General features: G+C 51.5%; 98 protein-coding genes and 5 tRNA genes (2 of these 103 running past the window's edge). 40 read left to right on the top strand and 63 right to left on the bottom strand.

Annotation, left to right across the window (positions count from 1 at the left end; genetic code table 11):
- A protein-coding gene (locus tag NG665_RS01220; protein ID WP_252673510.1) for an o-succinylbenzoate synthase crosses the window boundary here: on the bottom strand, nt 1–609 show its 5' portion. 372 nt of this gene lie to the left of the window's left edge; the window shows 609 of its 981 coding nt (coding positions 1–609); its start codon is at nt 607–609; its stop codon lies beyond the left edge, outside the window.
- A gap of 127 nt (nt 610–736) precedes the next feature.
- On the opposite strand from NG665_RS01220, the gene NG665_RS01215 reads away from it, so the two are divergent.
- Genes NG665_RS01215 through NG665_RS01200 form a run of 4 tightly spaced genes read left to right on the top strand, consistent with a single transcriptional unit; the run spans nt 737 to nt 4,352 of the window.
- Entirely contained in the window at nt 737–1,720 is a 984-nt protein-coding gene (locus tag NG665_RS01215) for a 1,4-dihydroxy-2-naphthoyl-CoA synthase (protein WP_252674053.1), read from the top strand.
- Nucleotides 1,713–3,002 carry an AMP-binding protein gene (locus NG665_RS01210; protein WP_252673509.1) on the top strand — a complete coding sequence of 430 codons (1,290 nt, stop codon included), beginning with the start codon at nt 1,713–1,715 and terminating at the stop codon, nt 3,000–3,002. Before NG665_RS01215 ends, NG665_RS01210 begins: the two co-directional genes overlap by 8 nt.
- A complete protein-coding gene (locus NG665_RS01205) occupies nt 2,986–3,864 on the top strand; it encodes a 1,4-dihydroxy-2-naphthoate polyprenyltransferase (RefSeq protein WP_252673508.1) in 879 nt (292 codons plus the stop codon). The genes NG665_RS01210 and NG665_RS01205 overlap by 17 nt, the downstream gene beginning before the upstream one ends.
- Nucleotides 3,865–3,911: 47 nt before the next feature.
- Nucleotides 3,912–4,352, top strand: a complete 441-nt coding sequence (locus tag NG665_RS01200) for a PLD nuclease N-terminal domain-containing protein (RefSeq protein ID WP_252673507.1) — start codon at nt 3,912–3,914, stop codon at nt 4,350–4,352.
- Here the strand turns inward: NG665_RS01200 and NG665_RS01195 are convergent.
- The 4 genes from NG665_RS01195 to NG665_RS01180 form a co-directional block, all read right to left on the bottom strand.
- Nucleotides 4,349–5,032, bottom strand: coding sequence for a histidine phosphatase family protein (locus NG665_RS01195; RefSeq protein WP_252673506.1), 684 nt, complete (start codon nt 5,030–5,032; stop codon nt 4,349–4,351). The genes NG665_RS01200 and NG665_RS01195 overlap by 4 nt on opposite strands.
- Before the next feature lie 37 nt (nt 5,033–5,069).
- The gene (locus NG665_RS01190; RefSeq protein ID WP_252673505.1) at nt 5,070–5,546 is read right to left on the bottom strand and encodes a MarR family winged helix-turn-helix transcriptional regulator; all 477 of its coding nucleotides are present in this window, start codon (nt 5,544–5,546) and stop codon (nt 5,070–5,072) included.
- A 144-nt stretch (nt 5,547–5,690) separates the two neighbouring features.
- Nucleotides 5,691–5,789 (bottom strand): 30S ribosomal protein bS22, encoded by a 99-nt coding sequence (locus NG665_RS01185; RefSeq protein WP_005504750.1) that lies wholly within the window; start codon nt 5,787–5,789, stop codon nt 5,691–5,693.
- Between the two features lie 86 nt (nt 5,790–5,875).
- The gene (locus tag NG665_RS01180) at nt 5,876–6,091 is read right to left on the bottom strand and encodes a helix-turn-helix domain-containing protein (protein WP_252673504.1); all 216 of its coding nucleotides are present in this window, start codon (nt 6,089–6,091) and stop codon (nt 5,876–5,878) included.
- Between the two features lie 368 nt (nt 6,092–6,459).
- Here NG665_RS01180 and NG665_RS01175 point away from each other — a divergent pair, with 368 nt between their 5' ends.
- The 3 genes from NG665_RS01175 (at nt 6,460) to radA (ending at nt 10,133) form a co-directional block, all read left to right on the top strand.
- Entirely contained in the window at nt 6,460–7,905 is a 1,446-nt protein-coding gene (locus NG665_RS01175; protein WP_252673503.1) for a TrkH family potassium uptake protein, read from the top strand.
- Nucleotides 7,906–7,942: 37 nt separating this feature from the next.
- A complete protein-coding gene (locus tag NG665_RS01170; RefSeq protein ID WP_252673502.1) occupies nt 7,943–8,611 on the top strand; it encodes a potassium channel family protein in 669 nt (222 codons plus the stop codon).
- A 148-nt stretch (nt 8,612–8,759) separates the two neighbouring features.
- Nucleotides 8,760–10,133, top strand: coding sequence for a DNA repair protein RadA (gene radA, locus NG665_RS01165; RefSeq protein ID WP_252673501.1), 1,374 nt, complete (start codon nt 8,760–8,762; stop codon nt 10,131–10,133).
- A gap of 75 nt (nt 10,134–10,208) precedes the next feature.
- Here radA and NG665_RS01160 read toward each other — a convergent pair whose 3' ends face one another.
- A complete protein-coding gene (locus NG665_RS01160; RefSeq protein ID WP_252673500.1) occupies nt 10,209–11,117 on the bottom strand; it encodes a hypothetical protein in 909 nt (302 codons plus the stop codon).
- A 169-nt stretch (nt 11,118–11,286) separates the two neighbouring features.
- Between NG665_RS01160 and NG665_RS01155 the strand changes: the two genes are divergently transcribed.
- Complete coding sequence (locus NG665_RS01155) at nt 11,287–12,765, top strand: MFS transporter (RefSeq protein WP_252673499.1); 1,479 nt, start codon at nt 11,287–11,289, stop codon at nt 12,763–12,765.
- Nucleotides 12,766–12,825: 60 nt separating this feature from the next.
- The gene (locus tag NG665_RS01150; RefSeq protein WP_252673498.1) at nt 12,826–13,716 is read left to right on the top strand and encodes an HhH-GPD family protein; all 891 of its coding nucleotides are present in this window, start codon (nt 12,826–12,828) and stop codon (nt 13,714–13,716) included.
- 4 nt (nt 13,717–13,720) lie between these two features.
- Here the strand turns inward: NG665_RS01150 and NG665_RS01145 are convergent, their stop codons facing one another.
- Nucleotides 13,721–14,671 (bottom strand): sugar-binding transcriptional regulator, encoded by a 951-nt coding sequence (locus NG665_RS01145; RefSeq protein WP_252673497.1) that lies wholly within the window; start codon nt 14,669–14,671, stop codon nt 13,721–13,723.
- A 177-nt stretch (nt 14,672–14,848) separates the two neighbouring features.
- Here NG665_RS01145 and glpA point away from each other — a divergent pair, with 177 nt between their 5' ends.
- From glpA to NG665_RS01110, 7 genes are all read left to right on the top strand, one after another.
- A complete protein-coding gene (gene glpA / locus NG665_RS01140; RefSeq protein ID WP_252673496.1) occupies nt 14,849–16,582 on the top strand; it encodes an anaerobic glycerol-3-phosphate dehydrogenase subunit GlpA in 1,734 nt (577 codons plus the stop codon).
- Nucleotides 16,582–17,781: a glycerol-3-phosphate dehydrogenase subunit GlpB gene (gene glpB, locus NG665_RS01135; protein ID WP_252673495.1), complete on the top strand. Its 1,200-nt coding sequence runs from the start codon at nt 16,582–16,584 to the stop codon at nt 17,779–17,781. The genes glpA and glpB overlap by 1 nt, the downstream gene beginning before the upstream one ends.
- Nucleotides 17,778–19,040 carry an anaerobic glycerol-3-phosphate dehydrogenase subunit C gene (locus NG665_RS01130; RefSeq protein WP_252673494.1) on the top strand — a complete coding sequence of 421 codons (1,263 nt, stop codon included), beginning with the start codon at nt 17,778–17,780 and terminating at the stop codon, nt 19,038–19,040. The genes glpB and NG665_RS01130 overlap by 4 nt, the downstream gene beginning before the upstream one ends.
- A 90-nt stretch (nt 19,041–19,130) precedes the next feature.
- Nucleotides 19,131–19,790: a uridine kinase family protein gene (locus NG665_RS01125; protein WP_252673493.1), complete on the top strand. Its 660-nt coding sequence runs from the start codon at nt 19,131–19,133 to the stop codon at nt 19,788–19,790.
- 184 nt (nt 19,791–19,974) lie between these two features.
- The gene (locus NG665_RS01120; RefSeq protein ID WP_252673492.1) at nt 19,975–20,721 is read left to right on the top strand and encodes an MIP/aquaporin family protein; all 747 of its coding nucleotides are present in this window, start codon (nt 19,975–19,977) and stop codon (nt 20,719–20,721) included.
- A 67-nt stretch (nt 20,722–20,788) separates the two neighbouring features.
- Nucleotides 20,789–22,321: a glycerol kinase GlpK gene (gene glpK / locus NG665_RS01115; protein WP_252673491.1), complete on the top strand. Its 1,533-nt coding sequence runs from the start codon at nt 20,789–20,791 to the stop codon at nt 22,319–22,321.
- 254 nt (nt 22,322–22,575) lie between these two features.
- A complete protein-coding gene (locus NG665_RS01110) occupies nt 22,576–26,871 on the top strand; it encodes a LamG-like jellyroll fold domain-containing protein (RefSeq protein WP_252673490.1) in 4,296 nt (1,431 codons plus the stop codon).
- 97 nt (nt 26,872–26,968) lie between these two features.
- On the opposite strand, the gene lysS is transcribed toward NG665_RS01110, so the two are convergent.
- The 14 genes from lysS to dacB all read right to left on the bottom strand — a co-directional run bounded on the left by lysS (nt 26,969) and on the right by dacB (nt 41,247).
- Complete coding sequence (gene lysS, locus NG665_RS01105) at nt 26,969–28,552, bottom strand: lysine--tRNA ligase (protein ID WP_252673489.1); 1,584 nt, start codon at nt 28,550–28,552, stop codon at nt 26,969–26,971.
- Between the two features lie 69 nt (nt 28,553–28,621).
- The gene (gene panD, locus NG665_RS01100) at nt 28,622–29,038 is read right to left on the bottom strand and encodes an aspartate 1-decarboxylase (RefSeq protein ID WP_252674052.1); all 417 of its coding nucleotides are present in this window, start codon (nt 29,036–29,038) and stop codon (nt 28,622–28,624) included.
- A 16-nt stretch (nt 29,039–29,054) separates the two neighbouring features.
- Nucleotides 29,055–29,882, bottom strand: a complete 828-nt coding sequence (gene panC / locus NG665_RS01095; RefSeq protein ID WP_252673488.1) for a pantoate--beta-alanine ligase — start codon at nt 29,880–29,882, stop codon at nt 29,055–29,057.
- Between the two features lie 54 nt (nt 29,883–29,936).
- Nucleotides 29,937–30,821, bottom strand: a complete 885-nt coding sequence (locus NG665_RS01090; RefSeq protein WP_252673487.1) for a Rossmann-like and DUF2520 domain-containing protein — start codon at nt 30,819–30,821, stop codon at nt 29,937–29,939.
- Nucleotides 30,808–32,346 (bottom strand): PH domain-containing protein, encoded by a 1,539-nt coding sequence (locus tag NG665_RS01085; protein WP_252673486.1) that lies wholly within the window; start codon nt 32,344–32,346, stop codon nt 30,808–30,810. Before NG665_RS01085 ends, NG665_RS01090 begins: the two co-directional genes overlap by 14 nt.
- 3 nt (nt 32,347–32,349) lie before the next feature.
- Nucleotides 32,350–32,853: a PH domain-containing protein gene (locus tag NG665_RS01080; RefSeq protein ID WP_252673485.1), complete on the bottom strand. Its 504-nt coding sequence runs from the start codon at nt 32,851–32,853 to the stop codon at nt 32,350–32,352.
- A 19-nt stretch (nt 32,854–32,872) separates the two neighbouring features.
- Complete coding sequence (locus tag NG665_RS01075; protein WP_252674051.1) at nt 32,873–33,358, bottom strand: DUF3180 domain-containing protein; 486 nt, start codon at nt 33,356–33,358, stop codon at nt 32,873–32,875.
- Complete coding sequence (gene folK / locus NG665_RS01070; protein ID WP_252673484.1) at nt 33,348–34,223, bottom strand: 2-amino-4-hydroxy-6-hydroxymethyldihydropteridine diphosphokinase; 876 nt, start codon at nt 34,221–34,223, stop codon at nt 33,348–33,350. Before folK ends, NG665_RS01075 begins: the two co-directional genes overlap by 11 nt.
- 14 nt (nt 34,224–34,237) lie before the next feature.
- Nucleotides 34,238–35,050 carry a dihydropteroate synthase gene (gene folP / locus NG665_RS01065; protein ID WP_252673483.1) on the bottom strand — a complete coding sequence of 271 codons (813 nt, stop codon included), beginning with the start codon at nt 35,048–35,050 and terminating at the stop codon, nt 34,238–34,240.
- A gap of 8 nt (nt 35,051–35,058) precedes the next feature.
- Entirely contained in the window at nt 35,059–35,652 is a 594-nt protein-coding gene (folE, locus tag NG665_RS01060) for a GTP cyclohydrolase I FolE (RefSeq protein ID WP_252673482.1), read from the bottom strand.
- Nucleotides 35,645–37,882 (bottom strand): ATP-dependent zinc metalloprotease FtsH, encoded by a 2,238-nt coding sequence (gene ftsH, locus NG665_RS01055; protein WP_252673481.1) that lies wholly within the window; start codon nt 37,880–37,882, stop codon nt 35,645–35,647. Before ftsH ends, folE begins: the two co-directional genes overlap by 8 nt.
- On the bottom strand, nt 37,879–38,979 hold the full coding sequence (gene tilS / locus NG665_RS01050; RefSeq protein WP_252673480.1) for a tRNA lysidine(34) synthetase TilS: 1,101 nt from the start codon (nt 38,977–38,979) through the stop codon (nt 37,879–37,881). The genes ftsH and tilS overlap by 4 nt, the downstream gene beginning before the upstream one ends.
- 16 nt (nt 38,980–38,995) lie before the next feature.
- The gene (locus tag NG665_RS01045; RefSeq protein ID WP_252673479.1) at nt 38,996–39,874 is read right to left on the bottom strand and encodes a zinc-dependent metalloprotease; all 879 of its coding nucleotides are present in this window, start codon (nt 39,872–39,874) and stop codon (nt 38,996–38,998) included.
- 2 nt (nt 39,875–39,876) lie between these two features.
- A complete protein-coding gene (dacB, locus tag NG665_RS01040) occupies nt 39,877–41,247 on the bottom strand; it encodes a D-alanyl-D-alanine carboxypeptidase/D-alanyl-D-alanine endopeptidase (RefSeq protein ID WP_252673478.1) in 1,371 nt (456 codons plus the stop codon).
- Between the two features lie 83 nt (nt 41,248–41,330).
- On the opposite strand from dacB, the gene NG665_RS01035 reads away from it, so the two are divergent.
- Nucleotides 41,331–41,834, top strand: coding sequence for an inorganic diphosphatase (locus tag NG665_RS01035; RefSeq protein WP_252673477.1), 504 nt, complete (start codon nt 41,331–41,333; stop codon nt 41,832–41,834).
- Between the two features lie 105 nt (nt 41,835–41,939).
- Here NG665_RS01035 and NG665_RS01030 read toward each other — a convergent pair whose 3' ends face one another.
- Both NG665_RS01030 and NG665_RS01025 read right to left on the bottom strand, forming a co-directional pair.
- Complete coding sequence (locus tag NG665_RS01030) at nt 41,940–43,502, bottom strand: C40 family peptidase (protein WP_252673476.1); 1,563 nt, start codon at nt 43,500–43,502, stop codon at nt 41,940–41,942.
- Between the two features lie 172 nt (nt 43,503–43,674).
- Nucleotides 43,675–44,967, bottom strand: a complete 1,293-nt coding sequence (locus NG665_RS01025) for an MFS transporter (RefSeq protein ID WP_252673475.1) — start codon at nt 44,965–44,967, stop codon at nt 43,675–43,677.
- Between the two features lie 155 nt (nt 44,968–45,122).
- On the opposite strand from NG665_RS01025, the gene NG665_RS01020 reads away from it, so the two are divergent.
- Nucleotides 45,123–46,151: an alpha/beta hydrolase gene (locus NG665_RS01020; protein ID WP_252673474.1), complete on the top strand. Its 1,029-nt coding sequence runs from the start codon at nt 45,123–45,125 to the stop codon at nt 46,149–46,151.
- 55 nt (nt 46,152–46,206) lie between these two features.
- On the opposite strand, the gene NG665_RS01015 is transcribed toward NG665_RS01020, so the two are convergent.
- The 3 genes from NG665_RS01015 to ppdK form a co-directional block, all read right to left on the bottom strand.
- A complete protein-coding gene (locus tag NG665_RS01015) occupies nt 46,207–47,571 on the bottom strand; it encodes a hypothetical protein (RefSeq protein WP_252673473.1) in 1,365 nt (454 codons plus the stop codon).
- Between the two features lie 105 nt (nt 47,572–47,676).
- Nucleotides 47,677–49,557, bottom strand: a complete 1,881-nt coding sequence (locus tag NG665_RS01010; protein WP_252673472.1) for an acyltransferase family protein — start codon at nt 49,555–49,557, stop codon at nt 47,677–47,679.
- Between the two features lie 213 nt (nt 49,558–49,770).
- On the bottom strand, nt 49,771–52,509 hold the full coding sequence (gene ppdK / locus NG665_RS01005) for a pyruvate, phosphate dikinase (RefSeq protein WP_252673471.1): 2,739 nt from the start codon (nt 52,507–52,509) through the stop codon (nt 49,771–49,773).
- A 210-nt stretch (nt 52,510–52,719) separates the two neighbouring features.
- Here ppdK and NG665_RS01000 point away from each other — a divergent pair, with 210 nt between their 5' ends.
- The gene (locus NG665_RS01000; RefSeq protein ID WP_252673470.1) at nt 52,720–54,060 is read left to right on the top strand and encodes a Na+/H+ antiporter family protein; all 1,341 of its coding nucleotides are present in this window, start codon (nt 52,720–52,722) and stop codon (nt 54,058–54,060) included.
- Nucleotide 54,061: 1 nt separating this feature from the next.
- Here the strand turns inward: NG665_RS01000 and trpB are convergent, their stop codons facing one another.
- The 8 genes from trpB to NG665_RS00965 all read right to left on the bottom strand — a co-directional run bounded on the left by trpB (nt 54,062) and on the right by NG665_RS00965 (nt 63,396).
- Nucleotides 54,062–55,435 carry a tryptophan synthase subunit beta gene (gene trpB / locus NG665_RS00995; protein ID WP_252673469.1) on the bottom strand — a complete coding sequence of 458 codons (1,374 nt, stop codon included), beginning with the start codon at nt 55,433–55,435 and terminating at the stop codon, nt 54,062–54,064.
- 56 nt (nt 55,436–55,491) lie between these two features.
- The gene (locus NG665_RS08650; RefSeq protein ID WP_289812920.1) at nt 55,492–55,620 is read right to left on the bottom strand and encodes a hypothetical protein; all 129 of its coding nucleotides are present in this window, start codon (nt 55,618–55,620) and stop codon (nt 55,492–55,494) included.
- 149 nt (nt 55,621–55,769) lie between these two features.
- Nucleotides 55,770–58,367, bottom strand: coding sequence for an ATP-dependent Clp protease ATP-binding subunit (locus NG665_RS00990; protein WP_252673468.1), 2,598 nt, complete (start codon nt 58,365–58,367; stop codon nt 55,770–55,772).
- A gap of 89 nt (nt 58,368–58,456) precedes the next feature.
- Entirely contained in the window at nt 58,457–58,918 is a 462-nt protein-coding gene (gene dtd, locus NG665_RS00985) for a D-aminoacyl-tRNA deacylase (protein WP_252673467.1), read from the bottom strand.
- Nucleotides 58,918–60,051 carry a CAF17-like 4Fe-4S cluster assembly/insertion protein YgfZ gene (ygfZ, locus tag NG665_RS00980; protein ID WP_252673466.1) on the bottom strand — a complete coding sequence of 378 codons (1,134 nt, stop codon included), beginning with the start codon at nt 60,049–60,051 and terminating at the stop codon, nt 58,918–58,920. Before ygfZ ends, dtd begins: the two co-directional genes overlap by 1 nt.
- Complete coding sequence (locus NG665_RS00975) at nt 60,048–60,662, bottom strand: heme-binding beta-barrel domain-containing protein (protein ID WP_252673465.1); 615 nt, start codon at nt 60,660–60,662, stop codon at nt 60,048–60,050. Before NG665_RS00975 ends, ygfZ begins: the two co-directional genes overlap by 4 nt.
- 33 nt (nt 60,663–60,695) lie before the next feature.
- A complete protein-coding gene (locus NG665_RS00970; RefSeq protein WP_252673464.1) occupies nt 60,696–61,487 on the bottom strand; it encodes a hypothetical protein in 792 nt (263 codons plus the stop codon).
- Nucleotides 61,488–61,965: 478 nt separating this feature from the next.
- Complete coding sequence (locus NG665_RS00965) at nt 61,966–63,396, bottom strand: alanine/glycine:cation symporter family protein (RefSeq protein ID WP_252673463.1); 1,431 nt, start codon at nt 63,394–63,396, stop codon at nt 61,966–61,968.
- Nucleotides 63,397–63,699: 303 nt separating this feature from the next.
- Between NG665_RS00965 and NG665_RS00960 the strand changes: the two genes are divergently transcribed.
- Entirely contained in the window at nt 63,700–64,284 is a 585-nt protein-coding gene (locus NG665_RS00960; protein WP_252674050.1) for a DUF47 domain-containing protein, read from the top strand.
- Entirely contained in the window at nt 64,284–65,297 is a 1,014-nt protein-coding gene (locus NG665_RS00955) for an inorganic phosphate transporter (protein ID WP_252673462.1), read from the top strand. Before NG665_RS00960 ends, NG665_RS00955 begins: the two co-directional genes overlap by 1 nt.
- 170 nt (nt 65,298–65,467) lie before the next feature.
- On the opposite strand, the gene NG665_RS00950 is transcribed toward NG665_RS00955, so the two are convergent.
- Nucleotides 65,468–66,061: a hypothetical protein gene (locus tag NG665_RS00950; protein WP_252673461.1), complete on the bottom strand. Its 594-nt coding sequence runs from the start codon at nt 66,059–66,061 to the stop codon at nt 65,468–65,470.
- Nucleotides 66,062–66,282: 221 nt separating this feature from the next.
- Between NG665_RS00950 and NG665_RS00945 the strand changes: the two genes are divergently transcribed.
- Nucleotides 66,283–66,356, top strand: a tRNA-Lys gene (locus NG665_RS00945).
- A 46-nt stretch (nt 66,357–66,402) separates the two neighbouring features.
- On the opposite strand, the gene NG665_RS00940 is transcribed toward NG665_RS00945, so the two are convergent.
- From NG665_RS00940 to NG665_RS00930, 3 genes are read right to left on the bottom strand one after another with little or no spacing between them, the layout of a single operon-like run.
- Nucleotides 66,403–67,197, bottom strand: a complete 795-nt coding sequence (locus tag NG665_RS00940) for an endonuclease/exonuclease/phosphatase family protein (RefSeq protein ID WP_252673460.1) — start codon at nt 67,195–67,197, stop codon at nt 66,403–66,405.
- On the bottom strand, nt 67,197–67,649 hold the full coding sequence (msrB, locus tag NG665_RS00935; RefSeq protein WP_252673459.1) for a peptide-methionine (R)-S-oxide reductase MsrB: 453 nt from the start codon (nt 67,647–67,649) through the stop codon (nt 67,197–67,199). Before msrB ends, NG665_RS00940 begins: the two co-directional genes overlap by 1 nt.
- A gap of 2 nt (nt 67,650–67,651) precedes the next feature.
- Entirely contained in the window at nt 67,652–69,208 is a 1,557-nt protein-coding gene (locus NG665_RS00930; protein WP_252673458.1) for a mechanosensitive ion channel family protein, read from the bottom strand.
- Nucleotides 69,209–69,374: 166 nt separating this feature from the next.
- On the opposite strand from NG665_RS00930, the gene NG665_RS00925 reads away from it, so the two are divergent.
- The 3 genes from NG665_RS00925 (at nt 69,375) to NG665_RS00915 (ending at nt 69,680) form a co-directional block, all read left to right on the top strand.
- A tRNA-Glu gene (locus NG665_RS00925) sits at nt 69,375–69,447 on the top strand.
- Between the two features lie 45 nt (nt 69,448–69,492).
- Nucleotides 69,493–69,569: transfer RNA gene (locus NG665_RS00920), tRNA-Asp, on the top strand.
- Between the two features lie 35 nt (nt 69,570–69,604).
- A tRNA-Phe gene (locus NG665_RS00915) sits at nt 69,605–69,680 on the top strand.
- Between the two features lie 343 nt (nt 69,681–70,023).
- On the opposite strand, the gene NG665_RS00910 is transcribed toward NG665_RS00915, so the two are convergent.
- Both NG665_RS00910 and NG665_RS00905 read right to left on the bottom strand, forming a co-directional pair.
- Nucleotides 70,024–71,334, bottom strand: coding sequence for an ISL3 family transposase (locus NG665_RS00910; RefSeq protein ID WP_252672639.1), 1,311 nt, complete (start codon nt 71,332–71,334; stop codon nt 70,024–70,026).
- A gap of 119 nt (nt 71,335–71,453) precedes the next feature.
- The gene (locus tag NG665_RS00905) at nt 71,454–72,548 is read right to left on the bottom strand and encodes an IS1249 family transposase (RefSeq protein WP_252674049.1); all 1,095 of its coding nucleotides are present in this window, start codon (nt 72,546–72,548) and stop codon (nt 71,454–71,456) included.
- A 451-nt stretch (nt 72,549–72,999) separates the two neighbouring features.
- On the opposite strand from NG665_RS00905, the gene NG665_RS08780 reads away from it, so the two are divergent.
- The 5 genes from NG665_RS08780 to NG665_RS00885 all read left to right on the top strand — a co-directional run bounded on the left by NG665_RS08780 (nt 73,000) and on the right by NG665_RS00885 (nt 76,685).
- Complete coding sequence (locus tag NG665_RS08780) at nt 73,000–73,131, top strand: IS1/IS1595 family N-terminal zinc-binding domain-containing protein (RefSeq protein WP_435366678.1); 132 nt, start codon at nt 73,000–73,002, stop codon at nt 73,129–73,131.
- Nucleotides 73,132–73,753: 622 nt separating this feature from the next.
- Nucleotides 73,754–73,827 (top strand) — tRNA-Asp (locus NG665_RS00900).
- 106 nt (nt 73,828–73,933) lie between these two features.
- Entirely contained in the window at nt 73,934–75,781 is a 1,848-nt protein-coding gene (murJ, locus tag NG665_RS00895; RefSeq protein ID WP_252673457.1) for a murein biosynthesis integral membrane protein MurJ, read from the top strand.
- A gap of 113 nt (nt 75,782–75,894) precedes the next feature.
- A complete protein-coding gene (locus tag NG665_RS00890) occupies nt 75,895–76,338 on the top strand; it encodes a phage holin family protein (protein WP_252673456.1) in 444 nt (147 codons plus the stop codon).
- Complete coding sequence (locus tag NG665_RS00885; RefSeq protein WP_252673455.1) at nt 76,335–76,685, top strand: DUF3618 domain-containing protein; 351 nt, start codon at nt 76,335–76,337, stop codon at nt 76,683–76,685. Before NG665_RS00890 ends, NG665_RS00885 begins: the two co-directional genes overlap by 4 nt.
- Before the next feature lie 109 nt (nt 76,686–76,794).
- On the opposite strand, the gene NG665_RS00880 is transcribed toward NG665_RS00885, so the two are convergent.
- A complete protein-coding gene (locus tag NG665_RS00880) occupies nt 76,795–76,986 on the bottom strand; it encodes a BldC family transcriptional regulator (RefSeq protein WP_168917182.1) in 192 nt (63 codons plus the stop codon).
- 354 nt (nt 76,987–77,340) lie between these two features.
- On the opposite strand from NG665_RS00880, the gene NG665_RS00875 reads away from it, so the two are divergent.
- Nucleotides 77,341–77,574: a DUF3073 domain-containing protein gene (locus NG665_RS00875; RefSeq protein WP_252673454.1), complete on the top strand. Its 234-nt coding sequence runs from the start codon at nt 77,341–77,343 to the stop codon at nt 77,572–77,574.
- A gap of 52 nt (nt 77,575–77,626) precedes the next feature.
- Here the strand turns inward: NG665_RS00875 and NG665_RS00870 are convergent, their stop codons facing one another.
- From NG665_RS00870 to NG665_RS00855, 4 genes are all read right to left on the bottom strand, one after another.
- Nucleotides 77,627–77,992 carry a sterol carrier family protein gene (locus NG665_RS00870; RefSeq protein WP_252673453.1) on the bottom strand — a complete coding sequence of 122 codons (366 nt, stop codon included), beginning with the start codon at nt 77,990–77,992 and terminating at the stop codon, nt 77,627–77,629.
- Between the two features lie 105 nt (nt 77,993–78,097).
- On the bottom strand, nt 78,098–79,435 hold the full coding sequence (gene gdhA, locus NG665_RS00865) for an NADP-specific glutamate dehydrogenase (RefSeq protein ID WP_252673452.1): 1,338 nt from the start codon (nt 79,433–79,435) through the stop codon (nt 78,098–78,100).
- A gap of 125 nt (nt 79,436–79,560) precedes the next feature.
- Nucleotides 79,561–80,460, bottom strand: a complete 900-nt coding sequence (locus NG665_RS00860; protein WP_252673451.1) for a phosphoribosylaminoimidazolesuccinocarboxamide synthase — start codon at nt 80,458–80,460, stop codon at nt 79,561–79,563.
- A 347-nt stretch (nt 80,461–80,807) separates the two neighbouring features.
- Nucleotides 80,808–82,664 carry a phosphoenolpyruvate carboxykinase (GTP) gene (locus NG665_RS00855; protein ID WP_252673450.1) on the bottom strand — a complete coding sequence of 619 codons (1,857 nt, stop codon included), beginning with the start codon at nt 82,662–82,664 and terminating at the stop codon, nt 80,808–80,810.
- 407 nt (nt 82,665–83,071) lie between these two features.
- On the opposite strand from NG665_RS00855, the gene NG665_RS00850 reads away from it, so the two are divergent.
- The 3 genes from NG665_RS00850 (at nt 83,072) to NG665_RS00840 (ending at nt 85,551) form a co-directional block, all read left to right on the top strand.
- Nucleotides 83,072–84,031, top strand: a complete 960-nt coding sequence (locus NG665_RS00850; RefSeq protein WP_252673449.1) for a hypothetical protein — start codon at nt 83,072–83,074, stop codon at nt 84,029–84,031.
- Nucleotides 84,032–84,167: 136 nt separating this feature from the next.
- Nucleotides 84,168–85,091: a hypothetical protein gene (locus NG665_RS00845; RefSeq protein WP_252673448.1), complete on the top strand. Its 924-nt coding sequence runs from the start codon at nt 84,168–84,170 to the stop codon at nt 85,089–85,091.
- On the top strand, nt 85,078–85,551 hold the full coding sequence (locus tag NG665_RS00840) for a hypothetical protein (protein ID WP_252673447.1): 474 nt from the start codon (nt 85,078–85,080) through the stop codon (nt 85,549–85,551). Before NG665_RS00845 ends, NG665_RS00840 begins: the two co-directional genes overlap by 14 nt.
- Nucleotides 85,552–85,697: 146 nt before the next feature.
- Here NG665_RS00840 and NG665_RS00835 read toward each other — a convergent pair whose 3' ends face one another.
- The 7 genes from NG665_RS00835 to NG665_RS00805 all read right to left on the bottom strand — a co-directional run bounded on the left by NG665_RS00835 (nt 85,698) and on the right by NG665_RS00805 (nt 97,039).
- On the bottom strand, nt 85,698–86,609 hold the full coding sequence (locus NG665_RS00835) for a carbohydrate ABC transporter permease (protein WP_252673446.1): 912 nt from the start codon (nt 86,607–86,609) through the stop codon (nt 85,698–85,700).
- The gene (locus NG665_RS00830; RefSeq protein WP_252673445.1) at nt 86,609–87,559 is read right to left on the bottom strand and encodes a carbohydrate ABC transporter permease; all 951 of its coding nucleotides are present in this window, start codon (nt 87,557–87,559) and stop codon (nt 86,609–86,611) included. The genes NG665_RS00835 and NG665_RS00830 overlap by 1 nt, the downstream gene beginning before the upstream one ends.
- Before the next feature lie 66 nt (nt 87,560–87,625).
- The gene (locus NG665_RS00825) at nt 87,626–88,951 is read right to left on the bottom strand and encodes an ABC transporter substrate-binding protein (protein ID WP_252673444.1); all 1,326 of its coding nucleotides are present in this window, start codon (nt 88,949–88,951) and stop codon (nt 87,626–87,628) included.
- Between the two features lie 256 nt (nt 88,952–89,207).
- Nucleotides 89,208–92,246 (bottom strand): glycoside hydrolase family 2 TIM barrel-domain containing protein, encoded by a 3,039-nt coding sequence (locus NG665_RS00820; protein WP_252673443.1) that lies wholly within the window; start codon nt 92,244–92,246, stop codon nt 89,208–89,210.
- Nucleotides 92,243–93,901: a DUF4091 domain-containing protein gene (locus tag NG665_RS00815; RefSeq protein ID WP_252673442.1), complete on the bottom strand. Its 1,659-nt coding sequence runs from the start codon at nt 93,899–93,901 to the stop codon at nt 92,243–92,245. Before NG665_RS00815 ends, NG665_RS00820 begins: the two co-directional genes overlap by 4 nt.
- A gap of 237 nt (nt 93,902–94,138) precedes the next feature.
- Nucleotides 94,139–95,161, bottom strand: a complete 1,023-nt coding sequence (fbaA, locus tag NG665_RS00810) for a class II fructose-bisphosphate aldolase (protein ID WP_252673441.1) — start codon at nt 95,159–95,161, stop codon at nt 94,139–94,141.
- 279 nt (nt 95,162–95,440) lie between these two features.
- On the bottom strand, nt 95,441–97,039 hold the full coding sequence (locus NG665_RS00805; RefSeq protein ID WP_252673440.1) for a leucine-rich repeat domain-containing protein: 1,599 nt from the start codon (nt 97,037–97,039) through the stop codon (nt 95,441–95,443).
- Nucleotides 97,040–97,273: 234 nt separating this feature from the next.
- Between NG665_RS00805 and NG665_RS00800 the strand changes: the two genes are divergently transcribed.
- A complete protein-coding gene (locus NG665_RS00800; RefSeq protein ID WP_252673439.1) occupies nt 97,274–98,158 on the top strand; it encodes an SIR2 family NAD-dependent protein deacylase in 885 nt (294 codons plus the stop codon).
- Between the two features lie 12 nt (nt 98,159–98,170).
- Here the strand turns inward: NG665_RS00800 and NG665_RS00795 are convergent, their stop codons facing one another.
- From NG665_RS00795 to NG665_RS00775, 5 genes are all read right to left on the bottom strand, one after another.
- Entirely contained in the window at nt 98,171–98,857 is a 687-nt protein-coding gene (locus NG665_RS00795; RefSeq protein ID WP_435366677.1) for a TrmH family RNA methyltransferase, read from the bottom strand.
- Nucleotides 98,850–99,353, bottom strand: a complete 504-nt coding sequence (locus NG665_RS00790) for a hypothetical protein (RefSeq protein WP_252673438.1) — start codon at nt 99,351–99,353, stop codon at nt 98,850–98,852. Before NG665_RS00790 ends, NG665_RS00795 begins: the two co-directional genes overlap by 8 nt.
- 42 nt (nt 99,354–99,395) lie before the next feature.
- On the bottom strand, nt 99,396–102,341 hold the full coding sequence (locus NG665_RS00785) for a DEAD/DEAH box helicase (RefSeq protein WP_252673437.1): 2,946 nt from the start codon (nt 102,339–102,341) through the stop codon (nt 99,396–99,398).
- A gap of 2 nt (nt 102,342–102,343) precedes the next feature.
- Nucleotides 102,344–102,748, bottom strand: coding sequence for a (deoxy)nucleoside triphosphate pyrophosphohydrolase (locus NG665_RS00780; protein ID WP_252673436.1), 405 nt, complete (start codon nt 102,746–102,748; stop codon nt 102,344–102,346).
- Nucleotides 102,749–102,848: 100 nt separating this feature from the next.
- On the bottom strand, nt 102,849–103,619 hold the full coding sequence (locus tag NG665_RS00775) for an SDR family NAD(P)-dependent oxidoreductase (RefSeq protein ID WP_252673435.1): 771 nt from the start codon (nt 103,617–103,619) through the stop codon (nt 102,849–102,851).
- Nucleotides 103,620–103,655: 36 nt separating this feature from the next.
- Here NG665_RS00775 and NG665_RS00770 point away from each other — a divergent pair, with 36 nt between their 5' ends.
- Nucleotides 103,656–104,459, top strand: coding sequence for an exodeoxyribonuclease III (locus NG665_RS00770; RefSeq protein ID WP_252673434.1), 804 nt, complete (start codon nt 103,656–103,658; stop codon nt 104,457–104,459).
- A 6-nt stretch (nt 104,460–104,465) separates the two neighbouring features.
- Here NG665_RS00770 and NG665_RS00765 read toward each other — a convergent pair whose 3' ends face one another.
- On the bottom strand, nt 104,466–105,287 hold the full coding sequence (locus tag NG665_RS00765; RefSeq protein WP_252673433.1) for a serine hydrolase domain-containing protein: 822 nt from the start codon (nt 105,285–105,287) through the stop codon (nt 104,466–104,468).
- Nucleotides 105,288–105,445: 158 nt separating this feature from the next.
- Between NG665_RS00765 and NG665_RS00760 the strand changes: the two genes are divergently transcribed.
- A complete protein-coding gene (locus NG665_RS00760) occupies nt 105,446–106,525 on the top strand; it encodes an inositol-3-phosphate synthase (RefSeq protein WP_252673432.1) in 1,080 nt (359 codons plus the stop codon).
- Between the two features lie 104 nt (nt 106,526–106,629).
- Here NG665_RS00760 and NG665_RS00755 read toward each other — a convergent pair whose 3' ends face one another.
- Nucleotides 106,630–108,099 (bottom strand): amino acid permease, encoded by a 1,470-nt coding sequence (locus tag NG665_RS00755; RefSeq protein ID WP_252673431.1) that lies wholly within the window; start codon nt 108,097–108,099, stop codon nt 106,630–106,632.
- A gap of 80 nt (nt 108,100–108,179) precedes the next feature.
- Complete coding sequence (gene clpB, locus NG665_RS00750) at nt 108,180–110,846, bottom strand: ATP-dependent chaperone ClpB (protein WP_252673430.1); 2,667 nt, start codon at nt 110,844–110,846, stop codon at nt 108,180–108,182.
- Nucleotides 110,847–111,091: 245 nt separating this feature from the next.
- On the opposite strand from clpB, the gene NG665_RS00745 reads away from it, so the two are divergent.
- Complete coding sequence (locus NG665_RS00745) at nt 111,092–111,265, top strand: antitoxin (protein WP_252673429.1); 174 nt, start codon at nt 111,092–111,094, stop codon at nt 111,263–111,265.
- 20 nt (nt 111,266–111,285) lie between these two features.
- Here the strand turns inward: NG665_RS00745 and gluQRS are convergent, their stop codons facing one another.
- The gene (gene gluQRS, locus NG665_RS00740) at nt 111,286–112,284 is read right to left on the bottom strand and encodes a tRNA glutamyl-Q(34) synthetase GluQRS (RefSeq protein ID WP_252673428.1); all 999 of its coding nucleotides are present in this window, start codon (nt 112,282–112,284) and stop codon (nt 111,286–111,288) included.
- Between the two features lie 67 nt (nt 112,285–112,351).
- On the opposite strand from gluQRS, the gene NG665_RS00735 reads away from it, so the two are divergent.
- Complete coding sequence (locus tag NG665_RS00735) at nt 112,352–112,867, top strand: TspO/MBR family protein (protein ID WP_252673427.1); 516 nt, start codon at nt 112,352–112,354, stop codon at nt 112,865–112,867.
- Here NG665_RS00735 and NG665_RS00730 read toward each other — a convergent pair.
- The gene (locus tag NG665_RS00730) at nt 112,864–113,385 is read right to left on the bottom strand and encodes a GNAT family N-acetyltransferase (RefSeq protein WP_252673426.1); all 522 of its coding nucleotides are present in this window, start codon (nt 113,383–113,385) and stop codon (nt 112,864–112,866) included. The two genes, NG665_RS00735 and NG665_RS00730, sit on opposite strands and share 4 nt — an antisense overlap.
- Nucleotides 113,386–113,399: 14 nt before the next feature.
- On the opposite strand from NG665_RS00730, the gene ybaK reads away from it, so the two are divergent.
- Nucleotides 113,400–113,915 carry a Cys-tRNA(Pro) deacylase gene (gene ybaK, locus NG665_RS00725; protein ID WP_252673425.1) on the top strand — a complete coding sequence of 172 codons (516 nt, stop codon included), beginning with the start codon at nt 113,400–113,402 and terminating at the stop codon, nt 113,913–113,915.
- Nucleotides 113,916–114,904: 989 nt separating this feature from the next.
- Here ybaK and NG665_RS00720 read toward each other — a convergent pair.
- Nucleotides 114,905–115,343: the final stretch of an ExeM/NucH family extracellular endonuclease gene (locus NG665_RS00720; protein WP_252673424.1), read on the bottom strand. The gene runs 2,855 nt beyond the window's last position; 439 of the gene's 3,294 nt are visible here — the last part of the coding sequence; its start codon lies beyond the right edge, outside the window; its stop codon occupies nt 114,905–114,907.

The following is a 115,343-nucleotide window of genomic DNA, read 5'->3' as shown; positions in this document are numbered from 1 at the left end:
CACAATAATATCGGCTGCCTCTAGCTCTTTGACACGCATGGGATCTTCGGCTCGCCTAATCGACTCATCAGCAGCAATCGGCACCGGCGATATTTTTCGCAACCGAGCCAAATCCGCAACATCTGATACTGGCTGCTCGGCATACTCCAAACCGCCAGCGGCTTCATTCAACGCCAGCAAGGCATCGCGTGCTTGGATCACATCCCATGCCCCATTAACGTCTACCCGAATCTTGCCGGTCGCTCCTAGTGCCTCGCGCACAGCAGCTACTCGGGAAAGATCCTCAGCAAGACTTTGCCCCGCCTCCCCGACTTTGACTTTCGCGGTAGTGCAGGTACTTGCCAGAACAATATCGCGAGCGCGCTGCGCACTAGTTGCTGGGACGGTGACGTTGACTGGAATCTTAGAGCGAAAAGCGGGCGGATATTGACTTGTCGCGCTTTCAATACCGGCGCGCAACCAGGCAGCTGAATACTGCGGATCGTAGTCCCAAAACGGGCTAGCTTCTCCCCAACCGGCCGGTCCACGGATCAAAAGCCCGTCGCGCTGGGTAAGGCCACGAAACCGGGTATGTAGCGGGGAGGTGTAGACGTAGATGTCAAGATGCATGGTTCTCAGTTTAGTCCGCCAGGGTGCAAAGATGGTGGTTGGAGCTGTGATCTCGGGCAGGCCGGCAACGCTGCCTGGATCTGCCCGTGCCGCCTGCGCAGCCTCGTGGCACAATATGACTATGACTATTTCACCTTTGCCACACCAAGTTTCTGAGATTTTCGATCCGCGCCGCTGGCGCAGTGTTGGAGGTTTTCCGGATGGAGATATCACCTATCATCGCGGAGTAGAACGTGAGTTTAGCGCTAGTGGCGAGGTGCTTTCTGAGCGCGATCTACCAGTTGTTCGGATTGCGTTTAATCGGCCCGAAGTGCGCAATGCTTTCCGGCCAGAAACCGTCGATCAACTCTACCGCGCTTTAGACCATGCCCGGCTTACTGGCGAAATCGGATGCGTCATTTTAACTGGTAATGGCCCGTCGGCTAAAGACGGCGGTTGGGCATTTTGTTCCGGTGGCGATCAGCGTATTCGTGGGCGCGATGGATACCGTTACGACGGCGGTGGCGATGATCCCGAGCTCAATAAAGCAACCCGTGATTCAGTTGATCCCCAGCGTGCTGGCCGGTTACATATTCTCGAAGTTCAACGCTTGATGCGAAACTCGGGCATGGTTATCATTGGTGCGATTTCGGGCTGGGCGACCGGCGGCGGCCATTCACTCAACGTGTTGTGCGATCTTTCGATTGCCTCTGCCCAACATGCTCGTTTCATGCAAGTTGATGCCAATGTCGGTTCCTTTGATGCTGGTTACGGTTCGGCGTTGTTGGCACGTCAAATAGGTGATAAGCGGGCGCGTGAGATTTTCTTCTTGGCGCGCGAATACTCAGCCGATGATGCCCAGCAGTGGGGTGTAGTCAATGAGGTGGTCACCCACACCGAACTTGAAAATAAGGCGTTGGAATACGCTCAGATCATCGCCACGAAGTCGCCGCAAGCGATCCGGATGTTGAAGTTTGCGTTTAATTTAGCTGACGATGGTCTTGCCGGCCAGCAAGTTTTTGCTGGAGAAACCACCCGCTTAGCGTATATGACTGCGGAGGCTCAAGAAGGACGCGATGCGTTTTTAGAAAAGCGGGCACCGCGCTGGGACGATTTCCCGTTCTATGCCTAACGATCACCTCACTCACGCTATGTCTAGGCAACCCGATCCGCACATTGTTGTTTGTGACGGCACCGAATTAGCCCTCATTGAGTCTCATGTGCGCCACGCGCTAGCTGGGGATGCACCTCGGCCACTGTTCGTCGTCGGCCCACATGTTTCGCCCGAGCAGGCGCTATCTGAAGTGCGCCGAGTTGGCTACCCAGCCGGAACTGGGGTGTTAATGCGCACCTCTGGATCGACGTCGGGAACCGGTAAAATCGTGGCGTTATCATGGCAATCCTTGTTTTATTCCGCGCAAGCGACTCATCGTGCACTTGCGGGCCCGGGTCGCTGGCTAGCAGACTTACCGCTGTTCCATATCGCTGGGTTCCAAACGATTGTGCGCTCAGTTTTGGCCGGTTTGCCTGCGTTGCACATGAGTCTAGGTGAGCTATTAGCCCAAGGTAGTCTTACGGCTCTTAGCCAATTGGGCGATCCGATCTATTGTTCGGTGGTCCCTACCCAACTTTCGCGCATTGTTTCTTCACCGGAACTGCTTGAGGCTGCGCGGCAACTGATATTCCTTGTTGGTGGCGGGCCAACGTCGCCGTTGCTTCTAGGGCGCGCACATGCTGCTGGTCTGGAGGTACACACGTCGTATGGCATGACTGAAACATGCGGTGGATGTGTCTACGATGGCCACCCGATTGGTGATGCTCGGATTAGGATCTCAGATCGTAACCAGATCTCCATCACCGGTTCGATGGTGGCATTGGGTTACTTACCTGCCCACGAGGATGGCGCGATGAACGATGTTGGTGACGGTGCATCCATTGTTCCGGCATCGGCTAGCGCGCCGCAAATTATTCCGTCCTTACCTCCGATCAGCCAACATACCCATCACACTCGAGATCTTGGCGAGTTTAGTTCCGATGGCGTATTGCGCATCTTGGGCCGAATCGATGACGCTATCACTACCGGCGGGCTCACTATTATTCCGCGGATTATCGAAGAGGTAGTCGAAGCGCAGTTGGCGCATACTACGGTGGTGGTTGGAATCGACGACGACGAATGGGGGCAATCTGCTATTGCGATCGTCGATATGCCAGCAGACCGGCTCGATGCCGAGACACACTACCAGGTGCGCTCTAAAGTCAAAAGTATCCTAGGAGCAGGCTGGCAGCCGCGTAAAATCTTGCCGTTGAGCGCATTGCAGTGTCAGACGTGGCCACAAACACCCTCAGGTAAAATCGATCGCCGAACCATCGCAGAGTTGACCAGCCTATACTTTTTACATGGCAACATTACATGATTGGCTTGAAGGCGCTCGCGTGCGCACTCTCCCGGCAGCGCTAGCGCCGGTGATTATCGGGGCTGGGTTGGCTTTTTACGACGGCGGATTTTCCTGGGTTCGAACGCTTTTAGCAGGCTTCGTCGCGCTCGCGTTCCAAGTTGGGGTCAACTTTTCCAATGACTATTCTGATGGTATTCGCGGTACCGACGATCACCGGCAAGGTCCGCCTCGGCTCACTGGTGGCGGGAAAGTTAGCCCACGAATTGTTTTAATGATTGCGATTGGTTTCTTTGTTGGCGCATGTGTGGGCGGTTTGGCGCTCGTGGCACTTTCGGGTCAGTGGTGGCTGATCGCTTTGGGTCTTGCTGCAGTTGCAGCTGCCTGGTTCTACACCGGCGGTAAACATCCGTACGGCTATCTGGGACTGGGCGAAATTTTCGTCTTGGTATTTTTTGGCTGGATGGCGACCGTTGGTACAGCTTACGTCCAAACTGGTTTAGCACCGTGGTATGCGTGGGCTGCAGGTACTGGGGTTGGGCTGATTGCGTGCGCCTTGTTGATGGTGAATAATATCCGAGATATTCCAACAGATAGCGAAACAGGTAAACGTACGTTGGCCGTGCGGTTGGGAGATAAACGCGCCCGTGATCTTTTTGCTCTGACACTGGTTTTGGCAGTGTTGATTCAAGCTAGTGTTCTTAGCGTTGTGGGGGGCTGGTTTGGAGTTGTGAGCTTAGTACTTATTATTCCCATCACGCCAACGATTCTCGAGGTGCGTGGACATGCCCGTGGACGCTACCTGATACCTGCTTTGAAGCGGATTGGGATCTTCGAGTTGGCCTATGCGGTGGTATTTGTGCTCGGCTTTGCGCTGAGCTGAAACGTTTGCGCTATCTTTCGGCGTCAAAGTTCAATACACTTAAATGCGTGGCTCGAGTATTAATTGTTTTAACTGTCCTAGCACTCCACATCTATACGTTTATTGATGTGGCGCGCACTGATAAGTCACGTCTGCCAGGGCGTCTTCCTAAAGCCGCATGGCTAGTTGTGACGTTGATCGTTCCTATTCTCGGTCCACTCCTGTGGCTCTTTTTGAAAAACCAGCACGTGTTGCGCTCGGGAAGTACGCTGTCATCTGATTCGCTGAAGAAGCCGTTTGCCCAACGCGGTAAACAGCCTAGTGGCCCGGTGGCACCCGATGATGATCCGGACTTCCTTGCTCGCTTAGAGGCGCAAAATCGTCGTCGTGCATACGAGCAACAAAAACGCGCCGAGAATGGTATCGCCGAAGAAGCGCCAGAGGATCTAGGTGCTAATGATCTCGACGAACCAGAAGAAGACGGCGGACTCTACGGGCGCCGCGGTTAAATCTCGTCTGGCGTTTCTGGCTTTTTCGTTTGCGCGCTAGAGGTTCCTGGAACCATATCTTTAGCTTGAGCTAGAATCTGTGCTGCTGGCTCCCAGTAATCTAGGGAAATCAGTTGCCGTCCAACGAATGTCAACGAGGTAACTGAGGCAAGTGAACACTCGCGCTTGCGTGGGTCATGAGCCAGAGGTAGTCGCTCGATAAAGCGTCGCATCGTCCAGATAGGTAGTTGGTGGGAGACGATCACTGCCTCACCGCCACTAGCAACGCTCAGTGCATCCGAAATAGCTGCCGACATGCGCTTAACAATATCGGTGTATGGTTCACCCCACGATGGTTCTAGAGGGTTGGAATACCATGGCCAGAATCGTGGATGAGCTAACTGCCAGCGATTCGAATTAACATCAATGCCTTCGAATTTGTTGTCAGCTTCGATAACTCGCTCATCGGTGACGATTTCAAGGCCGAATGCTTGGGCAGTTGGCGTGCCGGTTTCGATTGCGCGCTCAAGCGGGGAGGTAATAACAGTTCGAATATCGTGGCCGCTAAACCCTTCAGCGACCTTTTCCGCCATCGTCTTTCCGAGCTCAGTGAGATGGTATCCCGGCCGGCGCCCGTAGAGAATTCCTTCTGGATTATCTACTTCGCCGTGCCGCACTAAATGAACTGTTGTAATCTCCATGACACCTAGCTTACCTGATGAATCCAGGTAACGAGCATCACTGATGGCATACGCGTTTTTCAGTTTCTTCCGCGTCAATCAATTTCGCGAAAATCTCGCCCAATGTCAGTAGTTCTTCGCGGGTGAGCTTATCGAGAAAATGCTGACGCAACGACTCGGTGTGCTGCTCAGTTGCAGACTCGATTTTCTCTTGACCTTCGTCAGTTAATCGGCAAAAAATACCGCGACGATCTGCCGGGCACTGGAAGCGTTCAACATATCCTGCTTTTTCCAGGCGCGCTACGGTGTGGGTAAGCCGCGAGCGCGAATGGACCAGGTCAGTGGCTAGAACAGACATGCGTGCTTGTTGCTCTTCAGCTTCTGCTAGCCGCATCAAGACTTCGAATTCGTGAAGGGCTAAGCCAAAATCTTCCACATCGTCATGGTTGACAGCGTCGCGGACAGTGGCTTGGCCGCGCATGAAATTGCGCCATGCCTGCTGTTCTTCTTCATCAAGCAATCGTGGTTGTGTCATTATGGTTGTCCTCACAAAGCCAATATTGAATATTTAACTATATTAAACGATTTTCTCCGAGAGTTCAACTAATAGTTAGTAAAATTTTTTGACAGTAATGCTATGTTAAAAAATAATCGAGAGCCCGCGGGCTCTCGATTATTTTCACTTCTTATTACGACGCTGATGGCGAGTCTTGCGAAGCAGTTTGCGGTGCTTCTTCTTCGACATGCGCTTGCGGCGCTTCTTAATTACGGAACCCACAGGTTACCTCCGGATTGAAACTGTTACGGCCAAGCCGCGATTACGAACAGAACAGATTCTACATGACGTAGAGTGTTGCAAACGAATCAAGATCCGGATGCTTCACGATAATCTAATGATCCGCCACCTGCCAAAAGTTGATCAACAGCTGACTTCGGAACACGATAAGAGTTACCTACTCGCACCGCAGGAAGATCTCCTGCATGCACCATACGATACACAGTCATCCGCGAAACCCGCGTCATATCAGCAACTTCAGCCACAGTAAAGAACTGCGGAGTTGATGATGGAAGATGAGCCATCTGCGTTTCCGTTCTCGTATGGGTGAGCCTGACGGCTCGCAATAGTTAACATATAAGCGCCTCCACAATCGCACACCTAGTGAAAAACGACACGTCGAAAAGCGCTTTATTCTTGACTAACCTTACCCGAAATTCGCGAACTCCACATCCCAAAATACGATTATCTCCATAATTACCCCTTGCACTAGCTCACGTGTTGATTCTGCAGGCTACGGCCTGGAAATAAGTGAAGCGTTTGACAAAATATTTTTCCCACAATGAGAAAACATTTTTGCCCACACTGTAGATAGGCTGATTAGGAGGTGTGATATCTGCGTAACGTTGGAGTAAACTTAGCCTTGTTGTCGTCGAGATTAAAGGAGCAACTCGTGGCGCAAAGACTACCTCGCCGGCTCTCTTTCCCTCGCCGTCGTAAACGCGAAATTCGCATGTCCCTCGGGCCAACTACTGACGTAGGTAATGATGCACCTTCCTTGCGCAGCTATATTAATGCGTTAGCGCGCCGCTCGCCAGCACGTCTTGCCATGCTTGTTTTCGGTGCTTTAATTTTTGCGATCACGCTCTTACTCATGCTTCCGTTTTCCTCGAAAGCACCCGGGAGTGCTTCCTTCCTCGACGCTCTCTTCACTGCTACCTCAGCAGTATGCGTCACGGGTCTAACGGTCGTTGATTCTGCCAGTCACTGGACGGTTTTCGGCCACATGGTCTTAGCCCTAGGAATCCAAATCGGTGGACTAGGGGTGATGGTAATCGCATCCATTTTAGCGTTGGCAGTATCACGCCACCTCGGGCTTACTCAGCGCATGCTGGCAGCTACTGAAACGCGAAGTCCACTTGGCGACGTCGGCGCACTTTTACGTGCTGTTTTAGCAACTTCAGTTATCGCCGAAAGCATTCTAACGATCGTTTTCTTAGTTACCTTTGTGCGTTCTGATTCGTCGTTCGTTACCGCCTTGGGCCACTCGTTCTTCATGGCCCTGTCAACCTTCAACAACGCTGGCTTCGTCATTCTCGACGACGGTTTGGGCCAATTCGTAGGAAATTGGGCGGTAAGCCTACCCATCATTTTCGGCACAATTATTGGCGCTGTCGGTTTCCCAGTGACGTTAAATATCGCTAAGAATCTTCGCAGCCCACATCTGTGGACCCTCCACACGAAGCTGACCGTCGTTACTTACTTTTCTCTCTTAGGATTTTCGATCCTCATGATGGGCTTGCTCGAATGGACAAATCCAGCAACCTTCGGACAATTAGATGGCAGTGACCGGGTACTAGCGACGATATTTCACGCAACCACACCACGTTCGAGTGGGCTCTCTACAGTCGATATCAGTCAGATGCAACAATCCACATGGTTCTTCCTCGATATGATGATGTTTATCGGCGGTGGCTCTGCATCAACTGGCGGTGGCATCAAGGTCACCACATTCGCTGTCTTAGTTCTCGCAATTCGTGCCGAAGCCCGTGGCGACCGTGACACCGAAGCGTTCGGTAAACGCATTCCACCAGACGTCATCCGTCTTGCAATTTCTGCAACCTTCCTTGGCACCCTGCTCGTAACTGGAGCAACTCTCCTATTGACTCACGTCACAAACTTCTCACTTTCCCACATTCTTTTTGAAGTCATCTCGGCATTCGCCACCTGTGGCCTATCTACTGGAATAACCCCTCATCTGCCCGATTCAGCACAACTAATACTCATCATGCTCATGTACTTTGGCCGTGTTGGAACAATGACGTTAGCAGCTGCTCTTGCATTGCGAAATCGTCGGCGAGTGATCCGCCTCCCCGAAGAACGTCCTGTGATCGGTTAATCTGAGAGTATTCATTATCAGATCTGGAGGAATAAGAATGGCTCGGATGGCAACTCAAAGTTCGGATGCCGTTTTGGTGATCGGGCTAGGACGGTTTGGTTCTGCGATCGCAGTAACCCTCGATAAACTTGGGCGCGATGTGCTCGCAGTTGAATCCGATCCCGATTTGGCACAGCGTTGGTCGCACCGATTCCGTGTGGTCGAAGCAGACGCACGTTCTTCAGAAGCACTACATCAGCTAGGCGCCCAAGATTTCCAAATCGCCGTCGTCGGTGTGGGTACCTCATTAGAAGCAAGCGTCTTGATTACTGCAAATCTAGTCGATATGGGAATGCGCGAAATTTGGGCAAAAGCCACCTCACGCGAGCATGGAACTATCTTGCGCAGAATCGGAGCCAACCATGTTGTCTACCCAGAATATGACGCCGGGCAGCGCGTAGCACACATGGTGTCAGGAAGAATGCTTGACTATATCGAGATGGAAGATCAGTTCACGATCGTCAAGATGCTACCGCCGAAAGATCTCGTTGGCTTCACGCTAGAAGAAAGTCGTATTCAAGAACGCTTCGGTGTGCGTGTTATTGGCGTAAAATCCCACGGGCAACCCTTTGAATACGCCACCCCACAAACTCTTGTTTCGGCCGGAGATACCCTCATCGTTTCTGGTGAACCAGCGCTCTTGGAAAGTTTCGCAAATCGCAATTAAGCTCGGCGATTATTTGGGCTGGCCCCTCTTCACGATCTCGATACCTTTACCGGCTATGGCTGACCGATTGAACTAAAGCGATCCTTATAGGCACGGCAGATGTGGGGTGAAAAGAAATCGTGTGGGAGCTGATTGTTAAGATAAGTGCATGGCAAAAACTAAAGCTCAATACGTATGCACCGAATGTGGCTGGACTACCTCAAAGTGGGTGGGACGCTGTGGTGAATGCCAGCAATGGGGTAGCGTGGTCGAAACGGGAAACGGCTCCGTTGCCCGCAGTCTGACTGCTCTAGCTCCGATAACCACCGCGCAACCGATAACCGATGTCAGCGCCCAAGCATCCGTGAAGTCTCCTACTGGTGTTGGCGAACTCGATCGCGTACTTGGTGGCGGTCTCGTACCAGGAGTGGTGGTTTTGCTAGCTGGTGAGCCAGGTATCGGTAAATCTACACTCTTACTTGAAGTTGCTGCTAAAGCCGCTCGCAAGGCCCGCACCCAGGGCAAACCTCCCGTTTTATATGTTACCGGTGAAGAATCTGCTTCCCAAGTACGTTCGCGTGCTGAGCGAATTGGAGCACTAGATCCACATCTGTTGCTAGCTGGAGAATCGGATCTGGCCCGGATTTTGGGCCATATTGAAAGCTCACGTCCCTCCTTACTCATCGTCGATTCGGTTCAAACTATTGCGCACTCCGATATTGAGGGATCTGCTGGTGGAGTTGCCCAAGTCAAGGCCGTCACCGCAGCTTTAGTTAACCGCGCCAAGAGTAGTGACCTTCCGATTATTGTTGTTGGGCATGTAACAAAGGATGGATCAATTGCCGGCCCGCGCGTGCTTGAGCATCTCGTTGATGTGGTATGCCAGTTCGAAGGCGATAAGCATTCCCGGTTGCGCATGGTGCGAGCAGTGAAAAATCGCTACGGGGCAACTGACGAAGTAGGGTGTTTTGAACTCATCGATACCGGTATCAGGGAACTTGAAGATCCTTCAGGATTGTTTTTAAGTGCTCGCAATCTTAGCGTGCCCGGAACCTGCGTGACGATAACCCTTGAAGGGCGGCGCCCTATGCCAGTTGAAGTTCAGGCGTTGCGAGTTCCTGCTGCTGGGCCACCGCGGCGTACAACATCAGGTGTTGATTCGTCACGGGTGGCAATGATGTTGGCAGTGTTGCAATCGCGTTTAGGTATTTCTTATGACCATTGCGATATTTTCGTCGCTACAGTGGGAGGCGCGAAAGCCAACGAACCGAGTGTGGATCTAGCCACGGTACTTGCTTTGGCATCTGCCGCAGCTGATTTGCCGCTAGCTCCCGGCGTAGTTGCGTTAGGCGAAGTCTCCCTAACCGGGGAGCTACGTCCGGTAGTTGGACTCCAACAGCGCGTCAATGAAGCCCAACGCTTAGGCTTTACCACTGCGCTCATACCCGAAGGCGGGGATGAGATCAAAGCCCCACGCGGATTCACAATTCGCCGAATATCCGATATTCGTAGCGCTGTCAATGCCGTTTTACCGCAAACCTAAACTGTTATCCCCACTTGTTGCCAACCTAGCACCACAACGAATCCAAACTCTCCTAGCGCGATCTAGCGTGAAAAGTTAGTTTGTTGGGCTTGGCGCGGCAATAATCTCAAACGGCAACCCCTTCGGCGTCATTTCTTCGCCCATGTAATAAACGCGTGCCACATAGCTTCCCGGAGCCGCTGGACTGCTCGCAGCACACATCTGTGCCGAATACATTCCATTCCAGGTGAACTTCTGAGTGGTTGCCACATCCTTATCGAGTAACAACCGCGCAGCAGATATGCCAGCTTCACACGTTTGCGAATCAAAGACCTTAACATCTCCAGTTTCGATAGTGACCTTAAAATCTTGGTCCGAGGTTTCCATCGAACACGGCACTTTGCTGCCAGTATTCTTCACTGCAACAGCAATGGTGATTGGTTGCCCACCAATATTTCCTTCGCGAGATAGCTCCGTCGTCAAGTCTCGAATTTGACACGGCACCGGATCAAAAGCGCGAGCAGGATCTGCTGGTGCCGCATGCTCTTCAATTTTCTTCAACGAAAACCAGATTAGCCACAGCAGTGATCCCACCACTAACACAGCCGCCACGAAAAGCGATATCCACCGCAATCTTCTCCGCCGGCGCAGTTTAGCTTCCCGAGCCAAATGTGCCCGAACAGCTGCCTGGCGTTGCTGAGCTTGCGAACGTGGTGGACGTGATCGGCGCTGTTGCGCAGAGGCTCGCCCGCGTGGTTCTTGACGCGGCGCGCGGGTAGCTTGTGGCCGCACTGCACGTGCCATATCACCGCCCTCGCGCTGAGGGCGCTGCCTAGCCGAGGAACTGGGCGCCGGCTGCGAACCGCGGCGCGCCCGACCAGTTACTGGAACTTGACCAGAGCCACGTCGCCTACCGTTCCCATCACCGCGGGCAGGTACTCGCCCCGAGGCTGGCGAACGCCCTTGGACGGAGGGCCGGGAATCAGAACCACGTTTTTTCATCACTCTATAACGGTATCGGGCACGAGCTCTCCTACGAAACGACCACGCCGACAGATGGTAACTTTCACGTTTGCAGTTTCACGCACGCCCCACCAGTATGCAAGTGAGAGATCGACGACGAAACCTCGTTGCGCACTGAGGAGCTATCCGAGCCTTCGATACAGTTATCGGCATGTCATTCCCTTCACCTGAGCATAACGAACCCACTGCCCACAAGTGGCTTTTCTTAGCTGTTTTAAGCCTAGGATTATTCTTAGTAGGCGTAGACAACTCAGTTCTCTACACTGCACTTCCTGCTCTACGCCCGGCCCTAGCTGCAACTGAGCTCGAAGGGCTTTGGATAATCAACGCCTACCCACTTGTTCTCGCCGGTCTACTTCTAGGAACCGGAACTCTTGGCGATAAGATCGGCCACCGCCGAATGTGGATGGTCGGTTTGATAACTTTCGCCTTGGCCTCCCTCGCCGCTGCTTTTTCACCAACTCCGTTGTGGCTAATTCTTGCTCGAGCGCTTCTAGGCTTCGCCGCCGCTACCCTCATGCCAGCAACCCTGGCGTTACTTCGAACCACATTCTCCGATCCGCGCGAGCTAGCAACAGCAATCGGAATCTGGGCTGCAACCGCCTCCGTAGGTGCAGCTGCCGGACCAGTCATCGGTGGTTTTCTTCTCGCGCATTTTTGGTGGGGATCAATCTTCTTAATCAACATTCCCGTCGTCATCATCGCTTTTCTAGCAACCCTCGCAATAGCACCGCCAAACATTGCATTCGCAGATAAACACTGGGATCTGTTATCGAGTATCTACGCCATGTTCGCCATGTTCGGCATGGTGATGTTCATTAAAGAAATCGCCGGCCAGCAACACCTCTGGCTCATTTTAGCTTCCCTCACCGTCGCCATAGTAGGAGCCTTAGCCTTTAAACTGCGCCAGGACAAACTCCCCACTCCACTCATAGAGTTCGCTATCTTCCACTCGCGCATGTTCGCTGGCGGGGCCTTCGCTGCCGGAATGAGTTTATTCATCATCGGCGGCGCAGAGCTCATGACCACCCAACGCTTCCAAATGTCAGCAGGCTACACTCCACTCCAAGCGGGCATGCTAGTAGCTCTAGCAGCCCTGGCAGCATTTTTCGCATCTGCAATCGGTGGCGCCATCGTCCACATCGTCGGTTTCCAAACTCTGATCGCCGGTGGATTCACCCTAGCTGGTATCGGCCTTAGTGCGATGTATATCGGTGTTTCACGTACCTGGCAATGGTCAACTCTTGCCGGACTATTCACTATGGGTGCGGGAGTCGGATTCGTCATGAGCGTTGCCTCAACAGCAATCATTGGTTCTGCACCCAAACGCCGCGCTGGAATGGCTGCGGCGATCGAAGAAGTCTCCTACGAAATCGGCACCGTCTTCGCTGTAGCAATTGTTGGCAGCCTACTGCCTTTCTTCTACCGCCGGCACGTCCCTGCAGATATCCAAGACTCAATCATCGCGGGCCTGGCCCACCCCACGTTAGCAGCTACGGCCCGCAGCGGCTACGATGCCGCCTATCTCAACATGCTGCTACTTATGCTAGTATTTACGCTGTTCGCCGTCGTCATTAGTGCCTACGCACTGCGCGGAAACCCCAAGCAAACACGCTATGGACTCGAATAACGCAATGGCGAGAGTCAAAATTATTCACTCATCTCAGTCCACCAAACTGGAGATCGAATCGTGACTGACCACCCTACTTCGCTGCTCTACCGCCAACTCACGAAGTGGTTCGCGCGATCGGCTCGCCCGCTACCGTGGCGAAACACTTCCGACCCGTGGGCTATTTTGCTCTGTGAGGTCATGAGCCAACAAACCCCGGTATCGCGAGTAGAGCCAACGTGGTATGCGTGGCTGGAGCGCTGGCCAACGCCACGCGATCTAGCACAGGCTTCTCCAGCAGAAGTGCTACTGGCGTGGGATCGTATGGGATACCCGCGCCGGGCGTTGCGACTGCGCGAATGCGCGCTAGAAATTACCCACCGCTTCGATGGAAAAATCCCTCGCGAGCGCGACGAACTGCTGAGTTTGCCTGGAATCGGCCCTTATACGGCAGACGCCATATTGGCGTTTGCGTTTGAGGAATACTCTGTTGTTCTCGATACGAACATCCGACGAGTGTTGGCGCGCTGGAACGGCCAGGCACTAGCGCCACCGCACCAAACATCGGCAGAGCGCCAGCTTGCCCAGTCCTATGTCCCACCCCAGGCAGAGCGAGCTTGGCGATGGAATGCAGCAATTATGGAATTTGGTGCGTTGGTGTGCACAGCACGCAATCCTCGATGCCCAGAGTGCCCCGTCGCAGCGACGTGTGGCTGGAAAAATGCGGGGTATCCCGGCGATGAATATGCCAATACTCGGACAACTCAAAAATGGGCAGGCACAAACAGACAAGCGCGTGGGAAGATCATGGACGTGCTGCGCTCTCACCCCGATCAATCCTTCACTGAGGAAATACTGCGAGATCTTTCTGCGTTATCGGAGCCACGTTTTTCGCCAGCGTTACGCGGTTTGCTCACCGACGGCCTTATCGCCCAAACTCCAGCTAACAGCTACTGCCTACCGCCGGTTTAGCCATCTAGCCCAGGTCGTGCAGGCGAGCTGCGGCGTCTTCGTCGATAATTAAATCGGTGACGACGCCGGCGTGCAGGGCTGCGCGGGTGGCCAGGACTTTATCCGCGCCTGATACCACACACAGCCGCCGCTTGATTTGTTTGAGTTCATCTGGGTTTGGTCCCGAGGCACGTTCGTTTATTGCCAAGTCCCGCCAGCTGCCGTCAGCGCGCATGAGCACTGTGCAAACATCTCCCACCACGCCGTCGTCTTTAATAGACGCTAAATCTTCGGGGCTGAGGTAGCCTCCGGAATAGACGAGTGAGGCTTGCCGGCCAGTCATCGATCCGACGCCGAAGACGGCGATATCTGCCGTTGCTTGGAGTTTGCGTACTGAGGCGATGGAGCGCTCGCGCCACAAAGCTTCTTTTGTTGAGGCGTAGTCGAAGAAGGCAGGTACCGAAAAGTGTTGGACCATGCTTCCGTGGGCTCGGCCAAATGCTTCCATGATGGCACCGGCATACGGGATTCCGGTTGTCGATGGGTTTGCGGCACCGTTGAGTTGGACGACCACCGATCCGGCCGCTGGCCGGGGAACAAGATGGTCGGCTATGGCCGAGACTGTATTTCCCCAAGCCACACCAATAACCGTGTGTGGCTCCATGAGACCTGAGATCAACACTCCTGCCATTTGAGCCACTGCCGTCAAGCGGCGCGCTTCATTGGCCTGGAATGGAATGGGCACGACGTGAGTGCGCACACCGTAGCGTTGTGAGAGCCATCTGGCGTTTTTCGACGAGGTTTCTTGCGGTGCGTGGAGCGTTATCTGGACTAGTCCTTCTTCTCGAGCAACCTTAATAAGGCGGGAAACAGTGGAGCGCGAAACGTTTAATCGGCGAGCGATTGTTTCCATGGTTTCGCCTTGGACGTAGTGCATTGTTGCTGCTTCATAGGCAGCGGTGACGCGTTCGGACATGTATAAAGCCTTCTATTTTCCTACTAATGGAATGTCTCCCACTCTACATGAACAATCGTGCACAGTTGTGCATATTCGCTATATTCGGCTTTCATAATACGCTCCAGGCGTGACAAATCACTACAGTAGATAACAGATTGCAACGGTGCACTCAGATGAAAAGTGAGGATTGATGCCATGAAAACATTATCTACCGACGTCGTCGTCGTTGGAGGTGGCGCTACCGGTGCTGGCATTCTACGCGATCTAGCTATGCGTGGATTCCATGCAATATTGCTCGAACGCGCCGATATCGCCCAAGGAACTTCGGGCCGCTTTCACGGCCTTCTCCATTCGGGTGGACGCTACGTCGTTTCTGACCCCCACTCGGCAACCGAGTGCGCCGAAGAAAACGTCATCATGCGCCGAGTTCACGCAGACGCCGTTGAAGAAACCGGTGGCCTCTTCGTCGTCACGCCGGAAGACTCTCTCGACTTTTCCGATAAATTTCTTCAAGGCGCAAAAGATACCCATGTGCCGTGCGAAGAAATCTCAATCGCCCAAGCATTGAAAATGGAACCACGCCTCAACCCCGGCATAAAACGCGCATTCGCCGTCGAAGATGGAGCCGTTGACGGTTGGCGGATGTGCTGGGGATTGATCGAATCAGCTCGAGCACTTGGCTCCCTAGCATTGACCTACCATAAAGTCACGCGCATCGTCAGTGACAACGGTGCGGTCTCAGCAGTGATATGCCACAACGAACGCACCGGAGAAGACCTCCACATCGATTGCCGCGCAGTTATCAATGCCGCTGGCCCATGGGCCGGGCAAGTAGCGTCAATGGCTGGCGCCCACGGAGTCGACGTCGTTCCCGGCCGCGGAATCATGGTGGCCATGAACCATCGCCTATCCCACCGCGTAATCAACCGGTGTATTCATCCAGCCGACGGCGATATTATCGTCCCAGCCCACACCGTCTCCATTATCGGTACCACCGATAAGGCGGTTGAGAATCCTGACTTCCTGGAAATCGAACACGATGAAGTCCTCCAAATGCTCGACGCTGGCGAAGTCCTCATCCCAGGATTTAAGAAATCTCGTGCCATTCACGTCTGGGCTGGAGCGCGCCCACTGGTTAAAGATTCGCGCGTATCGGCTTCAGATACGCGCCACATGTCACGCGGTATGGCAATTATTGATCACGCAGAACGTGACGGCATTGCCGGAATGTTTACTATCGCTGGCGGTAAACTCACCACCTACCGGTTGATGGCAAAAAATGTGGTTGATGCGCTCATGGAGCATTGGGGCGAAGATCGCCCATGTATCACCGATACCGAAGCTGTCCCCTCAGCACAAGGCAAGCCCACTCATCGCAACTCTGACCGGCTCGCAAAGGTAGAAAAGACTCGCGATCACGATTCAGTGATTTGCGAATGTGAGCTCGTCACCCGTTCCATGATCGAAGATCAACTGCGCGCCCAGCCAGAAGCTAATCTTGATGATGTTCGCCGCCAAACACGTCTTGGTATGGGACCCTGCCAAGGAACCTTCTGCGCGTTGCGCGCCGCAGGTATTATGCACGAGGTCTACCGGCGTAATTTAGACGATGGCAACGCTGCAGACACCCACAAGATTGACCAGGCAGCTGACCGCAGTTCAACAATGCTGCGTCTGTTTACTACCAACAGATTCGATGGTGTGTTCGCGTTGCTCTATGGCGAACAGATGCGCGAAGCTGCCCTCAACCAGTGGATTCTCCAAGGAACGTTGGATATTGACCACCTGCCCGCTCCCAGTGCGCGCGCCAAGCAAGATACTGGCGATTTAGCGCTCCTGCATGGTCGGCCACATCCGCCAAAAACATCCGTCGTTAGTCCACAGCCAGCTGCCGTGGCATCTTCGGCCAATCTAGAAGGTGAGAACTGATGAAAGTCATTGTTATCGGCTCCGGACTCGCCGGTCTTTCAACAGCCCTGATGCTAACTGAGGCCGGTCATCGGGTAGATATTATTTCCAAAGGTCTAGGTGGACTTTTACTTTCGACGGGAAGTCTTGACGTTTACGGTTGGACCCCTGCCGGTGAACCGGTGATGAAACCCTTTGAGCGCATCGCGACTTTGGACGATCCTACCCACCCCTACGCCGCAATCGGAGTAGAGGGTGTTCGGCGTGGAATTGGTTGGCTCACTCAGCGACTAGCGCTTATCTCCGCGCCTCAAGATCAAGAAACAAATTCACTGATTCCGACGGCGGTAGGTGCAGTACGCCCAGTCTTTGCCCGGCATTCAACACTGTTGCCGTTAGAAGACGGGCAAAAACTCGTAGTTGTGGCTATCAAGCAGTTTAAGGATTTCCCGGCGCAACTGATCGCCGATAATCTCTCACGTTCTCCATTGGTTGATGTTTCAGCGCGTGCTATCTCAATTGATCTCGATCTTCGATCTCATGAAGCTGATTCTGCGGCAACCAATATCGCACGCTTCTTAGATACTGATACTGGACGAGCAGCGATTCTCACGGCGTTACGCGGACGCATCCAACCCGATGAGATTGTGGTTTTGCCGGCTGTTCTTGGTTTAGATCCGCAAACCTATCATTATCTATCTCAAGAGTTAGGTGTGCGTATCAGTGAAGTTCCTGTTACTCCGCCTTCGGTTCCCGGACGCCGGTTAAACGATGCCTTAGTTCAAGCAGCCAAAGCGTCTCGAATAGATATTTCGACTAATGCGCAAGTTATTGGGTTTGATCACAGCGATGGCGTGGTTAGTGCAGTCCATATTCAACGTGCTGGACGAGTGACGGTATCGCATGTTGATGCCGTGATTCATGCCGGTGGCGGTTTTGAATCTGGATCACTGACCCGAGATCCAGATGGCACAATCACTGAGCGGACGTTCCAGCTTCCAGTGCGTGAAGCCGAAGATATTTTCTCTTCTGGAATTGCCGTAGATAACAAGATGCATCCAGTAGATGGGGATGGAAACGTAGTGTATCGCAATATTTATCTTGCCGGATCGATTCTGGGCGGATCACATGCGCCTGTTGAAAAATCCGGTGAAGGTATTGCGTTGGGATCTGCCTGGGTTGCTGCGCAGTCAGCAATGAGTGAAGGAGAAAACCGATGAGCCTCGATTATGCAAAGGCTTCTATGGCCCGTATGTCACTTGATTCGTGTGTGAAATGTACAATCTGTGAAACGCAGTGTCCGGTTTCTCGCGTTACTGATTTGTTTACTGGACCAAAATTTGTTGGTCCGCAAGCAGAACGGTTCCGGGCTGGCGAATCGGTGGATATGTCTCTCGATTATTGTTCTGGTTGTGGTATTTGCACAACCGCGTGCCCACAAGGGGTAAAGATTGCTGAAATTAATGCTCAAGCACGTGCGGTGATGAAAGAAGGGCATATGCCCCTTCGCGACCGTATCATTCCAGAGACGATCCTTGAAGGAATGCTGATGACGCCGGTTGCTCCGGTAGCGAATGCTGCTTTAGCTAATAAACCGATTCGCACAGTTGTTGAAAAGGTTATTGGCGTGCACCGGGATGCACCGGTGCCTAAGGCGCGGATGCAGACTTTCCGTGGCTGGTATAAGAAGCACAAGCGTGCCCGGGATGCACAGTTGGGCCCGAACTATGTTGCTCCGCGCGGTCCAGTTGTCTTCTTCCACGGCTGTGCTGGTGGGTATTTCGAGGTCGAAACTTCCAAGGCAACTGTAGAAGTTCTCGAACATCTCGGTTTTGAGGTATTGGTTCCCAAACAAGGATGTTGCGGCTTAGCACATCAGTCAAACGGATTGTTTGGTCGCGCTGAGTCCCAGGTGAAGAAGTTGGCTCGCCAGTTAGCTGAAGCTGGGAAGGATTTGCCGGTTATTGGGTCTTCTGGTTCGTGTGCTGGCATGTTGCGCCATGAGGCGCATGAAATTTTGGGGATCGATGATCCTGTTGTTACCGATGTTGGTAGCCGGGTTGTTGAGCTTTCTGAGTTCCTCTTAGAGTTAATCGACGACGGCGAGTTCCCTGTTGACCAGTTACACTCCTGGGATATTACGATTCCTTACCACCAGCCGTGCCAAGTTAAGTCTCAAGGTATTGGTATGCCAGCGATTCGGATGATGGAGACGATTCCAGGTGTTCGGGTTGTCGAATCTGGCCAGCCGTGTTGCGGAATTGCTGGAACGTATGGGCTAAAGAAGGAAAAGTATGAGATTTCCCAGCGAGTTGGCAAGCCATTGTTTGACATGGTGAAGGAAACAAATCCGAAGCTGGCTGCGTGTGAGACTGACACCTGCCGGTGGCAGATCGCTAAGGGAACTGGCGCGAAAGTTGTCCACCCGGTTCAAGTTATTCATCATGGGCTTGGCTTGGGCAATATTTTCGCTCGCTAAGGTTTGTGCCGAGTAGGCATAAGTTCACAGTTGATAACACCACTGCACCTCCTGAAGTCAGGAGGTGCAGTTGGTTGTAAACTAGATGGCATGTCCACTCCACTTAGCAACGACGGCTTGTTTGATCTTCCCCCTGGTATTGAGCGGATACCGCATGCGAAGGTTATTTTGGTTACTGGACCTTCTGGGAGTGGAAAGACGCGGTTTACTTCGCGCACCGGCCTCCCGGTAGTTTCACTCGATGATTTCTATTACGACGGCGATCGGCCTGGATTGCCTCGACGCCACGGGATGGTTGATTGGGATTCGCCTGCTACCTGGGATCGCCAAGGGGCTATCAATGCACTGATCGAGTTGTGTACGAAGGGTGAAACGACTGTCCCTATCTATGATATGCCCTCTAATTCTCGGGTTAGTGATCGTACGTTGAGTATGGATGGACGCCGGCATGTACTGGCTGAGGGGATATTTGCTGCTGAGATTATTGATGATCTGAAAAAAGAGGGAATTCTTGCCGATGCGTTGTGTATTGCGCGACCTCGAGTTCAAACGTTTTGGTTCCGTTTGATGCGCGATTTGGATGAGGCTCGTAAACCGTTGCCGAATTTGTTGCGGCGCGGCGTTGCACATTTTATGCATGAGCCACAAATGTATCGGGATCTCGAAGCTAAAGGCGCCCGAAAAGTCTCTTATACGGAGGCTCAGGAAGTTTTGACGCAAATGCTGGCAGCCCAACGCTGGTCCAACTAACCATTGTGGAACGAAACCACTTTCAACGTGTTTGATATAACGTGCACGTCCGTGCATATATTCTTTTCCATAGCACTTTCGTCCTATCTTTATGACAAAGTATAAATGTGTGCCAGCTTACATGACAGCGAGCACGATTTTTATCCCTTTCCGCAACGAAGCGGGTCGAGAAAGGTAGGAGAGCATGTCTCTGCTAGAAGTTTTTATTTCTGAAACATTGGGTACTGCACTACTCATCACACTTGGTGTAGGTGTTGTGGCAACAACATTGCTTACCAAATCTAAAGGAAAAGGTACCGGCTGGTTGCTCATCAATTTCGGCTGGGGCTTTGCGGTGATGATCGGTGTATATGGTGCGTGGAAGACCGGCGGTCACCTTAACCCAGCCGTAACCCTCGGCATTGCAGCTACCGGTGCGGAAGAGTTTGTTCCTGGTGTAGCCATCAACTTCGCATCTATCATGACCTACATTGCTGGCCAAATGGTTGGCGCGATGATCGGTGCAACCGTTGCATGGCTAGCTTACAAAGATCACTACAATGCACATGAGAACCAGGCCGAAATCCTTGGTACGTTCGCAACCGGGCCTGAAATTCGAAACTACACTTCCAACGTCATCACTGAGGCTATTGGAACTTTCGTTCTCTTGACGTGGGTTATTATCAACGGTTCCACACCTACAGAAATCGGTCCGTTGGCAGTGGCACTCGTCATTGTATCTATTGGTGCATCCCTCGGTGGCCCAACCGGGTACGCTATCAACCCAGCGCGTGACCTCGGACCTCGTATCATGCACGCACTGCTACCTATCAAGGGCAAGGGCGGATCTGACTGGTCATATGCATGGGTCCCGGTTGTTGGTCCACTCATCGGCGGAATACTCGCTGGTGTCCTTTTCGGAGCTAATATGCTCAACATCGCTGGACTATAACAGCCACCAATTCATCTTTGATCGGCATCGTTGCCGTTCCTAACGATCACAAATAGAGGAAAACTCAATGACTGAGAAAAAGTACGTATTAGCAATCGACCAAGGCACCACATCATCACGTGCCATCATTTTCAACCACTCCGGTGAAATCGTTTCGGTTGGACAAAAAGAACACAAGCAGATTTTCCCAAAGGCTGGTCTCGTCGAGCATGACCCCATCGAAATTCGCGATAATATTCGCGAGGTCGTTGGCGAAGCATTGGCCAAAGCAGATATCAACCGTCACGAAATCGCCGCTATTGGTATCACAAACCAGCGTGAAACCGCCGTCGTATGGGATAAAAACACTGGCGAACCGATCTACAACGCTATCGTGTGGCAAGATACCCGTACCGATAAAATCGTCCGAGAACTAGCTGGCGACGAAGGCGCAGATAAGTACAAGGAAATCTGTGGCTTGCCCCTAGCAACCTACTTCTCGGGACCAAAAGTTAAGTGGATCTTAGATAACGTCGAGGGCGCTCGTGAGAAGGCTGAAGCTGGAGACCTCCTCTTCGGTAACACTGACTGCTGGGTTTTGTGGAACCTAACTGGCGGGCCCAATGGTGGCGTCCACGTCACTGACGTAACCAATGCTTCGCGTACCATGCTTATGGATGTGCGCAAGCTACAGTGGGATGAAGGCATCTGCGCCGATATGGGTATTCCGATGTCGATGTTGCCAGAAATTCGTTCTTCATCGGAAGTCTATGGCCACGCCTCAAAGAATTCCTTGCTCATTGACACCCCGATTGCAGGTATTTTAGGCGATCAGCAAGCCGCAACGTTCGGTCAAGCCTGCTTCCAGAAGGGTATGGCAAAGAACACCTACGGAACTGGCTGCTTTATGCTGATTAACACCGGCAATGAAGCTGTAACCTCCGAAAACGGCCTGTTGACCACCGTGTGCTACAAGATCGGCGATCAAGAAGCGGTCTACGCTCTTGAAGGTTCGATCGCAGTAACCGGTTCACTTGTTCAATGGCTACGCGACAACCTCGGTATTATTTCCACTGCTCCAGAAATTGAAGATCTGGCTGCAAGTGTCGATGATAACGGCGGTGTCTACTTCGTTCCGGCTTTCTCGGGCCTGTTCGCACCTTATTGGAAGGACGATGCGCGTGGCGCAATCGTTGGTTTGACCCGGTACAACACCAAGGCTCACTTGGCTCGCGCCGTGCTTGAAGCAACCGCTTTCCAGACCGCAGAAGTTCTCGAAGCTATGAACGCAGATTCGTCTGCAGACCTCACCGAACTTCGCGTCGACGGCGGTATGACCGCTAACGATACCCTCATGCAGTTCCAGGCAGATATTCTCGGCGTGGACGTCGTCGTACCAGAGGTTGCTGAAACAACAGCCTTGGGTGCCGCATACGCTGCTGGTATCGCAGTTGGCTTCTGGAATGGCGAAGACGACGTCGTCGCCAACTGGAAGGAAGGCAAGCGTTTCTCGCCTCAGATGCCGGTAGAAGAACGCGAGCGCCAGATGCGCCTGTGGAAGAAGGCTGTAACCCGTACCTTCGACTGGGTTGATGAAGACGCAGAGAAGATCGACGGCTAATCACCCATCACGATAACTAACATGGCTCTATGCATAGTGTGAAAACTTTGCATAGAGCCATGTTATTTAAAAGGAATTTAGCGCATAACTTGCCAGTCGTCTGATATCTAAGTAACAATGGCTATAGTTGTGTGGACCACATAACTAACTTGGCTCGAAGGCGAGCCAAGGTTCAACGATGAACCACATGTTGGACTCCGTCAACGATGACGGTTGTCAATTGACACACATAAAGCACAAGAAAAGGAGAACCGATGTCCCGGTTTACTTCCTCAATCGCCGCTGTGAGCACCATACTGATTGCTCTGCCCGGTTTGGCTTACGCCTCACCACCGGACGAACCCGCCCTCGCAACCACCGGATTGATCCACCGCTACACGTTTGACGAAGAAACTGGCGCGGATAGTGTTGGTAGTCGCGATGGCGATACAAGCACTGCTACTTTTAGTCAAGACAGCGTTTCAGGTAAGTCCCTTGCAGTAACAAACGGTCAAGGTATGACCTTCACCGAAACTCACAATCTCGCCAACCAAACAAACTGGACTATTTCATACTGGTTCAAAGTAGATAGTGAACCTACATCGCGCACATCGGTGCTTTCTGATGCCTCAGGCGATATTGCGTTTGATTTACGCCTAAAAAACAGTGACCGCGGCCGTGGCGCACACGTTGGTAGCGGCGATTCGATGATTTTGACCTACTCCAAGGATCCAATTAGCACCGAATGGCAACAGGTTTCGTGGACGCAATCGGCAACTGCTGGTTTATCAATGTATCTCAATGGCCAACTTGTCACCACTAAGGACTGGACGGCCACCCATGCTTTTGCTCCTCCACTCGATAAAGTCGGTGGCTTGAACTTTAATGGGAAAATTGATGAGGTCCGTGTCTACAACCGGGTACTCTCCGCAGCAGAAGTCACCAGTGAATACACTGCCCAAACACAACCTGATTCAACTCCTACAGAGCCGGTCACCCCAGAAGAACCTAGTGATGAAGATACCCAAGGTTTGATTCACCACTACAGCTTCGATGATGAAGACGGTAACGATTCAGGAGGCGAGCGTAACGGTATCACTACTGGCTTATCGTTTACTGATGAAGGTATTTCTGGCAAGGCTTTGGAAGTAACCAACGGTAACGGTATGACGTTTGCTGACAATCATGAACTGAGCGCTAATTCGGATTGGTCCATCTCTTATTGGGTAAGTCCAATTGCAACCCCAACCCGGCGCACATCTGTTATTTCCGATACTTCAGGCAATATCGCTTTCGATCTTCGTCTAACCGATGGCTCAGCTGGTAACGGAGTCCACGTTGGTGCCGGAGATCGGATGGTGCTAACTTATTCATCTGCGATAGTTGAAGCCCACAAGTGGTATCAATACACGTGGACCCAGTCCGCACAGCACGGCCTTGCCTTGTATATTAACGGTGAACTTATTGGGGTCAAGGATTGGACTGCTACCAACGCCTTTACTGCTCCACTCGATAAAATTGGCGGCCTGAATTTCAACGGTAAGATTGACGAAGTTCGCGTCTTTAACCGGGTGCTCACTGCCGCTGAGGTCACAGCTCACTACCAGGAGTTGGCTCCTGAAGCTCCTCCGGTAGATCCAGGCGCACCAGATCCGTCAGAGATCCCCACTGATTACAACGACGGCGATCAGGTCGTCCTTGCGCGACCAAATCAAGCTGGTTACGCATGCTACCGCATCCCAGCACTCACAACTGCTCCCAACGGATGGATTCTTGCCGCATGGGATGGCCGTCCTGCTGGATGTGGTGATGCTCCAACCCCGAATTCAATCGTTCAGCGCATTTCTAAAGACGGCGGCCGTTCTTGGGAACCAGCTACGACTATCGCAGCCGGCAAACCTGGATTCGAACAATTCGGCTATTCTGACCCCTCCTACGTCGTTGATCGTGAAACTAACGAAATCTTTATGTTCTTCGTCAAATCTTTCAACCAAGGTTTGGCTGGTTCCAGCTTCGGCGTCGATCCCAATAATCGCAATGTCATCCATGCAGCCGTTATGTCCTCAACGGACAATGGTGAAACATGGACTGAACCTCGCATCATTACCGCAGATATCACACCTGATACCAATGTGATGCGAGCTCGCTTCGCAGCATCAGGTGAAGGTATCCAACTACGTTCTGATCGGGTACACAAGGGTCGTTTGATCCAACAATTTACCTACGCTGTACGTCAAAATGGCCGTGAAGTTTTCCAGGCAGTCTCCGTCTACTCTGACGATCATGGCCAAACGTGGCAAGCTGGAGAGGCATTCGGCGCCGGCATGGACGAAAACAAAGTCGTTGAACTCTCCGATGGTCGCCTCATGGTAAACTCGCGCTCTTCAAACCGTGGCGCACCAAGCGTTACTGCTCGCCGCATTGCGATTTCTGAAGATGGCGGTCAAACCTATGGTGAAGTCAGCATTGACCAAACATTAGTTGATCCAAATAATAACGCTGGTATTGTGCGAGCATTCCCAGATGCTCCAGCTGATGACCCGCGGGCAAAGATTCTCCTCTTTAGCAATACTGCACATAGTGGAGACCGCCTCAATGGTACGGTGAAGATCTCTTATGACGATGGTCAAACGTGGTCTGCATCCAAGGCTTTCCAACCTGGATTCACCGGCTATTCGACGATCACTCCACTTCCTGATGCTGACGGGAACTTCACCTCTGGTCGCTTCGGTATCTTGTATGAGAGCCCAGCTCCAGGCAGTAGTGGATACGGATTTATCAGTTACACCACTGTTTCCTTGGACTGGCTAGGAAACATTCCAGCCATTGTTTCTACCGATGAGACCACTGTGAACCGTGGCGGCAACATCATCGATGTTACTGTACGCAATGTTGGTAGCCAGCCTATTGCTGATGCTACATTGACAGCTCAATTGCCCGAGGGCTGGAAGTTCGTTGGAACTACTGTTCCACTTGCTCAAGCTGGCGAGGCTACGGCAATAACCTCATTTACTGTTCCTACGATTGCCCCCGGACAGGACGCAAAGGTGCGCATGAAGCTCATTGTTCCTTCATTCCAAGAATCAGGTCCGGTTCGAATCCCATTCGAGTTGGCTGCTGGAGGAAAGACTGTTTCGGGTGCTGCTGATCTCACGGTCGAGCTTCTCGATGGGGAAGCAAACCCGCAGTGCTTGGCGGTAACGGTTCCTGATACCTTGCCTGCTGAAGAAGTCAATGCACAAAATGGAGCGCGTAATATGTTCGACGGTGATACCTCCACCATCTGGCATACTCCGTGGGGTTCTTCTGTGGTTCCATTAGATATCGATTTCTCTTTCGACTACACCTCGGCATTGCGAGCTGTGGATATCACGAATCGACTCGATGGTCCTAATGGTCGTGTTCGCACTGGTTCACTATCTGTTATCGGTGCAGATAATACCCAAACTCAATTGGGTGATATCACTTTGGATGATCGGTTGAGTATTGATCTATCCTCGTTGCGTACTATGTTTAGCGACGGCGATGCAGTGACCCTACGTCTACATGTGACTCAAACAGCGGGAAGCTCCAGTAATACTTGGGTTTCGTTATCCGAAGTATGTTTCAAGACTGATCCGGCAACCCCGGCAACACATGACGAGATTGATGCCGGTAGCGTGGATTCAGACGTCATCATCGTAAATCCAACTGATCCGGCTGATCCAACGGATCCAGCTGATCCAACGGATCCAGCTGATCCAACCGACCCAACCGACCCAGCTAACCCAGCTGATCCAACCGACCCAACCGACCCAACCGACCCAGCTGATCCAACCGACCCAACCGACCCAACCGACCCAACCGACCCAGCTGATCCAACCGACCCAGCTAACCCAACGGACCCAGCTAACCCAACGGACCCAACGGACCCAACCGACCCAACGGACCCAACGGACCCAACGGACCCAGCTGATCCAACCGATCCAGCTAACCCAGCTGATCCAACCGATCCGGCTAACCCAGCTAACCCAGCTGATCCAACCGATCCAGCTAACCCAGCTGATCCAACCGATCCAGCTAACCCAGCTGATCCAACCGATCCGGCTAACCCAACGGACCCAGCTGGTCCGCGTGCGGATTCAGCAAGCTTCAGCGCACGGCTCGGCGAAACTGCTACCTTCACGTTTGCTGGTTTCAAACCAGGTGAAGAAGTGAAGATAGAAGTCCACTCACGGGTAGTAGATCTAGGAACATTCATTGCAGATGCCACCGGAAAAGTAAGCACGCAATGGCTAGTTCCCCTTGATTTTGCTACCGGTAAGCATCACGTCATCGCACGTGGCGCAAACTCTGGTGAAGTTAAGGTTGAACTGACTATTTCACCGAAGAAGTCAACCCCAGTTACACCAACTACACCTCAAACGCCTACCACTCCTCAAACGCCAACAGAGAAACAACCTATTTCTTCTGTCCAGCAATCTGGAGGCATGTTGGCTAAGACTGGCAGCATGGCTGGTGGGCTTATCATTGTTAGCTTCTTAGCATTAGCAGGCGGAACTCTCCTTCGCCGCCGCTCTGCCAAGAGCTAACAGTTACACTCGTGTGATGGTCCCACACGTAATATAGTTCTGGCTGGAATAAGTAATTATTCCAGCCAGAACTATATATCTTTAATCTCGCATCATCTTAGGCGCGCGGTTTAACGAATGGGAAAGTAATAGTTTCTCGAATGCCCAAGCCAGTCAAAGCCATCAGCAACCGATCGATTCCCATGCCCATACCGCCAGCAGGTGGGAAACCCTGTTCCATCGCTTCAATGAAATCTTCATCGAGTTGCATTGCTTCTGGATCGCCATTAGCAGCATCGAGAGATTGTTGAGTTAAACGTTCGCGCTGAATAACTGGATCCGCAAGTTCGCTGTATGCAGTAGCTGTTTCAACACCACGAATGTATAGATCCCACTTCTCAGTCAAACCAGGCTTCGTGCGATGGTTGCGGGTCAACGGTGAAGTATCTTCGGGGAAGTCTCGAACGAAAGTCGGCGCCCAGAGCTTATCTCCAACAAGTTCTTCCCAAATATCTTCCGCAATCTTACCGGCAACAGCATAATCTTTGACTTTAATGCCATACTTTTCTGCAAGCGCCACCAAGTGCTCACGTGGAGTGTGGACGCTAATTTCTTCACCAACAGCTTCCGATAATGATTCATAAAGCGTGATGGTATCCCACTGGCCACCTAAATCATATTCGGTGCCGTCAGCCAACGTAACGGTGGTAGAACCAAACACATCGCGGGCAGCATTTTGTACCAAGTCTTGAGTCAGTTTAGCCATCGTGTCATACGTACCGTAGGCTGCGTATGCTTCGAGGGCAGTAAATTCTGGCGAATGTGAAGAATCAGCACCTTCATTACGGAAATTCTTTCCGATTTCATAAACGCGATCAACTCCGCCAACAACAGCACGCTTCAAATACAATTCGGTTGCAATACGCAAATAGAGATCTTGATCGTACGCATTAATGTGAGTGGTAAACGGACGCGCCGCAGCACCACCGTGCAACACCTGCAAAATCGGAGTTTCTAACTCGATAAAGTCATCGGATTCGAAAGTATTACGCAGCGAACGCATCACTTTAGCGCGAATACGTACCATGTCACGGGCACTTTGCCGGGTAATCAAATCCAGGTGGCGAGCACGCACGCGCGACTCTTCACTCAACGCCATTTCCACACCATCAGCAGTGGTGAACGTCTTTGGAAGTGGACGAATTGCTTTCGACGCCATTTGCCACTCGTGAGCAAAGATAGAAAGTTCGCCACGCTTAGAGGTACCAACATGGCCGTGTACGAAAATAAAATCGCCTAAATCGACGTCGGCCTTTAACGCATCAAAAGCTTCCTTACCAACATTAGCAAGGGAGAAAATAACCTGGATACGGGTTCCAGCGCCATCTTGGAGAACTGTGAAGGCAATCTTGCCCGATGGGCGCATGAACATGACACGTCCAGCTATACCCACCACGTCTTCAGTTTCTTCACCAGGAGTCAATATACGAACATCGCCAGCTGGCTCGGCCACAGCATTGCCCTCGGCATCGAGCTCAGCAACTGCATATCCTTCACGGACCTTAACAATCGATGAAGTGATAGGAAGTTCTGCAGCATAAGGCTGGCGGCCGTCATCAAGCAGACGCTGGCGTTTATCCTTACGAACCTGAATCTGGTCAGAAGTATCGTCAGCAACAGTTGGGGTATTATTTTCGTTCATATTCACCCTTTAAGATTACAAGGCAGAGCTGGTCGTTTTCAGCAGATTGGACGTGAGATGGAGCGCGAATTAGCGCGCTTGAGAAAAAGGAATTCCCGAAGACTCCAAATCTGCGTCGTTGTGGGGAACTTGCCCCGGTTCGTGCCCTAGATGAACCAGCTGATTATGCTCATCAACAAAAACTACCTGCGGGGAAAGCGTGCGCGCGGTTTCGTCGTCAACAAGCGAATAACACATAATGATGACGAGGTCGCCAACACTGACTTTGTGGGCAGCCGCACCGTTTAAAATAATCTCGCCTTTACCACGCTCACCCGGAATCGTGTACGTGGTCAGGCGTTGCCCGTTATTGACATCAACAACATCTACTGCCTCACCAGGCAATATATCGGCAGCATCGAGCAGATCGGCATCAATAGTTACCGAACCAACATAGTGAAGGTCAGCTCCCGTGACAGTTGCGCGGTGGATTTTGCCGGTGACCATCCGGCGTAGACGTGTACTAGCCAATCACAACCTCCAAGTTGTCAATCAAACGGGTGGGACCAACCCACGCCGCACAAACGAGTAGCCCATTTCCGGCCTCAGTTAATGGCATGAACGTATCGCGATCAACAAGTTCCAAATAATCCATTTTCACACCAGGAGCATGCGCGAGAGATTCGCGAGCAGCAGCGAGCGTCTGAGCCGCACTGCCACCATCGTGCGCCACTCGCTGCCCCACCGTAAGGGCGCGGAAAAGCGCTAATGCCTGTTCCTTTTCACGCTCCGATAAGTAGCTATTGCGTGAGGACATTGCCAACCCGCTCGGTTCGCGCTTAATTGGAACTGCACGAATATCAAGTGGCATATTCAAATCAGCAACCATAGATCGGATCAGTGCAAGTTGCTGTGCATCTTTTTGGCCAAACCACGCAGCATGTGGCCCAACGATGTTAAAAACTTTATGGACAACCTGAAGCACGCCAGCAAAATGAGTTGGGCGTGTTTTGCCCTCAAGAACTGAAGCTACTGGGCCTGGATCAATGCGCACCAATGGGGTGCGCGGATACATGACGTCATCTGTGGGCGCAAAGACGACGTCGACCCCCTCTAGCTTGGCCACATCAGCTTCGAGATCGCGAGGGTATGCATCAAAATCTTCTCCCGGACCAAACTGGAGCGGATTGACATAGATCGATACGACGACGTGATCTGATTCTTTGCGAGCTGCTTCCACGAGGGATAAATGCCCATCGTGAAGCGCTCCCATCGTCATCACTAACCCGATATCGCCGTGAAGTAGCTTAAGCGCCTCTTGTAATTGTGCGGGAGTGGAAGCGATAATCATCGTTTCTCCGATCTCTTTCGCTAAGAATATGCCTTAACGGCACACAGTTCCGGGTTAGAGTTTACTCCTAATTTCGTTGAACACATCTTCAGTGATAACTCTGCGAGCCAACGCACGCTCAGCAGTTGCGCGCGCAAGGGCTCGGTATGCTGGTAAGACGTCGGCCAGTGCCTGATCTTCAATGCCAATCGTTTCGAGGGTGGCAATATGTTCAGATACCGTTCCGCTATCACCGCGAACCACTGGCCCGGTTTGGAGTGCCTCGCCTGAACTCAACGCACCTTCGAGTGCGGCTGTAACTAACGGCCGAATATAGTTGTTATCTAGGCCAATACTGTTCAATAGCCGGGTTGCCTGGGTAATAACAGTGACAACATGGTTTGCGCCGTGTGCTAGGGCCGCATGATAAAGTGGGCGATCACCTTCACTGACAATGAATCCTTCTCCACCCATATCGTTAACCAGCGCCATGCCGATAGGTTGGAGCATGGCCGGAGCAGTGATCGCATACGGGCAGCCACGCAGCCGGGCAATATCGAGCGAGGTGCCAGTGAAAGTCATTGCCGGATGGATAGCTAATCCAAGTGTTCCTTGGGCTATTGCCGGTTGGAGTACGTTGGTACCATATCGTCCAGCTACGTGGATAAGGAGCTGACCGGCTTGCCATAAACCGCTTTGCGCCAGCCCGTGAACCAAGCCGGGAAGTTCGTCGTCGGGCACAGCTAAAAGAATTACTTCACTGCGTTCTACGATAGTTGGTATATCTAGTGCCGCAACCCCCGGTAACATCAGCTCCAAACGTTCCAGACTGGCTTGGGAGGTTGCGTAAGCGCCAATGATCTGATGCCCAGCGCCGCGCATCGCTGCGCCGAGTCCAGCACCGACTTTACCTGCTGAAATAATGCCGATACCCATTCGGCCTGTTTTATTCTCCAGCATCGTCACGATGATCGGCTCCTATCAGCCCTAGACGACGTTTCCATTCGTCAATACTTTCGCTTACTTCGACCGCGCGTGCTTGTTTGGTGAGTTCGTTTTCGTAAATGAGGAGTTCACGCATCTGGTCTACGTCGAAATTCTTCACGTAACCATCACACGGACCAGGCAATACATGAGTACCGATGGAGGCTAACCCGAAGAATCGTTGGATTGGGCCTTGGTTGAGCGATGTAGACTGGGTGTGATCTTGGAATATGAGTTGTACCTGGCGCCAGAATCGCCCGCGACGGATTGCGAAAACCTCAGTATTGGCAAAATAGGCACCAACTGTTCCAGCTATCGGATCGATCCAGCGTGCTCGCCGCGGTGGAGTATGAAGATATTGGCTATCACCTCGACGATACATCAGCTCGTTCATTAATACTGCATCATTATCACTGCCCAATGTGGGGAAAATCGTTGCCACTACCGCTAACACTTCTTCACGGCTAGCACATGGCACCAAAGCGCCGATGTTTCCATCGTTTGCTGCCTCTTTAAGGGAGTCTCCGGCGACTGTGACTCGAATCTGCCACCAGTCAAAACGACGCCACAGTAACGGTTGTTTGATGCTAACTGCATGGATGCGAGTAGGTGGCAGTGAACGGGTAACGAGCTTAGTTAGCCCGTGACGTGATTTTAACCCGGTACTTGCCACAAAGAGTTTAGTTCCATACGAAGTGGAAATATATGAAATTGAGCTGAACACCGAACCTAGAATGATGAATAAGAATGCGATCGACAACCCGTTATCGAAAACAAATTGCCAAATTCCAGCAGCAACGAGGCCAGCTAGTGCAAAGAGTGCATGCCCGGTTAGCACAGTAGAAAATACTAGCCGACTCGTTGACAGTTGATAGATGAGGTGTTCCGTATCTGTTGAACTATCTGCCATAACGCGGCTATCGCCGTCGCTTAGCACCGGGGCTCTATCAGAGCTGTGCTCTGCTGGTTTTTCACGCACGCGCGCCAAGCCGGTAAGGATTTCAGTGCGCAACTGATGGCATTGATCAACCTTGAGTAACCCTAAATCCACTGGTTCTTCACCAAAGCCGGCCGCCTCGACCTTAACTGAGCCGAACCCGAAGATTCGCCCGAAGAGTTTTTGTTCAACCTCAACTGATTGAATCCGATCCCAACGCACATGCTGGTATTTCTTGATCACTACCCCGCCACGATAATGAATACCACTAGCCACAACAGCATAGGATTTGTGGCGCCACATAACCGCACCGATACCGACAAAAACTGCCGATACTCCGAGCAAAACCAGCAATCCCATCGCAAGGCGGAACCCGGTTAGGAGCTGGACGAAAAACCCGAGAACATTGATGAAATCTTCAATACTTTGAACAACGATGATGACGGCGATTGAGATAATGCCAAACCAGAAGGTGCCAGCATCGGCAACTGGCGTGACTTTATGAAATTTTCGCCATGCGCCTACTGGCACACTATTTTCACCTAAAGCCTTTTTGTCTGCCATAAGTTACAGACCTTCCAGTTTGGTTTGACCTAGGCGCGTGAGTTTGTCACGTAATCGTTCAGCTTCCGCAAGTGGCAATCCTGGGATCGAAGCATCTGAGTTGGCCGAGGCCGTCACTAATTCGACGCTCGCAAGGCCGAATTTTCGCAACAATGGGCCAGAAGCTAGATTCACTTGTTGCATCCGACCATAAGGAACCATCGTGACTTCTTGGAACATGATGCCTTTGCGTACCAAAAGTTCATCGTCAAGTTCAAGATAGCCGAGTGCTTTAGCACGACGCATCGTGAGCCAAATATCCCAGATAGCACCAATGAGCAGCACAACCGCGCCAATGAGCAGCGCAATATCCATCGCTGAAAAGTGCTCATCGGCAAAGAGCATAACCGAAGAAATACCAGCAATAGCTACGATAGCCCACACTAAAACGTGGCGAATCACAGAGACTTTCACAAAAGCTGGATCTACCGAGGTGAAATCCAAATGGGATAACAAACGATTATTCATACTTTTAGTGTAACGAATGCTAGGCGGTAGCTCCTGGCGGGAGGGAATCGTCGTCGTCGGTTTTGCACCACGATTCTGCGAGCATCCCGGCACCTGCCATGATCAATGATGCCAAGCCGGCGATGCCTACGATAATTGCTTGATCGACCATGAGATCTGAATAACTATAACCCAGATAGCTAACCGTCATTCCAGCACAGATCCCAGCGGTAATCGTCCCCGTACGCGAAACTGCTTGGGAGAGTATCCAAATCCGGGCAGCGCTGAGCATACTTAGCGGGCGATCTCCACGGCTATAGGCGCGCACTCGCCAACCTTGCCATACTATGAGCATCGCTACTATGAGCGGTAGAAAACAGATAACAACCGGAAACAGAATCGGGGCTCGACCATAGCTGAGCCAAGTGTCAATAACGAAAAAAGTCGTCACACCACTGACGAGAAATAACGATAATAGCGTCAACCACGTCGTTGGGCGAAGAGTGTAATGTTCGTTAGTTTCCATCACCGAAACCAACTTTCACAACATGTTGATCGCTCACGGTGTCTAGTAACTGCGCAATCGCAGTGCCGTTGAGTTTCGCCTGCGGGTCTATCTCGAGCCAAGGTTCTAACACAAAACGACGCTGATGAGCACGCGGATGCGGTAATAACAACACCGGATAGTCAGAGGTAATACCTGAAACATTGATGATGTCCAGATCGAGCGTGCGCGCACCCCAATGTTCGGAGCGTTGGCGGCCGTGAGAATCTTCAACCATGTGTAAAAATTCCAGCATCGCCATCGGTGGTGTTGGCGATGTAATCGAAACAACAGCATTGATATAGTCTGGTTGTGTATCTTGGCCCGGTGCTAGAACTGGCTTAGTGCGATACAGCGAGGAAACATCATCAACCCATTCCCCAAAATCGGAGAGTTCTGCGATAGCGCGGCGTACATGTTCTTCTGGATTATCTAAATTCGAACCAATCGCAATCACGTAATTGCGTTGTTGTTCGGCAAATAATGGTCCTTCGCGCATAATAGAGACTGAAACATCGCTAAATGGATGCTCAATCGGTGCGTGCGGCTTGTGCACAACCACTTCCGCACTCACAATGCGTGGATCCATAATACGATTCAAAATCCGATGCGCCAACGTCTCGATCAGATCGCAATGCTCACCTTCAATAACCGCAACAATCTCATCGGCCACGAGTGCATAATTAATCGTGTGTGAAATATCGTCAGTGTGCGCGGCACGATCGGTATCTAAAAGGAGTTCAACGTCCACCACGAATTCTTGGCGCTGAACATGTTCTACCTCAAGCACACCATGAGTCCCGTATGCTCGAATCCCGGTGAGTCGAATTGCGTCATTGAGTGCCATTATTGCCTTCTACCTTAGTTCGCCAGAGTCTGATGATGTTGAATTGCTGATAGCGTAGCCAAAACTAGGCGGGAGGTGTGAACATCGTGCACCCGCACTCCCCAAACCGCATGTTGGGCAAGATATCCAGAGATAGCAGCGGTTGAGATATCCCGATCACTATAGTTATCGCCCACGAGTCGACCAATAAATCGTTTGCGCGATACCCCCACCAAAACTCGGTGCCCCAACGCATTAATGTGGTCGATATTGGCTAAGATCTCCCAATCAGTATCGCCCATCTTGGCAAAACCAATTCCGGGATCGAGGATAATGCGTTCGGGGGAAATTCCACTATCAACCGCACGGTCCCGGGCCTGGAGAAGTTCATCAATAACATCGCTGGTGGCATCGTGATAGTTAGCCAGATCGTTCATGGTAGCGGACGTACCGCGAGAGTGTTGCAAGATGTAGTCACACGATAATTGCGCAATGGTATCAAACATATCGGGCGCTGCCCGCCCACCGGTCACGTCGTTAATGATGCTAGCTCCAGCATTAACTGCCCGGCGCGCAGTTTCACTATGGTAAGTATCTACTGAAATAGCTACCGCGCGCTCGCGTCCAATCTCAGCTAGTTCGCTAACAACTTCAGCTATGCGATCCCATTCTTCTTCCCACGTCAACGGTTGCGCGCCTGGCCGAGTCGATTCTCCACCAATATCAATAATACTTGCCCCATCTTCGATCAGCGCTCTACCGTGAGCTATCGCCTCGTGGGCACTATCCCACTTCCCGCCATCGGAGAATGAATCCGGGGTAACGTTAACTATTCCCATCAGATGCATGATTTATCCTAGTGGTTAGCCATGATCAGACTCATCGCTTCGGCGCGCGTTGCAGAATCTTTTAGCACGCCGCGTACAGCCGAGGTCACGGTACGCGAACCTGGTTTCTTCACTCCACGCATCGACATGCACAAATGTTGTGCCTCCACAACTACAATTGCGCCTTGGGCATGCAAACGTTCCATGAGTGCGTCAGCGATCTGAGAGGTGAGACGTTCTTGCACTTGGGGACGGCGCGCATAGCCTTCCACTAGCCGAGCGAGCTTGGAAAGACCAGTGACGAGGCCGTTCGAGCCGGGGATATAGCCGATATGGGCAACACCGTGGAAGGGAAGCAAGTGGTGTTCGCACATCGAATACATCGAAATATCACGCACCAAAACCATTTCTTGGTGCTGAATATCGAAGGTTGTATTCAAAACATCAGCCGGATCTTGTGCCAAACCAGCAAAAATTTCTCGATATGCGCGTCCCATACGTGCCGGGGTTTCAACCAGGCCCTCCCGGGAAGGATCTTCACCAACAGCGATCAAAAGACGCCGCACTGCATCAACTACTTCTTCTTCTGCATAGCGGCCAACATGGAGCTCTGGCTCACTCATCGCTAACCTCAGGGCCGTGCTGGCGATCCATCGGATCGACTTCGGGCTGGACCACAGTTGTATCTGCTGCAGATTTTGCAGGCAAATTCGCTGGGAAAGGAACAGCAGGCAAGTCAGATACGGGCCGATGCGGTGATGATAACCATTGTTCACGCGGTGGCGCTTTAACAATATCGGTAAACATCTCAGCTAACTCTTTTTCGAGAATAGTTTCCTTATCGAGCAACGCAGCTGCTAACGCATCGAGCACATGACGATTCTTCATCATCAGTTCCCATGCCTCTTGGTGAGCTGTTTCCAAAAGCTGGCGAACTTCGTCGTCGATCACTCGCGCCAGATCCTCTGAATACTCTCGCGAAGTACCGCCGCCCAACCGAGTCATAGGATCTGACTCATCTGGAACCAGGCGCACCGATCCTACCTTGGCAGACATACCGTATTCCATCACCATCTTGCGCGCAATATCAGTTGCCTTTTGGATGTCATTGGAGGCACCCGTAGAAGGATCGTGGAACACGATCTCTTCAGCAACGCGTCCACCCATCGCATACACTAACTGATCGAGAAGCTCGTTGCGTGACACTGAGTACTTATCTTCAGTAGGCATCACCATGGTGTAACCCAGTGCGCGCCCACGCGGCAAAATCGTCACCTTCGTAACCGGATCAGTATGGTTAAGTGCCGCTGCTGCAACAGCATGGCCACCTTCATGATACGCAGTCATACGCTTTTCTTGTGCATTCATCACCTGGGTACGACGCTGTGGGCCAGCAATAACGCGATCGATAGCTTCATCTAGATCGTCGTCGTCAATTTCAGTATGCCCGCGGCGCGTAGCAAGCAATGCGGCTTCGTTAAGCAAATTCGCCAACTCAGCGCCCGCAAATCCTGGAGTACGGCGCGCAATAGACTCTAATTCCACACCCGCAGCTAACGGTTTACCTTCAGCGTGAACCTTGAGAATAGCCGCACGCCCGTTAAGATCTGGGGCAGCTACCGCGATCTGTCGATCAAAACGCCCCGGGCGCAAAAGTGCCGGATCAAGAACATCTGGCCGGTTCGTCGCAGCGATAACGATCACATTAGCGCGTTCGTCGAAACCATCCATCTCAACCAATAGCTGATTAAGAGTTTGTTCTCGCTCGTCGTTTCCACCGCCCATGCCCTGGCCACGATTTCGTCCAACAGCATCAATTTCGTCAACGAAAATAATAGCTGGAGCAATCTTCTTTGCTTTGGTGAACAAATCGCGCACTCGCGAGGCGCCCACGCCAACAAACATCTCGACGAACTCGGAGGCTGAAATATGGAAGAATGGCACACCAGCTTCACCTGCCACTGCCTTAGCGAGCAAGGTTTTACCCGTTCCTGGCGGACCATAGAGCAATACGCCTCGCGGAATTTTCGCTCCCATCTTATGGAACTTTTCCGGATGGTCAATAAACTCCTCAATTTCTTGGAGTTCTTCTACCGCCTCATCAGCACCAGCCACATCAGCAAACGTGGTATCGGGGCGATCTTCTTCAAGACCATCTTTCTTAACGCGACCAAAGGCTCCCATTCCGCCTTGCTGAATCTTGGGCAACAGCCACATCAACAACGCAAAGAAGATCACCAACGGAAGAACGAGGGAGAGAATTGATCCTAGAACGGACTGCTGTGGAACAACCGAATTATATCCATTCTTAGCCTGCGCATCAGCAACGAGCTTTTGCACCCACTCAGCTTCTGCACTAGCGAACTGGAATTGTATCTTCTTCGTCGGCTGGCCCTTATCGCCTTCGAGACTGTGTGGGGTGAAATCTTTAGCAAGCCAAACTTGGACAACCTGGATGCCATCGGTTACTTCAATGCGCTCTTTGGCAATTTCGGTACTTTCCAAAACTGCAATGCCTTCAGAGGTTTTCACTGCTGTGAAACCGCCCGGAGCAAACAGCCAAAACAGGCCAGTTCCAACGAGCAACACAACGGCTATCACACCAAAGATAGATCGCTTTGGCTTTTTGCTATTCGCATCGGGCTTTTTGCCTTTGCCGGTGGATTTCTTTTCAGCTTCGAGCGCCAATTTCTTCGCTTCTTCCCACCGGGCACGCCAATTCTTCGGCTCTTTAGGCTCGGGTTGAGATGGAACTTGTGACCGACGACGGCGTTCTGGGTTACCACTAGAGTTAAACTCTTCGAGTTTGCGGTGGTTGTCCGACTGCGTCGTTTCCTGTTCAGGGGTGCTCATGAATCCTCCAACGACAGGCTTTCTGTCGATTTAGATAGGGACCGCGAATCGTGCCGCGATTGCTTGCCCGGCAAGAATATCAACTGATTAGACTCTCGCCACGCACGCACTCCCGGCAGATCGATGCCACGGTTGTTCTTACGCTCTGTTAGCAGTTTATCAAGTCCTGCAATATGCCAGTAGACGAGTTCACCACTACGTACCTGACTTTCTTCCACGGCGTATTTTAGGCATCGCCGTCGAACCGCTTGCGGAAGTGGCGCTAACCGGTCACATTCGATGGTCAGCGGATCGCGTCGCACAATTGATTGTGCTAATTCGTTACGCGCATAAAACTCAAGTGCCGTGTTGTCTTCTTGGAGCAACTGCGCAGTGCGCGCAATAGCTGGAATAGTTCCTGGGCCAAGAGCTTGGACTAATTGGGGTAGGACTCGATGGCGCAGTGCACTGCGCCGCAGTTCTTGGCCGTCGGCAGTTTTCCATGGTCCGCCCAGCTCATTGCTGGGATCGTCAATCCATTCGACGTTGTGCTGGCGGCAAATCGTTCGTAGATCTTCGCGAGAAAAGCCGAGGAATGGGCGCAACATCACAATATCTGGGTGCAGTGGTAACGAGCCGGTTTGTGGCATGCCTGCGATGGATTGGGCTCCTGATCCGCGCGAAAAACCTAGCAGCACAGTTTCCGCCTGGTCGTTTTGGGTGTGACCTAACAACACAGTGCCTGGCTGATCTGGACCACCCATGCGTCGAGCATAATCAGCGATCGCATCGTAACGTCCCTGGCGGGCATTGCCCTCGGGCCCTGCTTTCCCGCTCACCGCAATACGCTGGATTTCGACGTCGATCCCAAACGGAGCCAACCTAGAACGCACAGTGTGCGCCTCGGCCGCAGATTCGGGCCGGATGCCGTGATCGATGCAGATCGCTAGCGCACGTAGCCCTAACTTAGGTGCGATAAACGCTAAGGTCACGGCCAAAGCCATCGAATCAGAACCACCTGAGACGGCCACGATGACCGGAACATCGCGCCGGTGATGAGCTAACGCAGTTCGTAGCGCAGTACGCGAGACATTAACCAGATGGTGCGGACCACTCATTTAGTTCTACTCACAATCACAATTCCTTACCTGGTTCGCCATGAACACGAGTTACCCACAGGTGTGGTTCGTGTAATTCATTAACGGTTGGCACGTTGTGCACATCTTCCCAAACTTTGTTTAACCCATCAATCCCAACTGCGTCGACGACGGCGCCTACAAAGGCACGTCCTTGACGGTATTGTTGCTCTTTTGCGCTGATTCCTAAAATATTTTTAAGTGCGCGCGCCAGCGCACCGTTGTTCCGGCTACTCGATTTAACCGCGTGTGCTAGGTGATCTGGCGAGGACATATAAGCGTAGGCGAGGTCGCTAACATAGGTGGCATGTCCTTCTAGGAGTGACATCACTGCCGTTATCTGCCCAATGACGGTGTCGATGTTGGCGCTTTGGATTGTTAATACTCTTCGGATAAGGTCACCAATATAGTCAGCGAGCCACGGGGCGGTAGCAAATTGGGCGGCATGAGTATATTCATGGATCACCACCCACAATGCCATATCTTTTTGGTTGAGGTTGTACTCGCAGATAAAGCGGGCAATATTTGGCCCGATAAGGTACATCTTTGGTTGATCGGCGTATGGATCCCAATGCCCTAGAACACGGCGCGCTACCATGAACCCAATCGTCTTTATCTGCGTGTTCGATAGCGTGATCTCTGTTCCAGATCGTTTCAGTAACGCTCGCACCGATTGCGACATTCCTGCTATCCATCGACTGCGGTCAACTACTTTTACCGGCACCGGCGAAATGTTCAGGTGAGAGGTTTCCGCCACGATGTCTCGAGCACGCCAAGTAGCGTGTTTCAAATCAGCGACGAGCGTGTGGACGTGTGCTTGACTCATCTTCGACCCGCTGGCACTCAACCGGCGCGAGATAGGCGCAAAGCTCTTCATACTCACAGCTCCTCAACGATTTTTCCTACTGCATCATCGATGACAGCACGAATATTGAGAATATCGTTTTCCTTATGGTCGCTAACTATCGCGACGAAGATTAACGGCCGCCCAGCTTTGGTTTGGATGTAGCCAGCTAAGGCTGTCGTCGTTGATAACGTCCCCGTCTTGGCACGAATAGCCCCACGCGCGGGAGAATCAACAAAGCGATCATGCAAGGTGCCGTCAAGGCTGGCTAATGGCAGTGATGCTCCTAGAGAACTAAGAGTGCAGCCGTGACAGTCCCAGGTACGTTGCAAAATATCTGCCAGGAGCTGTGCCGGGATGCGGTTGAGATCAGAAAGCCCGGAGGAATCGTCGATGATTGTTCCTTGGGTGGAAAAGTTTTGCGCGGTTAATGCCGCATTTACTGCTTTGCTTGCCCCGGCGAACGTGGGAGGCAGGTTCGTTTTCACAGCGACTTCGTGGCTCAAAATTTCTGCAATCGTATTGTCTGATTCGCTCATCATCAGCTCAACGAGTTCTCGCACCGGTGCGCTGTGAACGCGTGCGATTTCAGTTGCGGTTTCGGGCGCAACGCCACGTCCGGCGACGACGACGTCGACGCCTCGGGCTTGGAGCTGGCGGGCACATTCTTGGGCGGCAAGAATATCTGGATCGCTATAAAACGGTGCGTATTTTTCCGTTGTTTGCTTTCCTCGATCGATCGCAACTGGCCGAATCGGCATCACATAGCGCGTATTTTCTTCTCGTTGCACGGTGGGGTTAAAAATCTCGTCGCTGTAGCGAGAAGAATCGACGTACAACGTAAATTGAGAATCTTTTTGGGCAAGATTTTCGCTGACCTGGTCAACTAAATCAGTAATTCCGGCGTGTCCAATAACTGCCTGCGGATTTCCTGATGAGCTGGCGAGGCCAACATCGCCACCCCCCAGGAGATATAGATCCTGGTTGTGGATAGTCACTGTGGTATCAAATGTGGTCTGGGGCCCAAGAACGCTAAGCGCACTGACGGCTGTTAAATATTTCATCGTCGAAGCTGGACGGATGGGTTGATTTTCATTGATACCCACAAGCGTTTCATTCTTGAGCGGATCGGCAACCACGACTGCTGGAAGTCCACTCATCCGCACATCTGTGCGCATTTCATCGAGAATTGTGCTCAGACGTGCAGAGTCAATTTCTGGGAGTGTGGCAAAGTCGGGAGCAGATTCTTCCGTGACGTCTAGCTCATCAACTTCTGGATACGGCAAAGGCTGAGCAAGTGGCGGTTTTGTAGTAAAAGGTCCTGGAATCAGATCCCAGGAATCTGCAAAAATATAGGCTCCAAGTGCTACTAAGAGTATCGAAATTCCAATCTTTACTTTCTTCACACCTCCAGTCTCCCACACGTAAGCTGGAAACACCGGCTACAATCATTAAAAGCAGACTAATTGACATGCCGAAGGAGTTACCCATGGAGTTTGATGTCACCATCGAAATTCCGAAGGGCAATCGTAATAAATACGAAGTTGATCACGAGACTGGTCGTATCCGTCTTGATCGTATGCTCTTCACATCGACCCGTTACCCAGATGATTATGGCTTTATAGACAACACCCTCGGTGAGGATGGCGATCCACTCGATGCACTTGTTCTTCTCGATGAGCCGACTTTTCCGGGATGTGTTATTCGTTGCCGCGCATTAGGCATGTTCCGCATGTCAGATGAAGCGGGCGGAGACGATAAAGTTTTGTGCGTACCTGCTGCAGATCAGCGCGCTTCATGGCGTACGGAAATCGAGGACGTCTCAGAATTCCATCGCTTGGAAATTCAGCACTTCTTCGAAGTATATAAGGATCTAGAACCTGGCAAGTCTGTTGAGGGCGCGCACTGGGTTGGCCGCGAGGCAGCAGAAGAAGAAATCCGCGCTTCGTTTAAGCGTGCCGAGGATACTGGATACTACACGCATACTCACTAATAGTCGCAACTTTAGCTAGTCTAAACAGATACAAAATTTCCGGGGATCTGAGTTATTAACTCAGATCCCCGGAAATTTATTTAACGCTATCAAAGCTGGCCGTATTTAGCCTGCGATGCGCAAGTAGACTGGGCTGCCGTACACAGGTCCTTCTTGGGTTCCCATTGCCGGATTGTAGGCGGCGATATGCATACCGTTGCCGCTATACATTCCAACGTGTCCTGGCCACCACACGATGTCTCCTGGGCGTGCCTCAGATGCTGAGACTTGACGGTATCCAGCAGAAATGTATCCACTAGATGTTCGAGGAACGTTAATTCCGTGGGAGTTGAAAATGAACTTCATAAATCCCGAACAATCCCAGCCTGCCGGTGAATCTCCACCCCACACATAGGGCGTTCCTAAATATCGGCGACCAAAATCAACTAGAGACTGACCGGTTCCACTCGAAGGTGCAGGAGCAGGAGCTGACTGGGCTGCTGCTTCTTGAGCAGCAGCTGCTTGGGCTGCAGCAGCTTCGGCAGCGGCTTGTTGTTGAGCTTGGGCACGTTCGCGAGCAGCTTGTTCTTCGGCAGCTTTGCGCGCTGCTTCTTCTTGGGCGCGAGCAGCTTCTTCAGCTCTACGTGCTTCCGCAGCAGCACGTTCCGCAGCAGCACGTTCCGCCGCGGCACGTTCCGCAGCGGCCCGCTCTTCAACAGCGCGCTGGTTAGCGATAACTGCTTGACGTGACTTTTCTGCCTGATCGAGTGCAGCGCGAGCTAGATCCGCAGCTTCGGCATTACCTGACTTCTCAGCAGCGGCAAGATTCGCTTTGACAGATACCAGCGCAGATTCAGCTTCTTGGGATGTCTGACGTGCCATCTGCACGGCTTGATCGAATCGATCTGCGTTTGCTCCTGCGATTACTGCGTTTGCCGCAGCCTGGGAGCGCTTGGCACGATCTTGTTCGATATCGGCCAACCGCTGGGCTTCAAGAGCTTCAGTTGTACCGCGCTGACGAGCAAGAACGGAGACGAGTTGGGCTCGCCGATCTTGAGCTAACTGAATTTGTTGCTGAGCTTGGCTAACTAGGTTTTGTGCTTTTTCCTCGGCGCGGGCAGCTTGCTCGGCGATATCTCGTTGAGTATCTGCCACCTCATCGGCTTGCTGTTGCAGTACCCGAGCTACTTCTTCAAGCGCGGCGAAATGCTTTACCTTGCTATCAGCTTGCCGTGCCACTGCATCATAGGCGCGCGTGCGGTTATTGGCTTCGTTAAGTGAATCTGCGCCAAATAGGTAGAACGCTGAGGTGATATTGGCAGCCGAATCACGGTAGACGGCCTGAGATACTGTGCCTAATTCTCGGCGAGCACGTTGGACGTCATCTTGCGCTTCGTTGGCTTTCTTCTGGCTATGGATGGCTTGAGCGATCGACTCAGCTAATTCACCTTGGGCGCGCAAGCTCTCTGCTTGCGCTTGGGCCGCTCGCATTTCTAGCTCGGTTGACTCACCAGCTAGACGCGCTAACTCTAGCTCTGCATCAGCAATCGAGAGCTTTGCAACATCTTCAGCGGCCCGCGACTGATTAATATTATCGTCAGAGACTGGAGCCGCAAGTGCGGTATGCGCCGAGAACGCTAACAGTACCGAACATACTACCGCTCCCAGGGTATGAGCCCGTTTCTTCACAAAAACCTCCACTTTTGATAATTTCTCCGCGTGTCGCCTTGATTTTTTATCAAAACTATTTTTACTACCTACGACCGTATAACAAAATCCTGCAAAAAGAAACATCTAAATCAAAAGTCACTGCAGGAACATCTTTAACATCTGTCACACGCTTCACGGCAGGACTGCAGATTCAGATACGCAGCGCGCGCCGATTAAGAACTTCGAGCCACCACGATAGTGCCGAACCGATGAAAGCAACCACAGCCATCGCCGTAAAAATAATGCTAAAACCAGTGGATGGATCCGTACTAAAGGCATCAAGAATTGCGCCGTTGAGCGTCGAGGCCCACAAAATACACGCAAACGCCAAGAACGAATTAACTGACATAGCCGAACCCATAATCGAATTGGGAAGATTTAATTCCGCAACCGGAGCCTGCTGGATACCTTTTGCCATCATTGTTAAGAACACGAACGCTGAGATAAGGACCAGTGCGAAAATCATATTGCTCTTGTTCCCCGGCAATAACGCCAGCCCGCACAAGAATAACCCTCCCCCACCCAAGGTGACAGCCAGCGTCAATGCAGAAGATTTAAAGACCCGGTCAGCAACGATTCCGCCTAAAATTCCGCCACCTAAACCGAGGACGGCTGCGTTAATGGTTGCGTAAAGCGCTGCTGTTTCTGCACTCATCCCAAAGACTCGCACGAAATATGGAGTGGTGTAGATCAACGTCGTATAAACCCAATACACATTCATTCCAGCTAAACCTGCCAGCCACACTCGTGGAATCTTGAGCGTGCGAACTAAACCGGCTAAAGCTTCTTGCCCCGAAACGCTAACTGTTTGCGCATCGGGAGCAACATCGCCGTCGTTTTGCGGATCAGCTGGAACATAACGATAGATCAAAACGATAAGTGGCAACGCCAAAAGAGCATAAACAACCATGCCGGAACGAAATACCAGCAGCGAACCGTTAGCTATGGTCATCACACCGATCATGATGCCGTTAAGCACCGCCTCACCACCGGCACGAAAAGCAGTCAACGTTCCCAGCGCAAAACCTTTATGAGATTTTGATGAAAACAGAACAACGCCTTTGACCACCGCTGGCCAGAAAATCGCATCGACAACCCCCCACGTGAAGGTGATGGCAAGCATGATCGAAAATGCCGGCTTGGCCAGAATCATCAATAGTGCGGTTACGCAGCGGTACGCCAGGCCAGCCATCAGGACCGTTCGTGCATTGAAGCGGTTATTGATCCAGCCACCGGGGATGTAGAAAAAGACGGCGACGCCGAGCATCGTAAACAGTAGGCCGAACTGGGTATCGCTGAGATCGTAGTATTCTACGAGGCGCTGATAGAACGGGATTTTGAAGGATTCAAAGGCCGAATAGATGATCTGACCTGAAAAAACTACCGTCAGAAATGTGGTTAGTTGCTCTCGAGTACGAAAGCCGTTGCGGCGGAAAAACCCCATGGGAACCCCTTGTTGTGTGGAAAAGATGTGCGGTAGGACGGTGAAAAAATCTCCGACCTCGATGTCGAAAATTTCTCGGAGAATATTGTAGCTAATTATGACTCTAACTGGTACTTATGTTGTAGATACCAGCCGGTGTTATTACCCTTAGTCTTATGATGACAACGTGGTATCCAGATTTCCTCGGCGCTGACTACGCCGCAACAACAATCCCTTTAAGCGACGACGATCAAGGCAGTGTCGTGGCAACTTTGGTGCGCCACCGTCCACGCGATATTGATTTCACTCACGGCATCGTGCCTCGGTTCGCACTTTTGGCTATCCACGGCTGGAATGACTATTTCTATCACACCGAATTCGCCCAAGCGATCACCAATCTGGGTGGCAGATTCTATGCGCTAGATCTGCGCCGCTATGGCCGGTCACATCGTGAAGGTCAAATGTGGGGATATGTTAGCGATCTGCGCATATACGACGAAGAAATCGGTGCGGCGATGGATATTATCCGCTCCGAAGAAAGCTCTGATATCCCGATTATTTTGTATGGACACTCCACTGGCGGGTTGACGGCGTCGTTGTGGGCACACCGTCACCATTCCCAACTCGCCGGCCTAATCCTTAATTCTCCATGGCTAGAATACCAGGACTCAATAATCAGCCGGCAACTGGGCAAACCACTTATTGACGCCTTGGCTCACTTCAACCCAACAAAGATTATTTCCACTTCTGATAACGGCTTCTATCAACGCACCCTCACTGGCTGGAAGCCAGAAGATGGACCGATGCCGGTTCACCGCCCTGGCGATCCGTTCTTTGAAGGTGGCTGGAAACCAGACCCACGTTTTCGTCACTTCCCAACATTTCCCATCCGTGCCGGATGGCTATCTGCAGTTTTGGCCGGGCACGCCCAAATCGCTCGGGGCTTGAATACTGATCTACCAACACTTGTTTTGACGTCGGCGCATTCGTCGATCGTTGAGAAATGGAGTCCTGATCAACGCAGCGTTGATGGGGTATTAGATGTTGAGCTGATCTGGAAACGTGCAGCACATATTGCCACCCATGTCACGATCGTCAAACTGCGCGGTGCGATTCATGATGTCATGCTTTCCCGAGCAGATGTTCGCACTGAAGCCTATCGTCAATGTGGCGGGTGGATCAACAGCTTCGCGCGGCTTTCCTAGCCACGTATTTCACTATTTCAGACCTGCGAGATTGCCGTTGAAGTGAGTCTTGTTGCTATTGGTCTTTGCGTGCGCGCCGGGAACGACGCAGGTGTTGTTGGGTGTGATTTGAGGTTTGAGGATCTAGCCCGGCTAGGCGTTGTTGCTTGATCCATTCTGCAAGCTGGATTTGGTCATGTGCTGCGGCTTGGGCAACCGCACGTTCGGCTTCGCTTGCAGATTGCTCTTCGGAAAAAATGATCGGATCTACTGAGTGCTTGGGAGCTGACTTGTCCCATAGGCGCTGTTCGGCACGCTTGGCACGGTCGAGTAGTTGCTGGTATAGCACCGCATCGGAATCGGGGCGCAACGAAGCTGTTTGCGTTGTTTCGCCAGTTTCGTCAAGTAAACCGGATTGTTTGGGTGTTAGCGCGCCAGAAGAAGTTTGCGGCGCAGCCTCGTGCGCCAGCTTAGCGCGCCGACTACGACGACGGGGAGGCTCGGTGAGTTGAGCTAGTTTTATTGCCGAATCTTGGCGTTGGGAGCTAGGTTCTGCAGATGCCGGTTGCGCATCGGATACAGCTGGTTCATCGTCGTCAAACATAGTGAGCTGGGCACGCTTATCATAACCGGTAACGGAAATATCGTGACGTGACCGCCGCGGACTCGCAGCATGGGATGGCAGGTGCGGAATCTCTGGATGTTCTACCCAGCCTTTAATGTCCCATAGCGACTGATCAACTAGTTCCGTTGTGGGTTCTTCCATCTGAGCCACTGGTGTGTTGCCGTTGCCAGGATTGGTATCAAGGCCAGCATCTAGTTCGCTGTGGTATGGCGTTGGTTGGGAAACATCGCCACTACCTATCATCCATGGCGCTTGGGGCGCACTGAGCAAAAATGGCGCGTATGCGTCAATGTCAGTGACTTCAACAAGTGTTGAATCATTGCCTTGGTGTGGGACAATCAGTTTAACCTCAACATCGAGTGCACTAAGTGCTTCGCGCGCATCGTGATCTATGTGAAGGCAGAATATGTATATGCGTGGTGCGGTGGTAGACATCGGAGCCGTGCCTTCAACGAACAAACTCCAATGGTGCGCAAAATCTTGTTCTGTGCCTGGGTAAATGTGCAAAAGTTGCTGACGATTAAGAGTGCTGAACTTGCCCGAACGTTGGATAGCTTGGCTGAGAGCTTCCGAATCGAGGGTGTTAATGACCTCGATTGTGACGACCCGCTTTGCCGAATCGAGCGCGATCAGAGATTGATGCGGCTCCCCAGAATGTTCATTAGTGACGTTTCCCACGGGGAAGAGTTGCCGGTTAATAAGAGCGAGAGTCTGGGAACTAATCGCACGTAACAGTTGGCTCGATATACGCTGCGAATCTCCTACATAGCGTGGAGCATCTTCTAAACGCCCATTATTTAACGCAAAGACCGCCATGTTCTCCTCCTCCCAGACCGTATGGAGTTGATCTCCATATCGAGCAGATAATCCTGAAACAATCTTACAGCGAAGTGCTCACAGGTTCCTAGACAGTTTCATATTTCACCGTGAGAATTGTTTCAACGCCTGCACAATCGCATCAGCAAATAGTTGCCCACCCTCAGAATCGGGGTGGATTTTATCACCGGCTAAATATTCGGGATGGCTCAACGCAATAGCTTCCCAATCAGCTATTACAATGCGATCAGGATACTGGGCGGCAAAGCTACGCATCGTAGCATTCGCAATCGGAACCCAAGTAGCATATTCAGGGGCGGAAGCAGTAACAAATACAACCTTGCGCTCCTCGCCTACAATCGTCAAAATACTTTCGACATCCTGGGCGGTGATGGCTGCATTAGTACCAAGGGCTATCACAACATAAGGACGTAACTCGTTGCGAAGCTGATATTGCTCGGCGATGGCCGCAAATGCTTTAACTGAACGAGAAACAGCACCGTCAACAATGATTCCCGGAAGCAGATTTTCTAACGCTGGCTGAGCAGCTACCGTCACCGAATCACCGATAACGATCACATTATTACCCACCAACTGCGCCACCTGCGTTCTACTTTCGCCGAGTTCAGGAGAAGGCGCAGCCGATGACGCATCTGGCGCTGGGGGAAGAACCTCAGTTTTACCCCCACCTACGTTCGATTCTGTTTGTGCACCTGCGGCTGGTGGGTCCGAAGGCGGAGAATCGCCGTCGTCGTGCTGGCGGGTTTGAATTTCTTGCTGCGCCATATGCAGGTATCGTTCTCCGGAAGACATCTGGCGCTCTGTTAAAATTCCAGCCACAGCAAGAACACTGAGCACCCCCAACCCCGTGGCGTATACCAATCTCGAAGTATGTGCGTGGCGTTTTTGACTCAGCCAGAGCCGCAATCCGTATCGTCGGATAGGGGTTTCAACGAAGCGGTAAGATAAATCAGCAAAAATAATGCTCAGCACAACAATAACGATCGCGGTAGGGCGAACCGCGAAAGGCGAATGGTAAAACCCGATAACATGTAGCGGCCAGTGCCAGAGGTAGATTCCGTAAGACCTGTGCCCTAACCAGACGAGCGGTGGCCATTGGAGTACGGCTCGCACACTACGGGCACCAAATCCACTAGCATCAGGGAGCAAGCCCCGGACAACGAAAACAGCGAGTATCGAAAAACCAAGCATCCCCCACGGATACATCCACCAGCCATCGCCAACACTAAAGCTCAGTACGAGGATGGCTCCCAAGGCGATCCACGAAAGATAACCCCACAACGGCTGTGCTGGAGCGCGAGAACCAGAGAGTAAACCGGGTAAGGCTAACGCAAGCCCGGCGCCAAGCATTAAACCAAAAGAGTGCGAAAATGTTGAGACGTAGGCACTTGTAGGATCAACACTGACCGTGAATACATGTAACGCCACCGAGGCGCCCGCCAAAAGCAGCGTTGCAGCCACACGGAATCTCATGGGCAGGCAATACAAAAAAATAATCAGCACAAGCGGCCAAAAAAGGTAGAACTGTTGCTCTACTGCTAACGACCACATGTTGTTCAACAGCAAAGGTGACTGTAGGTCAAAATAGGAAGACGAATGGGAAATTTGCAACCAATTGTAGCTACCAGTGACGGCTCCCAAGGCTTGCCATCTAAGCTGGGTAAGAGCATCTCCACCAAAGATACGAGCCAACGCAAGTGAGCCGATAGTTGCTAGAACAACTGCAGGAACAAGCCGGCGAATTCGACGTAACCAAAATGCCCCCAACGAGATCGACCCATTGGTCTCAAATTCTTTCGCAAGTAGGGATGTTATCAATAAACCTGAGATAACAAAGAAGATATCAACTCCAACATACCCCACTGTAGCCACGCCAGGAATAAGATGGTAGACCACCACGATGAGTGCAGCAATCGCCCGCAAACCATCTAATCCTAAGATACGTCCTGGCGTCTTTTGCTCCACGTGCTCACCTCTGTTCTCTGGGATATCCATCCTACGTCTGCCAGATGCTGGTTTCGAAACTCTACACGGACCCTGCCCTCTACTGTAAGAATCTTCACCGCCACATACCGATCATTGCAATAAAAATGGTTGGCGCATACCACTAAGAGTATGCGCCAACCAAGAGTTCAACTCATCGGCGTCGCCCAATCTGCGCCACCAACAAGTGCGCCCTTATGCAGTGTGGTTAGCTACCCCACCAACACCGCGAGGAGATTCGTTGGAAATAGCTGCACGGCCAGCTTCCAGACGTGCAACTGGCACTCGGAACGGTGAACACGAAACATAGTTCAAACCAATTTCGGCAAAGAAATGGATCGAAGCTGGATCGCCACCGTGTTCGCCACATACGCCCATCTTCAACTCCGGCTTAGTGCGACGGCCGCGTTCAACGCCCATCTCAACAACTGCCCCCACACCATGAATATCGATCGACTCAAATGGTGAAATACCAAAGACTCCGTAATCGAAGTATTCATTGAAGAAGGTCGATTCGACGTCGTCACGCGAAAAGCCCCACGTGGTTTGGGTCAAATCGTTGGTACCAAAGGAGAAGAAGTCAGATTCGGCCGCAATCGTATCGGCAGACATCGCTGCACGCGGCAGCTCAATCATATTGCCGATAGGCAAATCGAGTTCGACGCCATATTCTTGTGATACCGCATGCAACACATCGATCGCCATATCACGAACGATCTGCATTTCGCGTGAGGAACCGATCAGCGGAACCATGATCTCTGGACGCGGATCCTTGCCCGCCTTCTTCAGTTCTGCAGTAGCCTCAGCAATTGCACGCACCTGCATCGCAATCAAGCCTGGCATCTTCAATCCGAGGCGAACACCGCGCAAACCAAGCATCGGGTTTTGTTCGTGGTTAGCCTTAACGGCTTCGAGTAAGGCACGCTCATCATCAGAAATCTTCTCACCCTTAGCTGCCTTAACTCCCAGTTCTACAGAAAGTTCGGTCAGATCTGGAAGGAACTCATGTAGCGGCGGATCAATAAGACGTACCGTTACTGGCAGGCCATCCATTGCCTCGAAGATTCCTAAGAAATCACCCTTTTGCAGGGGTAGCAACGCATCGAAGGCAGCTTGCTTTGCTTCTTCGGTCTTGGCGAGAATTACTGTTTCAATGAGCTTACGCCGATCGCCGAGGAACATGTGCTCAGTTCGGCACAATCCAATTCCTTGCGCACCGAACTCGCGAGCGCGCTGTGCATCTTCTGGAGTATCGGCATTGGCGCGAACAAGAAGTTTCCGAGCGTTATCTGCCCGGGTCAGAATCATATCTACTGCGCGCACAAGATCTTGAGTGTCTGCATCATCTGTTGCCTGAAGAGCAGATTGGAGACCTTCAGAAATGTAGGTCATCACTGGCGAATTCGATACAGCTACAGCGCCCTCAAAGACTTCACCGGTGGTGCCGTCGATGGAAATAATATCGCCGGCCTTCAACACTCGGTTTGTGCCTTTAATCGAGACAGTTCCGGCTACTTCTTCAACTAGAAGTTCATCAGCACCCACAACACAGCACCGACCCATTCCACGGGCGACTACTGCAGCATGGGAGGTCTTGCCACCGCGAGCTGTCAAAACACCCGAGGCCGCAACCATGCCTTCGAGATCGTCTGGGTTGGTTTCGCGGCGCACGAGAATAACTGAGGCTCCCGCTGCAACACGTTCCTTTGCTTGCTCGTTGTTAAGAACAATTTCTCCAACTGCTGCTCCTGGTGAAGCCGCCATGCCACGGGTGAGAACATTCTTGGCAGCCTTCTTATCGAACTGTGGGAAGAGCAGTGAGGTAAGTTGATCGCCCGATACTCGCGTCACGGCTTCGTCTTGTGTGATAAGACCTTCTTCAACGAGTTGCTTGGCAATTCGGAATGCGGCCGCTGCAGTACGCTTTCCAACTCGAGTTTGCAACATCCACAGTTTTCCTTGCTGGATGGTGAACTCGATATCACACAGATCACGGTAGTGATTTTCCAGCTTCTTCATAATGGCAACAAGTTCGTTGTATGAGGTTTCGTCTAGGCGTTGAAGATCAGCTAACGACAACGTGTTACGAATTCCAGCAACGACGTCTTCTCCTTGAGCATTTTCGAGATAGTCGCCATAAACACCCGCATCACCAGTGGAAGGATCGCGGGTGAAACATACACCGGTTCCTGAGCCTTGCCCCATATTGCCAAAGACCATTGTTTGGACGTTGACTGCAGTACCGAGATCGTTTGGGATATGTTCCCGACGACGATAGATTCGGGCACGGTCAGTATTCCATGAGTTGAAGACTGCTACGACGGCGAGGTTGAGCTGTTCGCGTGGATCTTGCGGAAAATCGATCCCGGTTTCTTTCTTGAAGATGTCTTTGAAAGTTCCCACGAGCTCTTTGAGATCTTCGGTGGTCATATCAAGATCGCCGGAGTAACCGTTGCGCTCTTGAAGGGTATGCAACGCGGTTGCGAACAGATCGCCGTCGATATCCATCACGGTTTTGCCAAACATCTGGATTAAGCGACGGTAGGAATCCCATGCAAAACGCTCATTTCCGATCTGTGATAATCCGAGCACGGACTCATCATTGAGTCCAATGTTGAGCACAGTCTCCATCATTCCTGGCATGGAGAATTTAGCGCCAGAACGTACTGACATCAAGAGTGGATCACGTGGGTCACCCAGTTTCTTACCCATGACGTTTTCCACATCAGCAATCGCCCGGGTAACCTGATCATCGAGTTGTTCTGGGACACTGTTGTGGCCCAAATAGTAGCGGCACGTTTCAGTAGTGATGGTAAAGCCAGGGGGAACTGGCAACCCCAGTTTTGTCATTTCTGCAAGGTTAGCGCCCTTGCCACCGAGCAAATCTTTCTGATCTTTGTCACCTTCGGTAAAGTTGTAGACATATTTCGTCATATGCGTTTAGCCCTCCATTGGGTTGAGTGAAACAGTCGGACACAACTGTTTTAGTCCGTGTATAATCTACCACTTTAGTCCTAGATACGAGAACTTTTCTGCCCCCCTAGAACCCCATAACAGCGCGGTCATATTCTCATAAAATGACCATATCTTGAGATATTTTCCAGTTTCTTGAGAGAAGTCTGCGTCAAACATAGAGTTAGACCTATGAACGCCGTCTTACTAGCCGTTATCTTGATGTTGATCCTTGCACTGTTACGTGTTCATGTGGTGATCGCACTATTCATCGGCGCTTTGGCCGGCGGCTTGAGTGCTGGTCTGGGTCTAGATGGCACCATGTTGGCATTCGAACTCGGTCTAGGAGATGGCGCTAAAATCGCATTATCCTACGGGCTGTTAGGCGCCTTCGCCATGGCTGTGGCACACGCTGGTCTCCCCGAAGTTTTGGCCTCCCAGTTAATTCGCCGTACGACGTCTACTAAGACTGCTTCGCGCACTGCGCTGATAAAGTACAGCCTGCTCGGCGGTATCCTCTTGATGGCGATCTTCAGCCAGAACCTAATACCGGTACATATAGCGTTTATTCCTATCCTTATCCCACCACTGATCCCAGTATTTAACCAGCTTCACCTAGATCGCCGTGTTGTTGCCTCGATCCTGACTTTCGGCCTAGTTACAACCTACATGTTTATTCCTCTCGGTTTCGGTTCGGTGTTCCTCAACGATATTTTGCTCGGCAACATCGCCAAAGCCGGGCTCGACGTCAGTGGCCTGAACGTGATGCATGCGATGGCAATTCCCGCAACCGGAATGCTCGTGGGACTAGTGATCGCCGTCGGTTTTTCCTATAGTGCACCGCGCAACTACCCACAAACCGAGGCCGCTGCCCCCAACCACGCGCCACCGGTGTCAAAAAAGAATCTCATCGTCTCCGTCGTTGCTGTCCTAGTCACGTTCGGCACTCAACTTCTCCTTAATTCTCTCGGCTACGAAGCAGACGCACTCTTGCTCGGAGCCCTGTTGGGCTTGAGCGTATTCTTATTCACCGGCACGCTGAAACTACGCCAAGCTGACAACGCGTTTAGCGAAGGCATGAAGATGATGGCAATCATCGGCTTCACCATGATTTCTGCGCAAGGCTTTGCATCGGTGATGAACGCTACTGGGCACATAGAATCTCTCGTGTCAGCTGCCAACACGCTAGTGGCTGGAAACAAAGCACTAGCAGCCCTCGCAATGTTAATCGTAGGACTCATCGTCACGCTAGGCATTGGATCATCCTTCTCCACGCTGCCAATTATCAGCACCATCTATGTTCCGCTGGCAGCTTCGCTCGGGTTTTCCCCACTGGCCACCGTCGCTATCATCGGAACAGCCGGCGCGCTAGGAGACGCCGGATCACCTGCTTCAGATTCAACTCTTGGTCCTACTTCGGGACTAAACGTCGATGGCCATCACGACCACATCCGAGATTCTGTTATCCCCACATTCTTACACTTCAATCTCCCGCTCCTAGCCGCAGGCTGGATCGCCGCGATGGTTCTCTAGCTTAGAGTCCTTCGCGAGCGTTAGATTGTGCAGTCATATCGGCTAACACTTCGCTGACCTGCAGTTCGGTGACGTGGGTGGTCATTGGATCGTCATACACTAAATCCCCGATAACATTGTGTACGTATTCGACGTCCTTATCCCCGCGTCCCGAGAGATTGACTAAGAGCGCTACCTCGCCGGTTTGGCGGGCGCGGCGAGCCGTGTCAGCGCCGAGTGCTTCGTCAAGGTTACCGTCATTGATTGAATCAGCGAGTTTGAAAGCATAGGCGAGGGCGTGGGCAGATTCGAGGGCAGGGAGAATCCCTTCATACCGGCACAGCATCCTGAACGCTTGCAATGCTTCAGCGTCAGTGATCCCAACATAGCGGGCGCGGCCGGTTTCCATCAGATACGCGTGTTCTGGGCCGACTCCAGGATAGTCTAGCCCAGCAGAAATTGAATACGATTCGGTGACGTCACCAGATTCACCGAGCAAAACATAGGATTTACTGCCGTGCAGTACGCCGACTTTGCCGCGCGCTAACGGCGCTCCGTGTTTGCCAGAATCAAGGCCTTTACCGGCTGGTTCTACTCCTACCAGCTGCACATCGTCGTTGCCTGGCTCATCAGTTAAATAATGGGCGAATGCTCCGATGGCATTCGAGCCACCGCCTACTGCAGCGATCACCATATCAGGCAGACGTCCGATACGATCGAGCATTTGTGCTCGTGATTCTTGAGAAATAACTGCCTGGAATCCTTTAACCAGCGTGGGGAATGGATGCGGTCCACATGCCGAGCCGAGCAGGTAGTGGGTTGTTTCAACATTTTCGACCCAGTCATTAAGCGCAGTATCGATTGCGTTTGACATCGACCCCTCACTCCCAACTACTGGAACAACTGTTGCCCCCATCATCCGCATCCGCAACACATTTGGCTGTTGGCGAGCTACATCTTTTGCCCCCATATAGATTGTGCACTCCATGCCTAAGAGCGCGGCGATCATTGCGGTAGCGGTGCCGTGTTGCCCAGCACCGGTTTCTGCAATGAGCCGGGTTTTACCCAACCGGCGGGCGAGTAATCCTTGGGCGAGGACTTGGTTGCCTTTGTGCGCACCGCCGTGGACTAGGTCTTCGCGTTTGAGGAAGATTCGCACGCGCACAGAATCTTCCGACGACGGCGTCGTTAACGGCAAATTAGCACATTCGGTGATCGGGGTGGGGCGACCTAAATAGTTTTCTCGCAATTGATCGAGTTCTTCGAGGAATTCGCGATCTTGGCTGGCGTGTACGTATGCCGCTTCGAGTTCGTCAAGAACTGGTAGGAGTTTCTCGGGGACGTATTGTCCGCCAAATTGACCAAAGTAGGCGTTGAGGAGAGTTGAGCGAGTCATGAGATACCTTTCAATATGTGAAGAGTTAAAGTTTGTTACTACTTCTTTTGCGGTAGTCAAGCTCGCATAAAAAACCGGCTCGCCACTTCAAAGAAGTAGATGCGAACCGGATATGAATCGTCGATAAACGGCCCGCCTACGCGAGCCACCACCAGTTTCGATTCATCATGTTGATCATGGCTCATAGTCTACGGCGAACCATTCGCGTAACGCAAGTCAGCAACCATATCGGCCCGCTCGATAAATCACGCCTCGGGCAATTGCTGATCTAGATAGCAGTGATGGCATGATCGAAGTATCGATCATGCCATCACTGCTAGTTAGTCACTGTATGTTATGAGTTTTCTGGCTCAGTTACAGGTTGCGGGCTCGGATCTACATTCTGCGATTCCGGAACGATAGCCGAAGGCTGCGCCAAACCGTTAATCACTTCAGTTTCAGCGTTCGGAGTAACACCTTCAGGAAGTCGATAGTCAGAATCTTGACCGGTGAATGTAAACGACATCGGGATATCATCTTCATCTACATCCACAACAATCGTTTGCCCAGAAGTAAATTCACCAAACAAGAGCTTTTCCGATAACTGATCTTCGATATCGCGCTGGATTGCACGCCGCAACGGACGAGCACCCAAAACTGGATCGTATCCGCGATCTGCAAGCAGATTCTTGGCCTTATCGGTGAGTACGATTCCCATGCCTTGATCTGCTAACCGGGCACCAAGCTTGTTAATCATCAAATCAACAATCTGCAAGATTTCCGGCTTCTGCAACTGTGGGAAGACGATAATATCGTCAACACGGTTTAAGAACTCGGGACGGAAATGATTCTTTAGCTCATCATTAACGCGTAGCTTCATCCGCTCATAGGAACCAGTTTCATCACCATCAATTTGGAAACCGGTGGAAATACCCTTGGCAATATCCTTCGTTCCCAAATTCGTGGTCATAATAATCACGGTGTTCTTGAAGTCAACTACCCGGCCTTGTGAATCAGTCAATCGGCCTTCTTCGAGAATCTGAAGCAAGGAGTTAAACAGATCTTGGTGCGCCTTTTCCACTTCGTCAAATAGCACTACCGAGAACGGCTTACGGCGAACCTTTTCAGTTAATTGGCCGCCTTCATCGTAACCAACATATCCTGGAGGTGCACCGAAGAGACGTGAAACCGTGTGCTTTTCTTGGAACTCAGACATATCCAAAGTAATCAGGGCATCTTCGTCACCGAACAAGAACTCGGCAAGCGCCTTGGCAAGTTCAGTTTTACCAACACCAGTTGGGCCAGCGAAAATAAAGGATCCACCTGGACGGTTAGGATCTTTTAGCCCCGCGCGGGTACGGCGAATTGCCTGGGACAACGCAATGACTGCCTCATTTTGGCCGATAACTCGCTTATGGAGCTCATCTTCCATCCGCAACAACTTCGACGATTCTGCCTCGGTTAGCTTAAAGACTGGGATACCAGTTGCCATCGACAAGACTTCAGAAATCAGTTCTTCATCAACTACCGCAATCACATCAAGATCGCCTTCGCGCCACGCCTTGTCACGCTCAGCACGTTTCTCAGTCAATTGCTGCTCCTGATCGCGCAATGCCGCAGCTTTTTCGAAATCCTGCCCGTCGATGGCTGCTTCCTTTTGCCGCTTGACCTCAGCGATCTCTTCATCCAATTCACGCAATTCTGGCGGCGCCGTCATCTTTCGAATTGCCAATCGTGCACCAGCCTCATCGATCAAATCAATCGCCTTATCTGGCAAGAAACGATCATTGATATAGCGATCAGCCATCGTGGCAGCCGTTTCAAGCGCCTCATCAGTAATCGTCACCCGATGGAAAGCCTCGTAGCGATCACGCAACCCTTCCAAAATAGCGATGGTTTCCTTCACCGAAGGCTGTTCAACCTGAATCGGCTGGAAACGGCGCTCCAAGGCGGCATCTTTTTCAATATGCTTACGATACTCATCGAGAGTGGTTGCACCGATAACCTGCAGCTCACCACGAGCCATCATCGGTTTCAGTAGCGAAGCCGCATCCAAGGCACCTTCAGCAGCACCAGCCCCCACAAGAGAATGGATTTCGTCAATAAATAAGACGATATCGCCGCGCGTGTTGATCTCTTTTAAGATCTTCTTCATCCGCTCTTCGAAATCACCACGGTAACGTGAACCAGCAACAAGGGAGCCCATATCGAGTGAGTAGAGCTGCTTATCTTTAAGCGTTTCAGGCACATCACCGTGCGCAATCGCCTGCGCCAAACCTTCAACAACAGCAGTTTTACCTACGCCTGGCTCACCGATAAGAACCGGATTGTTCTTATTACGGCGCGAAAGAACTTGCATAACACGCTGTGTTTCAGTGTGCCGACCAATAACTGGATCGAGTTTGTTATCGCGTGCGGACTGGGTGAGGTTGCGCCCGAACTGATCTAGAATGGTGGAACCAGACTTCACCCCTTCGCGTGCGCCTCCGCCACCTACACCAACAGCTTCTTTACCCTGATAGCCACTAAGTAGTTGGGTAACTTGTTGGCGCACCTTGGGCAGATCAGCGTCTAGCTTGACCAACACCTGGGCAGCTACACCCTCTTGCTCTCTGCATAATCCGAGCAGCAAATGCTCGGTACCGATATATGAGTGACCTAGCTGGAGGCCTTCACGCATCGCATACTCGAGAACCTTCTTAGCACGAGGCGTAAAGGGAATATGACCCGAGGGCTGTTCTTGGCCTTCCCCGATAATCTCAACAACTTGCTCACGCACCGCATCAAAGGAAACACCGAGTGCTTCAAGCGCTTTGGCTGCCACACCTTCGCCCTCTTTGATCAAACCAAGCAAAATATGTTCGGTGCCAAGATAGTTATGCTTGAGGTTGCGTGCTTCTTCTTGCGCCAAGACGATTACTCGACGAGCGCGATCAGTAAACCGTTCAAACAATGTGGTTTCTCCTTTAATTCATACAACTGCCACCTACCTTAGCGACATTTTGCACCTAACGGGTAGCGCGTTCGCCACCGGCATGACTGTCAGATATCAGCAACGATAGTGAACGGACCGTCGTTGAGGAGTTCAACATCCATCATTGCCCCGAACTGTCCAGTTTCTACCGTGAGTCCGTAGCTGCGCACTGCGGCAAGAAGCTGCTGGAAAATCGGCTGCGCAACTGATCCGGGCGCAGCATGAGACCACGATGGCTTTGTTCCCTTACGCACATCGGCATAGAGCGTAAATTGTGAAACTAACAAGACCGCACCGCCAGCTTCGCTGAGGCTGACTCGATCTTTAGGATCATCAGAACCACTCACAGAACGCATAATTTTTAGGTGCGCGATCTTCTTGGCTAATTTCGCAATCTGGGCCTCGCCGTCGTCGTGGGTAATCCCAACCAACACCGCAAGCCCGCTACCAATACTGCCAACGACGTCGAAGTTCCCGTCACGTTCTACCCGTACAGTTGCATGTTTGACTCGTTGGATCACCGCACGCACTACTTACCACCTAACGATTTTGATGCCATTGATGGCGGCGGGCCGCCAAGACGACGCGCACTCAATCCACTGCCAGGGCGAATATCAGGCGAGGCCGAAGATTTACCTTCGCGCGAAACAATCTCCACCTGGGAAGCAACGAAATCCCCAACGCTCACCACCGCATCAAGCGGAACGTTGCGTTTGAGCAAAGCCAAGGCAACCGGGCCATCTTCTACCGAACGTGCCACCGAGGTCACTTCCCCGGCGTTACGACCATCTACTGTGACCGCACTTCCCGGCGCTGGCAGCTCTTCGCCGCCTTCCAAATACAAGAACACCAGCCGCCGAGGTGGTTTTCCTAAATTAACAAGTTTGGCAACAGTTTCTTGCCCCGGATAACAACCTTTTTCCAAATGCACCCCGGTACGCAACCAGTCAAGCTCGTGTGGCAACGCCGGACGTGCTGCTTCGAAGCTCAACGCTGGTCGCCAATCCACAATCCTTGCCGCCTCCCAAGCCTGATATCCGGCCGGTTTCAGCGCCATACCATGCAGTGCCTGTAGCGCATCTTCAACATTTTGCGGATCGACGACGACGAGGCTGCGCCGGGTATCGATTCCCGGATGCTCATCATCATCAACGCCGTAAGTTGCTCCGCCTTGTGCGGTATGTGGCCAAGGATCTTCCCACACGCAGTAAGTATATTGAGCCAGCTCGGCTGGAATCTGACCAGACCAGTTCATCAAACCGAACACCACCACATCGGTAAGCAACTCAGTTTCTACCCGCATCATAAACGTCATCTTGGCAATATGTTCTGCCAGACTTTGCCCATAACCGTGATCTGTTATCAGCCACGTCGTATCGGCATCGCTAATAGCGCCAGCTGCATGCGTGATATGCCCGTGGGCATCAAGGATCAACATCTCAGTCGACTCACCGGCTTCGATCTGTTCAAAGTTACGGCTCGAGATCAGATGCAATAGCTTCAACCGATCTGCTCCGCGCACCGCGAGAACCTCGCGATCTAACATCGTAAACGACCTGCCCTGGCGTAAACTCTGTTCTTCAGCAAACGGATTGCCGTAATGAGCCGGAACCCGTTCGCCGTCGAGAATAACCGCACCTGGGAAAGTGGAGATCACGCTCACGCCAGATCCTTATCTTCAGATACTGGATCAACGCTGCCATCAAACGTGCGCGACAATCGTCCTGCCATATACGAACGCATCGGAGCACCAAAACCAGCCATATCCACAGCGTAGAACAAATCTGAGGCAACCGAGCCAGCCATAACTTTGACTGCATCGATTGCTGCCCCCGAACCAGAACGCATAATCGAATCAGTAATCATCTGCAACCGTGGACCGTTAATCAAACCAACCCACGCATGAGCAACCCCAACAGGAGAGGCCAACATGGCCTCGATTTCATACGAGCCATCCTCGCGTTGCTTAGATTGCGGATTAACTCGAATATAGCCGGTATGTTCCATCCACAACTCGTTTTTGGTGAGCTGATCGAATGTCACCTGCCCTGGCGCTTCCTTATCAACCACGCCTGCAGGTTCGTTAGCTAACCACACCGTTGAGGTCACCTTCAGATAAGGCCCGGCGTTCGAAGCATCAAAGCGCACCTGATGAATATAGGCGGCTGGTTCGACATTCTCATATTCGAGAATGCCACCCCCGACCCACGAATCGATCATCCACGCTAGCGGAGTATTTTCGGGAACTAAATTTTCTGGAAGTCGTATAGCCATAGTCTAAGGCTAAACGACTCCGAGGCTTCCTGCCTAGCTGGCGATGAACACGATGACGCCTACCGCTAACGGCGGAATCATTGCGCGGGTAGCAATGTTGATCACCGGCGATGGCCGCGGTAAATCCATGCTCATGCGCGCAGTTAAGAGATATATGGCCCCCACACTGACTCCGATCAAGAGCGCTGACTCTAATGGAATTCGCGTCAAATACGCAAAACCCAGAGCGAAAGCGAGGCCATTGATGAAACCGGCAATGCGCGCCGCTACAGAATTGTAGGCATGCATAAGGGACACAATCGCCAATGTTATCGCCGCAACAATAGCCACATTTTTCCCGTCAGCACTGCGCAAGGCATGAATCCACAATGAACCCGAGAGCAGCACGACTGCGCCAGTAAAACCACCAGAAAGCTGTTCGATAAGGCGCGGTCTGCCATCGGAGCGTAACATCTCGGCAATAAAAGCAGTGATGATGCTTCCCGCCCCAACAATCGTAGTATGGGCCACAGTCCCGAACAGAGCCGTCACGGTCAAAGCAATCGCCAACAAAAGGAGCATGATTCGCGGAATTAATCGGGTAGGTAAATCAAGAAGGTTGGGCCATCCTGCAATAAGGACCGCACTCAAAATCCCAACCGCTACCGCAATCACATAAGGGCCAAACACTGCTCCCAACGCCAGCGATGTTGCCGCATAAATACCGAGTAATGCGCGCGCATAGCCGGTGCGCTTTTCCCATGCGGCGGTCAACAATTGATCCGGCAAGGCGGGAGCCGGGGTCTCAAGTGAGCTAGCAGTAGGTTGCGGTTCGGTGGTGTTCACACAAGTATTGTCCCATACCTCGCCAATTTTTGGGACACCACCAGCCCAAAATATCGAAGACCAATGCCCGGTTATAGGGAAGTTAATACTGACTCAACGTTCACTTCTTTGAAACAGTGTGCACAGGCAGTAGAAACTGTGCACACATGGAGGGTAGAAAATTACGGCGGTAAGGTCTATAGTTCTAATCAAGACACCGGGTCGTGAAAGCCCCGGGCTCCAAAAATTTGCCGCTACGAGCGGCCTTCGCGCCGACAGGCGCTCTCGGATCCGGTGTCCTAACTTTCCTAATTAGGGAGCTGTAGCCATTGGCTACAGCTCCCGTTTATGTCTACCCTGATGATTCCAAGCTTATTGGTGGCTTTGGCCAATAAGCCAGATTGGGCTATAGGCAGGCTTATAGGCAAGATGGTGGTGTTTTCGCAGCTACTCTCGCTGATCTTCTCGCCACCAAAACTCTGAGCCTGGCCCCATCGGCTCACCAAACATCAGAGGGAATAGAACCCGGCAACTGAGCCTGATCTGCACGGAACACCGGGGAATTTCCCTCAGCTATCTGCTTTTCGTAATCACCTAGCAACGCAATAACCCACGGAGCTAAGCCGATAATCGCTATGAGATTAAGAATCGTGACGGCGAACATCGCCAAATCCATCACTGCCCACACGAACGTCAACGCCATCACCGATCCCATAAAACTCGAAGCTATCAAGACCGCCCGAGAAGTAAGCTCTAGAACACGAGATTTTTTCAAGAACACCAAGTTCGCCTCGCCGTATGCGTAGGCTCCCAGAAGTGAAGAAAACCCAAAGAAGAAAATCATCACCGAAACCGGCCATATCATCCACGATCCAAGCGTTGAGGTGATCGCATCGGTCGTAATATGGGCAGCATCATCGGGCGTGACGCTGGAGTAATCCAACGCGCCGGTCGTTGAGATGATAAAACCGGTTGCAGTGCAGATAAAGATCGTATCTAGGAAAACGCCAAATGCCTGGATAAGGCCTTGTTGGACGGGATGGTTGACAGTGGCTGTTGCAGCGGCGTTGGGCGAGGTTCCCATACCGGCTTCGTTGGAGAACAATCCACGGCGGGTGCCGTTGAGCAGAGCTGCTACGAACCCGGAACCTGTTCCGACAAAAGCCTCGCGTAGCCCGAAAGCAGAAGAAAATACGTCGATAAAGAACTGCGGGATAGCAGTGATGTTCACGATGATGATAACCGCGGCGATGCCCAGGTAAAACAGGGCCATCAGTGGTGAAATAACTTCAGTTGCTCGAGCTACTCGACGCACTCCGCCAAAGAGCACCAACGCGGTGAGCCCAGCGATAACGACTCCAATAATGGCTGGGTCAATACCGTGGGCACCAGCAACAACCTTAGCTATCGTATTGGCTTGAACCATCGGCATGGCAATGAACATACAAAACACCATTGCGGAGGCGAAAACAATTGCTAATCGTGGCGACTTCACCCCATCCATAATGTAGGATGCCGGACCGCCACGGAAGGTACCATCGCGGTGGCGGAATTTAAAGATTTGCGCCAAAGTTGCCTCAGCAAACGCTGTTGACATGCCAACAATGGCCACAATCCACATCCAGAAAAGCGAACCTGGACCGCCAAGGATCATAGCAAGTGCGATCCCAGTGATGTTGCCGATTCCGATGCGAGTAGACATTCCGATAGCGAATGCCTGGAAGGAAGAAATCCCGCCGCGCGATCCGTGGCGTGACTGCGTTAGATATGTGACCATGCCAGTGAAATGACGCAGCTGGACTGCGCGGGTGCGAATGCTTAAGAAGATGCCGGTGCCAACTAGAGCTAGGATCATCACCCAGGTGTAGAGCCAATCGTTAAGCCCATTCAACCAAGCAGTAACGCCTAGTATCGCATCGTAGATAGCCATCGTCTACACCTCTTTCCACTAAAAGTAATGTTAAAAAACGTTCCCATACTATCGCGTCCGTGAAAATATCTCTGCGTACTTGGACACACTAAAACCCCGAGTTTCCGCGGAAAGAACCCGAATGAGGCGGTATTTGCGTGACAAACGACCCTGTGATCTATACAACTTGGGCACCTCAAATTATCGGTTTAGCAAGCGCACCAACCCATCAGCAACGTAAGGTGAAAACGACAAGTATTCACTGAGTGTTCTGAGGGCATTGTGAGTCTAAGTAAATTCGCACCGGGTAAAGCCGTGCTAGAAATGTTTGCAAAGCAAGCTAACCACATCGTATCTGCCGCACAGATACTTCAACAGATGGGTAGCGCCGATCGTGAGGCTCGTAAGGAGCTGAACAAAAAACTCCACGAAGTAGAAAACCTTGCTGATGATGGCACCCATGACGTGCTACAGAAGGTTGCACACAGTTTCGTACTCCCCTATGACCGTGACGATGTTTACGGACTTGTATCAACTGTTGACGATATCGTCGATCTTATTGATGAAGCCGGCGACAACATGGTTTTGTACCGAGTCGATGAACTTCCGGAAAAGGCGCTCGAACTTATCACTATCATCACTAAGTGTGCTGAAGTGACCAATGAGGCAATGAAACTTATCGCTTCGATGGGTGAACACACCAAGAAATTCTGGTTGGAGATTAACCAGCTGGAAAACCAAGGTGACATCATCTATCGCAAGCTGATGCGTGAGATTTTTGCCGACGACGACGCTAACGCGATGGAAGTTTTGAAGATCAAGTTTGTTGTTGATGCGCTCGAAGCAGCTATCGACAGCTTTGAAACCCTCGCCGTCTCCATTGAAGGAATTGCGATCAAGGAGTCCTGATGGTTGATTCTATATTCCTCATCGTGGGACTGGTGATTTTGATTGCGTTCGCATTCGATTTTACGAATGGTTTCCACGACGCAGCGAACGCGATCGCTACATCAGTGGCTACCCGTGCTCTTGCACCGCGTACGGCTTTGATCATGGCTGCGGTCATGAACTTCGTTGGAGCGTTGCTGGGTACTGGAGTTGCAGAAACTATCGGTTCTGGAATCGTCGATATTGAAGGCGTAGAGAACCAGATGGTGGCACTGTTTGTTGTGCTTTCTGGGCTTGTTGGTGCAGTGATTTGGAATCTCATTACCTGGCGTCTTGGTCTACCTTCTTCATCCTCGCACGCTTTAATTGGCGGTTTGGCAGGAGCTGGTGTAGCTGCTTCCATCACAGTCCAGTGGAGCGTGATTGGTGAAAAAGTTGTTCTTCCAATGTTTATTTCACCGGTCGTGGGCTTCGTTTTAGCCTACGGCGTGATGACGTTGGTTATCCGCATTTTTGCTAATTTTGCTTACCGTCCGACAATGCGTCGGTTCCGTTATGCGCAAACTGCTTCAGCAGCAGCGATGGCACTCGGTCACGGTTTGCAAGATGCGCAAAAGACGATGGGAGTCGTCGTCCTAGCACTTGTTGCAGGCGGATTCCACGAAGGGCACGCAGTTCCACTGTGGGTCAAACTCGGCGCTGCCGGCGCGATTTCACTTGGAACATATTCCGGCGGATGGCGAATTATGAAAACGCTGGGTTCGAAGATTATTGATCTTGATCCATCCCAAGGCTTTGTGGCCGAATCGGTTGCCTCGGCAGTTTTGTACACTACTGCCTTTGCCTACCACGCTCCAATTTCGACGACGCACACTATTACCTCAGCCATTATGGGTGCCGGAGCCACGCGTCGCCTATCAGCAGTTCGTTGGTCAGTGACGAAGTCGATTGTGGGCGCATGGTTCTTAACAATGCCCGCGGCCGCAATCGTAGCAGCTGCCTTCTATGGCGCTTTCCACTTCATCTTTATCTGAGTTAACCAACGTTCATCGCTAACAACGCCTGTGGGCCGGTTTATTTAAACCGGCCCACAGTTATGCTTTAACCATTCTGGTATGCTTTAACCGCTCTGGATAGCTAAACGTTTCGCCTTAAGTCCACTACACATCCACCTAAATGCTACGCACCTTAATCTCGCCTTACCCTATCGACTCTGGCGCATAATTTTTTCGCCAGCGTCATAAAATTCCTGGGCAGTGCGTTCCATTGCGGTAGATCGGCGTGTCACATCGGTTGCAAGTGGATGTTCGTCGTCGTCAATCCACACCGGTTCAACCCGTGACAAGTGGTGAGTCAATCGTGCCGACTGGCGAACGACGTCGAGGAAATCACCGGCGAAATCACCAGCAAAAACCTCATCCCATAGGGCTTTGACCTCACGCGGGCTTAGGACTCCAGCGCCATCAATTCCGGCAGATCGCAACGCCTCGATGCGCAACGTAACCTCATCAGGGAAGCGCCGAATCCATTCCCGCAGAAGATATCCGCGCCACAAAACACCCGGTAGTGAGGTTTCAGGGGTATCCACCCATGATTCAGCAATGAGATCAATGCCCTGTTCAGCAATAACTGCTCTGATACGGAGCTGAGTCTGCTCATCTACCCCATCATCTAGGGGCACTAAGGCTTGGGCAGTTGCATGCGCCAATTCCAAGCGCGCTTCGATATTGACGTCACCATCAATAAGCTCAAGTTGTTCTGGACGCAGTTGTGCGGGGCGACGAAATGGTGTGTTCATAGCTTTTGCCTTTCAACTCTAGTTGTTGTCCATCATACCCACAGCGAGCGCGTAACGTAACTTAACTCACACCACATTTTCTGTGTGGAGCCGGCCCGCTCAGCCATCTTGTTTTGAAATCCACGCCACTTTTCTCAACTTTTACTCCGCTACGGTTCCAAGCTATACTAGAACAAGTCTCGTCACGATACGTGCAGAGATAACGCTTGTTATTCAAGCGTGGGCCTCTAGCTCAATTGGTCAGAGCTGCGGACTTTTAATCCGTAGGTTGTGGGTTCGAGTCCCACGGGGCCTACCGCACATCGCTGGTTATCCACATCGGATAACCAGCGATTTTTATCTCACCAGCTCACCACCAGATCCGCCACCAGTCCACAATGGTCTGAAATCGCGGTATCCAAAACAAAGCTAGACTCCGCACTCATGCGATAGCCAAGCATGTGGTCAATCTGCCATAGCGGATCGCGATGCGGATAGGTCTTACCTGCAGCCAACACTCTACCCGGCACCGATTCATCTGCTGAAATATCGGCTACGGCTTGCGCTATATTTTCAGGGCGCATATTCATATCACCGGTGAGCAGCATCGGAGTTGTTGCGGCAAGCCCCCACGCCCGCGCAGCTACAGCCAAACCCTTCGCCGCAATCTGAAACTGGCGTGGCGCAGCGACTTGGTCAATATCCAGATGCGTGGTCCCCACCAGTAAAGGACCAGAGGGTGTTTGGAGCAAGCCAAACAGCGCTACCCGCGGTTCTGGCCAACGCACCGCAACCGAACCGTCGTCGCGACGATAAACCGGTTTCACTATCGGCGGTAGCCGTAAATAACGTGCTGCTCGAATCGGGAACCTACTCACAATCCCAACTCCGTAACCAAAAGCTGAAGGAGCATAGACATGGTGCATCGCAAGTCGATGCCCCAACGTCGCCACATGCCCTAGATGCTGCGAGCCAGGCCGAAGCAACCGGGCCCGCGCCGGCCCATCGGCTTCTTGCACAGTAAAGACATCAAGCCCTATCTGCCCAATACGAGCTACCGCGCGCTCAAATTCGGCTGCGCCATTCGCTGTGCCACCAGGGACCACCCGAGCTGGTCGACCGTGCTCGAGGTTGAGGGTGGCACAGCGAATAGTCATCAGTTCTGCTCTTCGCCCGGAACGAAACGCAACGCTACGGAGTTCATGCAATAGCGCAAACCGGTTGGCGTTTCTGGAGAATCGTTAAAGACGTGGCCTAAGTGCGATCCACAGTTAGCACACCGCACCTCGGTACGGATGCGCGGAGCCAGCGAACGATCTTCAATGTAGACCACAGCGCCTTTTTCGTCTGGATCATAAAATGATGGCCACCCACAGTGGGACTCGAACTTAGTTTCGGAGGAGAAAAGCTCTGCGTCGCAGGCTTTACAGTGATACATTCCAGCTCGGTCTTCGTAAAGCAATTCACCGGTACCGGGGCGTTCTGTTCCAGCTTCGCGCAGCACGAAAAATTCCATATCTGACAACAAGTTTCGCCATTCTTCGGGCGACTTGTTGAGCTTGTAGTCAATGTTCTCAGTTTGTTCTGGAGTCTTATCGACGTAACCCATAATTATTCTTCTCCTTGATCTGCGTCGCCGCGAACGGCGTCGTCATATTTTGCCATATTAGCAGTCTGTTCAATTTTGCGATTTCGCTCTTCGTAAGCCTCATCACCTGGGCCCGAGTATTGCTCTGCGCGCCGATCTGCCTCTTCTGAACCGTGGAATAGTGCCGATTGATAGGCAAGTGGTTGTTCGTCTTCTTCGCTCATAGGAACGACGAGGATCTCTTCCGAATCAGTTCCGATCCGGAATTCGTCGTCGTGAACGCGCTGTGCCACCGGGGTGCGTGCAATTTTTTCTAATTCTTCGGGCGAAATAATGGTGGTCGAAGCAGTATCGGTAACAGCCTTGTTAGGTTTATACGCTGGTGCACTGGAAGCCAATCGGCTATCGACGTGCTGGCGGGTAGCTTCACTGACTTGGTCAAAGTCCGGGGCCGGGTCAACAACCCGGCGGTAGTGAGGTATGGCTTGCGGAGCTTCGTTTTGGATCCATTCAACCATCGCCTCGCGTAGGTAGTGTTTGAGGTCGATCAAGGCACCCGCATTTGGCCCAGAGACGATAGCGCGCATCGTGATGATGCCGTCGGTGGCTTGGGAAACTTGGAGTACTCCGGTGCGTCCGTCCCATAGATCAGTCGAACGCAGTAAATGATGTAGCTGTTTGCGTGCTAGTTTGACTGGGATCGTCCAATCCACATGCCATTCTACGGTCCCTAGCATCTCCGGCGATCTGCGGGTCCAGTTTTCAAATGGTTCGCCAGTCATCTTTGATGATGGAACCATGATTCGGCGCCCGTCCCACACTGCCAGGACGACGTAAGTCAAGGTAATTTCTTCGACCGTAGTCATCTCACCGTTGAATACGACAATGTCTCCTACGCGCATCGAATCGGAAAAAGCTAGCTGGACTCCGGCGAAAACATCGCCGAGGACCGATTGCGCTGCTAGGCCTGCTATGACCGAAAGGAGGCCGGCAGAGGCTAAGAGGGACGTGCCGGCGGTACGCGCTGCCGGGAAGGTTAAGAGCACGGCGCCAAAGGCGAGAACCCAAATGACTGCCGATACCACGCGGTGGATGACTTGGACTTGGGTTTCGATTCGACTCGCTCGTTCTTCCGAGGAGACTTCCATTCGTAAATAAATGGATTTAACGAGGCCGTTAACAAAGGCTACGATGAGCGCTGCTGCGAGCACGATGAATAAAATTATCAAGCCGTGGTTGAGCCAATCTAACCAACCCGGTGCGTGGTCGTCTTCGATTTTGTCTTTGACTGTGAGGAATCCGATCCAGCCGCCGAGGGTTGCCAAGAGCATGCCGGTGGGGCGGCGAATCGCGTGATGGACAGGTTGATAATACTTATACCAGCGGCCAAACACATGGCTAACGGACATGATGATGACGGTGATGAGCAGGCCGATCACCACCCCAAGAAGTGCGCCGGCTACAAAGCCGAGGATGTCGACTGTTGCCTCCACCACCGTTTCTGTGTTTTCAGAGCCTGGGACTGTGCCTGTGTTATCGACGCTTTGTATGAGTGTTTGAGAAAAAACCGAAACTGCCATGTCTTTACCCTATGCTACAACTGGCTAAATACCGGAGAAAAACAGGCTTTGAGCGAACAGTGACGGGTAACACAGTGGATTCATTTTGCATTATTGGGGTAAATATCGCTAAGCTATAGGAGTTCGCGACGCGGAAGTGTTGAGAACACAGAAGCCTTCGGGTTTCGCCCCCATCGTCTAGCGGCCCAGGACCCCGCCCTTTCACGGCGGTAGCACCGGTTCGAATCCGGTTGGGGGTACTAGCTTCCTTAGGGAAGTGAGATATCGAGAGATATCGGCCGTAAGGCCCTGTAGCGCAGTTGGTTAGCGCGCCGCCCTGTCACGGCGGAGGTCGCGGGTTCAAGTCCCGTCAGGGTCGCCAAGAAAATCCCGGGAAACCGGGTGTTTTCTTATCTTGGCTCTGTAGCTCAGTTGGTAGAGCGTTCGACTGAAAATCGAAAGGTCACCGGATCGACGCCGGTCGGAGCCACCACTTCCCCGAGATACCGTTGGTATCTCGGGGTTGTTTTTATTTGCAGTCAAGGAACAACCCCTTATGTACGGCTTAGACTTATAAGCGGCTCTTCGCGTTTTAGCGGGGTGAAACGTTGTTACTCGGTGGGTTTACTGGCCTAGTATCAGGTGCTGGTGTAGTGATTTTAAAGTTAGCAGCTGTGTTTTCGTTGGCGTTAATGTGGTGGTGATGAGATTTTTAGTGGCCCGGAATAACTATATAAAAGTAAGCAACATACATTGTCTTTGTTAACCCGTTGGTGTTAGTGCGAGCAACACTCGATGATAGAAAATGCCTTGTGATCTTCTCACTGGTAAACAGGTTACACGAAGATATTATGCAGCAGTCTCCAGTTAGGTTTACCGGCATACAGTAATGCACGAATGCGATAGTTGTTGAAATTCGTGAACCCAAATCCGATACGTTTAATACGTTTGATGAGATTGTTTAACGCCTCGGTGATGGAATTAGAAAGATGCGTTTGATGATACGCCAAGATTTGAAGCTGCCATCGTTGTAGCGTGCGTCCTAGCTGCTGAATTTCTGGGGGCATAGCCACATCCAGGCATGTTTGTATCAATTCTGCAAGCATGGTGGTCGCAACACCAAGATCTGTTTGCTGATAAAACTCTCGTAAGCGTTCTTTTATCCGATACGCAATCGCTACTTCAGCGTGAGGATCTCCTAACACAAGCATGCTTTCTAGACGCTGGACCATTGCTGGCAGTAGTTTTTCACTACCATATGTCAGTAAACGCCGAATCTTGTATAAAGGATCTTTTTTATGCCCACGGTGTCCCAAGGTCTGATTTTGTACGCGTCTACGTACAGTATCTAACACACGATTGGCTAACGTAATCACATGGAAATGATCAGCTATTTGAGTTGCCTGGGGTAATACCACGTTATACACAGCACGGTATGTTGGGCTCATGTCTAAAGTGGCATAGCGGATTCGTGCTTTCCAAGCGTTGGGCTGGTCTTTTAAATAGCGGGCTACGTCTATGTAGTTACAGCTTGGGATAATATCAATGATTTGATGATGCTCGACGTCACATACCGTAGTGACATAACTTGTGCGGTGTCCTTGTATGCGAACGAAACTTGTTTCATCAAGCCCGATTGCGTGAGTCTTGTTTAAACGCTTACGGTCTGCTTGTAGTAACACTTGACCATACATAGTTACTGCATCATTGACTGTGTGCCAAGAACAACCAAGTTCAGCTGCGACTTCGCTAATTGTTCGTCCCATGCCTACTTGCTGGGTCGCCCATTTAGCTGCCCTGGTAGTCATCTGGCAACGTTGAGCAGCAATACGTTTATCTTGACTTGTCCATGAACCAACATCACATGCAACGTTTGGACAATACCAGCGGTGCTTACGCCATAACAAGCTCATAGACCGACCATAGACAGGTAAATCTATATACCGTACTCTTGGCCTTTCTTTAACGCGTGCAAGACTTTCACAACGTGGGCATGTTGGTCTCTTAAGGACTTGTTCAATTTCGATTTCCTGTTGAGAGCCATGACGGTGATACGCCAAGACGCGAATATCTTTCAAACTCACAAGCCGAGCAAGAATTACGGTAGGATCATAAGCGGTGAAGGTACGTTCAAGTTTTTGATTCACACTCTAAGCATGAACTACCTTCACCACTTCTGCATCTCCACACCCCGCTAAAACGCGAAGAGCCTTATAAGCCAGACCGTGTTTTCTTGGGTTATAGGACAAAAGTTATTGATTTTGGGTTAGTAGTCGTTGCGGTAGGGTGTGTGGGTGTGGAGTTCGTTCCAGTCAAGGCCGTTGCCCCAGCGATGGTTGTTGTGGTCGGCTCGGTGTCGGGCTGCGGCTTGCTGGTAAGCGCGCATGATGTCCGTGTTGGTGGGCATGATACGCAGGATTTCGGCTGGGTTGGCAGGGTTCTCGGTGTGTAGGTAGCACCACCATGACACTGCACGGATCCGGTGATCGATACTCATACCCCGATGACGGCGCAGCAGTTCACGTAAAGGCGAGTTGATACCTCCCTCGATCTGGTTATTCATCGCTGGTAGAGAACCGATTATTTCTCCGTCATCGTAAAGATCGGGATTGAGAAACGTGAACAAATGGCCACTATCGACCAGCCTAGACAGACTATTGCCAGCCTTGACGAGCCGCTCGTGTTTATCGACTAGTTTTCCTTTCTCGTTACGGGTTTTCTCGGCCAGGAACCCAGCCCAACGGTGACGCCAAGCATAGAAGCTATCGATCCATGCGTGCGCGTGTGCGGGAGTTTTCACATGCAATAGATCAACACCGATCCGGTAGAGCTGTCTGCCACATTCAGTTCGTGAGCGTGTGGTCGTGTAGCGTTTGACCTGTTGATAGGCGTGGAACGTGCAGCGTTGGACACGCGTGGAGGGCCACAATCGTGCCCGAGCTGTTGTGAAACCTGTGCCCCCGTCAGCCACGACCATACCGGGTGGTGGGATTTTCGCGAGCAGGTCCAGCCAGGCTTGGGTCGATTCACGTCTGGCCACATGCCAGGCAATCACATATTCGGGGCTGCAGGCGATCAGAATGACAGCATCGCGGCCTAAATGGATACCATCAACATGGATCACGCGGTGGTCTTGCCCATCGGGTTCGCATATCGGCCAGATCTCCCACAACACAGCGCTCCTGCGTCGGAAGGTCCGGCCCTGTCCAGGAAGTTCTCGCTGCGTGGTTTTCCCAGTCAGAACGTCTAAGAACGCGCGCAAATCCCGCGAAGTGACGTCGTTATGCCAACGCGAGGTTACCTTGCATGAGCAGCAGATCCAGCGTTGGTGGCCGCATTTGTCTTTACCGTTTTTGACCATGCCTTCACCACAAGTAGGGCAGTGTTTCTTGTTCGATCTCATACCCACTAGTATGCAACCGACTTTCACCACAATTTTTCCCTGCTATCACGCGGATAACTGGCAACAAAATCAATAACTATTGTCCAACCAAAAACTCGAGTCGAAACGAGTTTCTTTCCAGAAAACCCCACCCTAGCAACGAAAAACAGCAAAACCATCAATAACAATTGTCCGCTAGCCCGTTTTCTTTCAGACTACTCTCCAGCTCTCAAGCCAGACCGTGTTTTCTTGGGCTATAGGACATTGAGTGTTGTTGTTGTGTTTGGTTTTCGTTGCTGTAGCGCGTGAAAGTGCGTGTTTTAGTTTGTTGGGGTCAACTAAGTGGTTGGACAAAATGTGTTGCTGGAAATCTGGTTTTTACTTGGTGTGTTGCCCGAAAGTTGGTGTTGAATTCGGTTTGGATTGAGGAATGAAATATCCTCGATGCAAAATGTGTGGCAATGTCATGATCAAACACGGTAAGACAAGTGGCGGCCGGCAGCGTTTCCGGTGTAAGCCCTGTTCGTCTACCCAGACTCTGGGTTTTTGGCGTTTAATCTAGATCCTCATTTCTGTTCCGTGGGCGGACTCCCCTTTGAGTGGAACACAACCTACTTTGGGTCGAACGCAACTTACTTGCTATGCCTCCTTTCTCTTCTCTTCCCTTTTCACCTCTGGTCGTCTCATCCAAACAGCAGGTTATCCGAGCTACCACCCCATAGACATTGTTTCTTCTGCCACCACGCCCACGCCAGCCAACCAAACCCGGTTTTATTCTGAAATGTCGGGTTTTCAAGGACGGTGATGAGGTTTGCCTGTTACAAAACCGGGGTATATGGGGCGATGCCCCCGTATATGAGGACATCGCCCCATATACCCCGGTTTCGGCACAACTTCTTGTCTTATCACGGCTGGAAACAGACTGGATAACAGTTGCGATGGGTTTAGTAAGAGTGTCAACCAGTAGACAAAGGTGAATAGATGGGATGAAACGGACTATATTTACCGTCTGAACAACACCACAACCACAACCACCTCCGTGATTATAGGCACAGATGATAACCGAGTTGGCGTTTGTGGCATTTTCTCCCCTACACTTTTGGAAGAGCATTCTTATCGCGCTTGTTGATCTCCAACGATCAGCCGTGATGATCGTTCTATCCCACATACGTGTGGATTTATCAGGCCCTGTAGCGCAGTTGGTTAGCGCGCCGCCCTGTCACGGCGGAGGTCGCGGGTTCAAGTCCCGTCAGGGTCGCACCTATTCTCCTGTTCATGCGGTTTCGTTACTGCACGGGCAGGAGATTTTCATATCTCGTTATCCGATCCCCACTCCACCTCAAAAAGATCGGTACACTGGTGGCATGCGTTTTCGTACTCGACATCGATTTACCCCTCGGCACGGACAAGGCCGGGCCCCACTAACAGCCCCTCGCAAAGTCCGCCTATCCACCGTGCACCCCGACGTCGAGCAAACACCTAGCAATCAGACCCAAACTGTACAACCCTCTGAAACTCAACCCACACCCAGCGAAAATCAACCGCGCGTATCAGCTGCCCGTTCGTCGTTCATTATGTTCTTAGGAACTTTAGTTTCGCGAGCTCTGGGAATGATTCGCTCCCCTATTTTGCTTGGCGCTGTGGTGGGTGTTTCAACTCCGGTGGCCAACTCATTCGACATCGCAAACAACGTACCCAATTTGCTCTACGGCATCATCGCCGGTGGATTGGTCAACGCCGTCTTAGTTCCTGCCATCGTGCGCGCAACTGAAAAGTCACGTGCCGAAGGCGCTGTTTTCATCAATAAACTGCTCACGTTTTCTTTCCTAACTCTGGGCCTACTCACGGTCGTTATCACCCTGGCCGCACCGATCATCGTCAATCTTTACGCCTCAACGATGTCAGAGGAATGGTATCGGCTAACGGTTATCTTCGCATACTGGTGTTTGCCGCAGATTTTCTTCTACGGCTTGTATGCTGTGCTTGGCCAGATCCTCAACGCCTACGAAAAATTTGGTCCGTATATGTGGTCACCTGCCTTGAACAATATTGTTGCAATCGGCGGGTTGATTCTTATGCTAACCATGTTCGGCGCCGAAGATTCAACCGCGCCCTCATCCGCGATTGCTTGGGCCGGGGCGCCAACGATGATCCTTGGTGGTGTTTCGACGCTGGGAATCGCTGTCCAAGCTGTAATCTTGTTCTGGCCGTTGCGTCGCCTCGGGATTCGCTATCGGCCTGATTTCCAGTGGCGTAATTCTGGGCTTGGAGCGGTAGGACGGGCCGGGAGTTGGGTGCTGGCTTTGATGCTCACCGGCATGATACCGATCATGATCTTGCTCAATATTGCTGCGGGCGCTACGCAACGCGCTATCGACGCCGGGATGGACACTACCGGGGTTGCCGGTAACTTCATGTACACCATCGCATTTGCTTTGTATTCTTTACCTACATCGTTGGTGACAATTTCGATTATTACCGCGGTATTTCCGCGGATGTCTCGGGCAGCAGCACGCGATGATTCTGCCTCGGTGCGCGCTGATATCTCGGTTACGATTCGCACCGTGGGTGCATTCAACATTTTGGCCAGTGCGTTGATTTTCGTCCTTGCGGTTCCGGTGGCTAAGGTCGTCACTCCAACCTCGACTCCTGCCGAAGCGTGGTCTTTGGCCTGGGTATTGAGCGCTCTAACTTTGGGCTTAGTTGCCGGCGCGGCCGATTCAGTGTTGATAAAGGTCTTTTATGCGTATGAAGATACCCGTACGGCGTTCTTTTCTGTACTTCCGTTACATATCATCACTCCGATTTTCTACGTTACGACGGCGTTTTGGCCACCGCAGTGGACCGTTATTGGGCTCTGTCTTTTCTCTTCTCTCGAAAACGTGATCTATCTTGTGATTCACGTGTGGATTTTACGACGACGGTTAGGCGGTATCGATGGCCGCCGGATCGTGATGAGCCATTTGAAGCTCGGCGTGATCGGTGTTATCTCAGCCGGCTTAGGTTTTTTGGCGATGCTCGGGTTTGGTTACGACGACGTTGCACATAACTTCTTCTTATCCGTCATAGCGATCATTGTGGTTGGCTCGTTGATAACACTGGTTTTCGTGGTTCTCCTCTGGCGCTCAAAGTTGGCCGAGGGCGAGATATTGCTCCGCCCCGTACGTAAAATCGGCCGCACAGTCTCGGCTCGAATTTATCCTCGTTCATGAATTTTCTTGACAGTTTTCACGCGGGGGTCGCGCACGGACCAGATTTCGTGAAAGAATAGTATTATCATCGTCAAATGTCCATCGGCTAAATGAAGCCTGCAAAGGAGTAGTCCGTGACTACTGAACACAAAGATCAAGTAAAGCCACCTGCTGATCCGGCAACGACGCCTAAGAGTACACAGGGCTCCATTGGGGAGCTCGTGGCTAAGATTACCAGCCAGTTCTCTGCACTGGTGCGCGACGAAATTAAATACACAACACTCCAGGCTCAAACAAAGGTCAAGCGGCTCGGAGTTGGCGGTGTCTTGCTGGCAGTTGCAGGCATTTTTGCTCTGTACATGTTGGGTTTTATTTTCACAAGCATTGCGATGGCCTTCGCACTCATAGTCCCAGAGTGGGCTGGCTATCTTATTACGGCCGGCATTCTGCTTGTCATTATTTTGATACTTGCCTTGATTGGTAAGCGCTCACTAGATAAGGCTAAAAAAACTGAGATTGATCCCAAGAGCGGTCTAACAAAGAACGTTGACGCCATTAAGAAAGGTTTTGAGAAGTGAGCAATATTAATGAAGCAGCCCGTGCAGCTGCAAATGCTAAGCGGGCTACCGATTACGAAGCGCCTGCAGATGTTGAAGATCTTCGTTCTGCTAGTGAAATCCAAAAGGATATCGAGCGCGTGCGCGAAGAGCTAACTGCTACGGTCAACGAGTTGGCTGCCAAGCTTGATCCCGAGGTATTAAAAGAGGATCTCAAGGTAGCTGCTTTGGGTAAAGTTGATGAGGTTAAAGCAAAAGCTCAGTCATTTGCTCATGATGCTGCAGCCGGTGATATGAAAGCGATCGGCATCATTGCCGGAGTGGCGTTAGGCGTCGCAGCTCTTATTGTTCGCAAGATCATGAAGTAAAGCCTTATACGCCTGTTGGTTGCGGATTAAGATCCTCAAACCTCCCTTAACCAGGCATTATTTAGGGGCAACAAACATCTGTTTGTTGCCCCTAAATCACATCGTATAGTCAGTCAATCTCTGTGGTGTTGTTTTCCAAAATAGCCACGATGTCGCTGCGTCGGAAACGACGGTGGCCACCTAAAGTGCGGATTGATGGAATTTTACCTGAATCAGACCAGCGGGCTACGGTCTTTGGGTCTACTCTAAAGAGTGCCGCTACTTCAGCGGGAGTCATGAGTTCGGTATCGAATTCGGTCATTTGCGTTTCCTTTCGCAGAAACTGGTGAAGTTCGTAGACTATCTTTTTGCTCGCAAGAATAAGCGTTTGTCTATTTCAATTATAAAGTGCGATTTGGAGGAATGATGTACAACCTAGAGATGATTTATTAATAAACAACCACCCGTTGAGTTATGGAACACGTCACATACTGAGTATTCTTCAGGGGATTTTCTCCCGCTACTACTCATTTCACAGTAACGATCTGTGCACATTTGATCTGCCACCTAGAGTTTAGGTACCGATTCGTTGTAAAGTAGATCAACGAGAACAATTATGTACATAGCGGGGCCACTTCGCGTCGCCCCAAGACGAGTTGAGGGGGGTCGGATCCCTATGGGACGCGGCCGTCAAAGAGCCAAACAGCGAAAAGTCGCACGTGATCTAAAGTATTTCAGCCCTGAAACGGATTATGCAGCTCTCGAAAGAGAACTCATAGGAAAGTCCAACTCATCTGCTGATAGCGATTCGGATAATCCCGATAGCGATTGGTCGAGTTACGATTCGTACAATATACCCCCAGCAGAAGATGATTGGGATGAAGACGATTGGACACCACCAAACAGGTGACGTGCATGGTAATTGTGGATCTAGCCAGGCTTTACGCCTGGCTAGATCATTATCATCGCTGTTTTTCCTGCAGCTGAGCTGGGCCAAATAACGGCATGAAACTACTAAGGTCAGCCCGGGTGCCACTGGCTCGAATACGGCCCTCAGGTTCGCGTCCTATCACCAGATCCAGCCACGTTTGACCATCCATCTCGACGATGTTTGGTGGGGTTCCACGCGTATGTACCGGGCCGGAAATAGCTTGAACTGCGCCCACCCACGGGATTCGAATCTCAACTGATTTACCTGGGTGGCGCACTGCAAATTCTTCTAAAGCAAAACGTATAGCGCGCTGCTGATCTGCTTTCGACAGTTCCCTACCCATCCAATAGCAACGAATCAACTCAATTCCTTGCTCTGGATCTATTCGTCGTCTCATAGTTCTAGGTTAATATAAACCTCACTATGGTAAAAATGCCTAGGGATAGTATGCCTACTATCCCTAGGCATCGATGTGCTATATCAAACCTGCCTCTATCTAGGCTCAGATAACACCTTGATCCAACATCGCATCTGCTACTTTACGGAATCCTGCAATATTGGCGCCGACCATATAATCGCCTGGCTTGCCGTATTCGTCAGCAGTTTCAAGGCATTCACGATGAATATCGAGCATAATGGCCCGGAGGCGATCTTCTACTTTTTCAAACGCCCACTGAGCCATACCAGCATTCTGCTGCATCTCCAATGCCGAAGTAGCTACGCCGCCAGCATTGGCTGCTTTTCCGGGAGCATACAAAATATGGGAACGTTGCGCAGCCTCAATGGCATCCGGGGTCAGCGGCATATTCGCGCCTTCGGCAATCAACTTAACGCCGTTGTTTACCAAGGTAGCAACATCAGCTTCATTCATCTCGTTCTGTGTAGCGCATGGTAACGCGATGTCACCTGCAATACTCCACACGTGCTCACCTGCGCGGAATTGCGCGTTAGGACGACGCGCAGCGTAATCTGATACGCGTCCACGTTCAACTTCCTTGACTTGCTTGAGCAGTTCGACGTCGATGCCATCAGGATCGTAAACTGCACCCGAAGAATCTGAAATCGATATCGCCTGGGCACCAAGCGCGTGGGCTTTCTCGATGGCGTAGGTTGCTACGTTTCCTGAGCCTGAAACGATAACCTTTTTACCGTCCATGTCCTCACCTTTTTCACCCAGCATCGCCTGGGCGAAGGTAACAAGACCATAGCCAGTGGCTTGGGTACGAACTAGGGAGCCACCCCAGTTGAGTCCTTTGCCGGTGAGAACACCAGCTTCATTTCGATTAGCTAGACGCTTGTATTGACCGAACAAGTATCCTATCTCGCGCGCACCAACACCAATGTCGCCTGCTGGGACGTCCACATCAGCTCCGATATGGCGCGATAGTTCAGTCATGAAGGCCTGGCAGAATCGCATAACCTCGTTATCGGACTTGCCATGAGGATCAAAGTCCGATCCGCCTTTACCGCCGCCAATGCCTTGCCCAGTCAACGCATTCTTAAAAATCTGTTCAAAACCAAGGAACTTGACAACCGAGAGCGTCACCGACTGATGGAAGCGCAAACCTCCCTTGTATTGGCCAAGCGCAGAATTAAATTGGATCCGATATCCACGGTTGACATGGACGTTGTTTTGATCATCTTCCCACGCGACCCGGAACATGATCTGACGCTCCGGCTCAATTATCCGGGCTAGAATCGCTGCATCGCGATAGTCTTTTCTGGCCGCAAGCAACGGTTCAACAGATTCAAGAACTTCACGCACCGCCTGCTGAAACTCAGGCTGTATCGGATTGCGTCGTAGCGACTCGTTATAGACGTCTTCAATATACTTGTCCATAGATTTTCTCCTTTATTTTCCTTCTAGTCACAGAATAATCTGAGTGACTAAGTGAGAAAAGACTAGCGAGCCAACTATCGGAATCGTCTCAGAGTGTGTACATGACATATACCACTCGAGCCTACCTATTTTTCTCCAGTCAACATCGAATACACTGTCTCGTAGCGTTTCTTAACAGTCGTAACTAGATGGCGTGGCAGTGGTGGAGGCGGTGTACCTGCATCTCGATCCCAGCCACATTTACGGAGCCAATGTCCAATAAACTGCTTCCCCATGACAATCTGGGGTTTTCCTGGAGCGTAGTCTTGTGCTAACCACATCGTCGCAGAATCTGGGGTAAGAACTTCGTCAGCTAAAACGATTTCCTCATCACCCGCATCTGCTGAACTACCAAATTCCAATTTGCAATCGGCTAAAACAATACCGCTACGAGCACACATCTCGTGGCCACGTAGATATATATCGATCGAGATTGATCGCATAGCACGAGCTAATTCCAGCCCAACAATATACGCAAAATCTTCGAAGCTGATATCTATGTCGTTTGCTTGGACTGCCCCTTTTCGTGCCGGTAAAAATAGTGGCGACGGTAGCTTGTCACCTTCACGTAACCCTTGCGGTAGTTCGACGCCATTAATTGAACCAGTGCGTTGATATTCGTCGTAGAGCGCAGCCGTCATATACCCAACTACCGAACATTCGACAGGGTACATCCGCAAGCGTTGGACAATCATTGCGCGCCCACGTACTTCATCGGGAACTTTCATGGTGGACAAATGATTGGGAACAATATCATCTAGTTGATTAAACCACCACATAGTTAGCGCGGTTTGTAATTGACCTTTGCCGGGGATAATGGAGGGAATAACGCGGTCTTGTACCGATATGCGATCTGATGCGACAATAAGCATGGTGTCATGACCATCATGCCATTGCTGATCGATGGGAATGTACATATCCCGGACTTTCCCTGCGTAAATACGCGACCAGCCGGGGATAGAGATGCCTCCTGCAAAACCTGACACTGTCCCTCCTCCATTGGATTGAACGGTTGAGATAATACTACCGGCAGATCTGTGGAACTTGCTAGGCAGAATTATTCCTGCTCATATTGCAAACATCGGGTCGTGCTAACGAATCAAACATCGTATTCTTTGGCTATAGCTTCTGGCGGAGTATTCCACCTCTAACAACTTCACTGCGTAAAATTTTGGTGCGCATAGAGATTTGCTGCATCCGGCAATTTCCTGCACCCAGAGATTTTTGGGCCACCCGATGATTTCCTGCAGCTAGATATTTCCTGCACCCAGAGATATAGATGTGTGGCCTGAGGAAAACCTCAGGCCACACATCTCAAGCTAGCTAACTAAACTCAGAGAGCTGCCTTAGCTTCTTCGATGCGCGAGCGAAGAGCTGCGAGCTCTTCCAAAAGCGCTGCCGGAACCTTATCGCCGAACTGTGCGAAGTATTCTTCAGAATCCTTTGCTTCAGCTTCCCACGAAATTGGATCGAGGGTGTACATTGCGTTCCAGTCAGCTTCGGTAACGTCGGTGCCTTCAAGGTTGAAGTCTTCGCGCTTGGGGTAGAGACCAGTCATACCTTCAGTTGCTTCGACTTCACCAGCTACGCGGCGAACGATCCAGTCCAGAACGCGGGAGTTATCGCCGAATCCTGGCCAGAGGAAGCGACCATCGGCATCCTTGCGGAACCAGTTGACCTGGTATACCTTCGGGAACTTATCGCCGAGTTCTTCTTGCATGTCGAGCCAGTGACCCCAGTAGTCAGCCATGTTGTAGCCACAGAATGGGAGCATAGCGAATGGATCATGGCGTAGTGCGCCAGCCTTGACGTCGAGGGCTGCTGCGGTAACCTCAGAGGACACATTTGCGCCAATGAAGACGCCTTGTGCTGGGGTGTACTGCTCGGCAACGAGTGGGACGTTGTTTGCACGACGTCCACCGAACAAGATCGCATCCACTGGAACACCTTCTGGTGCTTCCCAGTCAGGGCAGATGATTGGGCACTGCGCTGCTGGGGTGGTGAAGCGGGAGTTTGGATGGGCAGCAAGCTCGCCGGACTCTGGAGTCCAATCGTTGCCGTGCCAATCAATAAGGTGTGATGGGGTTTCGCCGTCGATACCTTCCCACCAAACATCTCCATCGTCGGTAAGTGCGACGTTTGTGAAGATGGTGTTTGCCTTCATGGTATCCATAGCAACTGGGTTGGTCTTGTAGGAAGTACCTGGAGCAACGCCGAAGAAGCCAGCTTCTGGGTTGATTGCACGGAGGCGACCATCTGGGCCTGGACGCATCCAAGCGATGTCGTCACCAACAGTTTCAACCTTGTAACCATCGATTGTTGGCTGAAGCATTGCGAGGTTGGTCTTACCACATGCTGATGGGAAACCAGCGGTTACGTGGAACTGGCGACCAGTCTTTTCTTCGGTAAGGCGGAGGATAAGCATGTGCTCAGCCATCCAAGCATCGCGACGAGCCATCGTCGATGCAATACGAAGTGCGAAACACTTCTTGCCAAGTAGTGCGTTGCCGCCGTAACCCGAGCCGAAGGACCAAATTTCGTTGGTCTCAGGGAAGTGAGTAATGTACTTCTCATCGTTGCATGGCCAAGTGGTATCTTCTTGACCTTCTTCGAGTGGAGCACCAACAGAGTGAACTGCTGGAACCCATGGCTTTCCTTCGCCGATGAGTTCAAGCGCCTTGATACCCATGCGGGTCATGATTCGCATATTGACGACGACGTATGGGGAGTCAGTGAGCTCGATGCCGAGCTGTGAAATCGGGCCACCTAATGGACCCATGGAGAATGGAATGACGTACATGGTACGGCCGTGCATTGCGCCGCGGAAAACACCCTTTTCTCCAATGAGGATTTCCTTCATTTCCTTAGGGTCTGCCCAGTTGTTGGTTGGGCCTGCATCTTCTTCCTTTTCGGAGCAGATGTAGGTACGAGACTCAACGCGAGCAACGTCTGATGGAAGGGAGCGAGCCAAGAAGGAGTTTGGACGCTTTTCTGGGTTCAACCGAGTGAACATACCAGATTCGACCATCAATGAAGTAAGACGATCCCATTCTTCTTCGGATCCATCTACCCACTCAATATTCTTTGGCTCGGTCAAGTTAGCTACCTCAGTAACCCACTCGATCAAATCAGCTGGTGCAACCGATGGTGCACCCTCACGTACTGCCTCGACAGTGTACATGTCAGTCATCCTTTTTCCTCCTAGAGATTGACGACGACGTTTTGTTTTATGCCACGTCTTCATACTACCGGGAAACTTGCGTTCTAGCTGGGACTATCGGGCCCATGCTCTGGGCGTAAAGGCTATAGTTTTCGTCGTAATCATTGCACTAGCACCGTTTCAGGTTTTGTCGGTTTTAATCTAGGTCCACAACCCACTAAAGACGTGATATATAACACGATTATCTACGCTATTACATTCCATGCCGGTAGCATTTCGTGTTCTCGCCAGTGAACTCCACTCTCACACTGCCGATCTTTACATCCACTATCGATCCAGATCTTCAGAACAACAAAATAGCACCTATTATGGCAGTATTTTGAATAACTCTTTAGAATCAGAGAAAGTCGAATTCTTTCAAGATAGGTGAAAACGCATTGAATAAACCATCGTTCCTTAAAACTGTCGCTACTGCGTCAGCTACGCTTCTCGCACTAAGCGCATGTCAAGTAAATCTTGGCATCGGCATCGAAACTGATGGGTCTATCAGTACTGTTTTTGAGTTCCATGATCCAGAATCCCAACTCGCAGCATTTGATATTGCTAGCAATTGTGAAGAGCTACGCGACGCCATCGTAGACCAACTACCTGCCGGTTCTGAGGAGGCAGAACTCCTTGTCGAAGATATCAGCACAAGCAACGACTTCGCTTGCCGATTCACTGGCGAAGCCGAGAGAAGTCCGGAATCGGCAGAGATCCTCAAAGAAACTGACGATACCTTCATCTTCACCAGTTTAGACTCGTCCGATGCGGTTTCCCCTAGCGATCTAGCGTTAATCGACAGCCTGGTAGATTTCTCCCTAACCGTTGTTATGCCTGGCGATATTATCTCTGCTGAAGGTGCGGTAATCGAGGGTAACCGTGCAACGTTCACCGATCTTGAAACCTTCGTCGAGGGTATTACCGTCGAGGGTAAAAAAGAAGGTAGCGGATCTATCGAAGATATCGCATCCGATAATTCATCTTCTGGAATGCCAATTTGGGCTTGGGTTGCTATCACTGCAGGGCTCGTCATCGCAATTGGTGCTCTAGTTTTCTTCATCGTGCGCAAGAAGCCAGAAGTTCCTCCGGCTTCAACTGAGTATGCGAATACCGCAATTCCAACAACTGATATGCCAACTGCTGCAAACCAGCCATACCCCGGTTCCGCAATGCCCGGAGCTCACGGTGTTCCAGATGGCACTACTGCCGCATTTAACGGCTCAGCCTCTCCTGTTGCTCCCAACCAGCCATATCCAGGTGTAGGTGTTGCCGGTGCAAATGGAGTACCCGACCATCACGTTGACGATAGTGAGAACTTACCTCCAGAGGCTAACGACGAAGATCAACTTCAATAAGTTCGTTATTTAACCTCCGCAGTGAGGTGACCGTATTGGCGAGGCAACTACTAATGTAGTTGCCTCGCCAACTGCTTACCATTTCACGATAAACTTGATCGAAAGCAGTTTTACCATCCACCATAGGAGCTCGTCCATGAAGTTAGCGCATCACCTGAAGGTTTTTGGCTTAATATTCGTCGCGCTACTTGGATTAAGCGCCTGTGAACTGAGTGCCGGTGCGGGACTTCATGAAGACGGCCATGCCACAGTATCGGTGGAATTTCATGACTCGTTGGGCTTATTAGCCGGAGATAATATTACCTCATGTGAAGATCTCATGGCTCTTAGCCTCGAAGAACTACAAAATGATCCGCAGGCATCAAACATCCCTCCGGTGGCATTCGATCTTCTTCTCGATTACCTGACGATCACCGAGATTCCATCTGATCAAGGTCTTGCTTGCCGCGCCGATTTTGAAACACCGGATTCAGTTGTCGATGGGAGATTTATTCAAGAAACTTCCTCTAGCTTCATTATCGATGGACGTATCGATGACGCTGAGGGTGCCCCGGAAGGCTTAAGCCTTCTCCTTAATCTACTCGACGTAAAATTAGTGATCGCGACCCCTGGTCCTATATCCCAAGCTGATGGCGGCATGATTGACGCCAATCGTGCAATCTACACCGACATCACATATATCCTTGAGAACGGCATCTACGTGGAAGGGGCAAAGCATGGCACAGCTGACTTTTCTAACTTGCTTGCCCCCAGCAACGCAACCGGCTTAGCTCTTTGGGTGTGGATCGCAATCGCTTTCGCTCTGGCGGGCGGCATCGGATTGTTCGTTTTCCTCATTGTTCGCAAGGCCGATCCCGGTTCAGATCCACATGAACTACCTGCGTATGGATACGGAGTTAATTTTGCTCCACCGGCGCCTGCTGATTCTGGTTCGTCTAGCACCAGCGGCGCTACACAACCACCGGCACAGACCTTGGCACAGCCACCGGCACCCACTCGAATCCCATCCCCTATAACCCACCAAGATGAAAAGGACTCCACCGACCATGAACTACTCTAAAAAACGTCTCCTCGAATCAGCTGCTTTCGGAAGCTCAATCGCCATCTACTACGCTTGCCCTGACGTAATCCGTTCCCGCACCGCGCGATTTTTCGTCAAATCGGCAAGCTTTGCATTACCGAACGCATATTTACTCAACGAAACCCTTCACATATTAAACACCCCTATCGAAACTGATGCCGATCATGACGTTACCGACGTCGAACTCGACAACGATGCTGTAGCTACCGATACGAAGATGGATCTACTGCGCGCTCCACTACCGCTACTCATCGGTGCCGGGCTTCTCGTCTGCGGATCGCTTGTCCTTTCGTTGCGTGCAGAACGAGCAATCTTCCGCCGAGGCGAACGACGTCGAGCGGAGGGCAAGCGGTTCGCTCATTCGCAGTTCGCGATAATAGCTGGAATCGCTACCGGGGTTGGAAACTATATCCTAGATTCTATCGACGATGAAAACTAACGGCGATCAACGGTGAGGCTAGACGCGCACACAAGCGTGAAGGCTACAACAGCTGTGCGCGAGGTTAAAACAGCCATGCGTTAGATAAAAACATAAGTGGTGGCCACGAACATTAGTTCGTGGCCACCACTTTAGGTTTCAAACAATCAGCCCTTTACAGAACCAGCTGCAAGCCCTGATTGCCAATACTTTTGCATCGCAAGGAACAATACGATCAGTGGGAGAACACCAAGCAGTGCACCCAACATTACTGCTCCCTTTTCTGGTGCGAAGTAGCTCATCATGCCGTAGAGACCGAGAGTGACTGGTTTAATTTCATCAGCAGTCACCATCATCAATGGCAAAAGGAAATTGTTCCATGTTCCAACGAAGATGAACAAGAAAATCGTTACCATAGCCGGTGCCAACAACCGCAATACCATGGTAAAGAAGATTCGCGCTTCGCCAGCGCCATCAATTCGAGCCGCCTCAATCAGTTCAGTTGGCACAGAGGTTTGAGCATAAACGCGGCCTAAGAATACGCCAAACGGGCTCACACAGGCCGGGATAATAATCGACCACATAGTGTTGGTGATTCCTATGTGATGGAAGATAATGTATAGCGGGATGGTCAATAGTGCAGCTGGCATTAACAAACCAGACATGATCACACCCATAACCACGCCTTTGCCAGAGAAGTTGAACTTTGCAGTAGCATACCCGGCCATGACGGAGATTAACGTGCCCACAATGCCCGCCACTGTAGAGTAGAGCAAAGAATTGAGCACCCATCGCCAAAACATTCCGCGCGTCCACACCATCAAGGTTTCGTGGTTTTCAAACAAGTTGATGTTATCGAACCATAATCCGTTTGTGGAAACGAGTTGAGAATTAGTTTTCGTGGCGGCCACAATCACCCAATACACCGGGAAGAGGAAGTAGACCAACGCTAGGAGCAAGATAGCTCGCGTAATCCAACGTGCCACCGAAGTCGGGGCAATGGATTGTGCTGGTATCCCTTCCCGCGAAGGAGTGTATTCTGTGCCATCACTGAGCTTTAGTTTCGTTAATTTTCGCATCAGTCATTCACCTTCCGCTCAATCAAGGCATATCCAACAGCTAGTGAACCCGCAATTACTGCCATCACAATCGACGTCGCAGCTGCTGGGCCATCGCCAGATGGGGTGATCTGCCCAATCATCGTGTTATACGCCATCATCATCGGCGTGTAGTCAGCACCCATCCACCGATTCACGGTAGACAAAACAGCTGGCTCGTTGAAGAGTTGGATCGTTCCAACGATCGATAGCAGGACTGACAAGAGCACTGCCCCACGAACCATAGGAACCTTCACCTTTGTGACAATCTGGAACCCAGTAGCTCCATCGAGGCGGGCGGCTTCTTCCAGCTCGGTAGGAATCGCCTGCAAGGCTGCAAGGAAGATCAGCATGTTGTAGCCGGTGTAGGTCCACGTCGTCATATTCGCCATCGAGAAGAAGATCAGGTTCTTGCTCATCAGATCCACATCCAAACCCAGACTGTTCAAAATAGCAATCAGCGGCGATATTTCTGGAGTGTAGATGTAGAGCCAGATGATCGCAGCGACGATACCTGGGATAGCGAACGGCAAAAAGTAGCCAAGGCGGTAGACGGTTACGTGCCGGACTAAAAGTGAATCTAGAACAAGAGCAAGTGCCAAACCGAGGAAGATCATGACCGGAACTTGGATGAGAGTGTAGAGAACTACTCGCATAATTCCGAGCCAGAATCGCTCGTTAGCAACAGTGTTGTAGTAATTATCTAACCCAACGAACTCACTTATGAGCTCGCTTCCGCCGTAGAGTCCGCCGCCGTCAGAGACGTCTTGGAAGAATGACGAATATATTGATGCCCCGATGGGGAGTAGAAAAACTAAGGTAAAGCCGAGAACAAATGGGAGCATAAAGATCCAGCCGGTTCGGGCTTCATGAAGCTCTCGAGTACGTCTACTTCGTTTGCGCGAGCTATCAATTTCTAGTGTGCTAGTCATAGTTTGCCTTTATATATTCCTCGTAGTTTTCATCCAATAACGTCTCTTCCGACGGCGGATCACCTATTATTCGGCAACAGGTAGCTTAAGATTCTTCAACGTGTTGACTGATTCTTCTTGAGCTGCCGCGAAAATATCGGCGATCTTGCCCTTGGAATCAATAACGTTTGCTGCAGTGTCTACCATCTTTTGTCCTACTGCAGAGAATCCTGGAATATACTGGAAGTCAGGGTTTAGGCTATCGTTTGCCTTAGCGAGCTCAGTGAACACGTCCTGGCCACCGAACTGACGCTTGATCTTTTCTGGAGTAGTGACCTCGCCCTTGGCTGCAACAACTAGGCCTTGTGTTGCGAGATCTTCAGTCTGGGTGTTGAACCAGTTGTTGAACTCCATTGCCTCGTCAATGTGCTTGCAGCCCTTCATCACAGCAACGCCGGAGCCGCCGTCTGGACCGGTCTTGACGCCGTCACCGAAATCTGGCAACAATGCTACGCGCCAAGTTCCTTCAGTATCTTCTGGAACAACTGGGTCAAGCATAAAGCCAGCTTCCCATGCAGCACCAATGTTACCGATGATCTTCTTGTCGGTGAGAGCCTTGGTGTATGCATCGTCCCAGCGGTTGATTGTGCCTACTGCCTGAGCATCGATGAGTTCTTGCCAGAAGGCTGCAACAACTTCCGAACCCTTGTTCTCAACGTTGATCTTCCACTTATCACCTTCGGTGGAGTACCATGGCTCACCTACTGCAGCGGCTTGTGCGGAAAGCCAGTGAGCGGCCTCATCTGGCTCGAAGTTCAAAATGAACTTGCCTTGTTCTGCCGCCTTCATTGCGGTTGCCTTCAACTCATCGAGTGTTGTTGGAACCGTTAAGCCAAGTGCGTCGAATTCTGCCTTGTCATAGAAGTAGACAAGTGGGCCAGTATCTTGTGGAAGACCGACGATCTTTCCACCTGCACCCATCTGGCCATAGGCGCCAGAGAAGTTGTCCTTGTACTTTTCGGCCTGCTTGGTGACGTCTTCGACCATGCCCTTAACAAAGGCTTCTGGTACTTCGGAGTAGCCAAGCTGTGCCAAACATGGAGCGGTATCGGTTGCAACATCCTTTTGGAGCTTTTGGAATAGATCCGCAGCCTTACCATCGAATTTGGTTGCCTTGACCATAACATCGGGATGTTCTTTATTCCACCGATCTACAATCTCTTGAACCTTGACCATACCTTCACCATCGGGCAGACGGTGAACGTATTCGAGTTCGATTCCTGCCTTTGGTTCAGTTTCTTCAGGTGTTGCCTTCTTTTCTTCGTCCGACGAACAACCAGCTAAACCTGCGGTTGCCAGTGAAACAGTTGCCAAAATCGCAGCAACCTTGCTGCGATGCGACAATGTTGTCATAATTCTCTCCTTTGAGTCCATGATGACTAAAATGATTGCGATTACACTATACCGCTGATTGCACAAAAGTGAATCCGGTAGCACAAATTATTATTATTTTCCATCAAATCCGGCTATTAATAAGGTGCGTTTTCGTTCTATGGGACAGGTTTTCTGCGACGACGAAGAACGCTTGCGGCCGATAATACCGCGGCTTGTAGTTTCGCTAGATCTTTGGTTAAAAATTCCTCCTTCACTTTCCCCGGTAGGGCATTAACTAGATAGTTGGTAGGGAGCCGTTTGGCATGCGCTTCATAGTCACTGCGATACTGATAGCTCGTGGCGTCCACGCATGGGGCGGATAAACATCTGGACCGCAAGTTCTCGAACCTAAACCATGTTGCCCGCCGTCAATATAAAGATGCCAGAATCCGTCGTTTTGTGCCAGCTCATACGGATGGCGAGCTTTCGTTAGCTCAAACTCATCGTGCTCGTGGAAGCTAAACGATGGATAGTGGTCAGAATATTCCGGCAAGCTGATATGGGGTTGGGCCTGAATGTTGATCCCGAACGAGTCATACGCTAATGTCAACTCCCGCATACCAATTCGAGTCCCGTTTTCTTGGGGTACCGAATACTCAAACTCTAAATCACGCGGATGGGCCGCAAAGCGTCCTAAAGTGACCGCTTGGCGAGAATCTGAATATGCTTCTCCTGGCCCATACCCAACCCATGAAACGTTGTGGGGGCGCGGTATCGCGAAATGAATACCGGTGCGTGGCCAAGAACCTTTCCAGGCAGCTGAAGGCATCACATCAACTGCAAGCCGCACTCGGTCTTCGTCGTCGAACATACCCCAGCTCCACCGCCACGTGAGATTGATGCGCGCCGGTGACTGATCGCTCGACCACACTTCGTCCCGGATATATTCCCCGAAATATTCGTCGCCGGAAAACTCGGTATGCCACTCGTGGCACACCATCTTGTCCAAGCCGGCCTCGCGCCACAGATCTGCTGACGACGGCGCTCCTTCTAGGCCAGCGCCCAAGGTCTTGGCTGGACTTGCCAAACTAAAGGAGCCAAATCCACGAGATTCATCATTATCTGTTGGTGCCCGCCACAGCGAAGGGCGAATATCGTCGATAGGCAGGCCAAGGGCACGTATTAGTTGTTCCCCCTCGATCTGCACCAGTGGCTGGGTTGCGCGCTCAACTGCCTCGGTGCGCGGATAGCGCAGTGGACTCACCGTTGGGCGGATCTGGGTCCGGCTCACCTCCCATCCTTCTTCTTCCCACGAATTACCTGGAATCGGAATCGAATTTCGGCGCGAGACAAGATTGATCACACTCTCGGGTGAAATCGCATTGTTTTCCCAAAGAATCGTTTCGCGTTCTCCGGGAGCAACATCGTGGTCTACTACACCTAAATAGGTCTGATCCACATACACATGGGTGGTCACAATCCGAGAGCGTTGGGCATGGAACCGGTTGTGAACATCGACGATTAACCGCCCTGGTTCAGCTCTAGCTGTTAATTTCACTGGCGTGTAGACCGCTTTGAGCTCAGCTAAAGCCGGGGAAGGAACACCATCAGAACGCACTAAACCATCGATAACAAAATTCGAGTCGTGCGTACGCTCACCAAAATCTCCACCGTACCCAAAGTATTCTTCGGCCTCGTCCCACGTGCGCAACCCATGATCGCGCCACTCCCATACGAAACCACCATGATACTGTTCGTATCGGTCAATACATTCGTCATAGTCAACCAAAGCGCCCGGACCGTTACCCATCGCATGGCCGTATTCGCAGTTCAGCAATGGAAATTGCCGAATATGACCCCAGGTAGCAACATCGCTCAGCGGCACATCACCGTCAGGAGAACAGATCGCATGAATCTGCTCAATCGGTAAATACATGCGCGAGTGGACGTCACTAATGCGCCCATCATAGTCACCTTCGTAATGTATGGGGCGAGAAGGATCTTCACGGCGAATTAGCGCCGCCGAACGCGCCATATTTTCACCATACCCAGACTCATTGCCCAAGGACCAGAAGATGATCGAGGGATGGTTATAGTCGCGGGCAATAGTGCGCATGGCGCGATCTTCATAGACTGCACGCCATTGGGGTGAATCGGTTGGGTTATCCACCCAGTCTCCGAAAACAAATCCGTGAGTTTCTAAATCAACTTCGCACACCACCCAGAAACCGAATTCGTCGGCAAGATCGTAAAACCGCGGATCGTGCGGATAGTGTGCTGTGCGGATGGCGTTGATATTGTGCCGTTTCATCATGGTCAAGTCGCGCCGGAGCTGGTCGGGATCAAACGCACGCCCCTTGTCGGGGTGTGTTTCGTGACGATTAACTCCGCGCAGTTCCAATTTTTTGCCATTGAGAAGAATGCGCGGCCGATCTCCATGAAAGACTTCAATACGCCGAAATCCAACCCGGATCGTGCGAGTATCTGCGCTGTTGGTGAGCGTGAGAGGATATAGGTGCGGCGCATCTGGACTCCACGGTAGGCCAGATTCGACGACGACGCTCTCCCAGCGCCCTGCCCGTAACACATGCTCGTGGTTACCAATACGGCACGTGTAAGCGGCCTCGTCAGACTCGACGCGAATATGTAGTGTTGCTGTGTTAGTTTCTGGATCATAATCTCCGTGGAGGCGAACATCGCGGAAACTGCCTGCACAGTCAACATAGAAATCCACATCGCGGAAAATACCGGCAAGCCACCACTGGTCTTGATCTTCAACGTAGCTCATTGCCGACCATTGACTTACGATTACACTAATCGTATTGGTGCCTTCATGAACAGCTTTTGAAATATCAACTTCATGCATGAGCCGTGACCCGCGCAAGACTGCCAGCTCCACATCGTTGATAAGCACTTGAGCAACTGATTCAACCCCGAGAAAACGAATGATGGCCCGGCCACCGGCAGCAATATCTGCTAAGGCTTGGGCCGTGACGACGAAGGTACGCCTGTGTTCGCCGGTCGGGTTATCTTGTGGAATATGGGGCGGATTAAGTGCGAACGGATAGTGCCGATTGGTGTAAATCGGTTTGCCTCTAGTCCACAATAGCCTTCCGTGCTCGTCACGTTGGGAACTGAAAACCCAATGGCAGGGCAACTCAATTGTTTCCCACGGCGAAGAGTCGTCGATCTGGGCGGTTGGGTGGAGCCGAAACTGCCATTGACCATTGAGTGAAATATGGTGGCGATATTCGATTGCCGGACGCCATGTGCGAGCCGGTATCAATGAACCCGTAGCAGCAGAGACTTCTTCAATATAAGCGGGCTTAGTCATACTTCCTTCGTTTCTTGATTAAGCGAGGCATTGATAGCTGAATTCAGTTCTTCTCGACGGCGAATCAACTCCCGTTCGCTCACCCAACCGGTGTCATAATCGAGATCGCCGTCTGGATCAATGATCTTAAGTACACCGTCACGTCCAATAAGTTTTTCAGCGAATTGGCAGGTGGCTAGATCTGCAAATCCGCCGCCAACCATGCGGTGGCGAATACTTTCCCACACTTTGCCCTCCGGTGCGGGGTAGACGATAAAGGGATCACCGGAGATAAATCCGCCACCGGCATCATTTTCCCAGAAGGGATCCACATAGCCGGTAGATAGCTGAGTGTTGTAGAAATTGTATCCCCACTGTAAAAATCCGCGAGCGCGCGCTTTATAGAGCTGGAATCCGAGTTGGCGGTGCCGGTTGGGACGTTGGGCGATGAATTGATTGGCAAGGTTGGTTTCTTGGCAAATACAGTAATACACCCACTCGGGTTCAATATTGTGGGCTCGGAACGTCGCAATTGCATCGGTGGCGACGACGGGGGTTTCAACCAGTTCGTGGTAAGTGACTTCGGATAGGGCATCGATGACACGGCAACCGTCGAGGAGGTCACGTACTTGATTTTGGGCCGCGAGGTAGGTCGCGACGTTGTCTGCATCTGGTTCGTCTGAAATATGGAAGTACACGGAGTCCGGATCTACGTGTTTACCAAGGAACTGGCGCACGAACGCTATGAGCTGTTCGAGGAATTCGCGGTATGCCGGATCGGTAGCTGGGGTGTCCCAGCCGAAGGCGGGACGAACGTCGTCGTCTTGTCGAATATAGAACTGGGCGCAGGCTTTGGCTCCCCACTGGGTGAATATATGGGGGATTTCGACGGCGCTAAAACCGTGTTTTTTCAGCAAATTCAGCCATCGTATGGCGCGAGTACCATCAAATGAATACTGTCCGTTATCGTCACGGGTAATCTCTAATAGCTGGGTGGGCAGACGCTGCTGGCCGGGAGCGGTATCAAGTGGCGGGGTCCATAACGGCATCAGCAAGCAGTTAATATGCATGCGTCGAGCTGCGATCATATGGTTTTCGATCATCTTCCAGTGCGCTTCGCTCCACACCGGCACTCGTGCTACATGGGCTAAGGAATCACAGTGGAACCAGCGAGTATTAACAATATCGGGTTGCGGCAGCAGTGCAGGAATGGTCGTGATCGTTATTGATGGCAGTGGTATTCCGCCAACGCTCACGTCAATGTGATTGCCCGGGTTTTCGATACTTACCCACACACTGTTCCAGCCTTGATGGCGCTGATTAGCCTGGCATGTCCAGGTTACTGGCTTCGTTTCGTTATCGCTTTTTTGGACGCGAAGTGGGCGCAGTACATCGGGCACGAGTGCTGGTTCGCTGACGAGATATCCGTCTTCGTCTCCAGTGATAAAGGGGGTGGTGGCACCAACGAGCATGGCTTCTTCGCATTGCACGATTGCTGAGTCTCCAGCACAGATAGTGATGGTTGTTTCAATCCGGGTGATGCCTTGTGGGGTTTCTTTCCATGCGATCTGGAATTGGAATGGTTCGTTAGCGAACCGTGTGCGGGAAAGTTGAGCTGGTTGAGGGCGTTGCGTAGGGAGAATTTTCGTCAGTTCATCAACTATGAGGGCCTCCATGGCCTGCCTCCTCAAGCTCCGTGCTTGACACTCATTGGGGATCGTCTTTGTCCCCATTCCGACACTTCGCCTATTTTATTCGTCCACTTAATACTTATGCAACTGTTCGTATTGTTTATGTATAAAGGCGGATGTGTCGGGTAGAGAATACATCGAGGGCGGTCATCCTATTGGATGTCCGCCCTCGTTGTTATGTATGTATTTAGCGCCTTATGCTAGAGGTTAGCGTAGCTAATCTCAACGCATCTTCTTGCCAACAGAGCCCAAGCGCTCACATGCTTCAACGACGCGAGCAGCCATACCAGCTTCGGCGGCCTTGCCCCATGCACGTGGATCGTACTGCTTCTTGTTGCCGACTTCGCCGTCGATCTTCAAAACGCCGTCGAAGTTGCGCAGCATCCACTCTGCCACTGGGCGGGTGAATGCGTACTGGGTATCGGTATCGACGTTCATCTTGATGACGCCGTTGCGCACTGCGGTTGCGATTTCTTCAGCAGTTGAGCCAGAGCCGCCGTGCATAACGAGATCGAATGGGGATTCCTTGCCAACTTTGGCGCCAACTTCGGCCTGAATTTCGCCGAGGATTTCTGGGCGAAGCTTGACGTGACCTGGCTTGTAAACGCCGTGGACGTTACCGAAGGTAAGAGCGGTAATGTAGCGACCTTTTTCACCAAGGCCGAGAGCTTCGATGGTCTTGAGGCCATCTTCTGCGGTGGTGTAGAGCTTTTCGTTGATTTCGCCAACGACGCCGTCTTCTTCGCCGCCAACAACACCGATTTCAACTTCGAGAATGGTGTTTGCCTTAACAGAAAGCTCAAGGAGCTCTTTAGCGATTTCTAGGTTCTCTTCTAGTGGAACAGCTGAACCGTCCCACATGTGGGACTGGAAGAATGGCAGACGACCAGCCTTGACTTCTTCAGCTTCGAGCTCCATGATTGGACGGATCCATGAATCGATGTTCTGCTTTGCACAGTGATCGGTGTGAAGTGCGATGGTAACATCGTAGTTCTTTGCGATCTCGCGTGCATATGCAGCCATGCCGAGGGAACCAGCGACGCGATCCTTAACAGTGGTGCCGGACCAGTATTCTGCACCGCCGACGGAAACCTGGATGATGCCATCGGACTCTGCCTCAGCAAAGCCTTGGATTGCAGCGGTCAAGGTCTGTGAAGATGTTACGTTAATTGCTGGGTATGCGAACTTGCCGGCCTTAGCGCGGTCAAGCATTTCGTTGTAAACCTCTGGGGTTGCGATTGCCACGGGAAATACTCCTCTTGTAGTGGTTAGAACATTTCCATTATCTCACTATTCGCGGCTATATGTTAAGCCCTCAGTCCTGTTCGTGAAATATTGTGCAATTGTATCTCGACTATTGCCGTATCCCACGGTCAGTGTGCACGCCAAACAGTGCGTATGAGTGCGGTTGATCCGTATAGTGCATGTACATATATGAGGTAAGGTCTGCTCCCAATAACTTTGAGAGCAGACCTTACCTCTGGGCACTACATGCGTGCATTGCGCATGTAGCGGGTATTAATGCTAGGCGTTGCGCATTCTGCGGCTAAGCACAGCTGCCCCACCCAAACCAAGAAGTGCCAGGCTTACAATGCCAGCGCTCAACGGAGTGCTCAGGCCGGTCTTTGCCAGTTGTCCATCCGTTGATGAAACCTTAGGCGTGGTAGGCGTAGGGGTGATAGGTGCCTTTGCATCACACGATGCTGGGCGATCCATAGCAGTCCACTCCCAAGTGCTCTGGCCTTCGAGGGCGAAGCCAGCTAAAGGCTTGGCTTGAACAAGAATACGTTCACCGTAATTATAGGTGTAGGTTCCAGCGGCCACTGGCAGTGAGTTGATCGTGAATTCAACACCTGGAGTGCCTTCGATCGTGACATAGGGTTTGACATCGCATTGTGCGGGATCTATCGCGTGTGCTCGTGGAACACGCGTGATGCTCACTGGGGTGTCTACTACTGGAGCAGTCTCTACAGCGAGTGTCGTGGTGTGGTTAATGGTGTTGCCAAATTCATCTTCGATTGCAATAACGATTTCGTATTGGCCGGTTTCGGTTGGAGTACCGGTCAATGTACCCGTTTTCTGATCAAGCATCAGACCAGGTATCGGCTGGGAGGCCAATGTCCACTTTGTTGCGGGGAAACCTTTAGTGACGGTGAATTGGTGGGAGTATTTCTTGTCAACGACAGCATTAACTGGTTTTAGACTTGTTACATCTGAGACAACAACTGGGTAGAGGATCCAGCCATTATATGTTTCGTTATCGCGCGGCTGCGGATCATGGAATTTAGCTACCAGTTCGGTCAGATCTTCAGGTAGTTCAGTGAACGTTACCAGGTCAGTTCCAAGAGTGTATTTCGAGCTGAACTTATCAGATTCAATGATCACGCCACTATCGCCGTCAGAAGCAATAATTTCTGGGCGTTGCGCTGGGAAAACATAGGTGGTTGCTCCAGCTGGCACATATGCCGTTGGGCCGTCATGAATCACTTGATGGGCTGCGTACAGCTTCTTGAACTCAAAAGCATCCAATGGTGAGAGATCCTTTACCTGGTTGCTCGCCAGTCGAAGGTCGAAGAGGTTCGGGAATGCCTGCCGAGTCATGGGGGAAAGATCAACTAGTGTGTTGTTACTGATCGAAAGATGAGTCAGAGTTGGTATCGTGGCAACAATGTTTTTCAAATCAGAATCTTCTAATCCAGTGTTGTTCAGCGTCAAGCGTTCAAGCGCTGGGTGATTCTTCAATGCGTCAAAGTTCTCTATCGCTGTGTCATTTTGAAGAACTAGCTGCGTGAGATTCGTCAACGACTTAATCTCGTCAATGCTCGTAATACCAGGATTTTCGCCCAAATCTAAGCGGATCAAGTTAGTAAAAGAGCCTAGTGCGCTCAGATTCGTAACTCCACGACGGCAGCTCAGTTTAGTGAGGTTGGCAGCGTCTTCATCGGTGATGACACTTCCTGCAGGCTTTTTAAGCTCGGTGTTAATACAGTTTGCTAGATATTCATCTGGAACATCAATAGCTTCCGCGGCACTGGCAACCATCGGAGTTAAACTCAATCCCAGCGCAAGTGTAGATGCAACTACGGTCTTTGACCATGTCGCTTTTATTGATTTTAGTGCCATTCTATTTCCTCTTTCGGTCCAACGTTCTAAACTCTCCTTTCTTCGCAGTCTACACGCTCACATAATCGATAGTGCGGTTTAATTTCGCCTATGATGTGATCTTCGTCTTTCCCAGTAATCACAATGATTTTCAGATCCGGATCATCTTCACGTTTCGGCCATTAAACACCCAGAATTCGCCACACTACGCCTCGTTTGAATCACCTATCTCACCTGCGCATTAAACTATCACGTATGAAAGATTCTTCTCCTTCTCACCATTTCGCAGCGCCACCACCAACTCCGGTGGCCGAACAAATCGCTAACCTCATGCGTGCTCGTTCAACCTTGGCGTTAACTGGAGCTGGAGTTTCTACCCGATCTGGTCTACCCGATTATCGCGGCACTGGTGGCGGATCTACTCCCACGGTAGATATAGACATGTTTCGATCCGAGCAATACTGGCGTAACTGGGTTTGGCAACGCAATCATGAGACGTGGCAGAATTTGCTGGAAATTAAGCCTAATCCAGCGCATTTTGCGCTCGCCGGCTTAGAATCGGCAGGTTTTCTTTCTGGGGTGGCGACGCAGAATATTGACGGCTTGCATTCCCAAGCAGGCAGCAACCATGTGTGGGAATTGCATGGAACCTACCAATACGTGCGTTGTTTACAATGTGGGCTACGTTTGAAACGAGCGGACTACGATCTTGTTCTTAATGAGCTCAATCCGAACTGGCCCGCGATTGCTGGCGATATCGCTATTTTGGCTGTAGCGGACTCCGGAGCGGAAGAATACGCTAAGGCTTCTAAGTTCCACCCTGCTCCATGCCCGCGCTGTGGTGGGATCGTCAAACCCGATATTGTCATGTTTGGCGAGGGGCTACCGCCGGCTATGGATCACGCTATGGCGGCTGCAAATAAGTGTGACGTGATTTTGGTTGTGGGCACCTCACTCATTGTGAGCACTGGCGCGTGGATTGCTCGCCAGGCGTGGGCGCGTGGTGCCGACGTCGTCATTATTAATCAAGGTCCAACTGCGTTGGATCATATTGCCGATATTCGGTGCGACGAGGATGCTACGACGTTACTTCCTGCAGTCGCGCAGGCGTTGGGTGTGACGCTGCCAAACGAGTTCTAGCCGGCCGATCACTTATTGTTGTGGACCGTGTTGCATGATCCACATGTGCATGGCGATTGCAGCTGCAGCGGCAACATTCATGGAACGGGTTGAACCGAATTGTGGAATATAGACGGCGCAATCTGCAGCGGCGAGAAGTTCGGCGCTCAGCCCGTTGGATTCTTGTCCAAAGATCAGTAGCGCGTTTTCGGGTAGTGGCGTGGTGGCGATGGGCGTTGAACCTTCCATATTGTCTACTGCAACGAGCACATAATGGTTTTCTCGCGCCCACTGTTTTAGGCTTTCGACGTCTGCGTGGTGATGGACGTTGAGGTAGCGATCAGTAACGAGTGCGCCGCGTCGGTTCCAGCGTTTGCGGCCAACAATATGGACGCCGCTGACGTTGAAGGCGTTGCCGGTGCGCACGATGGATCCGATGTTGAGGTCGTGTTCGAGGTTTTCGATCGCGATGTGGAGTTTGGTGGCGTGGCGTGCGAGGTCCTCGCGGATTGCTTCGACGCTCCAGTAGCGGTATTTGTCGACGACGTTGCGTTTGTCTCCGTTTGCGAGTAGTTCTGGATCGTAGCGCGGATCGTCTGGGAGTGGGCCTTCCCATGGGCCAACCCCGGTTATTCCGCCTGGTTTTTCGCCGTTTCCCCAGAATTCGAAGGCTTCGTCGTTGGTTGCGTCGGGGGTTGGCTGGGTTGGGGTTTCACTCACGGTGGTCTCCACTATGTAGGGTTTTAGGCTGATATGCGGCGAGTTCGGTTCCGATGAGTGCGGCTTGGGTTTCTACCGGGATACCTGGTTCGGTTGCGGTTTCGTCGTCGAAAAGTGTGATCGCGACGGCGGTGCGTCCGCTTGCCTCTGGGCCGAGGAGTTCGCCGTTTTCGGTGACGACGACGTCGTAGGCGAGGCCGCGTGAGGCGGCTGCATGTTGGATCGCGAGCGCGAGCGCTAGATTTTCGGGTGCTACCGTAAGGATTTCGACGTCGAGCGGGCCGTAGCCGTTTTCTTCGAGCAGGTCGAGCATGACGTGGCCGGCGAGGATCGCGCCGTCGTAGCTGAGGAGCAGGGCGCGCAGCTCGCGGGCTTGCTGTTCGATTCCGGCTGGATCATACTGGGCGGATGGTGGCATCGACTCGGGAGTTACTTCAGCGAAGATAGGCCGAAGCAACTCAGCTAATGCACTCTTTTGCGGATCATTACTAAACACGGTGGCTAGTATATCTTTCTCATTGATCTTCACGCAGGGTAGCTATGAAGTGTGAGCGCTCGAACTGAGTTGTTCTGTATGCGCAGCCTGAAGATAATCGAATAATTGGTTCTCTACAGGCGATTCCAAATTCAAATCCATCGTAACTACATCGATATCCCTACCAGCATCATCCGTCATGAGCTTTTGTTGTTCATTTTCTGGATGAGCCTGCCCCAGATAGAAGAAATCTTTTCCTTCCGCATCATCTTTTTTCACAAATAGATGGATCTCAAACGATCCACTAAGAATTTTCGCTACTTCTGGACTGGTGAGTTTCCGGCGAGAACGGGTGTACCAATGTAGCTGGTTATGCGAAATGAACTCGTCTTCATATCGTGTCGAGGCAGAAATATCGTCATCCTTTTTATAGGTAACGAAAATAGGACATGTTTTAGTCACATCATCAACTTTGTATCCGTTGATAGTACCTTCTTGGTTCGAGGCGAACCCCAACATTTTACACACGTCTTTTCGTGAGTATCGCATGCCTACTCGCATTTGTGACGACCATGATTCTCGATGCCGAGCAATATATAGGCCAGTTTTGACGATATCCACAATGTGCTCACGGAAATAGGAATCTCCATCCAACATAGTCTGCAGCTCTGGATGCAGGACATAACCATTACCGTTAATGGCGATTAGTGGCTGGTTACCATAGCTTGATTGTTGCGGTTGAGTGAAAAATTCCAATGTAAGTACTGCCTCCACACTTGAACGCAATGTACCCTGATAGAATTGGCCACCAACTTGCCGCTGTGAAAACAAAGCTGGTACTTGTTGATACGTAATTTGCCCATGCTCAAGAAGATACTCAAGTAACAACAATTCGTGAGGCCGTTTTCCTGGAAGTATCTCCTTTGACAGCATCTGTAGAACAGCTTGCTGTTTCTTTTCTGGAGCGCGATCTACATATTTTGCCTTACACAGTAAATCCCAATATGTTTTCTGGCTGGTAGCCATGAGCAATGGATCGGCAGTATCTTGCACCGCAAAGTCATAAAGCTTTGGCACACGATTAAGACGTTGGAACAGTAACCTAATATCGTCTTTCAAATATTTCAGTGCAGAAATATTTGATTGTGTCAGCGCATCGAAAACTCGCTCAGTAGCTATCTCATCAAAATTGATTGTTGAGATTCCAGCAATCGTATTGTCGGCCTTATTATTGATCATTCGTTTACGGAGCTGGTCTTTATTACGCGAATTATCACCAAATAATGCTACCGGAATGAGATAACTATTTTGATAATTTCCAATAAAATCCAGAACTCGCAAATGGTCCTTATTTTTGGCCTTACGAAGCCCACGCCCGAGTTGCTGGGTAAACACAATCGCTGACTGGGTACTACGCAAAAGAACGACTTGGTTGACTTGCGGGATATCTATTCCTTCGTTAAAAATATCAACAGTCAATAAGTAATCGAGTTCCTCTTGTGCTAGTTTCTGCACAGCATCTTCACGTTCTGACATCGAAGTGTCACCGCTTAAAGCACGAGTTCTCACTCGTTTTCCATTTATACTGCGCTGGTTGAGGATAGTAGAAAGCTCATATGCTTCATCAACATTGCTGCAAAAAATCAGCCCTTTTGTATTCCGCGGATGTCCGTAAAGTTCAATCATCCGCACAATATGGTCGACTCGTTCGCTCGCAGTTAGTTGGTTCAACTTCGATAGGTCATCGATCTCTTGTTGCTCAGAATCAATGAAATCAGTGATACCAAAGTAGTGGAACGGCACTAGCATCTCTGCTTCCAGTGCTGCTTGCAATCGAATCTCATAGGGAACATTGAAATCAAAAAGTTCAAAAATATTGAATCCGTCGGTTCGCTCTGGAGTAGCAGTTAGTCCGAGGAGGAAATCCGGTGAGAAATAGTTCAAGATTTTTTGGTAGGTTTCACCACCAGACCGATGAACTTCATCGACGATAATGAGGTCAAAACTATCTGGCGCGAATTGCTGTAAACGTTGTTCGCGCGACATTGACTGAACGGTTGAGAACACATAACTGCGTTCTGTTTCATTTATTGATCCAGCGACTTTTCCAAAGTGGGTACGCGGCTGATCGAGCACGCGTTCAAACTCGTGAATCGCTTTGTCTAGAATCTGTTCTCGGTGAACGAGAAAGAGGATACGTTGCGGGCTAAACATTTTTGCAGCCAAGGCAGCAAGAATAGTTTTTCCAGTTCCGGTAGCCGAGATAATAACAGCTTTATTCTCGCCTTCGTCTCGCAACTCCTGCAGCCGTTCCAATGCTTCTTTCTGCATTGCATTTGGCACAATCTTGCCGCTTTTCGCAATAATATGGTCGTCCGAGCTCAAGATCATGCGCTGGTCTATATGCGTGACAGCCCTACGGTTTTGCTCATATTGAGCGATCCAACTTTGTGTCAGTAATTCAGAATTAGACTTTTGTTGTTTGACTGCTTGCGCTAGGTCTTGGGTAATAAAACCATCAGGAGCAGCCGAGAATTTCATGTTCCATTCGTGATTGACACACAGCGCTCGTTCAGTCAGATTCGATGACCCGACTATCGCGGTTACAGCATTATCGTTGTGATAAAACAAATAGCCCTTGGCATGAAATCCCAGGCCGTTTTGTTTAAATACGTACACCTCGATACCGGGAATATTTAACAGTTCTTCAAAAACTTCCGGTTCATTGAACCCCAAGTAATCTGATGTGATGATTGTTCCATGCACACCGCGATTGACAGCAGACAATATTTCCTGCTTTAACATCGCAAGAGCACTGGAAGTAATAAAGGCAACCGAAAAAACGAATCGAGTAGAGCGCCGCAATTCATGCCGGATAGCATTGAGCATTAACTTTTCTGAATCGTTCCAAATCAGCTCCGGATCATAAATATGATCGTGAGCATCATGTGTTTTGTTCAGAAAACCAAATACAGTGGAATCAGCTAAATTACTATCCGGAAGAAGCATCTCTAATTACCTTTCATCTGCCTAGCAAGCTCCTCAATGACTGGAATATCAGCCGGCGCCCACTCAACGCTAAATAGCTCGTCAGCACCTAGCCATCGACTTTGTTTGTGTTCAGTCAGCGTTGGTTCTTTGCCGATAATCTTTGCAAAATAGGCATCTAGGCGAACAATTCCAAAATCGTATTCATACTCTGATCGGGCAATGAATTCACCTACTTCGGCGTCAGTAAGCAATTCTTCACGCAGCTCACGAGCAAGTGTTTGCTGCGGGCTCTCCCCTGGCTCAATCTTGCCACCGGGAAATTCCCAATATCCTTCGAGAGCTCGCCCTGGGCCGCGCTGCGCAGCCATAATTTTGCCGTCGCGCACAAGAACAGCACCAACCACGTGAATTAATTTCTTCGCCATACTTCACCCATGAAAGTCATTTCATTATCTATTACGAAACCAGGTTAGCAGCCCACTCCACCACATTTCGATTAACGCGCACAGCAGACTCAGACTTTAACTACCTACCCCGCCCGGAAAGCCCCGGACCGGCGAACTTGCGCACGAGTCTGCGCGGGGCATGACGCACCACCACGCTCGCCAGTTTGTAGAGCACAGTCGGGGTCACTTCAACCCGGCCCGCCCGGGCAGCCGCCAACGCAGCCCGCACCACTTGCTCGGGGCTAGCAAACACCACTGCCGGCCACTGCGACGAATCTACGTGGGAACGCTCATGGAACTCGGTGCGAATCAAGCCCGGATTAACCACCGTCACCCCTACCCCGGTACCAGCCAGTTCTACCGCCAGCCCCTCACTGAACGTCCGCACCCACGCCTTGTGCGCTGAATATGTGCCTTGTACGGTCAGCGAGGTCATCGAGGCCACATTAATGATCGTGCCTCGCCCGCGCGCTACCATCGCATCCGCCGCTGCATGGCTGAGCATCATCACTGCGCGAACCATCACATTCAAGCCATCAAGTTCGCGTGCAATGGATCCACCCACAAAATCCTGGCCCAGCCCGAAACCAGCATTATTGACCAGCAAACTTATCGGTGCATCATTTGTGCCCAGTCGCTGCGCCACCCGCTGGGTATCAGCCACATCACCAAGATCGGCGGCAATAACTTCAACCTCAACGCCGTATTGCGCCGCAATGTCGGCACTCACTTCCGCAAGCCGTTCCTGGTTGCGCGCAACCAGCACGACGTCGTGCCCATCGTTCGCTAGCTGGCGAGCAAAGGCGAGCCCTAGCCCTGCACTTGCTCCGGTAATCAACGCTCGTCCCATACGACAAGACTACCGCGTGCCCCGTAGACTGGTCTCATGAAGATCGCAACGTGGAATATTAACTCTGCCCGTGCCCGCGCCGAGCGCATCCTAAACGTCCTGGAACGTCACGATTTAGACGTGTTGGCGTTGCAGGAAATCAAGTGCAAACCCGAGCAATTCCCAGCAGCCGAGATTGAGGCGGCCGGCTACGAGATCGCCACCCACGGGCTTAACCAATGGAACGGCGTGGCGATTATTTCCCGCGTGGGTTTGTCCGATGTGCGCTACGAGTTTCCTGGCCAGCCTGGGTTCACCAAGGGTATTCCCGACGACGGTTCCACATTTGTCAACGGCCCGATTGAAGCACGTGCGATCGGCGCGCGCGTGGGCGGGATCGATGTGTGGTCGCTTTATGTTCCTAATGGCCGCGCGGTTGGCGATCCGCACTATTTCTATAAGCTGGAGTTTTTGCGCGCCTTGCGTGACTTCGCCCAAGATCAGACCCGGCAGGGTGTCGATCTGGCGCTCGTTGGCGATTGGAATGTTATTCCTACCGACGACGACGTGTGGGATCCGTCCGCGATGGAGGACGATATTTATATGACTGACGCCGAACGGGCAGCTTTCCATGCGTTCAATACAGTTGGCATGCGTGAGGTTTCGCGAGATTTCGCCACGAACTACACGTTTTGGGATTATCAAAAGTTGCGTTTCCCGAAGAATGAGGGCTTGCGGATCGACTATGTGTGGGCATCGGAAGCGCTCGCAGACCACGCGATTGCTGGTTCGATTGATCGTGATGAGCGCAAAGGCAAGGGCGCATCCGATCACGTGCCCGTCATTATCGAATTCGCATAAACCCAGTTAAGCTGCCCGCATCTGATTGGTTAGCTCGGGCCAGATCTGGGCATGGTCGGCGCCGAACATGCGCGCCCCGAGGAATATGCCGGCTTTTCCAATACTGGGATCTATCCATATAAAGGAACCTGACTGGCCGAAGTGCCCAAACGTCGTCGTTGGAAAATCAGATCCGGTCCAGTGGGGTGACTTTTCGCCGCGAATCTCGAAACCCAAACCCCACAGGTTGTCTTTTTGCCGGCCGTAACCGGGGAGAATGCCTGGCAGTCCAGGGAATTGTGGAGTGGCGACGGCGGCGGCGAGCTGGGCAGAGATCAGGGTAGGGTGGAGAACTTCGATGGCGAAGCGCGCTAGGGAATCTAGCGAAGATCGCCCGGAATAAGCGATCGATCCGGGGATCGTTGTCTCATCCATTCCCAACGGTTCGAGCACGGCGTGGCTTATCCAGTCCTGGATGCTCATTCCAACGCGATTCGCTAACTCGTTGCCTAAAACATCGAAGCCGTGGTTGGAGTATATGCGCCGGCGGGCAGGGGCTGTGAGCGCCTCACCCGGCTCCGAAGGTAGCCCGGAGGCGTGGGCAAGAAGATGGCGAAACGTCGATCCGGAAGGGCCAGCCGGATCGTCTAGGGAAATTAAGCCACGTTCGACGGCGACCAGTACCGCCCATGAAGCGATGGGTTTGGTGACGGAAGCTAACGAAAAAACTGTATCTGGATCGCCTGCTATTCCATGGATTTCTACGCCTGAGCTCGTCGTTGAGCGGGCGAGAGTCATGTAGGCTCGCGAGAAGGAGAACTGATCAGAAGCTAAGTAATCGTCATACATAGTTCTAGTTTTCCACATTTTGTGAATTTTCCACATTTTACGCTCAGACGGATAAGTGCTTGCATTCGGAACCAAAACAAGGAAGACTCTGATGTGTCGTTACAAAAATGTCCTGACAATTGGCTTGCCCGAAGCTCGAGCGGCCCGAAGGAGAAGATATGTCCAAGATCCGCGTAGGCATCGTTGGAGTCGGCAACTGCGCCAGCTCACTTATCCAGGGAGTCGAATTCTATAAAGACGCCGACCCTGCCACCCCAATCCCAGGGTTGATGCACGTCAATTTCGGCGGATACCACGTAGGTGACGTCGAATTCGTCGCCGCGTTCGACGTCGACGACGAGAAGGTAGGTAAGGATATTTCCCAAGCAATCTTCTCCTCACAAAACAACACCATGAAGTTTGCTGACGTTCCTGAAACAGGAGTGAAAGTCTTACGTGGCCGCACTCTCGATGGTCTAGGTGATTACTACCGCGAGACCATCACCGAATCCGATGCGCCAGAAGTCGATGTGGTCGCCGAACTCAAGGCCGCCAAGGTCGATGTGCTTATCTCCTACCTGCCAGTAGGATCCGAAGAAGCCGACCGCTTCTACGCTCAGTGCGCTATCGACGCTGGCTGCGGTTTCATTAACTGCCTACCGGTGTTCATCGCCTCCACTGAAGAATGGACTAAGAAGTTTGAAGAAGCAGGATTGCCCATCATCGGCGATGACATCAAGTCCCAATTCGGCGCAACTATCTCCCATCGCGACCTCGTGGCACTGATGGAATCACGTGGCGTTCGGATTGACCGCACCTACCAGCTCAACGTTGGCGGCAACATGGACTTTAAGAACATGTTGCAACGCAACCGGCTCGAATCGAAGAAGATTTCCAAGACCAACGCCGTCACCTCAAATATGACTGGCGACGTCGACGATCACAACATTCACGTCGGCCCATCTGACTACGTGCCGTGGCTCGAAGACCGCAAGTTTGCATTCGTGCGGGTAGAAGGAACAACGTTTGGTGAGGTTCCTATCCAAATCGAATACAAGCTCGAAGTTTGGGATTCACCAAACTCTGCCGGCATCGTCATCGACGCACTGCGCGCCTGCAAGATCGCACTCGACCGCGGCATTTCTGGCAACCTACTCTCAGCCTCTTCCTACCTGATGAAGTCACCGAAAGAACAGTTGCTCGATTCCGTGGCTCGCGAACACCTCGAAGAATTTATTGCTGGCGAACGCGAACGCTAAATCGAAAAATAATCTCTGCTATCAATGAGCCTAAAGGACGATACTAGCATTAATCAGTACCGTCCTTTAGGCTCAGCACATCTGTGCTTGGACCTGCTACAGACCTACTTATCCGTATCTTCAGCTAACAAATCACGCATGTGCATCGGATGAACACTCCGCACCGCCCAATACGACAGCGTCAAAATAATGAGGTATGGAATACCGGCATACCAAGCCACCGGCAGTAACCAATATAATCCGATGAAAATCCCCACCGAAGCGGCAATCACAATCGGCGCAACAATATTAGCTGCCCACAGGTGGCGTTGCGCTAACGGCAACCCCGCAGCGCTACGCTTGGAACGGAAAGCCATATGGGTGAGCATAGTCATCACCCACGTCACCAAAATACCGATCGTTGCACAACCGTAAAGCCACAAGAACGCATTTGCCGGGCTGGCAAGAGCCAACACTGAGGCGATGACCATGCCAATCATCGCAATTAGCACGGCGCGACGTGGCGTACCATTCTTTGCAGTGACCGCAGCCCAGCGAGGGGCTTGCCGATCATTAGCAAGAGAATGAATCATCCGGCTAGAAGAATACAAACATCCATTCGCAGCCGAAAGAGCAGCAACGATCAGCACTGCGTTCATAATATGGGCAGCGCCCACCACACCTGTAATATCTAGGGCACGCACGAACGGCGATTCGTCGATCGTGCCATGCGAGCCAGCAGTTTCTGCCCACGGCTGCAACATGAGAACAACGAGTATAGCCAAAACGTAAAACAGCAATAAGCGCCAGATCATGGTGTGTGCTGCGCGTGGGACGTCGCGCTCTGGATGCTCAGATTCGGCAGCTCCAACCGATACGTTTTCAATACCACCGAAGGAGAAAACAGCCAAACAAATCGCTGCTAAGAGGCCTGGAATACCTTTAGGGAAGAAGCCCCCATACTCAGTGAGATTACCGGTACCGATTGCCTCCACACCCGGGAAGAACCCGAACACTAAGGATAAACCGAGCGCAATAAACGTCATAATAGCGATGACTTTAATCATCGAGAACCAGTACTCACTTGAACCGTATAACTGAACCGAAAACAGGTTTAACACCACGATGAATAACGAACACAGTATCGTACCGGCCCATAGTGGCAAGCTCGGAAACCAGAATTGAAGATAGGTGGCAGTAGCTGTAACCTCCGCACCAACAGCAATAAGCATCGTCACTGCGAAGTTCCACCGCGATACGTAGCCACCGTAAGGACCAAGGTATGAAGCAGCTACCGCTCCGTGCCCACCGGGTACTGGATGTACGGAAACCATTTCAGCCAATGCCCACACAACGGCCAACGCCAAGAAACCTGCTGCCAGATACGCAAACACTGTAGCCGGGCCACCGTAACCGATAACCGATCCAGACCCTAAAAACAGGCCGGTACCCAGAGCACCAGAAAGTCCAATCATCGACACTTGCGCAGAGGTTAACCCGCGTTTGAGCTGAACATGTTTACTCTCCATGGCAGAATCGGCAGGGACCGAAGTGGCCCCTGCCGATTGTGCTGGTACGTTTGTCTGATCTTTCATAGGTAGGAGCATACCCGCATGCTCACCCAAATCCTACATGTGTCCACTTTTTGGGACATGAACCATGCAGATCAGTAGGCTCAATCTTGAGAAACAACTAATTTCAATTTGTGCCCGTTATCTGCCGGTGGCATCTGCTCTGAAACAACGTCACCTGTTTCCCGATCAAATACTGAAGTATCAAAATCAGCGCTTTCAACCACAACATGTTGCCCGTCGCTAACCTCACCAGCAAGCAACATGCGAGCCAGTTGATCGCCTATTTCACGCTGAATCAAACGGCGTAACGGGCGAGCACCATATGCCGGATCGTAGCCTTCTAACGTCAACACAGACTTCGCATCATCTCGCACATCAAGAGAAATTCGGCGCGCGGCCAACCGCCCAACCAGTTGCGCTACCTGCAAATCGACGATCTGCCCGATATCTGCAACACTTAACGGTTCGAAAACAATCACATCATCTAACCGGTTTAAGAACTCCGGCTTGAAATGTGCGTGTACCGCATCAAGTACTGCTCGGCGCTGGTCAGCGACGCTTAATTCACTGTTGGTTAAGAACTGCGATCCCAAATTCGACGTCAAAATCAAAATCGTATTCCGGAAATCAACTGTGCGTCCTTGCCCGTCAGTGAGGCGTCCGTCGTCGAGAACTTGTAACAAAATATCGAAGACTTCCGGGTGAGCCTTCTCCACTTCGTCGAGCAAAACCACCCCGTATGGGCGGCGGCGAACTGCCTCGGTGAGCTGACCACCTTCTTCGTATCCAACATATCCTGGAGGTGCTCCGATCAGACGTGCCACCGAATGCTTTTCTGAGTATTCCGACATATCGATCCGAACCATGGCTCGTTCATCGTCAAAGAGGAACTCGGCCAACGATTTCGCCAACTCCGTCTTACCCACACCGGTTGGACCAAGGAATAGGAAGGAACCGGTTGGCCGCTGCGGATCAGCTACTCCGGCACGCGAGCGCCGCACAGCATCTGAAACTGAGGCCACTGCCGAACGCTGACCGATGAGGCGTCGGGCGATCTCATCTTCCATCCGCAACAGCTTTTCCGTCTCTCCTTGCAAGAGTCGACCCACTGGAATACCCGTCCATGCTGAAACAACATCAGCAATGCCATCGGCATCAACCTTTTCGGCAATCATCGGCGCTTCATCAACAACGGTGTTTTTGTCTGCTTCCCCAGCCGCAATTTGGGCCTCGACTTGTGGAATATCGCCGTTTTGGATCCGTCCAGCATCCTCGTATCGTCCTTCACGAATCGCCTTCTCCAGCTCGGTGCGTAGTTCATCGAGGCGCACCCGCAAATCTCCAACCTTATTCCGCCCAGCTTTTTCCGCTTCCCATCGCGCATTGAGCGAGGCGAGAGCTTCAGATTTATCTGCTAGTTCCGCATCGAGTTTTTCGAGCCGATCGGCTGCGGAGGCGTCGTCATCAGAATCAGTTTCTTCCAAATAGGACTTTTCCATCTTCAGTCGATCTACTTGGCGCTGAAGGACGTCGATTTCCTCGGGTGATGAATCCAGTTCCATCCGCAAGCGCGACGCAGCTTCGTCCACAAGGTCGATCGCCTTGTCTGGCAGTTGCCGCCCGGAGATATAACGATCCGAGAGAGTTGCTGCGGCCACAAGCGCACCGTCAGAAATAGTGACCTTGTGGTGTGCTTCGTACTTCGGCGCGATGCCTCGTAATATTGCGATGGTATCTTCGACGCTGGGTTCGCCCACAAATACTTGCTGGAATCGGCGCTCAAGTGCCGGATCTTTTTCGACGTGTTCGCGGTATTCGTCCAGCGTTGTGGCACCAACCAGCCGCAGTTCGCCTCGAGCCAGCATGGGTTTAAGCATATTCCCTGCGTCCATAGCGCCTTCGCCGGCGCTACCTGCACCCACGACGGTGTGCAACTCGTCAACGAAAGTAACGACTTCGCCGTCGGATTCTTTAATTTCTTGAAGGACGGCCTTTAGCCGTTCTTCGAATTCACCGCGGTACTTCGCGCCGGCAACCATCCCCGCAATATCAAGGGAAATCAACCGTTTTCCGCGTAACGATTCAGGCACATCGCCATCGACGATGCGTTGAGCGAGTCCTTCGACGACGGCGGTTTTTCCGACGCCGGGTTCACCAATTAGTACCGGGTTGTTTTTGGTACGCCGGGACAAGACTTGGATGACGCGCCGGATCTCTGAATCGCGACCAATTACCGGGTCCAGTTTTCCGTCCCGTGCCATTTGGGTTAGATCCGAACCGTATTTTTCTAAAGCCTTAAAAGTGCCTTCAGGATCGGGCGAGGTCACCTTCGCTGACCCGCGCACGCTCGGAAGCACGGCGATGAGTTGTTCGCGTTGCGCATTGGCGGCCCGTAAAATATCGCCAGCTGAGTTTTGACTGCTGGCAATAGCTAGTAGTAAATGTTCAGTGGAGATATAGGTATCTCCGAGCGCAGTAGCCTCTTTCCCTGCATCCGATATTACTAGCGAAAGATTGCGTGAGGCTTGGGGTTGGGCTGCCGTCTGGCCGTGAACTGCCGGCAGGGTAGCTAATTGTGCTTGAGCACGTTCGACGACGTCGCTCACGTTGACGCCCACCGCGTCAAGTAGTGCGGTTGCTACGCCACCAGATTGTTTGAGTAAAGATACCAACAGGTGGGTTGGTTCTACGTGCGGGTTGCCCGCACGTATCGACATCTCGATCGCATCGGCCAATGCCTCCTGCGACTTCGTTGTTAACTTATCCATCTGACAAACTCCTTGATCATTGAGCTTAGCCTCGCGGGTTAAGCTGCTGCTATGTTTTTCAACGTCTCTAGGGTTGAGTCTATTCCACTCAACTTTAATTAACAAGACCCAATATAGTTAGGTAACTTGCACAGCAGGTAGAGTACGGAGCTATATAGCGGGTAGAATAAGACATAGGTTGCACATCGAACAGGCTTCACGATTCGAAGTCGTCATGGTGGCCAAAAACCGAAAGGAGAATAGAGATGTCTCTATTTGATAAAGCAAAGGAAGCGCTCAACAGCGATCAAGCAGAAGAGCTTACCGATAAGGTACTAGATAAAGCTGAAGAAGTAGCTAAAGACAAGCTCGGCGAAGAGCATACCGATAAGATCGATACTGTCCGTGACACTATCGATTCCAAGCTCGGAAACGAATAATTCTTCACCTTTCGGCCGGGTCAACCATCACGCAGTGACGCGAAAAACGATGTTGGCCCGGCCGTTAGGCTATCTACATCGACGAGCCACGGCGAACGTGGCAACAACTTCGGCTCAAAAACCGCCAAAAAATCTGGTGCCGTGCGAATATCTGACACTGCCATCTCGTCACCACCCAACTGCAACGAGGTCGCTAACAAGGCGATAATATCGCCTACCTGCCAGCCGTATTGACTCAACTGACCGATCGTTACTGCACCATCGCGTTTAGCTAACCGCACACCGTCGCGATTCAACACCAGCGGAACGTGCGCATACTGGGGATGCGGATAACCCAAAACATGTTGGAGATACATCTGACGCGGAGTCGAAGGCAATAAGTCATCCCCACGCACAATCTGCGTAACACCATATTCGGCGTCGTCAACCACAGAGACGAAATTATACGAATATACGCCGTCTCCTCGACGAATCACGAGATCGTCAATCGCTGCGCGATACGAACCGCATTGGATATCATCAACCGTCCCTTCACGAACACTGCTCGCCAAGCGGAAAGCCGGACCGCGATTCATCGCAGCGAGTTTTTCTCGCCCCGCCCTGCGTTCGGCATCGGTTAAGTATCTGCAGGTTCCAGGATAAGAACCAGGAGGACGATGCGGTGCTGAGGCCAGCGCAGCCAGCTCCTTTCGGGTGCAATAACATTCATAAAGCTCACCTCGAGCCATCATCTGGGCAAAAATCTCATCGTAGCGCGCCAAGCGTTGGCTCTGGAAAACAACCGGGCCGTCCCAGTCGATACCCAACGCATCGAGATCACGCAGTTGCGAATCGACGAACGGTGGGCGCGAACGCTCATCGAGATCTTCCATACGCATGTGAAAGCCACGCCCACTATGGCGAGCAAACGCCCATGCCAGCAACGCTGTGCGCAAATTCCCTAGATGGAAATCTCCGGTTGGAGAAGGAGCAAATCTGCCCTGCCCTACCTCATCCACGCTCGCGGTTTCGTTCATCATTATCCGCATTATCCGCCCACAGCTAAAACATCACTACCGATTCAATTATAGGGACAAAACTTAAAGCATGGGATTTGGAAAAAATATTATTAAAACAACTGCTATCACTGCACTGGCTGGTGCGATTGCGTCGTATGCGACGAACACCGATACGGTGTGGAACAAAACCCAGCGCAAACCCGCATGGCAGCCACCAAAAGAGCTGTTCCCGATTGCCTGGTCAGTACTCTACACCTCGATCGCAGGCGCATCGGCAGCGGTCTTGACGAAACTCGATGCTCAGGCCGATGAAGCAGGGCCAGACGAGGCTGTTCGAGCCCGCGTCGATCGCGAGCGTCGCAAGTTCAAGCGCGCCTTGACGGTCAATCTTGTTCTCAACGCTACCTGGAGCGCATTGTATTGGAATGTGCGCGATCGCTGGCTATCTGCCGCAGAAGTCACGCTGCTTGCTGCGTCATCAACTCATTTAGCTTATCGGGCTGGCAAAGTCTGCCCAGCAGCTGGCGTTGCACTTGTGCCCTATGCGGGATGGACGGCGTTTGCCACTGCGCTCAACGTCGAGATCGCGCATCTCAACAGTTAACGGATAAACGTTTTCTGGCCGGAGCTTCCAGCGCTTCCAGTTTCCGTTAGAGCAAGACCAAGTGTTTGAGCTACTGCTTGAGCATCCTCAGTGAGATCGATGCGCGAGAAATCGCGGGCGACGAAGAACTGTGCGCCGGCGGCATCGTCACCTCCTTGGCATGGCATGAATGCGTAGGCGGGAATGTCTCCGCTGGCAGCGTTTAAGAGTTTGGTGCCGTATCCGCGGCGGCGAACATCGGCGCGCACACCCAACCACGTCACCGCCAGCAGGCGTTCATGGCCGGCCCCCAGGGCGTCCGAACGCACATACCCCACAACCTCACCGTCGAGGTCGGCAAGCCATATAGTTGACGCACCCTGATCAGTGAGAATCTGGACAATTTCCCGATACTCTTTTTCCTTATTGAAATCCACATCGGGGAAATCTTGCGCGAAAATCGCGGTTCGAAGCTCGAATAACGCATCGGCGTCGACACGCGCGGCCGGTCGGAGATAAAAACGTTCAGAAGTATTCATGTTTTTATTGTGTCATGACTAGGAAGAAGAAAACAGGACAACATAAGGCGGGCCACACCGGAACACCTGCATTGGCTGCGCTTGAAGCCGCGAATGTTCCCTTCACACTCTACGAATATGAGCATTCGCAAACCATGGAACACGGCTATGCCCAAGATACGGCACAGATCCTTGGAATCGATCCAGATACGGTGTTTAAAACGCTGATGGTTGAGTCTGGGAAAGATGCTTTTATCGCGATTGTCCCAGCTAGCGCCCGGCTGAATCTAAAGGCGGTCGCGCACGCAGCTGGCGTGAAATCGGTAGCAATGATGGAACCATCACGAGCTGAAAAAGTCACCGGCTATGTAACTGGCGGAATCTCGCCGCTCGGGCAAAAACACCACTTTCCCATCTTCCTGGACGAAAGCGCGGTCATCGCTGACGAAATATTGATCTCGGGCGGGAAACGGAGTTTGTCAGTGGGTATCGCACCGGCAGATTTTATTGCTGTATCGGGTGCACAAGTCGCCGATATTGCTCAGTGGTAAAACTTTTAGTGACGGTTGCAGTTTCGTACGGCGACAAGAACTTCCTCTACTAGTCTCTGGGCAGAGCGCAACTCATTTGCGGGTTCGACGTGCTTTGGTGGCTCTTCGCGTGTTGATGGTTCTTAACGTGCTGGCGGTTCTTCAAGTACGGGCAGTTCTTCAACTACGGGCAGTTCTTTTGAAAATGGCCCATTCAAACGGCGGTTTTTTGCGGCTATCAACCAGCAACAACCTCTAACTACCACTTTTGTTCTGCGTGCTGGCCCGCAACAATCTATATCTGCCATTTTTTACTCCAACCACGCCCACCCCGGGCGACAACTACCATTTTTTACTCCAACCACGCCCACCCCGGCCCATAACTACAACTTTTCTTGCTTACCGTCCTATAGCTACCGCTTTTCTCGCCTGCTCATCCTCAGCAATCTACGTAAACAGCCACAGCCGGCCAACCAAACCCGGTTTTATTCTGAAATGTCTGATTTTCAAGGGTGGTGGTGAAGTTTGCCTGTTACAAAACCGGGGTATTTGGGGCGATGACCCCGTATATGAGGTCATCGCCCCAAATACCCCGGTTTCGGCACAACTTGTGGTCTTATCGAGGCGAAATCAGGATGGATAGTAGCTGAAATAGGCTCTGGAAGCATTGAATGGCAGCCGAGATAGGATTTGGAAAGTTTGGCTGGCAGTTGTGCCGGGATCTGGCAAGTTTGGTTGGTACTTGCGATGGGTTTTAGATGGATGGGCCGGTAGTTAAGCCAGGCTCGCGCCAAAAGTTGCGTGACGGATGCGTTTTCGTCCACGCACTCACGCTCTCCTATGCACTGGGATAAAACGAATCTCCTAGCTAGTACATGACCCCACATCACATTGCGGGGTTGGGTAGTACACGCAACGGTAAGGCCAAAAGTAAGGGCGGGGAACTCCTTCTAAAGAGTTCCCCGCCCTTGGTTAATGCCAGGCTTTAGTCACTGACTAGATATGAGCACTTAGGCATCCTTGCGTCGGATAAATAATGCCATGCCTGCCAAAATCATCAGTGTTGCCAAAGCTCCTAGTGCTAGTACATCAGCACCGGTCTTGGCCAAGCTCGGCATATTTTCGGCTGGATTGACAAGCTCTGGAGCTTGTGGCTGTGCTTGAGCTCCAGGCTGGATATCTGCCTTCGGCTGCGGCTGAGGCTGTGGCTCCGGCTGCGGCTGCGGCTGCGGCTCCGGATCGGGCTGGATCGGAGTAGCTGGAACCAACTCAGTCCACGGGATAGAGCAGGCTAGTTCTTCACGAGTCGGAGCAGTCCACTGCCATTGCGTTTTCTGACCATCAGCGAAGACGTACCCGTCCATTGCCTGGGCCTGAACGACAACAGTCTTACCGTATGGATACTCGTACTTGTTGGCGTTATCAGCAAGCGGTTCCAATGCCACACCA

Origin of the sequence: Arcanobacterium pinnipediorum (assembly GCF_023973165.1) — a bacterium.
Lineage (GTDB): Bacteria > Actinomycetota > Actinomycetes > Actinomycetales > Actinomycetaceae > Arcanobacterium > Arcanobacterium pinnipediorum.
The sequence above is the reverse complement of the archived record's forward strand: the minus strand, read 5'-3'. Positions and strand labels throughout refer to the sequence as shown.

Coding starts and splice junctions, on each gene's coding strand:
- NG665_RS01210 (WP_252673509.1), top strand. CDS start 1,713: ATGCCTAACGATCACCTCACTCACGCTATGTCTAGGCAACCCGATCCG.
- NG665_RS01205 (WP_252673508.1), top strand. CDS start 2,986: ATGGCAACATTACATGATTGGCTTGAAGGCGCTCGCGTGCGCACTCTC.
- NG665_RS01195 (WP_252673506.1), bottom strand. CDS start 5,032: ATGGAGATTACAACAGTTCATTTAGTGCGGCACGGCGAAGTAGATAAT.
- NG665_RS01190 (WP_252673505.1), bottom strand. CDS start 5,546: ATGACACAACCACGATTGCTTGATGAAGAAGAACAGCAGGCATGGCGC.
- NG665_RS01180 (WP_252673504.1), bottom strand. CDS start 6,091: ATGGCTCATCTTCCATCATCAACTCCGCAGTTCTTTACTGTGGCTGAA.
- NG665_RS01170 (WP_252673502.1), top strand. CDS start 7,943: ATGGCTCGGATGGCAACTCAAAGTTCGGATGCCGTTTTGGTGATCGGG.
- radA (WP_252673501.1), top strand. CDS start 8,760: ATGGCAAAAACTAAAGCTCAATACGTATGCACCGAATGTGGCTGGACT.
- NG665_RS01155 (WP_252673499.1), top strand. CDS start 11,287: ATGTCATTCCCTTCACCTGAGCATAACGAACCCACTGCCCACAAGTGG.
- NG665_RS01145 (WP_252673497.1), bottom strand. CDS start 14,671: ATGTCCGAACGCGTCACCGCTGCCTATGAAGCAGCAACAATGCACTAC.
- glpA (WP_252673496.1), top strand. CDS start 14,849: ATGAAAACATTATCTACCGACGTCGTCGTCGTTGGAGGTGGCGCTACC.
- glpB (WP_252673495.1), top strand. CDS start 16,582: ATGAAAGTCATTGTTATCGGCTCCGGACTCGCCGGTCTTTCAACAGCC.
- NG665_RS01130 (WP_252673494.1), top strand. CDS start 17,778: ATGAGCCTCGATTATGCAAAGGCTTCTATGGCCCGTATGTCACTTGAT.
- NG665_RS01125 (WP_252673493.1), top strand. CDS start 19,131: ATGTCCACTCCACTTAGCAACGACGGCTTGTTTGATCTTCCCCCTGGT.
- NG665_RS01120 (WP_252673492.1), top strand. CDS start 19,975: ATGTCTCTGCTAGAAGTTTTTATTTCTGAAACATTGGGTACTGCACTA.
- glpK (WP_252673491.1), top strand. CDS start 20,789: ATGACTGAGAAAAAGTACGTATTAGCAATCGACCAAGGCACCACATCA.
- NG665_RS01110 (WP_252673490.1), top strand. CDS start 22,576: ATGTCCCGGTTTACTTCCTCAATCGCCGCTGTGAGCACCATACTGATT.
- lysS (WP_252673489.1), bottom strand. CDS start 28,552: ATGAACGAAAATAATACCCCAACTGTTGCTGACGATACTTCTGACCAG.
- panD (WP_252674052.1), bottom strand. CDS start 29,038: ATGGTCACCGGCAAAATCCACCGCGCAACTGTCACGGGAGCTGACCTT.
- panC (WP_252673488.1), bottom strand. CDS start 29,882: ATGATTATCGCTTCCACTCCCGCACAATTACAAGAGGCGCTTAAGCTA.
- NG665_RS01090 (WP_252673487.1), bottom strand. CDS start 30,821: ATGCTGGAGAATAAAACAGGCCGAATGGGTATCGGCATTATTTCAGCA.
- NG665_RS01085 (WP_252673486.1), bottom strand. CDS start 32,346: ATGGCAGACAAAAAGGCTTTAGGTGAAAATAGTGTGCCAGTAGGCGCA.
- NG665_RS01080 (WP_252673485.1), bottom strand. CDS start 32,853: ATGAATAATCGTTTGTTATCCCATTTGGATTTCACCTCGGTAGATCCA.
- NG665_RS01075 (WP_252674051.1), bottom strand. CDS start 33,358: ATGGAAACTAACGAACATTACACTCTTCGCCCAACGACGTGGTTGACG.
- folK (WP_252673484.1), bottom strand. CDS start 34,223: ATGGCACTCAATGACGCAATTCGACTCACCGGGATTCGAGCATACGGG.
- folP (WP_252673483.1), bottom strand. CDS start 35,050: ATGCATCTGATGGGAATAGTTAACGTTACCCCGGATTCATTCTCCGAT.
- folE (WP_252673482.1), bottom strand. CDS start 35,652: ATGAGTGAGCCAGAGCTCCATGTTGGCCGCTATGCAGAAGAAGAAGTA.
- ftsH (WP_252673481.1), bottom strand. CDS start 37,882: ATGAGCACCCCTGAACAGGAAACGACGCAGTCGGACAACCACCGCAAA.
- tilS (WP_252673480.1), bottom strand. CDS start 38,979: ATGAGTGGTCCGCACCATCTGGTTAATGTCTCGCGTACTGCGCTACGA.
- NG665_RS01045 (WP_252673479.1), bottom strand. CDS start 39,874: ATGAAGAGCTTTGCGCCTATCTCGCGCCGGTTGAGTGCCAGCGGGTCG.
- NG665_RS01035 (WP_252673477.1), top strand. CDS start 41,331: ATGGAGTTTGATGTCACCATCGAAATTCCGAAGGGCAATCGTAATAAA.
- NG665_RS01025 (WP_252673475.1), bottom strand. CDS start 44,967: ATGGGGTTTTTCCGCCGCAACGGCTTTCGTACTCGAGAGCAACTAACC.
- NG665_RS01020 (WP_252673474.1), top strand. CDS start 45,123: ATGATGACAACGTGGTATCCAGATTTCCTCGGCGCTGACTACGCCGCA.
- NG665_RS01015 (WP_252673473.1), bottom strand. CDS start 47,571: ATGGCGGTCTTTGCGTTAAATAATGGGCGTTTAGAAGATGCTCCACGC.
- ppdK (WP_252673471.1), bottom strand. CDS start 52,509: ATGACGAAATATGTCTACAACTTTACCGAAGGTGACAAAGATCAGAAA.
- NG665_RS01000 (WP_252673470.1), top strand. CDS start 52,720: ATGAACGCCGTCTTACTAGCCGTTATCTTGATGTTGATCCTTGCACTG.
- trpB (WP_252673469.1), bottom strand. CDS start 55,435: ATGACTCGCTCAACTCTCCTCAACGCCTACTTTGGTCAATTTGGCGGA.
- NG665_RS08650 (WP_289812920.1), bottom strand. CDS start 55,620: ATGAGCCATGATCAACATGATGAATCGAAACTGGTGGTGGCTCGCGTA.
- NG665_RS00975 (WP_252673465.1), bottom strand. CDS start 60,662: ATGGCTATACGACTTCCAGAAAATTTAGTTCCCGAAAATACTCCGCTA.
- NG665_RS00965 (WP_252673463.1), bottom strand. CDS start 63,396: ATGGCTATCTACGATGCGATACTAGGCGTTACTGCTTGGTTGAATGGG.
- NG665_RS00960 (WP_252674050.1), top strand. CDS start 63,700: ATGTTTGCAAAGCAAGCTAACCACATCGTATCTGCCGCACAGATACTT.
- NG665_RS00955 (WP_252673462.1), top strand. CDS start 64,284: ATGGTTGATTCTATATTCCTCATCGTGGGACTGGTGATTTTGATTGCG.
- NG665_RS00950 (WP_252673461.1), bottom strand. CDS start 66,061: ATGAACACACCATTTCGTCGCCCCGCACAACTGCGTCCAGAACAACTT.
- NG665_RS00940 (WP_252673460.1), bottom strand. CDS start 67,197: ATGACTATTCGCTGTGCCACCCTCAACCTCGAGCACGGTCGACCAGCT.
- msrB (WP_252673459.1), bottom strand. CDS start 67,649: ATGGGTTACGTCGATAAGACTCCAGAACAAACTGAGAACATTGACTAC.
- NG665_RS00930 (WP_252673458.1), bottom strand. CDS start 69,208: ATGGCAGTTTCGGTTTTTTCTCAAACACTCATACAAAGCGTCGATAAC.
- NG665_RS00905 (WP_252674049.1), bottom strand. CDS start 72,548: ATGGTCAAAAACGGTAAAGACAAATGCGGCCACCAACGCTGGATCTGC.
- NG665_RS08780 (WP_435366678.1), top strand. CDS start 73,000: ATGAAATATCCTCGATGCAAAATGTGTGGCAATGTCATGATCAAACAC.
- murJ (WP_252673457.1), top strand. CDS start 73,934: ATGCGTTTTCGTACTCGACATCGATTTACCCCTCGGCACGGACAAGGC.
- NG665_RS00880 (WP_168917182.1), bottom strand. CDS start 76,986: ATGACCGAATTCGATACCGAACTCATGACTCCCGCTGAAGTAGCGGCA.
- NG665_RS00875 (WP_252673454.1), top strand. CDS start 77,341: ATGGGACGCGGCCGTCAAAGAGCCAAACAGCGAAAAGTCGCACGTGAT.
- NG665_RS00870 (WP_252673453.1), bottom strand. CDS start 77,992: ATGAGACGACGAATAGATCCAGAGCAAGGAATTGAGTTGATTCGTTGC.
- gdhA (WP_252673452.1), bottom strand. CDS start 79,435: ATGGACAAGTATATTGAAGACGTCTATAACGAGTCGCTACGACGCAAT.
- NG665_RS00855 (WP_252673450.1), bottom strand. CDS start 82,664: ATGACTGACATGTACACTGTCGAGGCAGTACGTGAGGGTGCACCATCG.
- NG665_RS00845 (WP_252673448.1), top strand. CDS start 84,168: ATGAAGTTAGCGCATCACCTGAAGGTTTTTGGCTTAATATTCGTCGCG.
- NG665_RS00840 (WP_252673447.1), top strand. CDS start 85,078: ATGAACTACTCTAAAAAACGTCTCCTCGAATCAGCTGCTTTCGGAAGC.
- NG665_RS00835 (WP_252673446.1), bottom strand. CDS start 86,609: ATGCGAAAATTAACGAAACTAAAGCTCAGTGATGGCACAGAATACACT.
- NG665_RS00830 (WP_252673445.1), bottom strand. CDS start 87,559: ATGACTAGCACACTAGAAATTGATAGCTCGCGCAAACGAAGTAGACGT.
- NG665_RS00825 (WP_252673444.1), bottom strand. CDS start 88,951: ATGACAACATTGTCGCATCGCAGCAAGGTTGCTGCGATTTTGGCAACT.
- NG665_RS00820 (WP_252673443.1), bottom strand. CDS start 92,246: ATGACTAAGCCCGCTTATATTGAAGAAGTCTCTGCTGCTACGGGTTCA.
- NG665_RS00815 (WP_252673442.1), bottom strand. CDS start 93,901: ATGGAGGCCCTCATAGTTGATGAACTGACGAAAATTCTCCCTACGCAA.
- NG665_RS00805 (WP_252673440.1), bottom strand. CDS start 97,039: ATGGCACTAAAATCAATAAAAGCGACATGGTCAAAGACCGTAGTTGCA.
- NG665_RS00800 (WP_252673439.1), top strand. CDS start 97,274: ATGAAAGATTCTTCTCCTTCTCACCATTTCGCAGCGCCACCACCAACT.
- NG665_RS00785 (WP_252673437.1), bottom strand. CDS start 102,341: ATGCTTCTTCCGGATAGTAATTTAGCTGATTCCACTGTATTTGGTTTT.
- NG665_RS00780 (WP_252673436.1), bottom strand. CDS start 102,748: ATGGCGAAGAAATTAATTCACGTGGTTGGTGCTGTTCTTGTGCGCGAC.
- NG665_RS00775 (WP_252673435.1), bottom strand. CDS start 103,619: ATGGGACGAGCGTTGATTACCGGAGCAAGTGCAGGGCTAGGGCTCGCC.
- NG665_RS00770 (WP_252673434.1), top strand. CDS start 103,656: ATGAAGATCGCAACGTGGAATATTAACTCTGCCCGTGCCCGCGCCGAG.
- NG665_RS00765 (WP_252673433.1), bottom strand. CDS start 105,287: ATGTATGACGATTACTTAGCTTCTGATCAGTTCTCCTTCTCGCGAGCC.
- NG665_RS00760 (WP_252673432.1), top strand. CDS start 105,446: ATGTCCAAGATCCGCGTAGGCATCGTTGGAGTCGGCAACTGCGCCAGC.
- NG665_RS00755 (WP_252673431.1), bottom strand. CDS start 108,099: ATGAAAGATCAGACAAACGTACCAGCACAATCGGCAGGGGCCACTTCG.
- clpB (WP_252673430.1), bottom strand. CDS start 110,846: ATGGATAAGTTAACAACGAAGTCGCAGGAGGCATTGGCCGATGCGATC.
- NG665_RS00745 (WP_252673429.1), top strand. CDS start 111,092: ATGTCTCTATTTGATAAAGCAAAGGAAGCGCTCAACAGCGATCAAGCA.
- gluQRS (WP_252673428.1), bottom strand. CDS start 112,284: ATGATGAACGAAACCGCGAGCGTGGATGAGGTAGGGCAGGGCAGATTT.
- NG665_RS00735 (WP_252673427.1), top strand. CDS start 112,352: ATGGGATTTGGAAAAAATATTATTAAAACAACTGCTATCACTGCACTG.
- NG665_RS00730 (WP_252673426.1), bottom strand. CDS start 113,385: ATGAATACTTCTGAACGTTTTTATCTCCGACCGGCCGCGCGTGTCGAC.
- ybaK (WP_252673425.1), top strand. CDS start 113,400: ATGACTAGGAAGAAGAAAACAGGACAACATAAGGCGGGCCACACCGGA.